General features: G+C 37.8%; 104 protein-coding genes and 2 tRNA genes (1 of these 106 running past the window's edge). 45 read left to right on the top strand and 61 right to left on the bottom strand.

Annotated elements, in window-relative coordinates; genetic code table 11:
- The 4 genes from creC to ASC84_RS21785 all read left to right on the top strand — a co-directional run.
- Positions 1 to 571: the final stretch of a two-component system sensor histidine kinase CreC gene (creC, locus tag ASC84_RS21800; RefSeq protein WP_056518328.1), read on the top strand. The gene continues 893 nt to the left of window position 1, outside the view; the window shows 571 of its 1,464 coding nt (coding positions 894–1,464); its start codon lies off the left edge, out of view; it ends in the stop codon at positions 569 to 571.
- 113 nt (positions 572 to 684) lie between these two features.
- A complete protein-coding gene (gene creD / locus ASC84_RS21795; RefSeq protein WP_056518326.1) occupies positions 685 to 2,097 on the top strand; it encodes a cell envelope integrity protein CreD in 1,413 nt (470 codons plus the stop codon).
- Between the two features lie 69 nt (positions 2,098 to 2,166).
- The gene (locus ASC84_RS21790) at positions 2,167 to 2,391 is read left to right on the top strand and encodes a hypothetical protein (RefSeq protein WP_004723455.1); all 225 of its coding nucleotides are present in this window, start codon (positions 2,167 to 2,169) and stop codon (positions 2,389 to 2,391) included.
- Between the two features lie 59 nt (positions 2,392 to 2,450).
- Positions 2,451 to 2,807, top strand: a complete 357-nt coding sequence (locus tag ASC84_RS21785; RefSeq protein ID WP_056518324.1) for a RidA family protein — start codon at positions 2,451 to 2,453, stop codon at positions 2,805 to 2,807.
- A 58-nt stretch (positions 2,808 to 2,865) separates the two neighbouring features.
- Here ASC84_RS21785 and ASC84_RS21780 read toward each other — a convergent pair whose 3' ends face one another.
- From ASC84_RS21780 to ASC84_RS21760, 5 genes are all read right to left on the bottom strand, one after another.
- Positions 2,866 to 3,390 carry a DUF2726 domain-containing protein gene (locus ASC84_RS21780; protein WP_056518323.1) on the bottom strand — a complete coding sequence of 175 codons (525 nt, stop codon included), beginning with the start codon at positions 3,388 to 3,390 and terminating at the stop codon, positions 2,866 to 2,868.
- A 415-nt stretch (positions 3,391 to 3,805) separates the two neighbouring features.
- The gene (locus ASC84_RS21775; RefSeq protein ID WP_155860373.1) at positions 3,806 to 4,939 is read right to left on the bottom strand and encodes a hypothetical protein; all 1,134 of its coding nucleotides are present in this window, start codon (positions 4,937 to 4,939) and stop codon (positions 3,806 to 3,808) included.
- 73 nt (positions 4,940 to 5,012) lie between these two features.
- Complete coding sequence (locus tag ASC84_RS21770; RefSeq protein WP_056518319.1) at positions 5,013 to 7,418, bottom strand: YgiQ family radical SAM protein; 2,406 nt, start codon at positions 7,416 to 7,418, stop codon at positions 5,013 to 5,015.
- A 266-nt stretch (positions 7,419 to 7,684) separates the two neighbouring features.
- A complete protein-coding gene (locus ASC84_RS21765; RefSeq protein WP_056518317.1) occupies positions 7,685 to 8,905 on the bottom strand; it encodes an MFS transporter in 1,221 nt (406 codons plus the stop codon).
- Between the two features lie 234 nt (positions 8,906 to 9,139).
- A complete protein-coding gene (locus ASC84_RS21760; protein WP_004823671.1) occupies positions 9,140 to 9,793 on the bottom strand; it encodes a response regulator transcription factor in 654 nt (217 codons plus the stop codon).
- Positions 9,794 to 10,171: 378 nt separating this feature from the next.
- On the opposite strand from ASC84_RS21760, the gene msuE reads away from it, so the two are divergent.
- The 3 genes from msuE (at position 10,172) to ampC (ending at position 13,546) form a co-directional block, all read left to right on the top strand.
- Entirely contained in the window at positions 10,172 to 10,909 is a 738-nt protein-coding gene (msuE, locus tag ASC84_RS21755; protein ID WP_004723461.1) for an FMN reductase, read from the top strand.
- Between the two features lie 46 nt (positions 10,910 to 10,955).
- Positions 10,956 to 12,074, top strand: a complete 1,119-nt coding sequence (gene sfnG / locus ASC84_RS21750) for a dimethylsulfone monooxygenase SfnG (RefSeq protein ID WP_034614949.1) — start codon at positions 10,956 to 10,958, stop codon at positions 12,072 to 12,074.
- A 296-nt stretch (positions 12,075 to 12,370) separates the two neighbouring features.
- Positions 12,371 to 13,546, top strand: a complete 1,176-nt coding sequence (ampC, locus tag ASC84_RS21740) for a class C beta-lactamase (protein ID WP_056518395.1) — start codon at positions 12,371 to 12,373, stop codon at positions 13,544 to 13,546.
- Between the two features lie 217 nt (positions 13,547 to 13,763).
- Here ampC and ASC84_RS21735 read toward each other — a convergent pair whose 3' ends face one another.
- Positions 13,764 to 14,948 (bottom strand): acyl-CoA dehydrogenase family protein, encoded by a 1,185-nt coding sequence (locus ASC84_RS21735; protein WP_155860372.1) that lies wholly within the window; start codon positions 14,946 to 14,948, stop codon positions 13,764 to 13,766.
- 168 nt (positions 14,949 to 15,116) lie between these two features.
- Positions 15,117 to 17,060 (bottom strand): acetate--CoA ligase, encoded by a 1,944-nt coding sequence (acs, locus tag ASC84_RS21730; protein ID WP_056518312.1) that lies wholly within the window; start codon positions 17,058 to 17,060, stop codon positions 15,117 to 15,119.
- A gap of 293 nt (positions 17,061 to 17,353) precedes the next feature.
- Between acs and ASC84_RS21725 the strand changes: the two genes are divergently transcribed.
- Positions 17,354 to 17,935: a DUF805 domain-containing protein gene (locus tag ASC84_RS21725; protein WP_056518394.1), complete on the top strand. Its 582-nt coding sequence runs from the start codon at positions 17,354 to 17,356 to the stop codon at positions 17,933 to 17,935.
- A 513-nt stretch (positions 17,936 to 18,448) separates the two neighbouring features.
- Complete coding sequence (locus ASC84_RS21720; RefSeq protein WP_034614990.1) at positions 18,449 to 19,426, top strand: mechanosensitive ion channel family protein; 978 nt, start codon at positions 18,449 to 18,451, stop codon at positions 19,424 to 19,426.
- Here the strand turns inward: ASC84_RS21720 and ASC84_RS21715 are convergent.
- The 5 genes from ASC84_RS21715 to prfB form a co-directional block, all read right to left on the bottom strand.
- A complete protein-coding gene (locus ASC84_RS21715; protein WP_056518309.1) occupies positions 19,409 to 20,122 on the bottom strand; it encodes a 16S rRNA (uracil(1498)-N(3))-methyltransferase in 714 nt (237 codons plus the stop codon). The two genes, ASC84_RS21720 and ASC84_RS21715, sit on opposite strands and share 18 nt — an antisense overlap.
- Before the next feature lie 60 nt (positions 20,123 to 20,182).
- Complete coding sequence (locus ASC84_RS21710; RefSeq protein WP_056518308.1) at positions 20,183 to 21,463, bottom strand: 3-deoxy-D-manno-octulosonic acid transferase; 1,281 nt, start codon at positions 21,461 to 21,463, stop codon at positions 20,183 to 20,185.
- Positions 21,464 to 21,813: 350 nt separating this feature from the next.
- On the bottom strand, positions 21,814 to 22,872 hold the full coding sequence (locus ASC84_RS21705) for an alkene reductase (protein WP_056518306.1): 1,059 nt from the start codon (positions 22,870 to 22,872) through the stop codon (positions 21,814 to 21,816).
- 38 nt (positions 22,873 to 22,910) lie between these two features.
- A complete protein-coding gene (locus ASC84_RS21700) occupies positions 22,911 to 23,210 on the bottom strand; it encodes a helix-turn-helix transcriptional regulator (RefSeq protein WP_034614967.1) in 300 nt (99 codons plus the stop codon).
- A 140-nt stretch (positions 23,211 to 23,350) separates the two neighbouring features.
- A protein-coding gene (prfB, locus tag ASC84_RS21695; RefSeq protein ID WP_096735380.1) for a peptide chain release factor 2 occupies positions 23,351 to 24,446 on the bottom strand; the annotation gives its coding sequence in 2 pieces (ribosomal slippage) (positions 23,351 to 24,373 and positions 24,375 to 24,446; 1,095 coding nt in all).
- A gap of 485 nt (positions 24,447 to 24,931) precedes the next feature.
- Between prfB and ASC84_RS21690 the strand changes: the two genes are divergently transcribed.
- Positions 24,932 to 25,699 carry a putative porin gene (locus ASC84_RS21690; RefSeq protein ID WP_004723476.1) on the top strand — a complete coding sequence of 256 codons (768 nt, stop codon included), beginning with the start codon at positions 24,932 to 24,934 and terminating at the stop codon, positions 25,697 to 25,699.
- Between the two features lie 147 nt (positions 25,700 to 25,846).
- Here the strand turns inward: ASC84_RS21690 and ASC84_RS21685 are convergent, their stop codons facing one another.
- From ASC84_RS21685 to ASC84_RS21675, 3 genes are all read right to left on the bottom strand, one after another.
- The gene (locus tag ASC84_RS21685; RefSeq protein WP_056518304.1) at positions 25,847 to 26,767 is read right to left on the bottom strand and encodes a restriction endonuclease; all 921 of its coding nucleotides are present in this window, start codon (positions 26,765 to 26,767) and stop codon (positions 25,847 to 25,849) included.
- A gap of 214 nt (positions 26,768 to 26,981) precedes the next feature.
- Complete coding sequence (gene guaA, locus ASC84_RS21680; RefSeq protein ID WP_004823655.1) at positions 26,982 to 28,550, bottom strand: glutamine-hydrolyzing GMP synthase; 1,569 nt, start codon at positions 28,548 to 28,550, stop codon at positions 26,982 to 26,984.
- A gap of 295 nt (positions 28,551 to 28,845) precedes the next feature.
- On the bottom strand, positions 28,846 to 29,262 hold the full coding sequence (locus ASC84_RS21675; protein ID WP_056518302.1) for a DoxX family protein: 417 nt from the start codon (positions 29,260 to 29,262) through the stop codon (positions 28,846 to 28,848).
- Between the two features lie 196 nt (positions 29,263 to 29,458).
- On the opposite strand from ASC84_RS21675, the gene ASC84_RS21670 reads away from it, so the two are divergent.
- The gene (locus ASC84_RS21670) at positions 29,459 to 30,109 is read left to right on the top strand and encodes a DedA family protein (RefSeq protein WP_056518300.1); all 651 of its coding nucleotides are present in this window, start codon (positions 29,459 to 29,461) and stop codon (positions 30,107 to 30,109) included.
- 65 nt (positions 30,110 to 30,174) lie between these two features.
- On the opposite strand, the gene ASC84_RS21665 is transcribed toward ASC84_RS21670, so the two are convergent.
- The 4 genes from ASC84_RS21665 to ASC84_RS21650 all read right to left on the bottom strand — a co-directional run bounded on the left by ASC84_RS21665 (position 30,175) and on the right by ASC84_RS21650 (position 32,242).
- Positions 30,175 to 30,588 (bottom strand): hypothetical protein, encoded by a 414-nt coding sequence (locus tag ASC84_RS21665; RefSeq protein ID WP_004823650.1) that lies wholly within the window; start codon positions 30,586 to 30,588, stop codon positions 30,175 to 30,177.
- Between the two features lie 13 nt (positions 30,589 to 30,601).
- Entirely contained in the window at positions 30,602 to 31,438 is an 837-nt protein-coding gene (locus tag ASC84_RS21660; RefSeq protein ID WP_004723483.1) for a ParA family protein, read from the bottom strand.
- Between the two features lie 85 nt (positions 31,439 to 31,523).
- Positions 31,524 to 31,916 (bottom strand): SirB2 family protein, encoded by a 393-nt coding sequence (locus ASC84_RS21655; protein WP_056518298.1) that lies wholly within the window; start codon positions 31,914 to 31,916, stop codon positions 31,524 to 31,526.
- A 17-nt stretch (positions 31,917 to 31,933) separates the two neighbouring features.
- The gene (locus ASC84_RS21650; RefSeq protein WP_004723487.1) at positions 31,934 to 32,242 is read right to left on the bottom strand and encodes a BolA family transcriptional regulator; all 309 of its coding nucleotides are present in this window, start codon (positions 32,240 to 32,242) and stop codon (positions 31,934 to 31,936) included.
- Positions 32,243 to 32,459: 217 nt separating this feature from the next.
- On the opposite strand from ASC84_RS21650, the gene ASC84_RS21645 reads away from it, so the two are divergent.
- Both ASC84_RS21645 and ASC84_RS21640 read left to right on the top strand, forming a co-directional pair.
- Positions 32,460 to 32,532 (top strand) — tRNA-Gly (locus ASC84_RS21645).
- Between the two features lie 37 nt (positions 32,533 to 32,569).
- Positions 32,570 to 32,645, top strand: a tRNA-Gly gene (locus ASC84_RS21640).
- Positions 32,646 to 32,828: 183 nt separating this feature from the next.
- Here ASC84_RS21640 and ASC84_RS21635 read toward each other — a convergent pair.
- From ASC84_RS21635 to ASC84_RS21625, 3 genes are read right to left on the bottom strand one after another with little or no spacing between them, the layout of a single operon-like run.
- Positions 32,829 to 34,085 carry an HlyD family type I secretion periplasmic adaptor subunit gene (locus ASC84_RS21635; protein ID WP_081409421.1) on the bottom strand — a complete coding sequence of 419 codons (1,257 nt, stop codon included), beginning with the start codon at positions 34,083 to 34,085 and terminating at the stop codon, positions 32,829 to 32,831.
- Entirely contained in the window at positions 34,082 to 36,217 is a 2,136-nt protein-coding gene (locus tag ASC84_RS21630; RefSeq protein WP_056518296.1) for a type I secretion system permease/ATPase, read from the bottom strand. The genes ASC84_RS21635 and ASC84_RS21630 overlap by 4 nt, the downstream gene beginning before the upstream one ends.
- Positions 36,214 to 37,779 (bottom strand): TolC family protein, encoded by a 1,566-nt coding sequence (locus tag ASC84_RS21625; RefSeq protein WP_056518294.1) that lies wholly within the window; start codon positions 37,777 to 37,779, stop codon positions 36,214 to 36,216. Before ASC84_RS21625 ends, ASC84_RS21630 begins: the two co-directional genes overlap by 4 nt.
- A 416-nt stretch (positions 37,780 to 38,195) precedes the next feature.
- Between ASC84_RS21625 and ASC84_RS21620 the strand changes: the two genes are divergently transcribed.
- Positions 38,196 to 39,566, top strand: coding sequence for a phosphomannomutase/phosphoglucomutase (locus ASC84_RS21620; RefSeq protein ID WP_056518389.1), 1,371 nt, complete (start codon positions 38,196 to 38,198; stop codon positions 39,564 to 39,566).
- Positions 39,567 to 39,620: 54 nt separating this feature from the next.
- On the opposite strand, the gene galE is transcribed toward ASC84_RS21620, so the two are convergent.
- From galE to ASC84_RS21575, 9 genes are read right to left on the bottom strand one after another with little or no spacing between them, the layout of a single operon-like run.
- A complete protein-coding gene (galE, locus tag ASC84_RS21615) occupies positions 39,621 to 40,640 on the bottom strand; it encodes a UDP-glucose 4-epimerase GalE (RefSeq protein ID WP_056518293.1) in 1,020 nt (339 codons plus the stop codon).
- A gap of 17 nt (positions 40,641 to 40,657) precedes the next feature.
- Positions 40,658 to 42,319, bottom strand: coding sequence for a glucose-6-phosphate isomerase (gene pgi, locus ASC84_RS21610; RefSeq protein ID WP_056518291.1), 1,662 nt, complete (start codon positions 42,317 to 42,319; stop codon positions 40,658 to 40,660).
- Complete coding sequence (locus ASC84_RS21605) at positions 42,316 to 43,575, bottom strand: nucleotide sugar dehydrogenase (RefSeq protein WP_056518290.1); 1,260 nt, start codon at positions 43,573 to 43,575, stop codon at positions 42,316 to 42,318. Before ASC84_RS21605 ends, pgi begins: the two co-directional genes overlap by 4 nt.
- Positions 43,576 to 43,589: 14 nt before the next feature.
- Positions 43,590 to 44,465, bottom strand: a complete 876-nt coding sequence (gene galU / locus ASC84_RS21600) for a UTP--glucose-1-phosphate uridylyltransferase GalU (RefSeq protein ID WP_056518288.1) — start codon at positions 44,463 to 44,465, stop codon at positions 43,590 to 43,592.
- A gap of 17 nt (positions 44,466 to 44,482) precedes the next feature.
- The gene (locus ASC84_RS21595; RefSeq protein WP_056518286.1) at positions 44,483 to 45,103 is read right to left on the bottom strand and encodes a sugar transferase; all 621 of its coding nucleotides are present in this window, start codon (positions 45,101 to 45,103) and stop codon (positions 44,483 to 44,485) included.
- 16 nt (positions 45,104 to 45,119) lie between these two features.
- Positions 45,120 to 45,950 carry a glycosyltransferase gene (locus ASC84_RS21590; RefSeq protein ID WP_056518285.1) on the bottom strand — a complete coding sequence of 277 codons (831 nt, stop codon included), beginning with the start codon at positions 45,948 to 45,950 and terminating at the stop codon, positions 45,120 to 45,122.
- On the bottom strand, positions 45,940 to 46,995 hold the full coding sequence (locus tag ASC84_RS21585; protein ID WP_081409420.1) for a glycosyltransferase family 4 protein: 1,056 nt from the start codon (positions 46,993 to 46,995) through the stop codon (positions 45,940 to 45,942). Before ASC84_RS21585 ends, ASC84_RS21590 begins: the two co-directional genes overlap by 11 nt.
- Positions 46,992 to 48,053 carry a hypothetical protein gene (locus tag ASC84_RS21580; protein ID WP_056518283.1) on the bottom strand — a complete coding sequence of 354 codons (1,062 nt, stop codon included), beginning with the start codon at positions 48,051 to 48,053 and terminating at the stop codon, positions 46,992 to 46,994. The genes ASC84_RS21585 and ASC84_RS21580 overlap by 4 nt, the downstream gene beginning before the upstream one ends.
- A complete protein-coding gene (locus ASC84_RS21575; protein WP_056518282.1) occupies positions 48,050 to 49,123 on the bottom strand; it encodes a glycosyltransferase family 4 protein in 1,074 nt (357 codons plus the stop codon). The genes ASC84_RS21580 and ASC84_RS21575 overlap by 4 nt, the downstream gene beginning before the upstream one ends.
- 75 nt (positions 49,124 to 49,198) lie before the next feature.
- Here ASC84_RS21575 and ASC84_RS21570 point away from each other — a divergent pair, with 75 nt between their 5' ends.
- Positions 49,199 to 50,338, top strand: coding sequence for a hypothetical protein (locus tag ASC84_RS21570; protein WP_056518280.1), 1,140 nt, complete (start codon positions 49,199 to 49,201; stop codon positions 50,336 to 50,338).
- Between the two features lie 34 nt (positions 50,339 to 50,372).
- Here ASC84_RS21570 and ASC84_RS21565 read toward each other — a convergent pair whose 3' ends face one another.
- From ASC84_RS21565 to pseB, 7 genes are read right to left on the bottom strand one after another with little or no spacing between them, the layout of a single operon-like run.
- The gene (locus ASC84_RS21565) at positions 50,373 to 51,599 is read right to left on the bottom strand and encodes an oligosaccharide flippase family protein (RefSeq protein WP_056518278.1); all 1,227 of its coding nucleotides are present in this window, start codon (positions 51,597 to 51,599) and stop codon (positions 50,373 to 50,375) included.
- A gap of 2 nt (positions 51,600 to 51,601) precedes the next feature.
- A complete protein-coding gene (gene pseI / locus ASC84_RS21560) occupies positions 51,602 to 52,651 on the bottom strand; it encodes a pseudaminic acid synthase (RefSeq protein WP_056518277.1) in 1,050 nt (349 codons plus the stop codon).
- A gap of 1 nt (position 52,652) precedes the next feature.
- Positions 52,653 to 53,168 carry a UDP-4-amino-4,6-dideoxy-N-acetyl-beta-L-altrosamine N-acetyltransferase gene (pseH, locus tag ASC84_RS21555; protein ID WP_056518275.1) on the bottom strand — a complete coding sequence of 172 codons (516 nt, stop codon included), beginning with the start codon at positions 53,166 to 53,168 and terminating at the stop codon, positions 52,653 to 52,655.
- The gene (gene pseG / locus ASC84_RS21550) at positions 53,162 to 54,259 is read right to left on the bottom strand and encodes a UDP-2,4-diacetamido-2,4,6-trideoxy-beta-L-altropyranose hydrolase (RefSeq protein ID WP_056518273.1); all 1,098 of its coding nucleotides are present in this window, start codon (positions 54,257 to 54,259) and stop codon (positions 53,162 to 53,164) included. Before pseG ends, pseH begins: the two co-directional genes overlap by 7 nt.
- A 3-nt stretch (positions 54,260 to 54,262) precedes the next feature.
- Positions 54,263 to 54,955, bottom strand: coding sequence for a pseudaminic acid cytidylyltransferase (pseF, locus tag ASC84_RS21545; RefSeq protein ID WP_056518271.1), 693 nt, complete (start codon positions 54,953 to 54,955; stop codon positions 54,263 to 54,265).
- A gap of 2 nt (positions 54,956 to 54,957) precedes the next feature.
- On the bottom strand, positions 54,958 to 56,118 hold the full coding sequence (pseC, locus tag ASC84_RS21540; protein ID WP_056518269.1) for a UDP-4-amino-4,6-dideoxy-N-acetyl-beta-L-altrosamine transaminase: 1,161 nt from the start codon (positions 56,116 to 56,118) through the stop codon (positions 54,958 to 54,960).
- A 1-nt stretch (position 56,119) separates the two neighbouring features.
- Entirely contained in the window at positions 56,120 to 57,118 is a 999-nt protein-coding gene (pseB, locus tag ASC84_RS21535; protein ID WP_056518267.1) for a UDP-N-acetylglucosamine 4,6-dehydratase (inverting), read from the bottom strand.
- A 481-nt stretch (positions 57,119 to 57,599) separates the two neighbouring features.
- Here pseB and ASC84_RS21530 point away from each other — a divergent pair, with 481 nt between their 5' ends.
- The 5 genes from ASC84_RS21530 to ASC84_RS21510 all read left to right on the top strand — a co-directional run bounded on the left by ASC84_RS21530 (position 57,600) and on the right by ASC84_RS21510 (position 62,989).
- Complete coding sequence (locus tag ASC84_RS21530; RefSeq protein ID WP_056518265.1) at positions 57,600 to 58,709, top strand: polysaccharide biosynthesis/export family protein; 1,110 nt, start codon at positions 57,600 to 57,602, stop codon at positions 58,707 to 58,709.
- Entirely contained in the window at positions 58,709 to 59,137 is a 429-nt protein-coding gene (locus tag ASC84_RS21525; RefSeq protein ID WP_056518264.1) for a low molecular weight protein-tyrosine-phosphatase, read from the top strand. The genes ASC84_RS21530 and ASC84_RS21525 overlap by 1 nt, the downstream gene beginning before the upstream one ends.
- Before the next feature lie 21 nt (positions 59,138 to 59,158).
- On the top strand, positions 59,159 to 61,354 hold the full coding sequence (locus tag ASC84_RS21520) for a polysaccharide biosynthesis tyrosine autokinase (RefSeq protein WP_056518262.1): 2,196 nt from the start codon (positions 59,159 to 59,161) through the stop codon (positions 61,352 to 61,354).
- A 191-nt stretch (positions 61,355 to 61,545) separates the two neighbouring features.
- A complete protein-coding gene (locus ASC84_RS21515; RefSeq protein ID WP_056518259.1) occupies positions 61,546 to 62,253 on the top strand; it encodes an FKBP-type peptidyl-prolyl cis-trans isomerase in 708 nt (235 codons plus the stop codon).
- A 46-nt stretch (positions 62,254 to 62,299) separates the two neighbouring features.
- Positions 62,300 to 62,989: an FKBP-type peptidyl-prolyl cis-trans isomerase gene (locus tag ASC84_RS21510; RefSeq protein WP_056518257.1), complete on the top strand. Its 690-nt coding sequence runs from the start codon at positions 62,300 to 62,302 to the stop codon at positions 62,987 to 62,989.
- A 265-nt stretch (positions 62,990 to 63,254) separates the two neighbouring features.
- Here ASC84_RS21510 and murJ read toward each other — a convergent pair whose 3' ends face one another.
- Together murJ and ampD are read right to left on the bottom strand one after the other, a co-directional pair.
- Positions 63,255 to 64,805: a murein biosynthesis integral membrane protein MurJ gene (gene murJ, locus ASC84_RS21505; RefSeq protein ID WP_171066920.1), complete on the bottom strand. Its 1,551-nt coding sequence runs from the start codon at positions 64,803 to 64,805 to the stop codon at positions 63,255 to 63,257.
- Positions 64,806 to 64,879: 74 nt separating this feature from the next.
- A complete protein-coding gene (gene ampD, locus ASC84_RS21500; RefSeq protein WP_056518255.1) occupies positions 64,880 to 65,467 on the bottom strand; it encodes a 1,6-anhydro-N-acetylmuramyl-L-alanine amidase AmpD in 588 nt (195 codons plus the stop codon).
- 488 nt (positions 65,468 to 65,955) lie between these two features.
- On the opposite strand from ampD, the gene nadC reads away from it, so the two are divergent.
- From nadC to ASC84_RS21485, 3 genes are all read left to right on the top strand, one after another.
- Positions 65,956 to 66,801 carry a carboxylating nicotinate-nucleotide diphosphorylase gene (gene nadC / locus ASC84_RS21495; protein WP_004823617.1) on the top strand — a complete coding sequence of 282 codons (846 nt, stop codon included), beginning with the start codon at positions 65,956 to 65,958 and terminating at the stop codon, positions 66,799 to 66,801.
- Between the two features lie 151 nt (positions 66,802 to 66,952).
- Positions 66,953 to 68,116, top strand: coding sequence for a tetratricopeptide repeat protein (locus ASC84_RS21490; RefSeq protein ID WP_056518253.1), 1,164 nt, complete (start codon positions 66,953 to 66,955; stop codon positions 68,114 to 68,116).
- A gap of 158 nt (positions 68,117 to 68,274) precedes the next feature.
- Complete coding sequence (locus tag ASC84_RS21485) at positions 68,275 to 70,152, top strand: alkaline phosphatase family protein (protein ID WP_056518251.1); 1,878 nt, start codon at positions 68,275 to 68,277, stop codon at positions 70,150 to 70,152.
- 14 nt (positions 70,153 to 70,166) lie between these two features.
- Here the strand turns inward: ASC84_RS21485 and ASC84_RS23000 are convergent, their stop codons facing one another.
- The 6 genes from ASC84_RS23000 to ASC84_RS21465 all read right to left on the bottom strand — a co-directional run bounded on the left by ASC84_RS23000 (position 70,167) and on the right by ASC84_RS21465 (position 76,491).
- The gene (locus ASC84_RS23000) at positions 70,167 to 70,331 is read right to left on the bottom strand and encodes a hypothetical protein (protein ID WP_171077782.1); all 165 of its coding nucleotides are present in this window, start codon (positions 70,329 to 70,331) and stop codon (positions 70,167 to 70,169) included.
- 248 nt (positions 70,332 to 70,579) lie between these two features.
- The gene (locus ASC84_RS21480; RefSeq protein ID WP_056518249.1) at positions 70,580 to 72,760 is read right to left on the bottom strand and encodes a phosphocholine-specific phospholipase C; all 2,181 of its coding nucleotides are present in this window, start codon (positions 72,758 to 72,760) and stop codon (positions 70,580 to 70,582) included.
- Between the two features lie 20 nt (positions 72,761 to 72,780).
- The gene (locus ASC84_RS23530) at positions 72,781 to 72,909 is read right to left on the bottom strand and encodes a hypothetical protein (protein ID WP_262087376.1); all 129 of its coding nucleotides are present in this window, start codon (positions 72,907 to 72,909) and stop codon (positions 72,781 to 72,783) included.
- A 219-nt stretch (positions 72,910 to 73,128) separates the two neighbouring features.
- Positions 73,129 to 73,845: a ribonuclease PH gene (gene rph, locus ASC84_RS21475; RefSeq protein ID WP_004723527.1), complete on the bottom strand. Its 717-nt coding sequence runs from the start codon at positions 73,843 to 73,845 to the stop codon at positions 73,129 to 73,131.
- A 364-nt stretch (positions 73,846 to 74,209) separates the two neighbouring features.
- Positions 74,210 to 75,343, bottom strand: a complete 1,134-nt coding sequence (locus ASC84_RS21470) for an acyl-CoA desaturase (RefSeq protein WP_171066952.1) — start codon at positions 75,341 to 75,343, stop codon at positions 74,210 to 74,212.
- 125 nt (positions 75,344 to 75,468) lie between these two features.
- Positions 75,469 to 76,491: a ferredoxin reductase gene (locus tag ASC84_RS21465; RefSeq protein ID WP_056518247.1), complete on the bottom strand. Its 1,023-nt coding sequence runs from the start codon at positions 76,489 to 76,491 to the stop codon at positions 75,469 to 75,471.
- Between the two features lie 174 nt (positions 76,492 to 76,665).
- Here ASC84_RS21465 and ASC84_RS21460 point away from each other — a divergent pair, with 174 nt between their 5' ends.
- Positions 76,666 to 77,310: a TetR family transcriptional regulator gene (locus tag ASC84_RS21460; RefSeq protein ID WP_056518244.1), complete on the top strand. Its 645-nt coding sequence runs from the start codon at positions 76,666 to 76,668 to the stop codon at positions 77,308 to 77,310.
- An 80-nt stretch (positions 77,311 to 77,390) separates the two neighbouring features.
- Here the strand turns inward: ASC84_RS21460 and ASC84_RS21455 are convergent, their stop codons facing one another.
- The gene (locus ASC84_RS21455; protein ID WP_004723532.1) at positions 77,391 to 78,008 is read right to left on the bottom strand and encodes a thiol:disulfide interchange protein DsbA/DsbL; all 618 of its coding nucleotides are present in this window, start codon (positions 78,006 to 78,008) and stop codon (positions 77,391 to 77,393) included.
- 229 nt (positions 78,009 to 78,237) lie between these two features.
- Here ASC84_RS21455 and ubiG point away from each other — a divergent pair, with 229 nt between their 5' ends.
- From ubiG to ASC84_RS21390, 14 genes are all read left to right on the top strand, one after another.
- Positions 78,238 to 78,951 (top strand): bifunctional 2-polyprenyl-6-hydroxyphenol methylase/3-demethylubiquinol 3-O-methyltransferase UbiG, encoded by a 714-nt coding sequence (gene ubiG / locus ASC84_RS21450; RefSeq protein WP_004723533.1) that lies wholly within the window; start codon positions 78,238 to 78,240, stop codon positions 78,949 to 78,951.
- Positions 78,948 to 79,622 (top strand): HAD family hydrolase, encoded by a 675-nt coding sequence (locus ASC84_RS21445; RefSeq protein ID WP_171066919.1) that lies wholly within the window; start codon positions 78,948 to 78,950, stop codon positions 79,620 to 79,622. The genes ubiG and ASC84_RS21445 overlap by 4 nt, the downstream gene beginning before the upstream one ends.
- A gap of 261 nt (positions 79,623 to 79,883) precedes the next feature.
- A complete protein-coding gene (locus ASC84_RS21440) occupies positions 79,884 to 80,630 on the top strand; it encodes a YciK family oxidoreductase (RefSeq protein ID WP_004723535.1) in 747 nt (248 codons plus the stop codon).
- Between the two features lie 215 nt (positions 80,631 to 80,845).
- Entirely contained in the window at positions 80,846 to 81,001 is a 156-nt protein-coding gene (locus ASC84_RS22995) for a hypothetical protein (protein WP_004723536.1), read from the top strand.
- Positions 81,002 to 81,282: 281 nt separating this feature from the next.
- Positions 81,283 to 81,684: an RcnB family protein gene (locus ASC84_RS21435; protein ID WP_004723537.1), complete on the top strand. Its 402-nt coding sequence runs from the start codon at positions 81,283 to 81,285 to the stop codon at positions 81,682 to 81,684.
- 206 nt (positions 81,685 to 81,890) lie between these two features.
- Positions 81,891 to 82,187, top strand: a complete 297-nt coding sequence (locus ASC84_RS21430; protein ID WP_056518242.1) for an RcnB family protein — start codon at positions 81,891 to 81,893, stop codon at positions 82,185 to 82,187.
- A gap of 192 nt (positions 82,188 to 82,379) precedes the next feature.
- Positions 82,380 to 82,742, top strand: coding sequence for an RcnB family protein (locus ASC84_RS21425; protein ID WP_056518240.1), 363 nt, complete (start codon positions 82,380 to 82,382; stop codon positions 82,740 to 82,742).
- Positions 82,743 to 83,162: 420 nt separating this feature from the next.
- Positions 83,163 to 84,518, top strand: a complete 1,356-nt coding sequence (gene argA, locus ASC84_RS21420; protein ID WP_056518239.1) for an amino-acid N-acetyltransferase — start codon at positions 83,163 to 83,165, stop codon at positions 84,516 to 84,518.
- 335 nt (positions 84,519 to 84,853) lie between these two features.
- The gene (locus tag ASC84_RS21415) at positions 84,854 to 85,813 is read left to right on the top strand and encodes a sulfonate ABC transporter substrate-binding protein (protein WP_056518237.1); all 960 of its coding nucleotides are present in this window, start codon (positions 84,854 to 84,856) and stop codon (positions 85,811 to 85,813) included.
- A 94-nt stretch (positions 85,814 to 85,907) separates the two neighbouring features.
- Complete coding sequence (locus tag ASC84_RS21410; RefSeq protein ID WP_085942780.1) at positions 85,908 to 86,840, top strand: sulfonate ABC transporter substrate-binding protein; 933 nt, start codon at positions 85,908 to 85,910, stop codon at positions 86,838 to 86,840.
- A gap of 22 nt (positions 86,841 to 86,862) precedes the next feature.
- Positions 86,863 to 88,032 (top strand): FMNH2-dependent alkanesulfonate monooxygenase, encoded by a 1,170-nt coding sequence (ssuD, locus tag ASC84_RS21405; RefSeq protein ID WP_004823601.1) that lies wholly within the window; start codon positions 86,863 to 86,865, stop codon positions 88,030 to 88,032.
- Complete coding sequence (gene ssuC / locus ASC84_RS21400) at positions 88,029 to 88,850, top strand: aliphatic sulfonate ABC transporter permease SsuC (protein ID WP_004723544.1); 822 nt, start codon at positions 88,029 to 88,031, stop codon at positions 88,848 to 88,850. The genes ssuD and ssuC overlap by 4 nt, the downstream gene beginning before the upstream one ends.
- Positions 88,851 to 88,859: 9 nt before the next feature.
- On the top strand, positions 88,860 to 89,657 hold the full coding sequence (locus ASC84_RS21395) for an ATP-binding cassette domain-containing protein (protein ID WP_056518234.1): 798 nt from the start codon (positions 88,860 to 88,862) through the stop codon (positions 89,655 to 89,657).
- 791 nt (positions 89,658 to 90,448) lie between these two features.
- On the top strand, positions 90,449 to 91,063 hold the full coding sequence (locus ASC84_RS21390; protein WP_016539535.1) for a TetR/AcrR family transcriptional regulator: 615 nt from the start codon (positions 90,449 to 90,451) through the stop codon (positions 91,061 to 91,063).
- A 103-nt stretch (positions 91,064 to 91,166) separates the two neighbouring features.
- Here ASC84_RS21390 and ASC84_RS21385 read toward each other — a convergent pair whose 3' ends face one another.
- Positions 91,167 to 91,733: a 5'-nucleosidase gene (locus ASC84_RS21385; RefSeq protein WP_056518232.1), complete on the bottom strand. Its 567-nt coding sequence runs from the start codon at positions 91,731 to 91,733 to the stop codon at positions 91,167 to 91,169.
- Positions 91,734 to 91,891: 158 nt separating this feature from the next.
- On the opposite strand from ASC84_RS21385, the gene ASC84_RS21380 reads away from it, so the two are divergent.
- Positions 91,892 to 92,434, top strand: a complete 543-nt coding sequence (locus ASC84_RS21380) for an NADPH-dependent FMN reductase (protein WP_004723548.1) — start codon at positions 91,892 to 91,894, stop codon at positions 92,432 to 92,434.
- A gap of 225 nt (positions 92,435 to 92,659) precedes the next feature.
- Here ASC84_RS21380 and ASC84_RS21375 read toward each other — a convergent pair whose 3' ends face one another.
- The 12 genes from ASC84_RS21375 to ASC84_RS21320 all read right to left on the bottom strand — a co-directional run bounded on the left by ASC84_RS21375 (position 92,660) and on the right by ASC84_RS21320 (position 106,586).
- A complete protein-coding gene (locus tag ASC84_RS21375) occupies positions 92,660 to 92,926 on the bottom strand; it encodes a PAAR domain-containing protein (RefSeq protein WP_004723549.1) in 267 nt (88 codons plus the stop codon).
- A 38-nt stretch (positions 92,927 to 92,964) separates the two neighbouring features.
- Entirely contained in the window at positions 92,965 to 93,741 is a 777-nt protein-coding gene (locus ASC84_RS21370; protein WP_004723550.1) for an OmpA family protein, read from the bottom strand.
- Positions 93,734 to 94,693 carry a type VI secretion system-associated protein TagF gene (tagF, locus tag ASC84_RS21365; RefSeq protein ID WP_004723551.1) on the bottom strand — a complete coding sequence of 320 codons (960 nt, stop codon included), beginning with the start codon at positions 94,691 to 94,693 and terminating at the stop codon, positions 93,734 to 93,736. Before tagF ends, ASC84_RS21370 begins: the two co-directional genes overlap by 8 nt.
- Before the next feature lie 34 nt (positions 94,694 to 94,727).
- On the bottom strand, positions 94,728 to 98,630 hold the full coding sequence (gene tssM, locus ASC84_RS21360) for a type VI secretion system membrane subunit TssM (protein ID WP_171252568.1): 3,903 nt from the start codon (positions 98,628 to 98,630) through the stop codon (positions 94,728 to 94,730).
- A 37-nt stretch (positions 98,631 to 98,667) separates the two neighbouring features.
- Positions 98,668 to 100,059 (bottom strand): hypothetical protein, encoded by a 1,392-nt coding sequence (locus tag ASC84_RS21355; protein ID WP_056518228.1) that lies wholly within the window; start codon positions 100,057 to 100,059, stop codon positions 98,668 to 98,670.
- Positions 100,060 to 101,052, bottom strand: a complete 993-nt coding sequence (gene tssG, locus ASC84_RS21350; protein ID WP_056518226.1) for a type VI secretion system baseplate subunit TssG — start codon at positions 101,050 to 101,052, stop codon at positions 100,060 to 100,062.
- Entirely contained in the window at positions 101,016 to 102,824 is a 1,809-nt protein-coding gene (tssF, locus tag ASC84_RS21345; RefSeq protein ID WP_004823592.1) for a type VI secretion system baseplate subunit TssF, read from the bottom strand. The genes tssG and tssF overlap by 37 nt, the downstream gene beginning before the upstream one ends.
- Before the next feature lie 17 nt (positions 102,825 to 102,841).
- A complete protein-coding gene (gene tssE, locus ASC84_RS21340; RefSeq protein WP_004723556.1) occupies positions 102,842 to 103,315 on the bottom strand; it encodes a type VI secretion system baseplate subunit TssE in 474 nt (157 codons plus the stop codon).
- Between the two features lie 63 nt (positions 103,316 to 103,378).
- Positions 103,379 to 103,882 (bottom strand): type VI secretion system tube protein Hcp, encoded by a 504-nt coding sequence (locus ASC84_RS21335; protein ID WP_004723558.1) that lies wholly within the window; start codon positions 103,880 to 103,882, stop codon positions 103,379 to 103,381.
- Between the two features lie 46 nt (positions 103,883 to 103,928).
- A complete protein-coding gene (tssC, locus tag ASC84_RS21330; RefSeq protein ID WP_004823591.1) occupies positions 103,929 to 105,410 on the bottom strand; it encodes a type VI secretion system contractile sheath large subunit in 1,482 nt (493 codons plus the stop codon).
- The gene (gene tssB / locus ASC84_RS21325) at positions 105,403 to 105,912 is read right to left on the bottom strand and encodes a type VI secretion system contractile sheath small subunit (protein ID WP_004723560.1); all 510 of its coding nucleotides are present in this window, start codon (positions 105,910 to 105,912) and stop codon (positions 105,403 to 105,405) included. Before tssB ends, tssC begins: the two co-directional genes overlap by 8 nt.
- 29 nt (positions 105,913 to 105,941) lie before the next feature.
- Positions 105,942 to 106,586, bottom strand: a complete 645-nt coding sequence (locus ASC84_RS21320; protein WP_004723561.1) for a hypothetical protein — start codon at positions 106,584 to 106,586, stop codon at positions 105,942 to 105,944.
- A gap of 365 nt (positions 106,587 to 106,951) precedes the next feature.
- On the opposite strand from ASC84_RS21320, the gene tssH reads away from it, so the two are divergent.
- From tssH to ASC84_RS21290, 6 genes are read left to right on the top strand one after another with little or no spacing between them, the layout of a single operon-like run.
- The gene (tssH, locus tag ASC84_RS21315) at positions 106,952 to 109,624 is read left to right on the top strand and encodes a type VI secretion system ATPase TssH (protein ID WP_056518224.1); all 2,673 of its coding nucleotides are present in this window, start codon (positions 106,952 to 106,954) and stop codon (positions 109,622 to 109,624) included.
- Positions 109,625 to 109,643: 19 nt separating this feature from the next.
- A complete protein-coding gene (gene tssA, locus ASC84_RS21310) occupies positions 109,644 to 110,747 on the top strand; it encodes a type VI secretion system protein TssA (RefSeq protein ID WP_004723563.1) in 1,104 nt (367 codons plus the stop codon).
- Positions 110,748 to 110,753: 6 nt separating this feature from the next.
- Positions 110,754 to 112,118 carry a type VI secretion system baseplate subunit TssK gene (tssK, locus tag ASC84_RS21305; RefSeq protein WP_004823587.1) on the top strand — a complete coding sequence of 455 codons (1,365 nt, stop codon included), beginning with the start codon at positions 110,754 to 110,756 and terminating at the stop codon, positions 112,116 to 112,118.
- Positions 112,119 to 112,132: 14 nt separating this feature from the next.
- The gene (icmH, locus tag ASC84_RS21300) at positions 112,133 to 112,933 is read left to right on the top strand and encodes a type IVB secretion system protein IcmH/DotU (RefSeq protein ID WP_004723567.1); all 801 of its coding nucleotides are present in this window, start codon (positions 112,133 to 112,135) and stop codon (positions 112,931 to 112,933) included.
- Between the two features lie 11 nt (positions 112,934 to 112,944).
- Positions 112,945 to 113,523: a hypothetical protein gene (locus tag ASC84_RS21295; protein ID WP_056518223.1), complete on the top strand. Its 579-nt coding sequence runs from the start codon at positions 112,945 to 112,947 to the stop codon at positions 113,521 to 113,523.
- Positions 113,520 to 114,503 carry a M15 family metallopeptidase gene (locus ASC84_RS21290; RefSeq protein ID WP_004723569.1) on the top strand — a complete coding sequence of 328 codons (984 nt, stop codon included), beginning with the start codon at positions 113,520 to 113,522 and terminating at the stop codon, positions 114,501 to 114,503. The genes ASC84_RS21295 and ASC84_RS21290 overlap by 4 nt, the downstream gene beginning before the upstream one ends.
- A gap of 266 nt (positions 114,504 to 114,769) precedes the next feature.
- On the opposite strand, the gene ASC84_RS21285 is transcribed toward ASC84_RS21290, so the two are convergent.
- Complete coding sequence (locus tag ASC84_RS21285) at positions 114,770 to 115,081, bottom strand: ankyrin repeat domain-containing protein (protein WP_056518221.1); 312 nt, start codon at positions 115,079 to 115,081, stop codon at positions 114,770 to 114,772.
- Positions 115,082 to 115,343: the final 262 nt, after the last annotated feature.

Raw genomic sequence — 115,343 nt, 5'->3', positions numbered from 1 at the left:
GCATATTCATGAACAAAGCCAGCGCTTACGTAGCCTGATTGATCGAATGCTCTTATTGACCCGTCTGGAAAAATCTAAACATCAAATTGAAATGCAAGATTTCAATTTATCTGAACTGATTCAACAGACTTTAGACCAGCATGCCAGTCAAATTCAAGCCAAAAAAATCCAGTGTTTACTGGATATTGAAGCCAATTGTATGCTTCGTGCAGATCGATTTTGGATTCAACAAACCCTTGCCAATATTTTAGATAATGCGCTGGATTTTTCCACAGATTCAGCAAAAATCCTGATTCGGCTTCATCGTCAAACACACCAGCAGATAGAATTACAGGTTTTTAATGAGGGCGAATGGATTCCAGATTATGCACTCACGCAAGTGTTTGATACTTATTTTTCCTTGCCTCGTCCGATTAGCCAACAACGCAGTTCTGGTATTGGACTGAGCATTGTTAAACAAGTCATTGAACAACACCATGGACAGATTCACATTGGCAATATTCAAGGAAATGAAATCACCATCTTACAACCCCACCAAAAGGGTGTATTGGTAAAAATTCAATTGCCTTAGCACGACCAAACTTCACTTAAAATTCATATAAAAAACCTATACGCCTCAAACAAAGCACATTGCTGTTTCGCACACTCAACACTGACAACAAACAACGGCGAAGGAAAACAGTGATGCGATCCAACTTTATTACATTCAAAATTATTGCAATCGCAATTTTAGTTGCCTTATTTGGGATAGGCTTACTCTTTATTACCAGTCTGGTCTCAGAACGACAAGATTATCAACGGGCATTTCTGAAAGAAATTGCACAAAACAATATTAGCCCTCAAACCGTGATTTCACCGTATATCCGTGTGCCCTACAATGAGCAAAAAAACTGCCTCGATGAAAAGAAGGTGGCCTATTTGTGTACTGAGGAACAATGGCTATATATCAGTGCTGACAGCACGCAATGGTCATCCAACTTTAATGTTTCTGACAACACTTATAAACGCACCATCTATCGAGCAATTAGCTACACCGCAAATCTCATGGCCAAAGGCGTATTCCAAAAACCAACACTTGAAAAGAAAGATTACCAATGGGAACGAGCTGAAATTATCTTCCCTGTACATGATCCTCGCGGCTTAGATACCCAACCGAACTTAAACATGCTCAATAAAAGTTATGCTTTTGAAATGAGTGCTCAAGGCAGTAACAGTTCTGGTTTTGACTTTATGTATGTTTCTGCAAAAAAGTATCCTGAATTAATCAATGCCATTCAAAATGGTTTCACTTTTGATTTAACCGCCAATATTACGGGTTTGGGAAAATTCACCCTGATTCCAACCAGTCGTAGTGTCACTTATCAGGCCAAAGGCAATTGGGCGGATACCAAATATTCAGGACAAAACTTACCCTTTGCAAAAACCAGTACACCGCAACAATTCACCGCACAATGGAAAAATATTGCTCTAGGTCATCAAAACATCAGTAAATTGATTGATTGCGACAACAATGAGTGTATTCGCCAGTTTAGTAATGGCTATTTTGGCCAAGAACCGGCTTATATGGGAGAGCCTAGTCAAAGTATTGGTTTATCAACAGAATTCCTAGAATCAGTCAATGTTTATACACAAACAGATCGTGCGATTAAATACGGTATCGTGATTATCATCATCACCTTTGCTTGTTTCTTTCTCTTCGAAGTGCTTAAAAGCTTACGGATTCACCCCATTCAATATTCTTTGGTGGCGATGGCTCAAGTGGTGTTCTTTGTTTTACTGCTTTCGATCAGTGAATACTATGCCTTTGCATGGGCTTATTTCGTTGCTGGAATTGCCTGTGTCGGGCTAATGAGCTGGTACTTATACTATGTGATGAAAGGTTTTAAAGCCGCTGGCCTATTCAGCATCATCCTGAGTTCACTTTATGCCGTGATGTATATGCTATTGCAATCTTCAGGCAAAACCTTCCTGATCGGCTCTATCATTTCATTTGTTTTACTTGCTGTAGTGATGTTTATTACACGGCATATCGACTGGTATCAAATCAACAATAAGCCTGAGCAAAAACTCAAATCCTATACGCCTCCGCAAGCTTGATAACGGCACAGTGAATAGCTCAAAGCGATTCACTGGCTTAAAAATAGATTCTAAATAATAGGTATTTCAATGAATATTTCCATACCACAGGAGCAGCAACACTTTAAGCAGTTGCAACAACTTTGTCCTCTGCAATGTTCGATTGCATTTTGTTTAAATCAGTTACGTGACGCGCAGATTCAATTTTTAAATTTAGGCAATTTCATTATTTGCCCAGAATATAACTGTTTGATTATTTTTAAGTATAAAATTCTCATTCGTATAGATAGATTCACCAACAAGCAACAAAGTTGATTTGCAGATTGTAAATGATGACGTAAAATTTAAAACATAAATAAACTTTGAGAATGATCATGACTGTACAACGTTTGCACGTAGAAAAACGCTTTTCTGAAATCGCAATTTCGGGAAATTTAGTTCACTTGGCGGGTCAATTGGCTACGGATTTAAGTTTGGATATCAAAGGGCAAACTCAACAAACCTTAGATATCATTGATCGTTTTCTTGCAGATGCGGGCACAGATAAAAAGCATATTATGTCTGTGATGATTTTTTTAAAAGACATCGAAAATGATTATGCAGGAATGAACGAAATCTGGGATGCATGGTGTTCAGATATGCAAGCTCTGCCGAGAACTTGTGTGGAAGCAAAGCTTTATCGACCTGATGTTTTAGTTGAAATGACGGTTGTTGCGGTCAAACCAGAATAAGCTCAATACTAAATTTTGAATGAACTAAAAAATGCATGTTTAAACATGCATTTTTTGCTTAGCTATATGCGCGATTTGAGTACAGATCAAACTTCCCCAGTACATGTTCCTCCAACGTTTGCGAATGGCTCATTTCTGAAAATTCTGTTAAAAAATCTTCTCGCAAATCCTGATATTCTGGAATTCCCATATAGCGAATCACGCGATAACCTGCCGACTGTAACAAAGCATCTTCATAGGTATTTTGATTCGAACGCTTAATCGCATTGATATCATCTAAAGCAATCACAGCTAAAACTTTATAATCTTTGTCCAGCACAACAAAGTCTGCAAACATTTGCTGATACTTACGACGTGTATGTAAATATTTTGTCGTTAATAAGGCATCAAAAGATACATGAGCCAAGATATTGGCTTCAGGTAAAATTTCTTTTAAACGCGTAAACGTAATTTGTTCATGTGAGTTAAATACTGCTCTTCTTCGTAAAGCACTATCTGCTTGTTGCTTATTTTTCAATCCTTTATAAGCAGCGGCAATCACGACAGCAAGTAATATCAAACTCGCAACGATTATCATGTCCATTTTTCATTTCCTAATTCTTTATTATAATTTGGTCTACGACCAGTTCTTGTGTATCAAAGATACTATTTTTAATCAGTTCAATTTTGTAATATGCCAGACGCATTCTCATATTTGCTTTTTCAAAATAATCAAATAAATCACATTTTTAACTTATTTATTGAACTATTATTTGTTTTATTCACTTAGTATTTCAACCAAATGAATTGAATTACACCTCATATATATCGCGTATTGAATGCGAATACAACTGAATTTAATGAATCTTGAGTACTATTGTAGGACAAGGATATTCGAGAATTGTGTGTTTTTAGTACACTAAAGTTTTCAACAGTTTACAAAGACTTATCCACAGTTGCGTATTTTTATTATTCAATTGCTGATTTAAGAAAGGATGCTTAGGCATCCTTGTATTTTATTAAACAACTTTTTCTACAATGACATCATGCCCTGTGATTTGCTTTAAGCGATAGACTAAATCATTTAATAGAAATTTTTGGAAGTCATACGGAATGTGATCTGGAAATACGGCTTGCATTAGGTCATCATTTTCAAAATACCAAAGGGTATACCCGTACAAATTTGAAATATACTTACTATACTCATGCTCATCTTGTGTAATTATTGCATCATCTAAAGGAATATAAAGCCATCTATATGCTTTATAATTAGGTAAATAACCTAAATGATTTATTATTTTCTGTTTACTTTGCTCAAACTCTTCCGCTGTAATGTTTTCCTCATCCCATAAGAGTTGATGGCATTCAAAGAATGGAAAGCCATAATAATGTTCAGATTTTAATGTCCAGTGATCAAATATCGTTTGTTTAGGAAGAGACCATTCTAAAGTTCGAATATTTAGCCGCCATGTATATAGATTTCTTAAATACTTTTTATTTTTAATCACATGGCCGTTACTGAATTCAAGCTCATGTTGATTTATCACCTTCATTTCATGATGATGTAACCAAGATGGAATGTTTCCAAAACACTCTAATTTTTCTATCTCTAATGTATTTAGATTCAATCTTAAAACTTGTGTACTATCTTCTTTTCTATTTTCTGGATAACCTAAATTTCCAATAAGGAAGATAGAGTGAGTTACTTGATCATAATATGCTGTATGAAAATCTGTAGGGGGAAATTGTTCAATAGGATAATGCCATAATTGTATTTCTCCATTCATTTTTTGAATCATGACATCGTTATAAATCTTGAAATCGGGATCATAATAATCTTCATATTCACCAGCAATACTTACTTTCGTTCCATCAGGTAACTCAGTAACTGATTGCCCCATTCTCAATAAAAATGTCCAAATTGGCTGTTTGATTGTATAGCCCATTTCTTGCAAGTGACATCTGATTTGATAAGGTGAAAAATCTTCACGCATACGCCACTGAAAAATATCTCCAGAATTCATCTGTGGTGAAAGTGGGTAACAATTATTTGTTAATTTATCAACTTCAATTTGAGTGAATTGACGAGTAATCTTATTTTTGAACATTTTTAAAAAATTAAGGACATAAACGTCCTTGAAAGGAATCTTCACTATATCTTTTGTCTAAATTTAAATCAATAAAAAAGGATACTTACGCATCCTTTCTTACCACATCAAATAGAACCTAAGCTCTACTTTTTGACTTAGACTTTGCTTTGCCATTTCCAGAAAATGGTTTTTTATCACCTGTTTCGCGCGGCGGTAAACCTGTATGTTGTGTCAATATTTGACCACGTTCAGGACGCTTTTTGGTATTGGAAGGGCGCGATTGAGTTTTCGCCTGTGAATTACGGCTATCCCCAGTACGCTTTTGCGAATCACCGTCTACAGTCGAGTTTTTCTTACGCGCAGATTGGTATTGCCCTTCTGTTCCTTGCGGTTGATATGTTGGAATCAGATGGTGCTTAGAGTTACCAATCAAATCTACCCGGCCCATTTCACGTAATGCATCACGTAGTAATGGCCAGTTGTTTGGATCATGGTAACGCAAGAAGGCTTTGTGTAAACGACGACGCTTTTCACCTTTTACAATATCCACACTTTCGGTATAACGAGCCACTTTGGCCAACGGGTTTTTCCCCGTGTGATACATCGTGGTCGCTGTCGCCATTGGTGATGGATAAAAGGTTTGCACCTGATCGGCACGGAAACCATTTTTCTTAAGCCAGATCGCAAGATTCATCATGTCATAATCCGTTGTTCCCGGATGTGCAGCAATAAAGTACGGGATTAAATACTGTTCTTTACCTGCTTCCTTACTAAAACGATCAAACATCTGTTTAAAGCGATCATAGGTCCCGATTCCCGGTTTCATCATCTTCGACAATGGACCTTTCTCGGTATGTTCTGGTGCAATTTTTAAATAACCGCCAACATGGTGTTGAACCAGTTCTTTGACATATTCAGGGTTCAATACCGCAAGGTCATAACGTAAGCCTGAACCAATCAAAATCTTTTTGATGCCTTTAAGCGAACGTGCTTTGCGATAAAGTTGAGTAAGTGGTGCATGGTCAGTATGTAAATTTTGACATACACCTGGATACACACATGAAGGTTTACGACAGTTCTTTTCAATCTCAGGATCTTTACACTGCAAGCGATACATGTTTGCAGTTGGACCACCTAAATCTGAGATGATGCCTGTAAAACCTGGGGCTGTATCACGAATTTTTTCTACTTCACGTAAAATTGATTCTTCTGAACGGTTTTGAATAATACGACCTTCATGTTCGGTAATCGAACAGAATGTACAACCACCAAAACAACCACGCATAATGTTTACAGAGAATTTGATCATATCAAATGCAGGGAAACGCGCTTCACCATAAGCTGGATGTGGTAGACGCGCATAAGGCAAGTCAAACACATAATCCATTTCTTCGGTGGTCAATGGAATCGGCGGTGCATTCAACCATACATCACGTTCACCATGCTTTTGTACCAATGCACGAGCATTCCCGGGATTGGTTTCAAGATGCAAGATGCGGTTGGTATGTGCATAAAGTACAGGATCCGTTGCCACTTCTTCAAAAGCAGGCAAACGAATCACAGCCAATTCACGCGGCGGTAATTTATGTTTAATTGCTTTAGATGTCGGCAGTAAACGTACAATCTGGGTATTCTCATCCAGTTGATCACCTTCACGAACAATAGGATTTGCCACCAATTCTTTTTGGAAATTTTGATATTGGGTTAAAGAATTTCCTTTGCCTTGTTCAATTTCACAACCATCTAAATCTTCAGTCATTACATATGGATTGATGATTGGGTCAACACGACCAATCGCATCAACATCATTCGATGCAATTTCAACAAACTTGGCTTTAGAAACACGATTAATTTTATTGACGATGAATGCAGTACCACGAACATCGGTGATTTCATGAATTTTTTCGCCTTTGGCAAGACGATGCATGACTTCAACAACAGACCGTTCACCATTGCCATACATCAATAAATCCGCTTTTGAATCCATCAGCACTGAACGACGAACTTTGTCTGACCAGTAATCATAATGTGCAATACGGCGTAATGATGCTTCGATACCGCCCAATAATACGGGTACATCAGGAAATGCTTCACGGCAACGCTGACAATATACAGTTGCTGCACGGTCAGGACGTTTATTGGGTAGATTATCTGGTGAATATGCATCATCAGAACGGATTTTACGGTCAGCCGTATAGCGGTTGATCATAGAATCCATATTACCCGCGGTCACACCCCATGCAATATTCGGTTTGCCTAATACTTTAAATGCTTCGGCAGAAGTCCAATCTGGTTGTGCAATAATCCCGACACGAAAACCCTGTGCTTCAAGCGTTCGGCCAATAATTCCTGAACAGAACGATGGATGATCGATATAAGCGTCACCACATACCAGAATAAAGTCACAACTATCCCAACCGAGTTGATCCATCTCCTCACGTGACATTGGCAAAAATGGTGCTGGTTCAAAGCACGATGCCCAATATTTGTCATAATCAAACAACGCAGTAGGCGCTGTCTGAGCAGTATAAGCGGTCGACATGGTGAGTTTCTCGATTGGCAGTTGGCGATCGGGAGAGATCTAAAATGAAAGTTGATCATTTTACCATGAATTTTACTCATGTTGTTTGATTAAAAAGTAAACATTTCTTCTTATCTTCTATTTAGTCTGTTATTGATAGCTTTTTAAGATGTTAAAGATATTCGTCATCCGTTATAAAAGGAAAATTTCCCCATCAGGATGCATTGTTTAAAAGCGCAGAGAAATTGAATAGAAAAGCTTATTTAACGCTATTTAGATGCAGCCGCTCATACTTTTACCTGATCTTTATGCTGTGTTTGATTTAATTTTAAAGCCACCAAGAGCCCGATACAAAGTACACAGGTCATCGTAACTGTTAGGCCAAACCATCCATATTTTTCCCAGACTAAACCACTACTGCTGCCCAAGAAACTTGAACCAAGATAATAACAAAATAGATAAAGCGAAGAGCCGACTGCACGATATTGTAAGGATTGTACTGATACCCAACTGCTTGATGTGGAATGTGCGGCAAAAAATGAGAAAGTAAAAATCAATAGGCCAATCAAGATCACCCATAATGATGGAATCAGCATCATCCATAACCCCAGAATCATGCTTGAGAACATCACAATCAGTACCTTACCTCGTCCAAATTGACGACTCCAACTGGCTGCACGAGGTGAACTATAAATGCCAGATAAATAGGCAATCGAGATTAAACCAATCCATGTTTGTGACAATTCAAAAGGTTTTTCTAACAGATGATAACTCATGTAATTAAACACGGTCACAAAGCATCCCATCAGAATAAAACCTTCGACAAACAATAGTCTCAGCTTTGGGTCAGAAAGATTTTTCTTAAAGGATTCGATAAAACGTGTGAATTGAATGGGATAAGATTTAAAGTGTTTAGAGGCAGGTAAGGCTATGTAAAATGTAATCGCGATCAATAAATTAAGTAGACCAATAATCATCGTCGCAGTTTGCCAAGAGATATAATCCAGCAATACCCCTGCAATCAAACGCCCGCCCATTCCCCCTATTGCTGTCCCTGAAATATACAGTCCCATGGCAAAACCAACATCTTTTTGTGCAATTTCTTCACCGATATAGGTCATTGCAACAGAAGCGACACCACTAACGGCCAAGCCAATCATCATGCGTGTTGCAAGAAATATTTCCCAATACGGTAAAAACGAACTTAGCAATAATAAGCTTGCGGTGGAAAATAAAGAAATGGCCATGATCTGCTTACGACCATAACGATCTGAAATCAGTCCTGCAAAAAGAAGCCCTAAGGCTAAGGCAATGGTGGAAAATGAAAGCGGGAAACTGCTATGGGTTGGCGTAACATGAAAAAAACTTGCCAAAAACGGCATCATCGGCTGAACACAGTACAACGATGAAAATACAGCAAAGCCAGCTAAAAACAATGAAAGTAAAATTGCGATAAAAGGCCGAGTGCCATACTCAATATAAGCTGTAGATTCAGGTGCTTCAGACATAATTATTCCTCATGTCCGTTCAGTATACGCCTATTTTTAACTCTTGATAAAAGCTAAAGTTTTATTGCAGACAATACCCTGATGATTCAAGTCAGTTATGGATTTTAAATGTTTGATTTCGAATAAAATTAGACGAGAAAACGCAGAAATCAGAAAATAAAAAAGAGTGTATTTTTAATACACTCTTCTCGTAATTTTTCAATATATTGAAGTTAAATTTAACCAGCAAGAATCTTAAACTTTTCGTTCTTCAATATTTAGTGCATTGATTGCGAGTACCGCTTGAGTACGGTTCTGTACACCTAATTTACGGAAAATTGCCGTCACATGCGCTTTAATGGTCGCTTCCGAAACATCAAGTTCATAAGCAATTTGCTTATTCAATAAACCTTCTGCAACCATCATCAATACACGGAACTGTTGTGGTGTTAACGATTGAATACGTTCAGCTAAAGCTGTTTCATCTGCGGCACGCGGGTCAAAATTCATATTCGCTGCGGGTAAGTTTGGCGGTAACCAAATATCACCATCCAGCACTTGGCGAATTGCTTCCCCAATATGGCTTGGATGCGCAGATTTAGGAATATAGCCCATTGCGCCATGTGCAATTGCACGTTGAATAATGGACGCATCTTCGTGAGCAGAAACCACAATAATAGGAAGTGCAGGATACTGTGCACGAACATGTACCAATGCAGAGAAACCCGATGCGCCTGGCAGATTTAAATCCAACAAGACGAGATCTGGTTCTGGACCATTTTCCAAACGCTCATAAAATTCATTAACAGCCGCAGTTTCACTAATTTGAGCCTGTGGCAAACTATAACGAACCGCCTGAATTAACGCATGGCGAAACAGTGGATGATCATCAACGATTAAAATATTCATAAGCGAAGCGAGAGATCTCTAGCGCAGTTATTTCATTCTAACCGCACTATTGCTATTTAGGATACGTAAATATTAACGAATTTTTGAATAATTTGTCGGCTTTAATTAAAATTCCCTACAATCTTTAGGTCATTTATCGAAATTAAGATTTAAATATCACTTTTAAATATAAAATAAACAGTTAAAAATGAATTACTTATTCATTTTAAGAATATTATTTAACTTCAAATACTTAAAAGACGAAATCGTGCATTATTCAAAGGCTTTCTGGTTTATCTTAAAAACAGATAACCAATCTGTTTTTCATTATTTTACAGCGCTTCGTCAAATATAGATTAATGAATGGCATTCCGAGATTCAATTTATTAGGTTGCCAACATGTCTATTTATACTCAACAAAAACCATTAAATATTGTTGCTGTTTCAGGGGGATTAAATAACCCTTCAAAAACCGAAAGTTTAGTGCAAGCGATTTTAGATGAGCTGGGTCAGGCAACACCGATTCATGTTCATTTTATTAAATTCAGTGAAATAGGCCATTTGTTAGGGGGCGCAATTTATCGCAACCAACTGCCACAACGTGTTCAAGATGACTTAGCTGCCGTAGAAGCAGCAGATGCGCTCATCGTGGGAACACCTGTTTATCGTGCATCATTTACTGGTTTATTTAAACATTTCTTTGATTTTGTTGAACAAACAGCGCTAGTCGATGTTCCTGTATTGCTTGCTGCATCGGGTGGTAGTGACCGTCATGCTTTAGTTCTAGAGCATCAGTTACGTCCATTATTTAGCTTCTTTCAAGCGCAAACGCTGCCTATTGGTGTCTATGCAACAGATCGTGATTTTACGCCTGAGTACACCATTAAAAGTGAACACATCCAAGACCGTATCACTTTAGCTGTTGCACGTGCATTGCCAATTTTAGAATGGGCGCCTGCAAAAGGTCAGCGAGCAGAAGTGGTCAAAGCCAAAACGGAACAAGCCAATCAAAATTTAGGCATCAACAAACAGATTGAGCAAGATGATGTGCTTCCTTCCGCGGCGATACCAGACTTGGATGCGGCAGAGTCTCGTCTACATGCAAAATCCAAAACACCACAATCACAGGTTGCTTAAACGCAACCTTGTTATGAATAAATCATAAAAAATTGAGGGTTATGATATGTCACAGTTTTCATCGAATAATGGTCAAGCAATTCGATTTGCCTATTGGGTTCCCAATGTCAGTGGCGGCTTAGTGGTCAGTAATATTGAACAACGTACAGACTGGAGCTATGACTACAATGTCCGTTTGGCACAAGCTGCCGAAAAAAGTGGTTTTGAATATGCCCTCACCCAAATTCGTTTTACCGCAGGGTATGGCGCTGAAAATCAACATGAATCTGTGAGTTTTAGTCATGCACTTTTAGCCAAAACTGAAAAATTAAAAGTAATTGCAGCAATTCTTCCAGGACCTTGGAAACCGGTTTTAGCCGCAAAACAGTTGGCGACCATTGATTATCTGACCAATGGGCGTATTGCGATTAATGTCGTAAGTGGCTGGTTCCGTGGCGAGTTTGATGCCATTGGTGAGCCATGGCCTGAACATGATGAACGCTATGTTCGTTCTGAAGAATTTATTCGTACTTTAAAAGGTATTTGGACGACAGATAATTATAGTTTTGATGGTAAATATTATCAGTTTAAAGACTACACTTTAAAACCAAAGCCTTTGCAAAAACCCCATATTGAAGTATTCCAAGGGGGAAGTTCACGTGCTGCACGTGACATGGCTTCGCGTGTTTCGGATTGGTACTTTACCAATGGCAATACACCTGAGGAGCTAAAGAAACAAATCGATGATATTCGTGAAAAAGCCAAGCTAAATAACCACTCAGTCAAAATCGGGGTCAATGCTTTTATCATTGCTCGCGACACTGAAGAAGAAGCAAAAGCGGTTCTACAAGAGATTATTGACCAAGCTAATGTTGAAGCAGTCAATGCCTTTGGCGATGCAACCCGTGAAGCGGGCGCAGCATCTAAAGAAGGTGAAGGTAACTGGGCAAAATCAACCTTTGAAGACTTGGTGCAATATAATGATGGCTTTAAAACCAATCTGATTGGTACACCGCAACAAATTGCTGAACGTATTGTTGAACTCAAAAATGTAGGCGTAGATCTGGTGTTATCTGGCTTTTTACATTTCATCGAAGAAGTTGAATATTTCGGTGAAAAGGTCTTGCCTTTGGTTCGTCAAATTGAAGAAGCGCAAAAAGATCAAATTACTGCAAAATCAGCTTAAAGCCTATCTCTTCATCGATGGTGCTGTGAAAACAACAATAAATAACTAAAACAGCTTTGCAGCTTTCCCTCTTGACTCGGCTTGAGGGATTTTTTTTAGAATAAATAAAAAGCATTTATAAAAAATAGAATCGTATAAATCAGTACAATTATCCTTATATAAATTAGCCAACTTTTGTTTTATTGAATCATTGAGTGTATTTGTTCTATACATATACTCAACAACCGCAATCTTGGAAAATATTTCTTTCAACTTTAAAATACGCCCTTTTTGTAGCATAGATGGAAAAAGTGGGTATGGTAGTTTTAAATAAAACAAAAACGATATTTTGCGTCCTCATCGGTAGTATGAGCTTGACGACTTATGTAAATGCCAACGAGATACCTGCAACGTCTATAAAGGTTGAAACTGCGATGAATACTGCATTTCAGCCATTAATGAAAACTTATGCAGTGCCCGGTATGGCAATAGGTGTTTTGTATAACGGAAAAAGTTATGAAAAATACTACGGCGTACAATCACTTGCGAATGCGAAAGCCGTAAATAAAAATACCCTTTTTGAATTAGGCTCAGTCAGTAAGATATTTACTGCAACAGCAGGTACTTATGCACAAAATTTAGGCAAAATTTCTCTTCAAGACCATCCTGGCAAATATATACCTGCATTAAAAAACTCAGACATTAATCAAGTCACACTCTTAGAATTGGCCACCTACACCAGTGGTAATCTTCCATTACAATTTCCTGATCAAATAAAAATAGATGCGCAAACACTTAAATATTTTCAAGATTGGAAAGTCAAAAACCCGATTGGTCAATTTCGACAATACTCTAATCCAAGCATAGGGCTGTTCGGTGAAGCGACCGCTAAAGCCATGAACATGCCTTTTAGTGCTTTATTAGAACAAGTGATCTTCCCCAAACTAGAACTCCAACATACTTATGTCCAAGTTCCTAAAGCACAACAAGGCAACTATGCTTTTGGTTATGATCAAAATAATCACCCGCTTCGGGTCACTGCTGGCGCTTTTGATGCGCAAGCCTATGGGGTGAAATCTAGCCTACCTGACATGCTACATTTTTTAAATTTAAACTTAAATCCAGATCAAGCCAAAGCAGCGATTAAACCTGCAATTCTAGCAACACATACGGGTTACTTTAAAATGGGTGGTATGACCCAAGCCCTTGGCTGGGAATCGTTCAGCTACCCAGCTACATTAAACACACTATTAGAAAGCAATTCTGATCGGGTTGTGATGCAATCTAACCCTGTTGAAAAAACCCTCGTGAAGACTGGTTCAAGAGTCTTTCATAAAACTGGCTCTACCAATGGTTTTGGGACATATGTTATTTATATTCCACAAGAGAACTTTGGCTTGGTGATGTTAATGAATAAAAAAATTCCCAATGCTGAGCGAATTAAGGCAGCGTATGAAGTGCTCAATAGCTTAAAGCAAAAATCCAATCCTTGATGCTGAAACACGTCAGATCGGGCTAGGCTTTAGCTTTGTGCATTGTTAGATCATTCATGTTGTATCTATTACAAGGCAACATAATTGTCGCTGTTGGTAGGGGGGTATAAGACCTACCCCTTATCCAACACAGATTTTTTTCAATCTAAGATAGGCAATACCAACTGCTAAAGCGCTAGGAATGAACGTCTATAAAATGTCATCGGTCAGCTTAGGTTCAAGAATAAAAACTTGGATCGGGCACTTTTCCAGTCAATACCCATTCCCCTACTTCCTGATACTTATAATCAATCGGATCATGCAAGGTCTGAGTACGGACATTTCGCCAAAAACGATCTAAATTTAATTTGGCTGTTGTCGCTCTGGCACCCATCACTTGGAAAATATTCTGCGTTATAAACAGCGAGCTATTGGTTGCAGCAATTTTTGCAGTCGCAATAGCAATTGAGACTTCACCACGTTGTTCTGCTGTTAATTGCTCACCAATATTCCAAGCCGCTTGCAATGCTGCAATGGCTTTATCGGCAAGTAAACGTACACTTTCAAGCTGTACATAAAACTCAGCAAAATGCTTCTGGGTAAATGGATCATTCACCGCATTTTCAGCCAAAGACGTTGACCATGCTTTCTGACTTTGTATCGTTTGTCTCGCAAGGTCAAAGGCACCTTCAGCAACGCCTAGAAACAGATGCACAAAAATCAATTGTGCGATCAAAGGTCGTAAACTGGAGTAAGGTGTACTTAATGGTCCTGGATTTAACAATAACTCATCTTTGTGAATTTTGACCTGTTCAAAATGACTGGTTCCACTGTCCGTTTGACGCTGCCCCATATTATTCCAATCGCCTAAAAAACTGACCCCTTCTCGACGTGTTGGGATCACAGCTATCAGTAATTTTCCAGCATCATTAAAGCCCGAACAAAGCAGTATGTCTGAATCTATTGATCCTGAGCAAAACCTTTTATCACCATGAAAAATAAAGTCGTTCTCAGTGAGTTGTTGTACCTTCGTGCGCTGATCTAAAGGGTTTAAAGTATTGCCCCAAAACAAGTTATTGCGGGCGGTGTGTTCAAACCATGACGAATATTGTTCAGGCTGAGCAAATAACTGCACAGTGGCGATTAGTAAATGATGAAAGCCATATACATGTGCTAAGGAACTATCGACTTGTGCAATATTTTGAATGGTCTGGAAAATTGTTTTCCAGTTTGCTCCTTGCCCGCCATATTGTTGTGGAATAGACAGTCCCAATAAGCCACTTTGCCGAATCAAATCCCGTTCCAGCTTCGGATTACCACCTGCTTTATCACGCTCAGCAGCAGTCTGCGCAAATTGTTCTGCCAATTGCTTTGCCGTTGCTAAAGCAGAAAGGTTTAACGCCTGTTGAGGTGCATTCATCATATTTACTCTTATTCCCAGTGCCTTGAGCTTATCAAATCAAGTAAGATTTCCTTATCTCAATGCCTGCATTACTTATTCTGTGGTTTGAAAATCAATAACAAAAAATACCGCTAGAATTTCTCTAACGGTATTCAACCTTTGGCTAGCAAAATCAAAAGGCTTCAATCACTAAGAATTGGCTTTAACCTCTGTAATCAACTGATCTACCACACCTGGATCAGCCAAAGTAGAAGTGTCACCTAAACTATCTAGCTCATTGGCAGCAATTTTTCTTAAAATGCGTCGCATGATTTTTCCAGAACGGGTTTTTGGCAAAGCAGGTGCCCAATAAATTGCATCAGGTGTTGCCACAGGTCCCAGCACTTTACGTACCCAACTGACCAATTCTTTACGTAATTCTTCAGTTTCAGCTTCACCCGCCTGCAAGGTCACATAAGCCGCTATGCCTTGCCCTTTAATCTCATGTGGCATACCAACAACTGCAGATTCAGCGACTTTTGCATGCGCAACCAAGGCACTTTCAATTTCAGCAGTGCCCAAACGGTGGCCCGAAACATTCAAGACATCATCTACACGGCCTGTAATCCAGTAATAACCATCTTTATCACGGCGCGCACCATCACCAGTAAAATAACTGCCCGGATAGGTCGAGAAATACGCTTCAATAAATCGCTCAGGATCGCCCCAAATGGTCCGCATTTGCCCCGGCCAAGAATTCTTAATAATCAAATTGCCTTCTGCTTCACCTTCAAGTTCTTGACCCTCAGCATCAACCAATGCTGGTTGTACGCCAAACAATGGACGAGTGGCCGAACCCGGTTTAAGTGGGGTTGCACCCGGCAGTGGAGAAATTAAAATACCGCCTGTTTCAGTTTGCCACCATGTATCCACAATTGGACAACGGCTTTCACCAACAACGGTATAGTACCAATTCCATGCTTCTGGATTAATCGGCTCACCCACGGTACCCAATAGACGTAAACTGCTACGGTCACTTTCACGCACAAAAGCATCACCCTCACGCATCATGGCGCGGATCGCTGTTGGTGCAGTATAGAGAATGGTAATGTTATGCTTATCTACAATATGCCCTGTGCGTGCCCATGTTGGATATTGTGGGATACCTTCGGACATGACGGTGGTTGTACCATTGGATAATGGTCCATAAAGCACATAAGAATGCCCCGTAATCCAACCCACATCTGCGGTACACCAGAACACATCATCTTGTTTAATATCAAAAACTTCACGGAAAGTTGAATTGACATAAGTTAAATAACCACCCGTAGTATGTAACACTCCTTTAGGCTTTCCTGTTGATCCAGACGTATATAAAATAAATAAAGGATCTTCGGCATTCATCGGTTCTGGCGGACAGATATCTGTGACCGTCATAATTTCCATGTGATACCACAGGTCACGCCCCTCCTGCATTGTTATTGGATGGCCTGTTCGATGCACCACAATCATTTTTTCAACGGAAGTTGTTCCATCCAGCGCCAATGCTGCATCTACATTCTCTTTTAAAGGAATCGTTTTACCACCACGCATACCTTGGTCAGCGGTAATCACCAATTTAGCTTGACTGTCGTCTATCCGACTTGCCAATGAGTCTGGAGAGAACCCACCAAATACCACACAATGCACCGCCCCTATTCGGGTACAGGCCAACATGGCAATCGCCGCTTCAGGGATCATCGGCATATACAAAATGACTCGATCACCTTTCCCGATTCCATTTTTCTTTAAGACATTGGCAAAACGACACACTTCATCATGCAGCTCTTCAAAAGAAATGATTTTATGGCGAGATGGATGATCCCCCTCCCAAATAATTGCAGGTTTCAGTGGGTGTTCTTTTAAATGACGATCTAAACAGTTGGCACTGACATTCAGTTGCCCATCTGCAAACCATTCAATTTTAAAATTATCTTTGTCGTAGCTGGTATTTTTTACTTGAGTAAATGGCTTAATCCAGTCCAATTTCTTTGCAGCTTCTGCCCAAAACTCATCTGGATGCTCGACTGACTGTTGATAACGATCAAAGTATTCTTGTTCATTGGTCCTTGCTGTTTTAACAAATTGTTCTGGAACTGGATAGACTTCATTCATATTCTGCTTCCTTGATTTGCCACCTCATCACGAGATGTATGCCTACGTTCTTGATTTTATTTGCTGCATGTGTTCAGTATTACGATAGCGCATTTCGGTTAACAATTGTGCTTTGGTCGTAGACACGGGGGTCACTTTAACCATCGGAAAATCTTAAGTCATTTGCCAAAATATTCGAATTTTCAATATCTATGGAGTTTTTTTGATCTTATAATTTGTAGTCAGAAGTGCATATGGTTTTTTTCAGAAAAAAACATTTCCTTACCGAACTCATTCAGCTGGACGCGATCATCATGCAAATACAAGAATCGTCGACTTTTTTTTCAAAGCATCAAGTATCACCAGTAGATTATCCCCTTTCCACTCAAGGCCGCTTTAATCGTTTGAGTTATATTGCTTGGTTTGGATTTTTACATCTCATTTTTACCATTGCATTGCTTGCCCTCGGTCTAGTCTTTGGCATTGTGAATTTAAATTCACTGCAATTCAGTCAAAATGCGATAAATTCACTTTCAGGATTAGGACAGTTCACTTACCTCGCACTCAGCTGTCTTTATTTATATGGAATGATGGTTGTGATTATTCGCAGGCTGCATGATCATAATAAATCTGGTTGGTTTATTCTGTTATTGCTGATTCCCATTGTGCAATTCTTGATGCTGCTGTATTTACTCCTTGCACGTGGTTGTAATCGTGCCAATCGTTTTGGTCACCCACGCCCATCGACTTTTATTGAAAAATTAATGGCTTGGCTGATGCTAATAAGCTTTATTATCAGCTTAGTTAGCTCTATAAGTGTGGTGTCATTTATGCTGGGGACTGGAGAAATTGAAAATCCAACAACAATCATTGAAAAAGGGACTAAATATTTTTAAAGATAATTGGGGTCTGTTGACAATTCGTCTATGTTTGCGACTACGTGTGTTTTTTAGGCGATACTAGGCGCGAAATACGAAATTTAGTTATTCTAAATGAGTAGTTCGTAACAACGTAACGGCAAAAAACACGCTAGTCCCGAAGGGTTGTGGCTAAAATTATCTCAGCCTTCGTTATGAAACTCGAAAATAGTCTCGCTATTCTCTTCGTTTCATGCCTTGCCTGCTCAATTTTAACCTACAACGCAAGCCATTTATCAGCCTTCGTTATGAAACTCGAAAATAGTCTCGCTATTCTCTTCGTTTCATGCCTTGCCTGCTCAATTTTAACCTACAACGCAAGCCATTTATGAAATGCCTACAGCCCCCATTCCTTGATGATGCCTTAACATGAGTTGAATATTGATTCACAAATATTATTTTTATTTGTTCGTCATAAGAAAAACTGTAATCAAAGCTTAACTTCTTTGAAATTTCAGGCAAAATATGCCAATTATTTTATTGGACATGATTGTGGCTGAAGAAGCAAATGCATTGAGTACCGTTGCGCAAGACACGACTCAATTGATCCATTCTGCAGGCGAAAAAACTGCACAAACAGTGATTCAACATACTGAAAAATATAAAGATGCATACTCAACCATCGACAAGTTTGTTGATGGTTTTTGGGAGCGTATGCCATATTTATGTATTGCGCTGATCGTCATCACTATTTTCTGGTTGTTGTCTAAGCTTTTTAAATTCTTTGTCCGTAGAACACTCGAAAACCGTACTTATACTCGCCAAAATTTAGTTCTGGTACTGAATCGTGTCGGCAGTACCGCAATTATCTTTTTTGGTTTCTTAATTGCCATGGTTATCGCAATTCCAGGCTTTACTCCTGCTCAACTGATGAGTGCTTTGGGGATTGGTTCGGTCGCGATTGGTTTTGCATTTAAAGATATTTTCCAAAATCTACTTTCTGGAATTTTGATTCTTTTGGGTGAACCGTTCAAGATTGGTGATGACATCATTGTCAACAATATGGAAGGTACTGTCGAAGATATTCAAATTCGTGCAACTTTTTTACGTTCCCCTGATGGACGACGTATCGTGATTCCAAACGCAACTGTGTATACCAGTGCCGTGACGGTAAATACCGCTTACCAACGCCGTCGTTGTGAGTTTGTGGTTGGGATTGGTTATGAAGATGATGTACAGAAAGCCAAAGACATTATTCTTAAATTGCTTGATAAAGATCAACGTATTTTAAGCCAGCCGGGCTTTACTGTGAATGTTTCTGCTTTGGCGGATTTCTCTGTCAATTTAACCGTTCGTTGGTGGGTAGATACCACGCAAGTGGTTACTGCGGCTTCGATCAGTGAAATTCAAGAACGTGTGCTTGAAGCCTTTGCGGATAATAATATTTCGATTCCTTATCCTGTTCAGGAAGTCAAAGTCTACCGCGGTGATCCATCAGCGGATGACATCGAATCAGCTCGTGCTAAATAAGCGCCCCAATACATAAGGGATCGCGGTTTCAGTACGCAAAATACGGTTGCCTAAGCTCACTGCTTGGCAGCCGTTTTTTATCAGTAAATCCACCTCATAAGGTATAAAACCCCCTTCAGGTCCAATGATCACAGTACATGAATGATCGATAGCAAATGGCATTTTCTGTTCAGTATACGGATGCGCCACATAAGCAGGATTTTGTGGCGTAATGAAGCTAGGTAAGACATCTTCAACAAAAGGCTTAAAGCGTTTGTATAGTTCAATTTGGGGAGCGATCGTATCCCCCGCCTGCTCTAATCCCAAGGTGATGTAATGATCAATTTGCTGTAAAAAAGGGCTTTGCCAATAACTCTTATCGACCCGATAACTATGAATCAAAATTAATTTTTCGACCCCCAGTGTCACCGCATCCATAATTAAGCGGCGTAACACTTTGGGACGAGGTAATGCCACAATTAAAGTTACGGGTAATTTTGCAGGAACAGGCTCTTCTTGAATCGGTCGAAGTAAAATCGTATGTTCAGAAATATCAACAATTTCAGTTAAATAACGACTGGCACCTCGGACACCAACCTTAAGCGTATCTCCGACTTTAGCGGCAAGATGCGTATGCAAATGTTCAACTTGCCTTTTTGAACTGATTGTCCAAGTTTCAGCTTGTGTTTGACGAGGATCAAGAAGGACGATGTTCATAAAAAATTCTGGTTCGTTTTACTTTTAGCTGATGGTGTTTATTCATCAACAATGTATAAATTATAAATACTGATCAATCACTGCAATATGTTTGTATAAAGAACCCTGATTACGCTTTAAAACATCAATCGCATGCTGGCTTAATTGCTGGGCAAAAGCTTGATCTTCCAAACAGCGCACCAATAACTGAACCACCTCATCAACAGTTTGCCCCACTTTTAAGGCATCTGCCTGTAAGAACTCATCCACAATGGCTTGAAAATTAAAATAATGCGGTCCAATCACGGTGGGTACATCTAAAACCATAGGTTCTAAAATATTATGTCCACCACCAGGTTCATTTAACGACCCACCAACAAAACATGCCTGACTCAATGCATACCACAGCCACATTTCACCCATACTGTCTGCCAAATAGACTTGGGTATTCGACTCGATTGCTTGCTCTAAGCTACGACGCTGTGTTGTTAAATTTAAACTTTGTGCGGCAGCAAAAACCTCATCAAAACGTTCAGGATGGCGCGGGACAACGATTAACAACCAATCTGGATATTGTTCTAAATAGGTTTTAAATGCGAGAAATAATTTTTCTTCTTCAGGTGCGTGTGTACTGGCGATGGTGATGATTTTTCGATTTGCTAAGTTCCAGTCCTGCTGCAACTGTTGTGCTTTATGGATAAATTGTTCAGGTGCAGAAATATCAAATTTAATACTTCCAAGTACTTGTGTTTTATTTTGTGGTATACCTAGATCAATAAAGCGTTGCTGCGTTGCAACATCTTGCGCCAATAACTGATCTAATTTCTGTAGCATTGGACGGGTTAGGCTTGGAACTTTGGCATAGCCTTTGGCAGATTTTTCTGAAAGCCGTGCATTCACTAAAATACAAGGCACTTTAAACTGTTGAGCTAGGTCAATAAGATTTGGCCATAGTTCAGTTTCAACCAAAATCAGTAATTTGGGTTGGCATTTCTGATAAAAATCAGCAACTAAATAGCGCTGATCGGCAGGCAAATATACCGCTTGAAATAATGCTTGATAAGGTGCTTTTAAGAATAACGATTTGGCACGTGCTTGACCTGTTTTTGTCGTATTGGTGACTAAAACAGCATGACCTGCTTTTAAATAATGTTCGATTAAAGGCTGAGCAGCATTGGTTTCTCCGACTGAAACACAATGAAACCAAATGGCATGCTGATTCTTTACATCTTGAAAGGGGCCAAATCGCTCAAGACGTTCTTGTTGGTATTCTGCGCTATCTTTCGCACGTTTTTTGATACGCCATTGATACAAAGGCTTAACGATTTTAAGTGCTGTGTTATACCAAAAAGGAGTAGCCAAACAGAATGTCTCAATATAGATGAATGGGCAAATATAACAGAGCCATATTCAGTTGTTAATGAATAATATTTAACGATTTGTTGTCAGCAAGGTAGTCGACCGCATGCTAGAGCAAATCTGATTCATCAACCAGCAACAACACTAGCAAAACTTGGCTTTGCAGGGATGAAAAAATGCTTATTGGTTAAGAGGTAGTGTTGTACGCCTTAACCAATAGCGATATCCATGCCATGTACAATAGATATACCTTGTAAGAGTCAACGATGCAAAAAGAAAACTGGTTAAATTTATCTGAGTTGTGGATGTGAATGGGTATTCCATTCACATCCAGAGAAAATACAGTCTTTGTTTTATCCCAAAGCAGGATAATCAATATAGCCTTCCGCAGTTTGTGAACCAATCATATTTTCAAACACCAATTCATTCAAAGGTGCGTCTTGAATCAGACGTTCATACAAATCAGGATTGGCAATATAAGCTTTACCGAAAGACACCGCATCTGCTTGACCTGATGCCAAGAGTTTGATGGCATCTTCACGACTTAAACGCATATTGGCAATATATGGCACACCGTTTGAACGTCGCTTCATATATTCGCTGATACTGTCATTGGCTAAATATTCACGTGTAAAGAAGAACGCAATTTTACGTTTACCTAATTGTTCCAAGACATAACCAAAGGTTTCACGTGGATCAGCATCCCCCATATCATGCTCATCACCGCGAGGCGCTAAATGTATGCCCACTCGGCCTGCACCCCATACTTCAATTAAAGCATCCATCACTTCAAGTAAAAGACGCGCACGGTTTTCAACAGAACCACCATATTCATCTTCACGGTGATTGGTTGAACTTTGTAAGAACTGATCAATCAGGTAGCCGTTGGCAGCATGTAATTCAACGCCATCAAAACCAGCCGCCTTGGCTTTAATTGCAGCTTGTTTAAACTGTTCGGTGATGTTATGAATTTCAGAGATTTCCAAAGGTCGTGGCACAACATAGTCACGTTTTGGACGTAATAAGCTGACTTGTCCTGCTTGTTGTATTGCACTTGCAGATACAGGCGTTTCCCCATCGAGTAAATCTGGATGTGAGACACGTCCCACATGCCATAACTGCGCCACAATCAAACCACCTTGGTCATGAACCGCTTGGGTTACAGACTTCCAGCCCTCAACTTGCGCATCGGTAAATAGCCCTGGTGTATTTAAATAACCATTGGCTTGTTCTGAAATCACTGTTGCTTCAGAAATGATTAAACCTGCACTGGCACGCTGTGCATAGTGCTCAGCCATGATTGCCGTGGGTACTCGATCAGCGGTAGCACGGCTACGGGTTAAAGGCGCCATCACGACACGATTTTTTAAATGTAAATCGCCAAGTACAAGGGGAGAGTTAAGTTCAGCCATATTTGCCTCATCACTCGCTTTCTGATTGAAATCAGGCGTTAAAGCGAGTTTTGTAGATAATCAATATATTGCTGAATTAAAGCTTCATTACGCGAGAAATATGACCATTGACCATATTTCTCGGCCTGAATTAATCCTGACTGTTGCAAAACAGACAAATGATTTGACATCGTAGATTGAGAGACATTACCGAGCTTCTCGATATTCCCTGCACACACACCACGACCAAAGCCACCGCACTGCTCTTCCGACAAATATTGTTGTGGCTTCTTGAGCCATTCCAAAATCTGTCGGCGAGTCGGATTCGCTAATGCTTTAGAAATTAAATCAATATCCATCTTAGACACATTCAATTCAGAGCAAAGCTCCATTCAGCATCTTTGCATCCAATATATCGCATTTTTTCGATTTTAATATCGATTTTTTTAGATATATTGCAAAAATACAGATAAAGCTTTGCTTTTGTTAAAAATTTAAATTAAAGACCTTGTTTTAAGCTGGCTTCAATAAATTTATCTAGATCGCCATCCAATACTGCACCCGTGTTCGAGTTCTCAACACCAGTACGCAAATCTTTAATACGAGAGTCATCCAGTACATATGAACGAATCTGACTGCCCCAGCCAATATCCGATTTTGAATCTTCAAGTGCTTGAGCAGCTTCATTACGTTTACTCATTTCCAGTTCGTACAATTTTGCACGTAACTGTTTCCAAGCATGATCACGGTTTGCATGTTGTGAACGCTGGTTCTGGCATGCCACCACAATCCCAGTTGGTGCGTGAGTCAAACGTACTGCTGAGTCGGTTTTGTTAATATGCTGACCGCCTGCACCAGATGCACGATATGTATCTGTACGCACATCAGCAGGATTAATATCGATCTCAATATTATCGTCCACTTCAGGTGATACAAATACTGCCGAGAATGAGGTATGACGGCGATTACCTGAGTCAAATGGTGACTTACGCACTAAACGGTGTACACCAGATTCAGTACGTAACCAACCATAAGCATACTCGCCTTCAACACGGATTGTTGCAGATTTAATCCCTGCAACATCACCATCTGATTCTTCCATCAATTCTGCTTTAAAGCCATGACGTTCGATCCAACGCATATACATACGTAACAGCATTGAAGCCCAATCTTGTGCTTCTGTACCGCCGGAACCAGCTTGAATTTCCACATAACATGGATTTGGGTCCATTGGATTACTAAACATACGACGGAATTCAAGTTTTGCTAACTCTTCTTCCGCTGCAGTTAATTCAGACTGAACATCTGCCAATAAGCTTTCATCATCTGCTTCAACAGCAAGATCAAGCATGGCTTGTGCATCATCAAGCTGTGTCGCCAAGCCTTCTAAAACGTTGATCACGTTTTCAAGCTCGCCTTTTTCTTTTGCCATCGCCTGAGCACGGCTTTGATCATTCCAGATCGCTGGATCTTCTAACTCGCGGAGAACCTCTTCTAAACGCTCTTTCTTTAGATCGTAGTCAAAGATACCCCCGTAGTGTTAGACCACGGTCATTTAAGTCTTTTAGCTGAACTAGATAAGGATTAATTTCCACGAGTTTTAATCTCACATTTGACGTCTTTTAATTCGCACGCATTCTACCACAGAGTGGAAAAAGTTGAGATATGGCATTTTATAGATCAATCTACAGCTCAAAAATGCTGTAACAAGAGAAGTAAGATGAATTGCTTTTTTGCAATCAGAAAGATCGTCTTATCGTAGTCAAAGCTTGTGTGTATAAATTCTACAATTGAGCATTTGCTTAAGAGCATTTTAATTTCTGAATGCTTTTTTATTACAAATTATGTCCAGCCCTTACTCAAAGCGTACCAATATCCACACTATCTACACAATTTTAATAAAACAACACATAAGTTTTATACATTTATTTTCAATAACTTAAATAAGAATTGTTACATAAACTCACCAATATTACATTCCGGTTACCATAGCGTGGTTGACGATTTTTATATTTACCCTAGACTCAAAATTGTAACTAAACATGTATAAATCAATCAATTCTTCATAGGGGCGAATTCCATGAAAAAATTAGCAATCGCATCTGCAATCTTTTCCGTAGCCGCTTTAACTGGCACTGCACATGCTTACCAAGCCGAAGTTGGTGGTTCATATACATATAATGATCCAGATAATTTTGATGCAACTCATAGCTTTGGTGTAGATGGTACTTATTATTTCAAACCAGTACAAACTCGTAATTCACCACTTAATGAGGCTGCATTCTTAGATCGCGCAAGTAATGTAAAAGCCAATGTAAATTATGCCAAAAATGATGGTGTAAAAGACAGCCAATATGGTGCGGGTCTTGAATACTATGTACCTAACTCAGACTTCTATGTAAGTGGTCGTGTAGGTCGTGATGAACTTGAAGTTGATAACACCAACATCGACAATAAAGTAACGACTTATGGCGCTGAAGTCGGTTATTTACCAGCTCCTGGTTTATTACTTGCACTTGGTGTAACGGGTTATGATGTTAAAAATGGTGATGACGGCGCAGACCCAACTGTTCGTGCTAAATATGTAACCAAAGTAGGTCAATATGACGCTAACTTTGAAGCTTTTGGTGCATTCGGTGACTTGGATGAGTACAAAGTACGTGGTGACTTGTATTTAGATAAGACTTTAAGTGTAGGTGCTGACTACTACAACAATGATTTAACTGATCGTGATGAATGGGGTATTTCTGCGAAGAAATTCTTTAATCAAAACGTTAGCTTAGAAGGTCGTGTAGGTTTTGGTGATGACTACAACACTTACGGCGTTCGTGCTGGATACCGTTTCTAAGTTTAAATCTATTTAGCAATCGCTCTTTTGGAGCAACAAAAGCCAGTCAATTGACTGGCTTTTTTTATATGTGTATACATCATTAAGTAAATACGTTTTAATAAATTTGTAGTAAATGTCAGAATATTAAAATTCTTTTAAACACTTCTAAAAATTATCTTCATCAAACCGATCTTGATCTATCTTATAAATATTAAAGCTTCTTTCAACCTGAACACCTAAACCAAATTCAATCATTAAAGAAGTCAATTTATCTCCATCAATTAAAACAATTCCCGATTTCTTTGCAGATTCAACAGCCTCCTTACTAAAATTTGAGGTTGTAATAAACACCCCTTTTTTGGCGACTTGATCTGCTAAAGCGCCTTTAAATTGTTGAATATCTGGTCGTCCAACAGTGTTTTTCCAACGTTTGGCTTGAATATAAATTTTATCTAGACCTAAACGATCTTCACTAATAATTCCATCAATCCCGCCGTCACTTGTTTTACCAATGGCTTGGGCCGCATCTTGATGTGAGCCGCCATAGCCCATAGCAACCAGTAAATCGACAACTAATCTTTCAAAAAAATATGGATTTTTTGTCTGAATCAAATTCAATAAATCATCTTTTAAATTGGTAAGTAGTATTTCATTAATTCTTTGTAATGATTCCTCAGGTGTTTCAATATCATCATTTTCTTCAATACAAATAATCTTTTCTTTATTCTGCCTTATTTTTGTTGGAACCTTGAACTCACGAAAACTTTCATAACGCATTAAAAAATTATTATCTATTTTATCTAATATATTTAAATCTAATTTTTTCGCTTCTTCAGATAATTCACACATCCCCCAATCAGGCTGATTAACTAAGCCAGCTTTAACCAAATATGTTTTGGCCCATCCCACACGATCATAAAAAACTGTTCTTTTCCCACTCGGAATCATTTGATTTAATTCATCCGTAGTCAAATTTGATTGTTCTGCCAACAATTTACCAACTTGACTAATTTGGATCGCTTGCCCTTGCGTATTGAGGAGTTTCAATAGTGGTAGCATTAATTCCTGATGATTAGGCAAAGACATTCTATTTCTCTTAATATTTTTTGCTTTAAATAATTCAAGTATAAAAGAAAAAGAGCGCCTAAGCGCTCTTTTTAAAATAATGTATCGAATTCTACCGCGGGCACAGCTCTTGGCGTAAAATCATCAAAATACGTTGCATTTTGAAACCCTGCTGCCGCGGGCATAGCCCTTGGCGTAATTCAGGCAAGAAGCTTCGCTTCTTGAAATCCCTGAATTACTCCCATTCAATTGTTGCTGGTGGTTTAGAAGAAACGTCATACACCACACGAGAAACATCTTTAATTTCATTCATGATACGTGTCGAGATTTTATCAACCAACTCATATGGAAGATGAGCAAAACGAGCTGTCATAAAGTCAACAGTTTCCACGGCACGAAGTGCAATGACCCATGCATAACGACGGCCATCACCCACAACACCCACTGATTTTACCGGTTGGAATACTGCAAATGCTTGTGCAGTTTTGTCATACCAACCACTTGCACGAAGCTCTTGCATAAAGATGTCATCAGCAAGACGAAGAATATCAGCATATTCTTTTTTCACTTCACCCAAGATACGCACGCCCAAACCTGGACCTGGGAATGGATGACGATAAAGCATTTCATGTGGTAAACCTAAAGTTGTACCTAAACGACGTACTTCATCTTTAAATAGGTCACGAATTGGCTCAACCAATTCAAATGCTAAATCTTCTGGTAAACCACCCACATTATGGTGTGATTTAATCACATGCGCTTTACCATTTTTAGTTGCTGCAGACTCAATCACGTCAGGGTAAATCGTACCTTGCGCAAGGAAGTTTACGCCATCAAGCTTACGAGCTTCTTCAGCAAAAACTTCGATAAATTCACGACCAATGATTTTACGTTTTTTCTCAGGATCAACTTCGCCTGCAAGTGCAGATAAGAAACGTTCTTCTGCATCAGCACGAATCACACGGATCCCCATGTTTTTCGCAAACATGTCCATCACTTGCTCACCTTCGTTTAAACGAAGTAAGCCATTGTCTACAAATACACAAGTCAGTTGGTCACCGATTGCTTTATGCAACAATGCTGCAACTACAGATGAGTCAACACCACCTGAAAGACCTAAAAGAACTTTTTGATCACCAATTTGTTCACGTAATTGTTCAACACGTAAATCAATAATGTTTTCAGAATTCCAAAGATTACGGCAACCACAAATGCTATGAACGAAGTTAGACAGTAACTCTGCGCCTTTGGCAGTATGTGTCACTTCTGGGTGGAATTGCACCCCGTAGAAACGACGCGTTTCATCACTCACTGCAGCAAATGGGCAGCTTGGTGTGCTTGCAGTCACTTTAAAGCCTGCTGGAATCGCAGAAACTTTGTCACCGTGGCTCATCCAAACATTGAGTTTGTCATCACCATCATTTAAATCACCAAGCAATTGATCACGTACTAAAACGTCAACTGCTGCATAACCAAATTCATGTACAGTCCCTGGCTCTACTTTACCGCCAAGTTGTTCTGACATGGTTTGCAGACCATAACAGATCCCCAATACAGGTACACCCAAGTTGAACACAACTTCTGGCGCACGTGGACTACCTTCCTCATGCACACTTTCAGGACCACCAGACAAGATGATACCGTTCGGATTAAACGCGCGAATGTCTTCTTCAGACATATCAAAAGCATACATTTCAGAATATACACCAGCTTCACGTACACGGCGTGCAATAAGCTGGCTATATTGAGAACCGAAATCCAAGATAAGGATACGATCTTCAGTAATTTGAGTATTGGTAGTCATGAGTCAACAACTATGCAGGCAAACGAATATAAGCGCCATATTCTATCATTTTTATAAGCCATACGCACTCCATTCAATCAAGTTCCTTAGCTTTGTAAAAAATCATTTTAAATAATCAGCTTATAGGTTCATTTTGGCTTTAATGATGCTCATCAGTTCACTGGGGGTCATAGTTAAAACTGAATTGAATATTTTTAGATAGCATAAACCAATTGATCCATTTGAATAAGGCTAAATGAACACACAAAAAAGCCAGATACAGATCTGGCTTTTCAAAGCTTTATTTATCTTTAAATTATTTTTCTATTACATGATCAAGACTCAATTTCCCTGCACCATGCAACATCAAGAAAAACAAACCACCTGCCATTGCGAAGTTTTTCATAAAGTTAATTGCATCTGCTTCACCACCATGAAATAAGAATGCAGTAATCAAACTAAATACGCCCAAACCAAATGCTGCAAAGCGTGCCTGAAAACCAAATAGCAATGCCAGACCACCACCGAACTCAACCAGAATGGTTAAAGGTAACATGGCACCTGGTACACCCATTGATTCCATATAACCGACAGTTGCACTGTAAGCCGTGATTTTGCCCCAACCTGCAACAAGAAAGATATATGCCATAAGAATACGTGCAATCAATGCTATGCTCGCATTGGCGGTGGGTTGATTCACAATATTTTTAACAACAACATTTGGATTAAACATGGTGTGACCTAATTTGTATTTCGTTCTGAAGATGTATACATATTAATCACTAAACATTTCAAGTTAAATACTTAAAAACTAAACTCATCGTTGCAAATTAAGAACAATAATAAGTTTTAAAAAATTACTTTTTAATACTGACTTTCATAACTCACACTGCTAGGATTTGTGCACCAATTCGCATAGTTTCTGCCTTATGGATCTGATTGACTTTATTTTGCACGTAGACGAACACCTGTTTGAATTTATTAGAAATTATGGTATCTGGGTGTATGGAATTTTATTCCTGATTATTTTTGTTGAAACAGGTCTCGTGGTTATGCCATTCCTGCCTGGGGATAGCTTACTTTTTGCTGCCGGCGCTTTAGCTGCTTCGACGGGTGCAATGGATCCTGTGGTTTTAATCATTCTGCTATTTATTGCGGCAGTGCTCGGCGATACCCTCAATTATCATATCGGGAAATATGTCGGACCGCGTGTTTTTGAAATTGATTCTAAATTTATCAACAAACAACACTTGCTGAAAACATCACAGTTTTTTGAAAAACATGGTGGAAAAACTATTATCTTTGCCCGTTTTATCCCTTTTGCCCGCACTTTTGCACCATTTGTTGCGGGTGCAGGAAGCATGAATTATAAATATTTCTTAACCTATAATGCAGTCGGTGCAATTTGCTGGGTTGGCTCGTTTATTACCTTGGGTTATTTATTCGGGAATATGCCAATTGTGAAAGATAATTTCACCCATTTGGTTTTCGGTATCATTATTCTCAGCGTGTTACCTGGTGTGATTGGTTATATTCGTCATAAATTTTTTAATAAAAATAAAATGCCCAATAATCCATAAACAGCATATTTAAAGATGATAAAAAAGCCGATTTCTAAAATCGGCTTTTTTATGGGTAAAACCCGTTATTTTTTAACTTCCTGACGTTTAGGGACGTAAGGGCAGTTCTTAAATTGAGCCGCCTGAGACAAGGCATCTTGCTCACCATACAGTCGGGAAAGCTCAGTATTTTTGGTGTTTGAAGATTGTCCTAAGTTTACAGAAATACTTGGACCAATCCCCCAACCCCAGCCACCGCTGCCCCAACCACCACCAACACCTAATCCAACACCCACGCCTGTACGTTTCGCAGGTTGTACACCATTATTAATGTATTGTTGAATACGATTAAACTCTGTCGTCAATTGCAAACAGTTCATCGCCTGATACTGCGTAGGCGACACATAAGTGGGTTTAACCGTCGTCGTACAAGCAGATACGACAAGCGCCGTTAAGGCAACGACTGATAATTTAACAGAAGTCATTTTCAATGATTTCATCACGATCTCGAAATTATTTTTTATCAATCTCATTGAACAATGATTGATAGGCTTGAGTCAATTTATGATCTGTAGCCAAATGAATTAATGGCAGATTTTTATGATGCGATTCTTTCATTAATACAGAAGGTGGCAACATATTTTCTAAAACTGGCAGACCTTCATCTTTAAGCTGTTGTACCACTTCACGCGGTAATTTTGCCTGAGCTTGATATTGATTGACTACAATCCCTTCGATTTCAAGTCGATCATTATGATCATCTTGAGTTTCTATGACATTTTGAATAAGCGTCTGTAATGCACGTTTTGAAAATACATCACAATCAAACGGAATCAGAACACGATCCGCTGAGATCAGTGCCGATAAGGTAAAAAAGTTAAATGCTGGCGGTGTATCAATATAAATACGCTCATATTGACTGGTTAAGGTCTGAATCGCATCACGTAACTTATAAATTTTATGTTTTGATTCTAACGCATGTTCTAACTCGCCTAAGCTCGGGCTGGCGGGTAATACATCCAAATCTTTAAAAGGTGAACGATGAATATATTGCTCAAAACCTTTATTTTTTGTTTTTAAAAGGCTACCAATGGCATTGCCAATCAATCCTTTTTGTTGATGATTTCCAAGTACGTCATTAAAAAAGTTTTCAATATTCGGCTCTAATGCAGTTTTTTCAGCAGAATAGGTGGCGTCATCACCCAAAAGATATTGGCTAGAGTTTGCTTGAGGATCTAAATCAATCACCAATGTTTTAAAACCTTGATACGCACTAATCGCAGCAAGATTCACCGTAATACTTGATTTTCCTACACCGCCTTTTTGGTTAAATACCACACGAGTTAGCATACAAGTTCCCTAAGCTATCATTATTTTTAAACTTGTATCTAGTTTAACCTAGACGCTATACAAGTGTGAAATTCATGTCTAACAATCAACTAAAAACTGGTTTAAGCACCACCGAAACTAAAGTTGCAAGCAAAGCAATTCCGCCAATCACTAAACCTGCTCTGCGTTGTGTTAAAAGAACGGTATCATCCTTTTTATAGGCTTTTATTTGTGAGGAAAGGAAAACCATAAACAAAATAATTTTCGCATAGAACCAAGGCTGCACTTTAAACTCATTCATAATCAATAAAGTTAGCCCTGTAAATATAACCACCGTGAGGGAAAGATGTTGCAAGGCAACAAAAGCTACCCGCCCTTTAGGATTCGGTTGCTGGTTGTGTGTTCCAATAAATAATGTTGAAGCGCGTAAAACAAAAACCAGAATTAATAACCCAACACTGGTCATATGAATGATTTTAATCAGTAAATGTGTATCCATTTTAATTACTCTGCACTTTATACTTTAGGTGCATGAGCGCAGTCTGGACTTGCTGGGGCTTGACCTTGCCACTCACTTGGAAGATAAGCATGGATCGCTAAGGCATGAATTTTTCCAGGGCTGAGTAAGGCTTTGGCTTCTGCGTACACTTTTTGGTGGCGTTGTACCAAACGTAACCCTGCAAATTGTTCACTGACAATGATCACTTTAAAATGCGACTCTTTTCCAGGAAAATACCCGCCATGACCAGCAGACTCATTGATCACTTCTAAATGTGATGGCTCAAGTTGATTTAAACTTTCAATCAATTGTTGTTCTAAACTCATGCTGATTCCTTAGAGATCGATCAATGGGTGAATGACATAGTATAGCGGATTCTTTGAGCATCGCTGTGTGTTCAGCAAAGCTTTTGCTGTTCGATTTGATTTTTTTAAATTAAATTTTGAAGTTTTTTCATAAAAATGTCTTTATTTTATGCAATTAGTGTTTTCCTTTGCAGAAAAATCTTGACCCTACCATCTGTTGATGTATTATACACCGCATGCGGGAATAGCTCAGTTGGTAGAGCATAACCTTGCCAAGGTTGGGGTCGGGAGTTCGAGTCTCCTTTCCCGCTCAAATTTTTTTATTCAGTAAAAAATTGGACAGACTCCGCGGGAATAGCTCAGTTGGTAGAGCATAACCTTGCCAAGGTTGGGGTCGGGAGTTCGAGTCTCCTTTCCCGCTCCAAATTTAAAAAGCCCTGATCGAAAGATTGGGGCTTTTTTTTGCATTATTGGTTTATAAATCATCAACATATACTTACACACTTTATGCTGTATTCACTCAATTAGCATGTTGATCACAAAACTGTAAAAACACAAAAAAACCAATCCGAAGATTGGTTTTTAAAATAATCACCATGTGATGCAATTATCGTTCTCTTAACGCTTCTTTGGCTTTATTAAACGGTTTCAATAAGTATTCAATAATTGTTTTTTGACCGGTACGAATATCTACCGTTGCCACCATACCTGGTGTTATTGAGAAAGATTTCCGCGCCTTATTGGTCAGCTTATCTTTATCGGTCCGAATATAGACTCGATAGTAAAACTGATCTTGTTTAACTTCATCGCGGATGGTATCAGGAGAAATCACCGTTACTTTCCCTTCTAAGCCACCATAAATTGAATAATCATATGCCGTGATTTTTACCAATGCAGGTTGACCCGGATGAATAAAGGCAATATCTCGCGGCGAAATACGCGCTTCAATCAATAATTGCTCATCAATCGGTACAATGGTCATCAATTTACCATTTTGTGGAATAACCCCACCAATGGTTGTCACCGCAATTTCTTTTACCACACCACGTACAGGTGCTTTAAAAGTAGAGCGTTTCACCGAATCATTACGACCAGCAACAACTTGCTGTAATGATTGAATATCGGCATTGGCTCGTGCCAATTCTTCACGTGACTTTACATAATAGTCATTCCGCTTGTCGTTAATTTGATTTTCAAAATTATTGATATCTCGTTTTAAACGTAGGACTTCAACCTCAGAAGCAGCACCTTTCGCCACCAAAGGTTGTGTCATTTGCAATTCATTTTGAACCAAAGACAATGCGTGCTTTAAACCAGTAATCGACTCATCCAAATTTGCGCGACGCGAAGTATATAATGCACTTTCCTCTCTCACCAAAGCAGGAACGGCCAAAACCTGTTTTGGAAACTTGATCGCGGTACCATTCACCTCAGCCTCTAAACGTGCTGCCGTAGCCAGTGTCGCAAGTAATTTCATTTGGCTTTCACCGACTTGTGACTCGAATCGAGTAGGGTCTATTTGCGCAAGCGTCTGCCCCTTTTGGATAATATCGCCCTCTTTAACATCCAAGCTGGTCAACACACCACCATCTAAAGATTGAATCGTCTGTTCTTTGGATGAAGGAACAACTTTACCTGTCCCTGTAGAAACTTCTTCCAACTTGAATACACAGGCCCAAATCAAGAAAGCCAGCAGACCGAAGGCAACAATCCAAATAATAAATGTGGATTTGGGTAACGGTGGTTCTGAGAACTTTAACGCAGAGGGATTGGTTGGCCGATGTAAAATATTGGATGCATGATCAACTTGAGCAGATTCAGCCTCTTGAACTGTGATATTTTGGTCATTTTTTTCTTGGCTCATGTTGAAGTCCCTCCTGCATTTACTTGCTGTACAGGATTTAGAATGGCATCACGTGGCCCATCTTTGATAATCTTTCCTTCATGCACAACGATAATACGATCAACAAGTTGCAAAACAGCAGGACGATGCGTCGCCACCACTAAAGTCCGATGACCTAACCATTCTTTTAAATGCTGTATCAATACTTTTTCAGAAACATCATCAATCGAAGCAGTCGGTTCATCCAACAACACAATATTTGGATTTCGGAGCAATAACCGTGTGAGTAACAATGCTTGTTTCTGCCCTCCAGAGAATCCTACCCCTCCTTCAAGAATAAGATGATCCAGACCCTCCTTTTTTTGTTCCACGATTTCTAAAGCATTGGTGATTTGTAATGCACGAATAATTTCATCATTACTTGCCAATGGTGCACCCAAAGTTAAATTTTCACGGATGGTCCCAAAAAACAAATGTGCATTTTGATTCAGTAATGCCATATCACGGCGAATATCATCGGGATCAAGCAAAGATTGATCGACACCATCCAAACTGATCTTGCCTTGTACTGGCAATTGCATCCCTGAAAGTAATTGTAATAAGCTAGATTTCCCTGCACCATTACGTCCAAGAATTGCAACTTTTTCACCTGCATGGATTTTTAACTGCGGAATGACTAAAGTTGGGCGTGGATCATCTTCGGTATATTTAAATACCACACCTTTAAAATCGTAATCACCTGTGAGGACTTTACGCTGAATCAATTGTGCTCGATCAGGACGGTCTACTGGCTTTTGCATCAGCTCATCTAAACCATTTTTAGCCACTTTGGCTTGCTGCCAACGACCGAGTACACCTGTAACTTGTGAAATCGGTGCAAGCATACGTGAAGATAAAATCGAACATGCCACCAAAGCCCCCGTGGTCATATCGCCTTTCATCACCGCAAAACAACCCACTAAAACCACAATTGCATAAGTCAGTCCTTGAATTTTTTGTGTCCAAGCATTTAACCAACCCACAATTTTACGTTGCCGCATACTGACATCAGCAGACACTTCATTCATGTGATTCCATTGATTTTGAAATCTGGCTTCAGCACGTAATAACTTAATATCCTCAATACCTTGAACTGCTTCGACCAAAATTGCGTTACGAATCGCAGACTCACGCATCCCTTCAGTCGCTAACTGAGCCAACCTTTTCTGTACCAAGAATCCAGGAATAATCATCAATGGCACAACCAGTAACATCACCCAAAAGATGTTGCCCCCGATAATCCAAAAGATCGCTAAAAATAGGAAGAAAAACGGTAAGTCTGCAATTGCACTGATCGTTGTTGAAGTCACCAATTCGCGAACGCCTTCAAGTTCACGAATCTGTGAGATAAACGAACCTGTTGAACGGGCGCGATCTTTATTTCGGATACGTAATGCATGACCAAAGACGCGGTCTGAAATCTTGAGATCTGCGCGTTTACCAATAATGTCTGACAAATAAACCCGTGCAATGCGCAACACAAACTCAAAAACAGCTGCAATCAACACCCCTCCTGCGAGCACCCACAAGGTTGGAATAGACTGAGAAGGCACAACACGGTCATAGACTTGCATAGAGAAAATAATGGTCGCCAATGCCAGAATATTGGCAATCATTGAAGCAACCATGATGTCGGTATAACGTTTCCAATCTTTTAAAACGATGTCCCAGAACCAGCTTTTTTCATAAGGTTTAATATATTCATCGACACGAGCATCGGGAATCGATGTCTCTGGTCGAAAAATATAAACGCGACTGGCATTGGCTTGAAGTTCATGCAAATTAAAAGTTTGTGAAAGACCTTGATCACCACTTAACTGTAAGCTTGCATTGCCCTCATTGTCGACTTTCTCGATAACTGCAACTTGACCATTGTTAAATTCAACAACAACGGGCAATCGCCATGGATTCAGTACATCCGTGCTAAAGTCTGCTTTGCGAACATTCAAACCCACTTGACGGGTAATAATGGACAACATGTCGTCAATATTTGTGTATTTATTCCAATCCAGTTGCAGACGAATTTGTTCTTCAGCAGGTTGCATTCGATAATGCTGCGCAACCGTAATGATCGCTTGTAACCAGGGTTGATAATTTAATGTTTTAGTATTCATGGTTGAACTTCAAACCCCTGAATTTGAATGTTATTTAAATGATAAGAATTTCTACTTTTACCGGTTACCTTGATATACACCGCGATCGTGTCATAGATATCAAAGCGTGCCGCTTCCCTTTCTATTCTTGAACTTTGATAGGACTGTTCTGAACTTAATAAATCTAAGATCGAACGCTTGCCTAATTTATATTGTTCTTCATACAGCTCACGGGTTTTTGCTGTTGAGCGCTCCCGATCCAATAGAACCCAAATTTGCTTATCCGTGTTTTCAATACTTTCTCGTGCAATTTGTGTTTGATCCATAATGTCTAGGTAAGTTGCATTCAACTTTGCACGTGCAGCTTGTTCAGCAAAATTTGCAGCTTTGACTTGAGATCCCAGTGCACCACCTTGATAAAAATTACTGGACATCTGCACGCCAACAGAACCATCGGTATCATTTTCTAAACCAGTATTTGGATTTTGACCATTCAATGCTTTACTGACTGATCCCACCAATGAAATTGTCGGATAAGCACTCAATTGGGTTTGCTTCTTCTGACTCTGCGCAACATCAATTTCTGCTTTTGCTGCGATCATTGTGGGAATGGTATTCATTTCAGGATCATCATAAAGACCTGATTGTTTTACAAATTCATCAGGAATATTAAAATCCATTTGACTCACATCAAAACCCAATAATGTGCGTAATTTTTGTTCTTGTTGTTTTAAAAAATTTTGCTGAGTGATTAAATAGGAACGTGCGTATTCAACATAGCTTTGTGCTTGCACAGGATCGGCATTGCTACTGATTCCTGCGTCTGCTCTTAAGCGTGCAATCTCATGTAAACGACTGACCCCATTAAATTGATCTTGCGCTATTTTGATAATATTGCGATAGCGCAGTAAGGATAAAATATCTCGCGCTGTTTGGGTCGATATATCATCAATACTGATTAATACATTGGCTTGTTCAACTGCCAATTTATTTTGTTGCGTGGTGACACTGGATTTTACTTTACCAAAGTCATAAAGCAGTTGGTTGGCTTCAACTGAATACAACTGGCGACCTTTATCATTGGATGTAAAATCACCTGTATTCATACCCGCTTTTAACTGTGGGTAATATTGCGCTTTTGCCACATCAATATTGGCATTTTGTCCTGCCAGTGTTGAAATCGTTTGAGCAATATTGGGGTTTCTTTTTACTGCAATCTGAATCGCATCTTCAAGACTTAAAATTTTTGCTTGGCTTGAATACGCATGGGTTGTTTGTGTTTTCGCTTGTTCTAAATATAAATTATTAAGTGATGCCTTTTGTCCAGTATATGGCCTTACAACAGGGAGTTGATTCTGATTGTCTATATGTGCATCAGGTTGATATTTAAAATCGGTCAAATCCTTGAGCTGGACGGTTCTAAATGACTGATCATCCTTGGGTTTTATAAACCCGGTCACACCTTCTTTGATATTTTTTAAGTAGCTTGTTTCTTGTGTATAACCATTGTTCTGCAATAGAACCAATAAACTCACAGCACTCAAACTTTTTAACAATATAGTGGGCTTTTTTGCTATTAACATTCGCGAATGGCACCTAGAAAAGCTTTTAATTATCGGTATTGAATTATTTTGAATTATTTCCCTACCTCATTTCTATTCTACACATTATAAAACCTAATCAAATGCTTATTTTTACTTTTTAAAGTTAAATTTCTTTAATAAAATATTTTAAATTCAAATACTAACAATGAAAAAATGTGACTATTATCACATGAATTATAAAATTCCACATAGATCATCTCAAAAGCTGTAAATCCACAATGTGCAAATCATGACCGATGATCCAATACATTATTAAAAATAAGCTTGGTGTAATCGAAACGTATTCAATTTTATTCTTCAAACTAAATTTACATCTTCCAATATAATTTCTTATACATTTTAAGGTTAAAATGATGTTTCACTACCAGCCAACCTTCAACAATATAAAGATGAACATGAATAAACTGACTTGTTTCAAAGCCTATGATATTCGAGGCAAACTTGGCACAGAGCTAAATGAAGAAATCGCTTATAAAGTAGGCCGTGCTTATGGTCAAATCTATCAACCCAAAACTGTTGTCATTGGTTGTGATGTCCGTTTAACCAGCGAAGACTTAAAACAAGCAACGATTCGTGGTTTAAATGATGCTGGGGTAGATGTTCTTGATCTTGGCATGACTGGAACAGAAGAAGTTTACTTTGGTGCTTTTCATCTCGACGTTCAGGGTGGTATTGAAATCACAGCAAGCCATAATCCAATGGATTACAATGGCATGAAATTGGTTCGTGAAAATGCTCGACCAATCAGTGCAGATACAGGACTAAAAGATATCCAATCGTTGGCTGAATCTGAACAGTTCATTGAAGTTGAGAAAAAGGGTACAACTCAAAAATATAATATCCTCCCTGAATTTATTGAACACCTACTCACCTATATTGACCCGAGCAAAATCCGCCCGCTTAAACTGGTGATGAATGCGGGCAATGGCGCAGCAGGTCATGTTGTTGATGCAATCGAAGAAAATTTCAAAGCGCTCAATATCCCAGTAGAGTTTATTAAAATCCATAATCATCCAGATGGTACTTTCCCAAATGGTATTCCTAATCCAATCTTGGTGGAAAATCGAGATAGCACCCGCAATGCAGTTTTAATACACCATGCGGATATGGGAATTGCGTGGGATGGTGACTTTGACCGTTGTTTCTTATTTGACGAAAAAGGTCAATTTATTGAAGGCTATTATATAGTCGGATTATTAGCTCAAGCCTTCTTGTTAAAACAAGCCGGTGAAAAAATCGTACATGATCCTCGCTTAGTCTGGAATACACTGGATATCATTGAGCAGTATCAAGGGATTGCTGTTCAATCTAAATCTGGACATGCTTTTATTAAAGATGTGATGCGCGAACACAATGCAGCTTATGGCGGAGAGATGAGTGCACATCACTATTTCCGTGATTTTGCTTACTGTGACAGCGGGATGATTCCTTGGTTATTGGCGATTTTAGTGGTATCAGAAACTCAACAATCGTTATCCAGCCTGGTCGAAGGGATGATTGAACGTTTTCCGTGTAGTGGTGAAATCAACTTTAAAGTTGAAGATACTCAAAAAACTATTCAAAAAATCTTCGATCATTTTGCCGATTTAAACCCTGCAATTGATCAAACAGACGGCGTTAGCCTTGATTTTGGTGCATGGCGTTTAAATGTCCGTGCATCCAATACTGAGCCATTATTACGCTTAAATATTGAAAGCCGTGCAGATAAAAATCCAAAACCAATGCAAGACTATGTAGATGAGTTAACTCAGTTGATTCAGGGTTAGTTTTAAATGACGATAAAAATAGGCGCTCATGGCGCCTATTTTTTACAGTTAAATTTATGCTTGATAGCCTGTTGGATTTTGTTTTTGCCAATTCCAACTGTCTGCCAACATATCTTCTAAAGTATATTTTGGCGTCCAACCTAATTCTATATTAGCTCGCAATGCATTAGCATAAAAACTCGGCAAATCACCAGCTCGTCGGCTTACAAATTCTGAATTTATACTGATATTATTTATTTTTTCAAAAGTACTCTTAATTTGTAGTACTGAAATAGGCTGACCAGTCCCAATATTCCAAGCACGACACCCTTGGCTTTTTATTCTATTTTCAACAGCTAAAACATGTGCTTTTGCTAAATCGACAACATGAATAAAATCTCTTTCACATGTTCCATCTTGAGTTGGGTAATCATTTCCAAAAATAGAAAGCTTTTCTCTACGACCTACAGCGACTTGAGTCAAATAAGGCATAAGATTATTTGGAATACCTAATGGATCTTCGCCAATACGACCGCTCTTATGCGCACCAACAGGATTAAAATAACGCAATAGTGCAATCGACCAGTGCTTATCCGCAATTGATAGTTTTTCCAATAATTGCTCAACGATTAGCTTGGTATGACCATAATTATTATTCGGTAGACCTAGTTGCATATCCTCCTGATAAGGGGAAGAATTGCTTTCTCCGTAAACTGTTGCAGATGAACTAAAAACTAAATTAAAAACACCCGCTCTTTGCATCGCTTGTGCCAACTGAACTGATCCTGCAATATTATGATCAAAGTAAGTCAGTGGAATTTGTTGGCTTTCCCCCACTGCTTTTAAACCTGCAAAATGAATCACAGCATCGATTTTATTGTTTGAAAAAACTTGATCTAAATCAATTTGATAACGAATGTCACCTTGAACAAATTTTAGTGTTTTTCCAGTCAATTCTTGGACACGTTTTAATGATTCTTCTGAGCTATTTGATAGATTATCTAGAACAATAACCTTATGCCCAGCCTCAAGTAACTCCACACAGGTATGCGATCCGATATAACCTGCACCACCTGTTACTAAAATATTTGCCATAAATTTTTCCAGTATATCTACTCTTTACCCAGCAAGATCTTAATTAAACCTTGTGTTGAAGCATCCAGTTGAGACACGTCTTTTTCTTTACCATTGAGGATAGGGAGTAATTGATTGGCAATTTCTTTGCCTTTTTCCACCCCCCATTGATCAAATGGATTAATATTCCAAATAACCGATTGTACAAACACTTTATGTTCATACAATGCAATCAGCATCCCTAAACTATAAGGGCTTAGTTCTTGCAACAATAGCGTTGAGCTTGGTTGATTGCCTTCATATTGTTTATATACAGGTAAGCCTGATAATTCATTGGCATTTAATGCTGTGTTACCAAAAGCCAATAATCGCGACTGGGCCAAGCAATTGGATAAAGCCAAATGATGTTGTTCAATTAAAGATTCTGCACTTTCAGCATAAGTAAATTGATTCGAATTATAACGCTGTACTGGCGCAATAAAATCACAACTGACTGCATGGGTTCCTTGATGCAAGAGCTGATAAAAAGCATGTTGCGCATTTGGCCCCACTTCGCCCCAGACGATTGGACAGGTGTTTAAATCAACTTTTTGATTATTTCTTTGAATCGACTTTCCATTCGACTCCATCTCAAGTTGCTGTAAATAAGAAGCAAAATATTTTAGACGACCATCATAAGGCAATACCGCATGGGTCTGAATATTTAAAAAATTATTATTCCAGACTCCAAGTAACCCCATCAATACAGGAATATTTTGCTCAAATGAGGCTTTTTGGAAATGCTGATCAATCGCATAAGCGCCTGCAAGCAATTGTTTAAACCCATCAACACCGATCTGCAATGCAATCGGTAAACCAATACATGACCACAACGAGTAACGACCACCGACCCAATCCCAAAGTAAGAACTGGTTTTCTGGTGCGATTCCCCATTCTGTCATTTTCTCAGGTTTGGTTGAAACCCCAATAAAATGATGTTGGATCACACTGTTTTGCGTACCCAAATCTTTTTCTAACCACTGACGAACTGTTTGAGCATTAGATAAAGTATCAATGGTTCCAAAAGACTTGGACGAAATAATAAATAAGGTGGTTTCAGGGCGTAATTGATGTAGTAAATCAGAAAGCTGACTACCATCCATAGTTGAAACGAAATGTACTTTTAATGGTTTAGCAGTACTGACTTTATAGTCTGATAATGCATGACTCACCATCAATGGTCCCAAGTCAGAACCACCCACACCGATATTGACCACATCTTGAATCACTTCACCTGTAGAACCACGACATTGCCCTGCATGGACTTTATCGACAAGCTGATACATTCGATCTAATTGTTGATGCACCAATTCAGCCAGTTCAGGGTAATCTTGATCATGTTTCGGTAAGCGCAGTGCCCAATGCATTGCTGCTCGGTCTTCCGTATAATTGATCGATTCTTCGGTAAATAAACGTTTGATCCATTGTGTTAATTGTTTTGAATCTGCAAATTTAAACAAGGCATCACATGCATTTTGGTCAATGCGATGTTTACTATAATCAAAACTCAGTTGATTGAAATGTACTGAGAACTTGTCAAAACGCTGTAGATCTTGTTCAAATAAATCAGTTAAACGCAATTGCTGTTGTTCTGTAGCAAGATTTTGCAATCGTGCTAAATGCTGCTCTCTTTGGTCATTGTCTAATATAGAATTTGTCATACTCGCCCTACACCCTGATAAGCAAAACCTTGTGCTTTGACGAAATCTGGATCTAACATATTACGACCATCGAGAATCAAAGGATGGGCCATTTTCTGTAAAAGTTGTGAATAATCAGGACTCCAATATTGCTTCCAAGCCGTCAATAAACACAATGCATGTGCATTTTCTACTGCTTGGTATTGATCATGACATAAAATCAAATCAGCGCGTTCACCATAGAAATTGGCTACCCGCTCTAAAGCTTGTGGATCATGCAACTGAACAATCGCGCCTTGTGCCCAAAGTGCTTCAAGCATGGCATGAATCGGTGAATTCTCAATACTCGAGGTATTTTCTTTAAAAGAAGCACCCCAAATCGCCACAACTTTACCTGTTAACTGCCCTTGATAGTAATTCCAGAGTTTTCTAAATAAAATTTCTTTTTGTTGTTCATTGATATTCCAAACCTGATCCAGCAATTGGCTTTTGATCCCTGAACCTGCCACTGTACCGGTTAAGGTTAAAATATCATGGGAGAAATTTTCCCCACCAAAACCCACACCTGCAGATAAATATGATGCGCCAATTCGACTATCAGATGCTAATCCCTGTTTAACATTATGAATATCAATATTTAATTTTTCAGCGACTTGCGCCATATCATTCATATAACTGATGCGTGTTGCCAACATGCCTGAAATACTCAATTTGGTAAATTCAGCATCTAAAAATGGCATAAACAAATATTGATGTTTTAACTGAAAAAAAGGTCTTAATAATTCTTTGATAATCTGTTGTGTCGCAGGTTGATCTACACCAACAATCACCTGCTTTAGATCGATAAAACTTTGAATCGCATTGCCTTCTTGAATGGTGTCTGGCAAATATGCCCAATGATCAGCCACTAAAATTTGTTTTAGTTCTTCAGTACCTTGTAAACCGAATGTAGAACCATTGATCATCAGTCTTGGATGAATAATAGGAGAACGCTTTAATTCTTCAGCCAAGTGTTTGGCTTGATCAAATTCAGAAGGATTAAAACTAAATAAAAACACTTCACTTTGCAATTGAAGCTGTTTTAACCCAACCAATTGAATTGAATTGTTCTTAATCTGTTTTTGAATGAGTTGATTTAGATCTTCATCTTGATAGTGTACTGAGGATTGATCATCAGCGCCTACTTGGGGACACCAATACACGTGGTGCCCATATTCAGCAAACAAGCCAGCGAGTACGCCAGCTTGGAGTGTTGTGCCAAATACACAAATATTCATATCAGATCCAATTATTATAAATTCAATTCTTTAATAAGCTGTTTGAATTCTTCACCCAACTTAGGATGCTCCACAGCATAGTGTAATACTGCTTTTAAATAACCAATTTTACTACCACAGTCAAAGGTCTGACCTTTCATACGATAAGCTTCGACATTTTCTAATTTTTGCAAAGCAGCAATGGCATCCGTCAATTGGATTTCATTGCCCGCACCTTTGGGTGTCTGTTCTAATAATTGCATAATCTTAGCAGGCAGTACATAACGACCCACCACTGATAAATTTGAAGGTGCTGTACCTACAGAGGGTTTTTCGATAATCCCTTTCATCACAATACTTTCACCCTCAACAGGTGAAGATGCAACATCCACAATACCATACTGATCCACAAGATGATCAGGTACGGCCTCTACCATAATTTGCGATGCTTTCGATGTATTAAAACGATGAATCATTCGTGCTAAATCATTTTCTGTACTATTTTCTTTGACCAAAACATCTGGCAATAACACAGCGAAGTCATCATTTCCAATCACAGATTTCGCACATAAAACAGCATGCCCTAAACCCAATGGTTGAGGTTGACGGACACTCACTACACTGACATGTTTAGGTAAAATTTCAGTAATTTCTTTAAGTAGATCAAATTTTTTCTTATTTTCTAAGGTTGTTTCCAGTTCAAAATTACGATCAAAATAATTTTCTATGGATGCTTTTGAAGAATGTGTCACTAAAATGATTTGTTCAATTCCTGCAGCTACGGCTTCTTTAACAACATACTCAATTGCAGGACGGTCAACCACTGTGACCATTTCTTTAGGAATTGATTTACTTGCAGGTAGAAAGCGAGTACCTAACCCAGCAACAGGAAGAATGGCTTTTTTGATCATGATTTACTTTAACACTATTAATGATTGGTAGATTTGGTATCGGTAGGTTCTGAGCCTGAGAAACGACTTGCCCCAACAGCTTGATCGGGCGAGTCTATGCCTTCTTTTTTAAACATCACTTCAACTGTTTTAAACATAATTTTAAAATCGAGAAGCGTTGATTGCTTTTCAACATATTGTACATCTAAATCAAATTTTTCTTCCCAAGAAAGATTATTACGTCCGCTCACTTGGGCAAGACCAGTCATACCCGGTTTGACATTATGGCGACGCAATTGATGAGGTGTATAATGTTCCACAAATTCAGAAAGCTGGGGCCGTGGTCCAACGATACTCATATCGCCTTTAAGGACATTAATTAACTGTGGCATTTCATCTAAACTTGTTGAACGCAATTTTTTTCCAAAAGGCGTAATCCTTTGATCATCGGGTAATGGTTGCCCATCTTTATCAAATGCATCTTTCATAGAACGAAATTTAATCATTCTAAAATGTTTACAGTCTTTTCCTGGGCGCTCTTGATAAAAAAAGATAGGAGAACCTAGATTTTTACGTACCTTATAAGCGACTAAAAGAAAAATAGGCGACAAAATCAATAAAGCCGTCAATGATATAATTATATCTACCAATCGTTTCATTACTTAATTTACCACTCTATTTTTTAACTTTTTCCCGTAGAAAAGTATTGTAAAACTTTCCTAACAATGAGCTAGGCACCAATCTAAGCGCTGATCTTATTAGAAATAAGATATTAGCATGAATTGGATTTTGTAACTTAAGTTGTTTTTTTAAATTTAGTAATTGTTTTTCACTTTTTATATATTCTAAACCCTTACGACGTGCATGCATACCATTGCCCACACGTGCATAAAGCACTATATCAGGTAAATTTGCTACAACGTAATTCTTAGCAATAATACGTAACCAAAGATTATAGTCCTCCATAAATAAATGATGTTGATATCCGCCCAATTCTTTTATTACTGATTTCTTATACGCTACAGTCATATGATTAAACGGACAACGCTTTTGTGCAAATTTTCGAATTTCATCATTGGTTGTAGGCACAGATTTTAAAACTTGAGAATCATTTGGTTCCTTTTCAAATTCTAATATCTGACCTCCAAATAAAACTACATCTGGATTTTTTTCTATAAATGCGATCTGTTTTTCTACTCGGTCAGATGTACAAATATCATCGGTATCCATCCGGAAGACCCATTCATTTGAACAATTTTTTAAGCCTTCATTTAGAGCTTTGCCTAATCCAACATTTTTCGGTAGAGGAACTATTTTTAGGGCTATACCAATTTTAGATTGCCATTTTTTGACACAATTACTGAGCTCATCACCAATAGGACCATCTAATATCAAAACTATTTCATTTGGGCGAATTGTTTGATTCACCCAAATACTTTCAAGGCATTTATCTAAATGTTTAGATGTCTCTTTATAATATAAAGATAATAACATACTACACTTCATTTGTTAGACTCTTATATAACTCATAATAAGTAGCGGCCATGACTTCTGCTGTATAATTCAATTTATATCTTTTATAGACGTTTTCTTGAAAAAGCTCTTTAAAACTAGCTGCTCTATCTATAGCTTCAATCAATTTACCCACATTGTTTACTTCAAAAAAAGAGACTTCTTTATTTGAAAAAACATCTCGATTAGCTGGAATATTAGAGCATACTATTGCTTTTTTTAATGCAGCAGCCTCTAATAATGCTATAGAAATACTTTCAGAAAAGGAGGTTTGACTATAAATATCAAAATACTTTATATAGTCTATGGCATTAGTCTTTTTCCCTAAAAATAAACATCTATCACTTATCCCTAAATTTTCTGCTTCCTTTTTTAGAAAATTTAAGTAATCACCATCTCCAACCAATATAAAACAATAATTTTTTAAATAAGATAAAGCATTCAAAATTTGGATATGACCTTTTAACTTAATAACTCTCGTGCAAGTACCAATACAGATATAATTTTTTTTAAATTTCTTAATAGCTTCAAAATCTATGGATGATATCTCTTGAGGATAAATAGTTCTACCATTAGGTATGTTTTTAACATATACACGAGGAAGCAAATCTATATAGTACTTAGTTGCTACTTCACCAATTCCAACAACAGCATCTTTCGACATTAAGGAAAAAGACCAAATTTTTTCTATCAATTTAGCTCTGAAATATGAAAAATTTACTCGATATTCATCAAAAATAATATTATGCTGCGTTGATACTTTGACTTTATCACTATAGTTATGAAAACTAGTATAATAATCAGGTCTTATACCGTGTGAATGTATAATATCAAAGCCATCCAAGTTAACTTTATTAAAAAAACTTATTTTCTCCACCTCAACACTAAATCTTAAAGATTCAGTATTATCAGCCTCATCAAAATAAAATAACTTTATATAAATATTAGGATATAATTTTTTCAAATTATTAATAATATCATATACAACAATAATAGGTCCTAACTTTTTTAAAGATGGAACAATAAAGGCTAAGTTCATAATTTACCTCGCTTCAAAATTGAATCAAGACAATATAGAAAAATTATAATAATAGAAAAATCCAAAAAATAAAAAAGCCCTAAAACATCAAAAAAATACCTAAAATAAATTAAAAACAGTAAAAAAGTTAATGAAATATTTTTAGAAATCAAAACAATCAAAAAGACTAAAATAGACAATGAAATACCGTATAAGCCATAAAGTGAATGTAATTGAATAAATGAATTATGAGGGTTAGGACCAAATGCAACTATTGTTTCGCAACATTGGAAAAAATTCCTACCAAATATAATTTCAGATTCGCTAATACTTGAAATATACTCCCTTATCATTAAAGTTCGAGGTGTATCTAATCCATCTGCGAAATTCGTATATTCCATAGCATAATAATAAATTATTGATGACAATCCAGTCAAAAATATTGTAAATAAAATAGATATTTTAGCACCATAATTATTATATATTGCATACAACAATAACACCCCAGACACAGCGATACCAGTTCGACCAAACAATATAATACAAGATAAAAGCAAAAAAACAGTGGCAAATATACTAACTTTTTTATTTTCAATAAAACTTAATGCTGCATAAGCAATATAATAGACTATTAGAATTGCACTAACATAGTTTCGACTACTTTCTGCAAATATATGATTACCAAAATCTGGATGAAAATCACCTACCACTCCTTTAAGAAAGATAAAAAATACAAAAAAGCAAAAAATACACAATACTATTTTTCTGGCTTCATATTTCACAACAAGTATACTTATAGTAAAGTTCCACAATAATAAAACCAAACCTGAAAAAAGTTGAATAGAGAAATCCCATTTATTTAAAATAAGACTAAAAACTAAACCTAAAAAAATAAAACTAAAAACTAAAAAATATGTTAAATTTACTTTTATTTTATTAAAAATAAGAAATGCATTTAATATCGTGAAAGGAATGGTTGCATACAAAACAAAAGAACTATTCGAAAAATAAAAAGCTAAAGGAAGTAACATCTCAATAAAAATAATAATTTTGATCAGACTTTGTTCTTTTAAACTCATAATATTTCAATCCAATTATTTATAATTTTATCAAGAACATAATTATTGGCATTTTCCTTTGCATTTTTACACAAGAAAATATAGTCTTCTTTTGAAGTCTGAATAAGTTGATGCAAAGAAGCTGATAATTGTAGTACTGAGCCATTTTCAACCAGTAGACCATTTATATTACTAAAAACAATATCACTTGGACCACACTCACAATCAAATGCAACAATTGGCAAACCAAATGACTGCGCCTCAAGCAATACCATAGGTAAACCTTCAAAACGAGAGCTTAAACAAAAAATAGAGGCTTTTTTATAAAATTCTGAGATATTTTTTGTGGCTGACACAAATTCAACTCTATCAGAAATTTGCAAAAATTCTGCTTGCTCCTTTAATGTAGCTTCATCTTCACCGCTACCAATAATCCTCAACATCCAGTCTTTATTTTCTTTACAAATTAATGCCCAAGAGTTAAGTAGCAAATCAAATCCTTTTTGATAAGTTAAACGACCAACTGCCAAAACTACTTTAGACTCAAAACTTCCAACATGCTCTGTATTTTCAAATGATGCAGGATTTGGAATTGTTACTATTTTTGCATTTATATTGATTAAGTTATTACGCCATAATTCTTGATCTCTATAAGTAAGTGTTACAACATAATCACAATGTTTTGCTGCCCATTTTCTACCTAAATCTCTAAATTTCGTCCCCAAATTAGCATTAAAATTAAAATGCTCCCAACAGATATGCTTAACATTCACTCCCCAAAGTGCCACACTAGAAAAAATCGTCAAAATACTATCTACATCAATTAAAACGTCTATTTTATTTTTTTTTACAAATTTTCTTAAATTTAATAACACAAATAATGAATGCCTACGTAAGGAATATGGCTGTAAATTCAATGTGTAAAGGGTAACATTATGATGTATTGGAAATTTTAACTCACCATCACTGATTAAATTAAAAAAAACTACTTCATAGCCTTGACTAGCTAAGCCATTAGCAATTAAGGTAGAAACTCTCTCAGTTCCACCACTGTTATATATGCAGCTTGTAACGAAGCAAATTTTTTTCATACTATAATAGATGCTAATTCAGAGTTGTATGATTGTAGCATATTCTTTAATTTATTTGCAGTTGGACCATTCTTTATGATTTTTAATTATCATTTTTTTATAAAAAATTTTTTAAAAAAAAATACTTATCTCACTCATTTTCTATACAAAAATTACAATAAAAAAATTGAATTTCAAATTCAAGAAATGATAAATGAGCTTAGTTTACACGATACCATTTTCGACCAAACAACTCTAATCACTCTAAAGAGGGAAATTGATACAAATTCAAAATCTTTCTACTCTTCAAATATTAATAATACTAATGCTCGGTTATATGGAATATTTAATAGCTTATTCAAAATTCAGAATGATCCTCTTTACCTCTACCCGTCTGTTGAACATGGATTAATTTTCAGGAATACAAACTGGACTGATACTGCTGATACTGCGCGAGCATCATGCATTACTTTAAGCGATTTTAGACAACAAATTTTAAGAAACTATTATAATACCCCTATCTTTTGTGTCGGACCATACATCCATTATGCTGATCAATACTATACAAAAGAAAATTTTACTAAAATTAAAAAGAATTTAGGAAAAACCCTACTTGTATTTCCAACTCACGGTACAGATGATTTTCATGTGACCTATGAGCAACAGATCTTTCTAGATATGATTAAAAACTTCAAGAATGAATTTGATTCTATTTTAATTTGTGCTTTTTGGTGGAATATTAATGATCCGTTATTAAATATATTAAAGAAAATGGGCTGTCAAATAGTATCAGCAGGATTCCGAGAAGATCCTCTTTTCTTATCCCGACTCAAAACTATAATAGAGTTATCAGATCTTGCAATTGGTGATAGCATAGGAACACATATTGGTTACTGCATTCACTTAAATACTCCTTTCTTTTATTTTGATTCAAAATCATTAAAAAATCATATTAAAGATGATTTTATTTCCTATCATATGAATATATTAAAAAAGGCTTTTCTAAACTCAACAACAATCAATAAAGATCATTTAGATTTAATAGACTATTATTGGGGAATAAACCATATAAAGTCAAAAAAAGATCTTGAAGACATTCAAATATTAAATAAGATTATTACAAGAAATTGTTATGGAAGAACCAGTCTATACTCAAAATACTCTCAATCCCTATTAAAAAAACCAAAAACAATTTCAGAGAATCAATTTAAATTACTATACAACTCTTTAAAATAAATATTTTTCATTTATTATATTACTTAAAAATCAATCAATTACTTCCATCAAGCTTAAGGCTAAAACTCTTATCTAAAATAAGAAGATACAGTATAATAACCATCATTAAATTTGATAAAATTAGTGAGTAAGGAATAAGCTTAATTGATAGTTGGCTAGTATAAGATAAAAGCAATATATATATCAAAGAAGTACCAAAAGTCACTATTCCTATCATGACATTCCTCCCATAGTAAAAAAAGTAATTTACTAATATTAAATATGGAAGACTTAATCCAAATCCGAGTAAATATATTACGATATAGTATTTCGAACCAGTATAGCTAGCCCCCAAAAACCAAATGTAAATCGCTTCAGGGAACACCCAACCTAACACTGCAGGCAGCACACTCAAAGGCAGACTATATAATGCATATTTTTTTATTTTAACAACATTCAAAGATGAATCTTTAAGACCTTGATAATAGTAGGGAACAATCGCCTTATTCAAAGCCATAAATATGACAGGCAGAATTGCCGCAATCTGCACTCCAGCAGAATAAACCCCTAGCTCAGCTTTGGAATATTGCTCATAAATAAACAAACGGTCTAGCTGACCTTTAACAAAGAAACTGGACTGATGCAAAATTAAAGGAATACCAAAAGAAAAAATATAAAGTACCCCCAGCTTCAAGCGCCTAACTGTAATCTTATTTTCACTGGAGAATAAATTACCAAGTACAACACTGACAATAAAAAATGTCAAGGCATTTGCTACAACTATAGCTAATACTCTGTATGCAACCAAATCATTATTAAACGCCTCCAATGCTGTAATTGTAAAAATAACATTAGTCAGGGATAGAATAATTTGAATGGTAATATATTTAAGTGGTTGCTTTTGGCATTGACGTAACGCTAATTGCACATTGATAAAGGACTGAAACATAGTTGCCAATACAATGTATGCCATAATTTCAGCATTAAAAAACAAGCACCCTAAAAGTAAGATTAATGAGATAACAATATTATATAAATAACCTGCTGTTACAACTGTATTTAAGGCTTTCTTACCATAAAAATAAAAATAGCGAGTAACAGCTCCTTCCTGACTTAGCCCTATAAAAATTCCAAACAAAGCAAGCCATGTCAGATAATAAGAAAGCTCTCCAAATCCTTCTGGTCCCAACTTTCGTGTTAAGTAAGGCAACATGAGAAAAGGGAGACTTTTCGCAAAAAGCTCCCCTATTAAATAAATAAGACTATCCTTTATAACTCGCATAGCTATTTAATCATTTCTAGCTTTACAGGTGTGTTTGAAAAAACTTCATGAATGACTGTTTTACCTATCACTTCATCATAAAATTTAGGTGATAGGCCATAACCAGGTCGTACACTACGAATGCAAGATTCATCAATAATATCGCCAGCTTTTAAATCTTTGACAAAATAAAGTGAACGTCTAAATTGAGCATTTCCTTGTTCACTAGACTTTCTACCGTAATCTACACTGCCAAGTGCTTGCCATGCCGTTTTAGCACCTTGACACAACTGCTGTAGTTCTTTTGGCTCTAAAGAGAAGCTGTCATCTGGCCCGCCCCCTTTACGATCTAGCGTAAAATGCTTTTCAATGAGACACGCACCCAAAGCAATGGACGTAATTGCCGTTGTATTATCTACTGTATGGTCAGAAAGTCCGACTGGCACATTAAAAGACTTTGCCATATCAACCATAGTGTATAGATTATAATCTTCTGCAGGTGCAGGATAACCACTTACACAGTGTAGAACCACAAGCTCCTTACAACCACCATCATAAGCAGCTTGAATTGCTTCACCGATCTCGTCTTTGTCTGCCATTCCTGTAGAAATAATCATTGGCTTCCCTGTAGAAGCCACATATTTAATTAATGGCAAGTCCACCGCTTCAAAAGAAGCAATTTTATATGCAGGGGCATTCAGCTCTTCAAGCAAATCTACTGCTGTTTTATCAAATGGAGAACTAAAAATCGTGATATCTAAAGCACGTGCATGCTCAAAAAGTGGCTTATGCCATTCCCACGGCATTTGTGCTTTTTGGTAAAGCTCATATAAAGACTGACCATCCCATAAACCGCCACGAATCATAAACTCTTCAGTTTGGCTATTCAGTGTGATGGTATCTGCACTATAAGTTTGTAATTTAATCGCATCGGCACCACAGCGTTTGGCTTCTTCAATAATTTTGAGTGCCGTATCTAAGCTGCCGTTATGATTTGCAGAAAGCTCAGCAATAATATACGGTGGAAAGCCTGTACCAATATCACGATTATTAATTGTAATTTTTTTGCTCATTTCATTTATCCTCTAACCATTCTGCTTGTAGCAAACCAAACTGATATATATCAAATGTGCCTCGATGATCTTTGAAATGTTTTCTCAACAAACCCTCTTGGACAAAACCCATTTTTTTATGGAAACTTAATGATTTTTCATTAAATGCCAAAACTTGACCAAATATCTTACTTAGTCCAAGCTCTTCAAATGCTAGGGTTAATGCAGCACTCCCCAATAAATACCCCATTCCCTTCTCTGCATCAGGTTTCACATAGAAGCCCCACTCATATGCCGTACTATTTGGAATAGCAACAAAAGAGATGTAGCCTTGCGGTCGCTGCTGATATTCAAAAATATAGAATAGCCGATCAGTTCTATTCTTATTTCTCTCAAACCAAGCAAGATGGTCGCTTAAAGCGATTACATCCGAATTCACCATCCACTTGCGAATATCATCATGGTTACGCCATTGCAGCACCATTTCCAGATCATCATCGCTCAAGACTCTGAGCTGTGCATCTTTTAGATCTAACATGCATTAAATTCCTCAGAAAAAATGGTTTGCAACAATAAATCTGCACCAATACCATCCGTAATAGATAATGCCTTTTGATGCATGAGTTGCAATCGTTCTTGATCAAGCTGTTGTAATATCTGTAATAGCTTTGCATCAATTTCTGTTTGATCTATAGATATCGTTACCCCTAGATCATGTAAATATTTTGCTATCATTTTCTGGTTATCTGCCATACAGATCATAATTGTTGGCAGACCTAAACAGCTGCGTTCCCAAGCTGTACTACCAGCAGCACCTATCGCTAAATCATGCTCAAGCATTAAATCTGCCATATTATTGGCATTAATCAAAATATGATTGCTGAATGGTATTTTTTTTGATTGCTCTAGAATAGACGCTTTCCACGGTGCATTTACACCCATGACGACAGTAATAGATAAATGCTGTTGCTGTAGACTACGTGATAAAACGTCCAACACGCTACCTGTTAAGTTATCTTTATCTATTCCACCTAAATTCACCAAAATTTTTAACTTATCATGGTGATATGTTTTTGGATGCTGCTCTAGCCATAATCGTTTGCTACGAAATTCGGGACGCAATAAAGCATAGCGTGGCCCCATTAAATAATGGCCTTTACGGTTATTTAATTTCTCATAATCTGAAGATGTATTTGCTAAGCCACAATCCAAAATGATATCAGCATCATGTAAACGATTTGCCAAATCATCAATTACGACAATACGTTCAGCTTGCTGACGAACAACTTGTTGCCATACTGCGGACAAAGCATAATGATCAACAATAATCCAATCTACAGGCTGTTCAATTAAAATTGCTAATGTTTCTTCAGCATCTTTTTGTTCTGTTACCCCTAACCAGCGTTGGTATTCGGACAACTCAAAAGAAGGATTAAGCACTGGCTCAGGCAAGGTATAGACGGCATAGCCACGTTGTCTGACAAACTCAATTAAATTCCCTTGATGCTCACGACAAATGAAATAGGCCTCGTGTCCATGTCTAGCCAAAGCATCTGCTATCGTTAAACAACGTACCACATGCCCTGAACCTATTTGTAAAGATGCATCAGCTCGAAAACAAAACTTCATCGTTTATACGTCTAATAATAATTGTGCCATCAACTCTGCACGATGCCAGTCATCTGGAGTATCAATATCCTGAACTCGTGTTCTAGATAATTCAACAATTCTTGATCTATTAGAGAAAATTACAGACTTGTCTAACCATGCCTGTGCAGTTCCCCAATAAAACTGGCCAGCATCATGCCATGCCTCTTCCAAATCTTGAGAGCGTTTATTAAAGTTTTCAGGCTGGAACATTTCAACATTTCCATCTTGATTTAATTTAATTGCTCTTTGAATCGGAAATGCAAATGTTGTTGCACTAAATGCATAATCTAGTGGATAGTTTTGCAACAACTTGAGCCCAGTTTTCAGATCATCAGTCTGTACAAATGGTGCTGTTGCATATAAGCAACAAACATAATCTGGTCGTTGTCCCTGCAATTGTGTAAAAGCTTGTGTTGCATGCTGCATGACATCAGCAGTTGTCGCAAAATCATCAGACAGGTGAGCAGGTCGCATAAATGGAACTTTTGCTCCATATTGTCTTGCAATATCTGCAATTTCCTCATCATCAGTTGAAACCCAAACCTCATCAAAACATTCACTTTTCAGTGCAGCCTCTATAGACCATGCGATCATTGGCTTACCATAAAAGTCTTTAATGTTTTTACGAGGGATTCTTTTGCTTCCACCTCGCGCAGGAATAACAGCCAGTTGCATTGTTATACCAAAACCTCTTTTAGTGTTTGGTATATATACTGGATTTGCTCATCACTCAAATCAGGAAACATTGGTAAACTAATTGCTGTTTCATAATAGGCTTCGGCTTCAGGGAAATCGCCTTGCTTAAAGCCTAACTGCTCATAATAAGGTTGAACATGGACAGGAATGTAATGAACATTTACGCCTATACCTTTTTCTCGTAAGGCTTCAAAAATTTCTTTACGCCCTTTACTTAACTCTTTTTGCTTTAATCGAATTACATATAAATGCAATCCAGAATATGTGTCTGGTAGTTGATACGGTGTGATTAAAGGTAAATCTTTAAATAATTCATTGTATTTTTTAGCAATTTCGTGTCGCTTAGCAACAAAAGTTTCTAAGCGGGACAACTGTGTAACACCCAACGCTGCCTGTAATTCAGTCATACGGTAATTGTAACCCAGCTCGACCTGTTGATAGTACCAAGGACCTTCTGAAGGTTTAGTCATAAACTCAGTGTTTCTTGTCACACCATGGCTACGTAACAAGTCAATTTTCTTCGCCAATTCTTCATTATTGGTCAGTGCCATTCCACCTTCTGCAGTTGTAATGATTTTAACTGGATGAAAGCTGAAAATCGTAATATCTGAATATTGATTAGAACCAATATACTGGTCTTTATACTTACCACCAATTGCATGTGATGCATCCTCAATGATATGAAACCCATACTCTTTAGATAATGCATGTATCTTTTCCATATCACAAGGTTGACCACATAAATGAACTGGCACAACAATTTTTGGTAATTTATTTTGCTGTTTCGCAATTTCCAGTTTTGTTTTTAATGCATCAACAGAGAGATTATATGTATCAGGATCAATATCCACAAAATCTACTTCTGCATCACAGTATAAAGCACAGTTTGCAGAAGCAACAAAAGTAATTGGAGATGTCCAAAGGACATCTCCTTTTTTTAATCCCAAAGCCAAACAAGCCACATGTAAAGCAGAAGTTGCACTATTCATTGCTAACGCATATTTTGCCCCAACAAATTTAGCAACAGTATTTTCAAATAATGGAACTTGAGGACCTTGAGTTAAAAAGTCAGATTTCAAAACTTGAACTACTGAATCAACATCTGCTTGACTTATATTTTGTCTGCCATAAGGAATAAACATTTTAAATATTACCTATTTTTTCAGCATTTTTTACTAACCAAGCTTGTAATTCTGCATTACTCATCCACTCAGCATTATTATCACTTGAATAATGAAAACCTTCTGGAACTTTTGTACCATCTTTAATACGTTCTTTTGTTTCAGCCCAATCATTAATCACTGGCAAAATTTTATAATGCTCTGGATATTCATAAGTGTAGTAAGAATCTTCAACGCTGATCATTTGCTCATGCAATTTCTCACCAGGTCGAATACCAACAACTTCCTGTTTAGCTTCTGGTGCAACAACTGATGCCAATGTAGTTACTTTCATTGAAGGGATTTTTTTTACATATATTTCCCCTCCAACCATATCTTCAAATGCATGCCAAACAAGCTCAACACCTTGTTCTAAAGAGATCATAAATCGCGTCATACGATCGTCTGTAATTGGTAGAACACCTTCATCTTTGATCGACATAAAAAATGGGATAACCGAACCACGAGAGCCCATAACATTACCATATCGAACTACGGAAAATTTTGTTCCATGCTCACCAGAGTAGGCGTTACCTGCCACGAACAATTTATCAGATGCAAGTTTAGTCGCGCCATATAAATTAATTGGACTACTTGCTTTGTCTGTTGACAAAGCAACTACACCTTTTACTTTCTTATCTATACAAGCATCAATTACGTTCATAGCCCCATTGATGTTTGTTTTAATACACTCAAAAGGGTTATATTCAGCAGTCGGTACAATTTTGGTTGCAGCAGCATGTACTACATAGTCCACTCCATCTAGGGCGCGGTAAAGACGTTCTTTATCTCTTACATCGCCAATAAAAAAACGTACACGATTATCATCTTTAAATTTTTTTGCCATTTCCCATTGTTTCATTTCATCACGAGAAAAAATGATTATTTTTTTAGGATTATATTTTTCTAAAGTCATTGGGATAAAAGTATTCCCAAAAGAGCCTGTGCCACCTGTTACGAGTATAGTAGAACCTTCCAACATTATTTCCTCTGTTTTTGCTTTCAATTAAACTTTAAATTCTAAAAAGACACTATCTACATAGAACAATAATATGTGAATATTATACTAAATCGATTGTCATGAATGCATATATTACAATATTAGCAATAATGCCTACCAGCATTTCAGTGAAAAATTAAAGCTAACATATTACTTTATGTAAAAATACTACAAAGTGTCACTGTTCAAGTTCTATCATATTTGTTTCCACTTACATACAACAAAGTAAAGCCATTTAAATACCATAAAAACCGCTGAAACAAAGATATCAACTACTTTTTTCATTTATGCTAAGATCTTGTGTGTTATTTGTTATTTTATACAACCAGTTGATGTCTAAGTTTTCAAAACTGACATAAAAACTAATACATATTAATCATAGGCATTAATTGAATTATAGAATAGAATCTTCATCCATAATTGAGTCTAAATTAATGCTGTAATATAACGAAGGGTTTTGAATGTGAAGTATCGATACACCTCACTTTTTACAATTTTAGCAATTTCTGTTTCATTTACTGGTTGTGCAGTCACTTCTGGACTTCAAACCTATGATGTTCCTGAAGAAGGTATTTATCAAACAGATCAAGGCGCTAAACTAAATGTTGTGCAGCTTACACAAGCAAATATTTCGAATATAGGGTTTTCTGAAAATAATAATTCAAACAATATTGTTTCTCTATTTAATCAAAAGAATACAACTTATCGGTTAAGCCCTGGTGATATCCTATCGATACAATTATGGGCATACCCTGAAATAACCCCTCCTGTAACCCAAATGACCAATAATACATCAGTGTTAGCAAATGGTTTTCAGATTGACCAAAATGGTTATATACAAGCGCCTTTAATTGGCTCATATCGTACAGCAGGCAAAAGTTTAGCTGAAATCAATAATGAAATGCGTAAGCTATTTGCACGATATTTAAAAACGCCAGATGTTATTGTGCGTGTTTTATCCTACGAGGGCCGTCGCTACTTTGTAAATGGACAAGTCATGAAAAGTGGGCAATACACGTTAAATGACCAACCAACAAGCATTTATACTGCATTAGGACAAGCTGGTGGTATTAATACGCAATCCGGGGACAACACCAATATTCAACTGATTCGAAAAGGTCAAACCTATAATCTCAACACCATCACCTTAGAGAAACAAGGTTTATCTTTACATAATCTTTTAATTCAGCCCAATGACACAATTTTTGTGAATACTAAGCAGGATCAAAAGTTATATATTCTAGGTGAATCAACTCGTAGTCAGGCTGTCAATCTACGAGATCAGGGTATGACCTTAAGTGATGTACTTGGAGAGAGTGGGGGCATTAACCCAAACTCTGCTAGCGCTGCACGTATTTATGTAATGCGTACAGATATAAATAGCCAGACATCTTCCGTTTATCAACTTAATTTAAGCAGTTTTGGCAACTTTGCACTTGCCAATCAATTTACGATGCAAAAAAATGATATCGTCTATATAGATGCAACTGGATTAACGCGTTGGCAACGTGTAATTAACCAAATCATCCCTTTTTCTAATGCCTTATATAACATTGATCGCTTAGGACAATAATGCAATTCCAAAACATATTGGTTGTGTGCGTAGGAAATATCTGTCGTAGCCCAATGGCAGAATTTTTTTTAAAGCAAAACCATCCAAATTTAAATATAGAGTCTGCGGGTCTTTCTGCAATGACTGGTCATTCCGCAGACGATAAAGCGATAGCTTGTATGGATGCTTTAAATATTGATATGCGCACTCATGTTGCACGACAAATAAATGCGGAGTTGATCAAAAAGGCCGATCTTGTTCTAGTGATGAGCAAAAATCAATCACAACATATTGAGCAAAAATGGCCCTTTGCCAAAGGCAAGGTATTTCGTTTAGGACACTGGCAAGGTCAAAATGTGCCTGACCCATACAAACATGATCAAGCTTTTTTTGATGAAACATGTAAAAATATCCAAGTTTATGCCAATGACTGGCAATCACATCTCTAAATTTTAATTAGTTGTTTACCTATGAACCAAAATTCAAAAACTAATGATGATACGATTGATTTAAAAGAGTTGTTTTTCTCTTTAATTGCTCAATGGAAAGTGATTGCGCTTTGTGTCATTTTAACTTTAATCTGTGCCTTACTTTATTTACGTGTAACATCACCCGTCTACTCTACTGATGCAATAGTTCAGGTTGAAGATGGTAAAAGTGCAGCTTCAGCTGCTCTCATGGGTGAACTCAAAGATGTTGCTGGTGGGCTTGGTCAGAAATCACCAGCTGATGCAGAAATTGAAATTTTAAATTCGCGACTTGTACTTGGCAAAGTTATCAATAATTTGAATTTAAATATTCAAATTATTGATAATGCTGATACTTTTTTGCATAAATTAGTGTCCAAAGAAAAATCTAAACTTAAATATACTGCCAAGGCAGTCAGTTTTCAAAAAGATCAATCTAGCTTTTCTATACTAAAACTAGATGTCCCTGAATATTATTATGATAAAAATCTCACGTTACAATTTATAAATAAAAAGCAGTTTAGTTTAATCTATAAAGACCAAATTGTATTTAAAGGTACACTCAATCAGCTCAACCAAGCTCAAGACAATAAAGGATTGTGGTCTATTCAAATTAATAGTATAAATCCATTCCAACAAGACTTTACAGTTACTAAACTTTCGCTCCCTTCTGCGATGAAAGCACTTCAAGATAATTATACTATTGCTGAAAAAGGTAAAATGACGGGTGTCATTGGTTTAAATTATAATGGAACGGATAAGGAGCATATTACTCAAGTTTTAAATAATGTCCTTGCTGTATACCACGCACAAAATATTGAACGTAAGACCTTAGAATCTAAGCAAACATTAAATTTCCTGGACCAACAGCTACCAGAACTTAAACAGCAGCTTGAAGAATCAGAGATTAAATTTAATAAATTCCGTGAACAATACAATACTGTGGATGTCACTCAAGAAGCGGAATTGATGCTAAAGCAGAATGTTGAATTGGAGAAAATACGGATAGAATTAAAGCAAAAGCAAGCTGAGTACTCTGCAAAATATACCGCTGATCACCCATTGATGGCGGAAATCAATGCACAGCTGGCTGCTATTGATAAGAAATCGACAGAGATTAACCAAGCAATTAAACGTTTGCCTGAAACCCAACGTCTATATTTACAACTTTATCGTGATGTAAAAGTCAATACAGAACTCTACACCTCTCTATTAAATAGCTATCAACAATTAAAAATTGTAAATGCGGGCGAAATCGGCAATGTTCGTATTATTGATACTGCTGTGGAGCCTTTTAAACCAATTAAACCAAGAAAATTGATTATTTTGATTCTTTCAATTTTTGTTGGTGGATTTATTGGTGTTCTCATCGCATTACTGCGCAATCTACTTTCATCAGGAATCAAAGATTCAACTCGCATTGAAAACGAACTTGATCTCCCTGTGTATGCCACTGTGCCACGCTCTCCGATTCAAGAAAGCCGTGTACAATTGCTGAGAAAAAAGAAATCAATTCCAATTCTTGCTGCTAAAAATAGTGAAGATATTGCCATTGAAAGCTTACGTAGCATTCGTACCACAATTCACTTTGCTTTAAACACAGCTAAAAATAATATTATTGCTGTTTCTGGACCTGCTCCAGAAATTGGTAAATCCTTTATCTCAACCAACCTTGCCGCAATTTTTGCACAAGGCAATAAGAAAGTTCTACTCATTGATGCAGATATCCGCAGAGGCTATTTACATAAATATTTTAGTCATGACACATCACCAGGTTTAACTGAATATTTGGCAGGTCAAAACACGCTTGAACAATGTATAGTCCATTCAAATACGGTAAATCATTTAGATTTTCTGCCACGTGGGAAAAATAATAGTCATTCCTCTGAAATGTTGAGTTCAGATTGTTTTAGTGAGTTATTAGAACAGCTTTCGCAGCAATATGATCATATTATTATTGATACCCCTCCTATCTTGGCAGTCACTGATGGCATCATTGTTTCTCAATTTGCGGGTGTAAACCTTGTTGTTGCACGTTATGCAAAAACACAAATGAAAGAGCTCGAATTAACCATCAATCGCTTTGAACAAGCAGGAAGCAAAGTGAATGGGGTTATTCTCAATGATGTTCAAGCAACTGTGGGGGGCAATTATGGCTATAATTATGCATATGCCTACACAGCAGCTAAAGATGATTGATATCGAATGAGTAACAAAAAAGCCAGATTGAATCTGGCTTTTTTGTGCCAATTTTTTGATCAATATAACTGTATATTTTTAGTTGTCATCATCAGATAACTATATCGTTTATGATGAAGAAGTTATATGCTTGAGCAGATTATGCTAATGATCAAATTAGCCTCTTAAAAGATTAAAATTTGGAAATTTTTATGAGTAAAGCCTTACCCATCGCAATTGCTGTAATCTTAGGTGGTGCTGCACTTGTACCTGTTTATTATGCATCTAAACATCCTGCTGATGTAAACAGTCATTCAATGTCAAAAAATGCTAAACCTGTAGAAAAAATTAGTTATGCACTTGGTTATGAAGTTGCGAGCCAAACGCCACCTGAAGTCGATGTGAATACATTTATCAGCGGTATTCGTGACGGCCATGCTAAAAAACAACGTGCCTATACAGATGAAGAATTACAAGCTGCATATGTTGACTTCCAAAAAGAAATGCAACAAAAGCAATTACAACAAAGCAAAGAAACAGCTTCATCAAATGACTCATTCTTAGCTGAAAATGCGAAAAAAGAAGGTGTTAAAACAACTGCTTCAGGATTGCAATATAAAATCACCAAAGAAGGTACAGGTAAACAGCCTGCTGCTACGTCACAAGTCACTGTACATTACAAAGGTCAGTTGTTAGATGGCAAAGTATTCGATAGCTCATATGATCGTGGTCAACCAGTTGAGTTCCCTTTAAACCAAGTAATTCCAGGTTGGACTGAAGGTTTACAGCTCATGAAGGAAGGCGGTAAAGCAACCTTATATATCCCTGCAAAATTGGCTTATGGTGAACAAGGTGTTCCTGGCACGATTCCTCCAAACAGCACTTTAATTTTTGATGTTGAACTTGTTAAAGTTAAATAACATTTAAGAAAAGGAGAGATTTACTCTCCTTTTTTGGATTTTAATTATGAAAAAAACACTTATTGTGCTTAGTCTTAGTATACTGAGTAGTGCAGCTTTCTCAGCACCGATTAACAATAAAAGCTCCCAACAAGATCAACTGGGTTATAGCTATGGTTATGTCATGGGACGTACCAATGCCGACACCTTAAAACAAATTAATTTAAATGCCTTTATTCAAGGGATCAAAGAAGGTTCTACAGGTCAGAAAGCAAGCTTAACTGATGAAGAAATGGCAAAAGCGCTTGCACAATATAAACAGCAAACCGAAGCAAAACAAATGCTAGAGTTTAAACAAGCTGCAGATGTAAATGCCAAACAAGGTGAAACTTTTCTTGTAGAAAATGCGAAGAAAACAGGTGTAATTACTCGCCCAAGTGGTTTGCAGTATAGTGTTTTACAACAAGGTACTGGAAAGTCACCTTCTGCAAAATCTAAGGTTTCTGTAAACTATGAAGGTCGTTTGCTTGATGGTACTGTATTTGACAGTTCTTTTGCACGAAATGAAGCTGTAGAATTTCAAGTTAGCCAAGTGATTCAAGGTTGGACTGAAGGTTTGCAACTGATGAAAGAAGGCGCGAAATATCGTTTCTTTATTCCAGCAAAACTTGCCTACGGCGAGATTGGTGCGGGTGATGCGATTGGTCCAAACAGCGCCTTAATTTTTGATGTAGAACTATTAAAAGTTTTACCTTAGTTTCAGGGTAAGATAGTTTTGAAAATAAAAAGCATCGCTCAATCGCGATGTTTTTTATGCTCTAATAAAAAATCTTATCGCATTTCATAGAAGTAAATTCATACATCTATAAAGCTTACAGTACCGTATCTTATATTTAGAATTTAAATTCTATCCCACACACAATGGCGACATCCTTGCCGCCATGCGCTAGATACATCACTTATGAACGAATGATGCTCAAAGTAAAAGCTATCTCATTTATATTCTATTGATTGGTCTTAATTTAGTGCTTTAAATGTCTTGGTCTAAAACCTGCTGCAAGTAGAGCGATACCATAAGCCACTATACCGACCAAGCATAACCCGACAACTTCAAGAATTCGAAGCCATTGCGAAGCTGTACCATCATACCAATTTAAAGCAAACCATAGCGCGCCAATCATCACGATATTGGCTATGGCAAATTGAACAAATAATTTTTTCCAGTGCGCACCAAAACGGAAAATATTTTTCTTATGTAAATAAAAATATAACATCCCTGCATTGACCAAAGCTGAACCTGAAGAAGCAATGGCTAAGGCCATATGCTCAGCTTGCCAATCAATCAATTTAAAAATACCAATAAAGATAATGTTTAAAATCGCATTGGCTGCAACCGCCATTAAGCCAACACGTACAGGTGTTTTGGTGTCCTGAATGGCATAAAAACCTGGTGCAAAGACTTTAATCAACATAAATGCCAGTACACCACCACTCATACATTGCAGTGCCATAGCGGTCATTTGCGTATCACGTGCATCAAAAGCACCATGCTGAAAAAGCGCTTGAATGATCGGCGTAGATAACATGAACAAAGCAATACTAGCTGGCACACCCACCAAGACAATCACGCGTGCAGCCCAATCCAACATTCTACGAAACTTGGCCTGATCTTGTTCTGCTTTACTCACAGAAAGAGACGGAAGAATCACGGTACCAATAGCAACACCAATCAATCCAAGTGGTAACTCGGTCATGCGTTCGGCACTATATAACCATGACACCGAACCATCTTGCATGAATGACGCCCAAATTGTATTTAGTAATAAGTTAATCTGAGTGACTGATACACCAAATAAAGCGGGCAACATCAGTTTTAAAATTCGATCTACACCCTCATGTTTAAAATCAACTTTAGGTGGAATCAGTAATTTTTTATTCCATAATTCAGGTATTTGAATCGCAAGTTGTAAAACCCCGGCTGCAACCACAGCCCATCCTAAAGCCATGATCGGTTGAGCCATATGCGGGGCTAACCACCAAGCACCAGCAATCATTGCCACGTTGAGTAAGACAGGCGAAAACGCTGGCGAAGCAAAAGATCCATAACTATTCAAAATACTGCTAGCAAATGCAGTCAATGACATAAACATCAGATATGGAATCGTTAAACGAAACATATCTACAGCCAGATCAAATTTTGCAGGATCATTATGAAAACCGGGTGCATAGACATACAGGATCACAGGTGCAATGATCATACTGATCAAGGTTAACAGTGACATCACCATTAACAGGCAGCCAAACACACGACTAATGAGAATCTGTACTTCTGCATGCAGTTTTGTGGTTTTATATTCGGTGAGTACGGGAATAAAGGCTTGCGAAAAAGCCCCTTCTGCAAATAAACGCCTGAAAAAATTGGGAATACGAAAAGCAACCACAAAGGTGTCAAAATCCTTACCTGCCCCAAATACATTGAGCAAAACCATATCTCTGACTAAGCCCAAGACTCGTGACAACATGGTCATTGCACTGACAATAAAGGTGGATCGCCACAGCGCCATCGTATTCACCTAGTTAAAATAAAGTCGCTATTGTAATTAAATATTCTTAAAATTGCGTTGTTAAATCATAAACAGACGCTTATTTACTTCAGTTGTTTTATCTTAATTTTTTTCTGATTCAAACTTTCTCTAAATTGCTGCCATTGAAAATGTGGTCCAGGGTCAGTTTTACGTCCTGATGCAATATCAGAGTGTCCTGTTAAATGATGATCTGTTTTTGGATAAGCGTGTTGCAAAGTGGCAACCACATCAACCAGTTGTTGATATTGGATCGCTTCAAAATCACTATCATCACTTCCTTCAAGCTCAATTCCAATTGAATAGTCATTACACTCAACTTTACCTAGATAAGCTGAACGTCCGGCATGCCAAGCTCGATCATTAAAATTAACAAACTGGATAATTTCACCAGTTCTTAAAATCAATAAATGTGCAGAAACTTGCATACCCTCGATGGTTTGAAAATAAGGATGGACTGACCAATCCAGTTGATTTTGAAAAAACTGTTCAATATAACCTCCACCGAACTGTGAAGGTGGCAAACTAATATTGTGAATCACAATCAGCTGAATCTCTGTATTTTCAGGGCGTTGATTATAGTTAGGAGATGGGACTTGTCTTGCGCCAATCAATTGACCATTCACGACCTGAAACTGTGGTGCAGATTGCATATCTTATTCCTACAGAATTTTTCTATTTTCAATAAAGCTGATTCTCAATATTTTAGTGTAGTCTCGGGTCTGTTGACAATTCGTCTATGTTTGCGACGATGAGTATTTTTTAGGTGATACAAGGCACGAGATACGAAATTTAGTCATTCTAAATGATGAGAAACATCGTTTCGCAAGGTAACATGTAGCACCAAAAAATACTCTAGTCCTCAGCTTCGACTTTCACTGCGAATAAAGTAATGCTTTGTTCTTGTTCAAGTTATAACTAAAATTATCTCAGTATGCGTTATGAAACTTAAAAATAGTCTCACGATTCTCATTCATGTTTTACGATGTATACGTCTCGTGCTTAATTTGAACCTACAACGCAAACTATTTATGAAATGTTAACAGATCCTTATCTGTATAAAATAAAAACTTCTTCAAACTTGCAATGACAGTGCTAATATATCGCTCAGTTTTTAAGGGTGACTAAAATAGGGATATCCATGAGCATACCTGAATCTTTGCTTGAACAATCTATTCAAATTAATATTCAACAAGCACTCCAAGAAGATATTGGCGATGCTGATATTACTGCCCTACTCACACCAGAAGATGAGCAAGCGACAGCCACGATCATTTCGCGTGAAGATATGGTCTTGGCAGGACAACCTTGGGTCGATGCTCTGATCAAGGCTTATGATCCAAGCGTACAGATTACTTGGCTTAAAAATGATGGTGACTGGGTTAAAGCCAATGAAACCATTTATAAATTGGCAGGTTCTGCGCGTAGCTTGCTGACTGTTGAGCGTCCTGCATTAAACTTTGTGCAAACCCTGTCGGCAGTCGCAACCAAAACGGCTGAATATGTAAAATATCTTGAAGGTACACCAACCAAATTATTAGATACACGTAAAACTTTGCCGGGTTTACGGATTGCACAAAAATACGCAGTTGCTGTAGGTGGCGGGCAAAACCATCGCCTAGGTTTATTCGATGCATTCTTAATCAAAGAAAATCACATCATGGCTGCCGGTGGCATCGCTCAAGCAATTGCCAAAGCGCATCAAATCGCACCAGGTAAGCCTGTTGAAGTCGAAGTTGAAACATGGGATGAACTGAATCAAGCACTTGAAGCCAAAGCAGATATCGTCATGCTAGATAATTTTAGCCAACAACAAATGATTGATGCAGTTAAACATGTTGCAGGGCGTTGTAAATTAGAAGCTTCTGGGAATATAACCCTTGAGAATTTAAGTCAAGTTGCACAAACAGGTGTTGACTATATTTCGATGGGTGTATTAACCAAAGATGTTAAAGCGATTGATTTATCTATGCGTTTTAATGCCTAATTACTCAATCATATTCGGTCATAAAGCAGTATCTATATACTGCTTTTTTATTACAAAATATAACGATGAGTCAATAAATAATCAGCTAATTTTATGCAAAAGACCTTCTAAATAACAATCAAATTATGTGCATCAACAAAAGAGATAAACAATGAAAAAACATATTTTATATTCATCACTATTCGCATCCATTATTCCGATCTTGAGCCATGCAGACACCGTCAATGTGCATGTGTTAAGTGCAACAGTGAAAGATCAAAATATTGCCAATGCTGAAGTGATTTTGCAAAAAAATGGTGAGCGCTCTGCTTCAAGTTCTACCAATACAAGCGGCCGAGCCTCAGTCAATAGTAATACTATAGACAGTTCAGATAATTTAATGATTATCAAAAAATCAGGTTATTCAACACTGGTTGCAAAATGTCCATGTGATGGCATGACCTACGCCTTAAGTCCTGTACTCAAAGATCTCAACAGTATGCGAATTGTACTGAATTGGGGGCAAAATCCTTTAGATCTCGATTCACACTTAAGTTATAAAAATCAGCATGTATATTGGGACAGTAAACAAGGTTTGGCTGCAAATCTGGATGTGGATGACACCGACTCTTATGGTCCTGAAACCGTCACTATCGATAAACGTTTAGAAGGTCAATATTATGTGTATTCAGTACATGACTTTTCTGATCGGACTCAACCAACTACGACCAATTTATCCAATAGCCAAGCCAAAGTCATGGTCTATGCAGGTGAATCACTGATTCGTTCTTATTATATTCCGACTGGTCAAACGGGTAATCTATGGACTGTATTCCGCATTAGCCCTGAAGGTGAAATTCAAGACATCAATCGTATTTCAGGAACCTCGGTTAACGCAAGCCAAGTGGGTTCAACTGTATCAAATTATCAAAATCAAACCACTCGGGTAAATATTGTTCCTGTCTCAGCCGATGCGCAAAAACGAGCCAAGACACTTAATTTAAGTGCGGATAAAGCCTATCAAAACAACCAGATTGAACAAGCTGCAATGCTCTATCAACAATCTATCGACTACAATCCAAATGTTGGCCAAACCTATAGTAATCTTGCTGTTGCTTATCAAAAGCTCAATCGTTCCTCAGAAGCCTTATGGGCAAATCAAAAAGCCATTGCTTTGGCAACCAATAACAATACCAAAGCTTATTCTCACTATAATATGGGTAAAATCTATGAAAATAACCAAGATTATGCCCAAGCTAAGCAACATTATCAATTGGCCAATCAATACAAACCAAGCGCGACTTATGATGAAGCGATACAACGTGTAAGCCAGTAAAAAAATTGCCCAAAGGATATCTACATTCTTTGGGCAGCTTTGATGCTTTAGTTTGCTATTTTTTAATTTTGCTTACAAAACAAGCAGTTTTTACATAGAAAAGCCATCTGAATAAGCCTATAATCTTTGGCTTCCAATACATTCCTGTAATTAGGCCAATGAAGACTTTGAAACAACAAGTTTTGTTTTTACTTGTCGCTTTTTTATCTGTATTTGCTTTTTTCTTATACCAAGAAGATATCACGCGTTTCTTTCAATTACGTGACATCTATCTAAAACCACGTCTGTATAAATATGGCTTTTCAATTCTCTTAAACTACGCCTTTATTAGTTTATTTTATTTAATCTTAAGAAAAACCTTTGCGACCATTTTACTTAGTCAATTTATTATTTTTTTACTGAGCTTTATCAATATCAAGAAAGAGCAATATCTTTCTGCAAGTTTGGTTCCTAGTGATTTTTTATTATTTAAAGAAACCTTTATCACCTCTCCAATCATGCTCAAAATTGCAGTCTTTGCAGCAATTGCAGTATTTATTGGGCTATTTGTATTTCTGTATAAAAAAGAGAAATTAGGGACGAAGCCACTCCTCCTGACAAACAGCATTTTATCTTTTGCCATCCTTGGTTTCTTTATCACTGCCAATTTTAAAAATAATTTTAGTGAAGCTTGTGCCAATGCAGCAAAAAATTCAATTTGCCAATATGCAAAATATCTACCCAATACCCGTGGTGACTGGATTGGTGATCATTTAACCATTAAATATTTAGGTTTTTCGACCTTCTTTTTTTCCAAAACGGTTGATGGCTTAAACAATAAAATTTTCCAAACACAAGTCATCCCTGAAGAAAAAGTTGCTGCTTTTTATCAACCGATGGCGGTTGAGCATGATGAAGAGTCTACATCGAATCTAGCATCAGATGATCCGTCACAACAAAAACAATTGCCAAATATCGTTTTTGTGATGAGCGAGTCGCATTGGGATGCCAGAAAATTAGACAAAAGCATTCCACCTAACATCACCCCAACGATTAGTAAAAATCAGGTTTCTAGCTTATTGTCTCCAAGTTTTGGTGGAGGAACTGCTAACGTTGAGTTTGAAGTATTAACCAGTCTAAATACCTATTTAAATCATAATGAATTGGCTTATGTATCAAAATTAAAACGTCCAACTTATTCATTACCGATGTATTTAAATACATTGGGTTATGAAACAACTGCAATGCATAACAACGGCAAATATTTTTATAACCGTAGCGCAGTTTATCAAAATCTAGGTTTTAACCGTTTTACTTCAATTGAAAATATGATCAACATGGCTGATCGTGCTAAATATATTAATGCTGCGGGTTGGGCTACTGATGATTTAATTTATAACAGCATTGAAAATCAGCTTAAAAATACGGATAAACCGCAATTTATCTATGCGATCAGTGTTGAGAATCATCCAATGTACAGTGATGATCGCTTTGGTAAAGATCATTTTAAAATCACCAAAGATGGTGTGAGTGAGAACAGTAAACGTGCACTGAATACTTATTTAACGGGTATGCAACGTGCTGACGATAAATTTAAAACTCTGATTGAGCATGTCAAACAGCTTGATCGCCCAACAATTGTGATTTTCTTTGGTGACCATTTACCCAACTTACAAAGTGTTTACGATGAGTATGGCTTCTTTAAATCAGCGCAAGAAAAAGCTGAGAAAAAAGATGTACGCTTCTTTGAAACACCGCTTGCAGTTTGGGCAAATTTCTCCATTGATCAAAAGCAATTTAAAGGGCCTTTTGTTGCAGCACATTTCTTAGCACCCAAAGTATTAGAAGCTGCGCATATTCCCCTTTCACCTTACTATGCTTTTGTAAATAAAGTGAACGCTTGTTATACCACTGTTCATCAAACAGGCACGCAAACGCAAAAATCTTGTGAATTTGATCAAACTGAGATTCTACAACAGTATAAAGACATGAATACTGATGTGTTAAATGGTAAGAATTTCACTTATCAGATGTTAAAATCTAAAGCTGAAAGCTAGTCCTGCCCAAATGATCAAGAAGATTCTCCAGAGTCTTCTTGATCATGCTGCTGTTCAGCATGTTGTTGTGGTTCATTATTTTTTGCGTCAAATTCTTTGCTTTCGAAATCTTCACGGCGTGGATCTCCAGCCATCAATACAAAGGTAATCACGGCGAATAGAACAATGAGTATTTTCATAAGCCTGCCATTTGCTAAAGTTTGAAATATTCTAAATACGGGTTGATGAAAAGATTTGTAGAGTCTGTATACGAAACAAGGGATTTCAGCTGATTTATGTATCTATTGACGTAAATAGATGATTGGAATCTTAATCATGTAAGTTTGCGCAAATTATGTGGTCTTCTATCAACTAAAAATCTTCTATCAACTAAAAATAAGGTGCAATTCGCACCTTATTTAAATTATAAAAATTCAGCTATTTAAAATTAAGATTCTATAAATCCCATATAAGGGTCAGAAAATGAATCTTTACCCGTTTCAATACGCCCAGCAAAACGGCGTTTAAAGGTGCTATCACCCTCTATTGTTACAGTAAAATCATACCAACCACCGAAATCAGACATATTCCAATTCAACTCCTTTTCTGTAGAAGCCGTTTCGATATTCCATGTCTTATTGGGTAGATAAGCATTGGCTTTCACGGTCAATTTTGCTGTTTTCGCAGCATCATTACGAACTTTTAAATAGATTTTAGGATCACACTCTTCAACACATACACGCACTTCTGGCAATGCCTCTATTTGTGCAGACTTGACTAAATCACCTGCAAAGCCACGATGGAAGCCATTTGGACCCAATACCCATAAATCATAGAGTCCATTTGAAGCGTTCCATACATCGTCCAATTGCTTACCAGCTTCAACCATATAACGACGAGGAATCGCATCTAAATTCAATTTGTCATAAACATGGAAAACTGCGGCGTGTGTTCCTGTATTGGAGAACATTAACTTCACCGTTTTTGTTGCCACATCAACTTTCGCACTACTATGTAAAATATAAGGCAATGCCCGAGAGAGGCGTGTTCCTAAATCTTGAACAGGATAGACCTGACTTAAAGGACGGGAAACCGGTGGCAATAGCGCTTGCGCATTACGAATCGCATCTGCATCATTTTTGGTTTTTTTACCCATCAAGTCCGAAATAGCTGTGGTATTTGGATTTTTAAAGTCAAAAGCTGTTGTTAAATCACCACATACAGCACGGCGATATGGACTAATATTCGGTTCTTGCACGCCAAAACGTTGCTCTAAGAAACGAATAACAGACGAATGATCAAAAACCTGTGAATTTACCCAACCACCACGGCTCCAGGGAGAAATCACATACATGGGTACGCGTATTCCTGGACCATAAACCCCCACACCATTGCTGACTTTAGGATCAGTAAATTTAGGTTGTCCTGCTGAAGCTTTGGGGTGCGTGGCGTATTCATATGAGATTTGTTCATCACTCAAGGTGGTTTTACCTTGCATCACACCTGAAGCATCTTTTGAAGGTGCGCTTGGTGATGGAACGTGGTCAAAAAAGCCATCATTTTCATCAAAGTTGACCAATAAAACCGTTTGACTCCAAATCGCAGGGTTTTCCGTTAAAGCATTTAAAACTTCCTGAATGTACCAAGCACCTTGTACAGGGCTTGATGGTCCTGGATGCTCACTATAGGCTGCAGGTGCAACCATCCAGCTGACTTGAGGTAATTGACCTTTGGCAATATCATCTTTAAATGAAGCGAGAAATCCGCCATCAGGCATCGTATTGGCAATCCCTTTATACAACGGTTGTATTGCATCAATGGCAGGATCATAAGCAGGACACGTGCTGTCATTGTTTACAGGTTTACCTGATAATTCATTGGCACGGCGATATTGTTTAAAGCCAGCCAAAGGATTGTCGGTAAAGTTATCGGGCATATTTTGATAAACTTTCCACGTCACACCCGCTTGTTGTAGGCGCTCAGGATAGGTTGTCCAATCATAGCCTGTGCTTGATGCACCAATACTGTCCAAGTCATTGACGACACTGGCAACACCCGCAGCTTTCGGACCATTTGAACCTGTCCATAAGAACATACGATTCGAATTGGTTCCTGTATGCATTGCACAATGATATGCATCACACAGGGTAAAGGCGTTGGCAAGTGAGAACTGAAATTCAACTTCTTTTTGTTTGTAATATCCCATAGATTGGGGTTGTTTATACTGTACCCAATTGCCCATACGCCCATGGTTCCAAGCAAATTGCCCATCTGTCCATGAGTGTGGCGTACCGCTAACACGTTGTGCATTGCCACGCGTGCTGTCTAAATGATAGGGAAAGATTTTATTCTTATCTTTATCGTATTGTTCCCAAATCTTACGGTTGTCGGATAGCGGAATCGTAAAACGATCACCAAACCCACGAACACCCTTTAACGTTCCAAAATAATTATCAAACGAGCGATTTTCTTGCGTCAAAATGATGACATGTTTTACATCTTTAATCGTGCCTGTTTCGACTTTGGCGTCAATGGCTAAAGCTTTTTGGATGCTGGCTGGAAAGCTGGCTAAAGCGGCTGTACCAAATATTGTTTTTGTTGAATTGACTAAAAAATCACGACGGTTCATCTCTATTTCCTTATTTTTTATTATGGTGCGCAATGTACTTTACAAGCAGCGGGTGGCTGTGGATTCGTCGTTGAGCTTTCATTATCATCATTACAAGCACTGAGTAAGACACTCAGACTGGTCACTAAAATCAGCAAAAAATTTCGCATTGTCCTATCCATGAAATAAAGGTAGGGATAGTCAATACAACTGGTATGACGCTAGAGTGAAGTTTTTATGGCAGTTTGATGAATATTTTTTAAAAAATGATGAATATCAAATATTTGTTTTAATTTAAAAATAAGCAACTTAGGTTAAAACAATTTTATGCAATAAAAAACGCATCCGAAGATGCGTTTTGTTTATAAAAATATATCAATATTTTAGAATTACCAACCAAGCGCTTCTTGTTGTTTTTTTACCAATTCCTGAATACCTTTTTCAGCCATTTCAAGCATTGCATTGGACTGAGCGCGTGTAAATGGTTTTTCTTCTGCAGTCCCTTGAATTTCAATAAACTCACCTGCTTGAGTCATCACCACATTCAAGTCAGTTTGACAGTTAGAATCTTCTTCATAGCAAAGATCAAGCAATACTTCATCTTGATACATGCCGACAGAAATCGCAGCAACAAGCCCTTTTAATGGATCATGCTTAATTTTCTTTTTCTCAAGAAGTACATTCATAGCATCAATTAATGCAACCGCAGCACCCGTAATTGCAGCAGTACGTGTACCACCATCTGCCTGAATCACATCGCAGTCGATGGTAATGGTGTTTTCACCCAATTTTTTCAAATCCACCATTGCACGTAAGCTACGACCAATCAAACGTTGAATTTCTTGAGTACGACCAGATTGCTTACCGCGAGCAGCTTCACGGTCGCTACGTGTATGGGTAGAACGTGGCAACATACCGTATTCCGCAGTCACCCAACCTTGGCCCTGACCCTTTAAGAAACGTGGCACTGAATTGTCAATACTTGCAGTACACAGCACTTTTGTATGACCAAATTCAACCAATACTGAACCTTCCGCATAACGGGTGTAGTTACGGGTAATTTTAACTTCACGTAATTGATCTAATGCACGTTGGTCGATACGCATAGCTTGTCCTTATGGGATTCAAAAAATATTGCGACTTATTATAACAGATCCAAGAGAGATGGTTTTGTTACAAGATGGTGGTTTTTGAAATTGCTCGCTAAATCTATATGTGGTGACTTAAATAAACGTCTATACAAAAAGATAGATATACAAACCACGTTTTAAAATTTTCGAAATTTAGCCAAAAAATTAAAAATCACTGAATCTAAAACATCGCATTAAAAGCAATAGAAGAACCTTATTTAACTCAATAAGGTTCTTCTAACAACAATTGAGATCTATTTTCAACAGCTATTGCACCAGTTGAATGAAGCGAGATAAACACCTTAGCAACACCAATGCTTACACATCGCAAAAACTTTGTTTAAGCAAAAATACCCTTCAACTTTTGTAAAGACTGAGTAATGGTTGCTGTCAGACTATTTGGCAAAGAGCATTTGGCTAAACGCACCCATACACTGCCAAATTGTTTCAGGAAATCTGCTTCATTATAATTGATGCCATATTCTGCACATAAAGCTCTAATTTTTGGAGCAGCTTCTGAATAACGATTGGCTGGCATATCAGGGAACAAATGATGTTCAATCTGATGACTTAAATTCCCACTCAAAATATGCAACCAGTCTGTTCCAGTAAAATTACTAGAACCACGAATCTGACGTAAATACCATTCAGCACGGGTTTCATTTTCCACATTATCTGCTTCAAAAGTCTCTGCATCTTCAGTGAAATGACCATTAAAGATTACCGCTGAAGACCACAAACTGCGGATCACATTGGCAATGGCATTCCCAGCTAACACTGGCAAAGCATTGGGGCCTGCAATCACAGGAAAAAACACATAATCTTTTAGAATTTGACGGCGGGCTTTTTTACGAAATTTTGCCGCATCTGCCCAGACCTGCTTCCAGGTTTTTGTTTTATAGATCAGTGCATCTTCCAAATGTAGATTTTGTAAGCCAACATACCATTCAAAAAACACCATCAATTGAATCGCTAAAGGGATGTTAAACAAAAAGCGCGGTTCCCATTTTTGTGATTCACTAACACGGAGTAAACCATAACCCACATCATGATCTTTACCGACAATATTGGTATAGGTGTGATGCACATAATTATGTGTGTATTTCCAATCATCACCTGTTGCCATGGTATCCCAGTCGTAGTTTGCACCATTCAAACTTGGGTCATTTAACCAATCGAATTGACCATGCATAACATTATGACCCAGCTCCATATTTTCTACGATTTTAGAAATTCCCAGCAATCCCGTACCCACCACCCAAACAGGTGGAATCCATCCGCCAAACATCAACATAGCACGTGAAGCAATTTCACTATAACGGACAAAATTACGGATTTTATAAATATACTTGGCATCTTGTTCACCTAAACTGTCCATGATTTCACGACGGATTTCATCAACACGGCGACCAAATTCTGCGGTTTGTTCTGGGTTTAAATGTTTCGATTTACTGTTTGGAAAAGTAACTGACATATTCATTGTCTTGCTCCTCAGCGCTTCATTTTTAGAAGCCTTAGCTGAATTTTGGGTACAACTTCCTACGCCTAGGTTCAACAGACCGAGAAGTTGTTTAAATTTATTTAAATGATTGTTTTAATTTACAGATTAATGACCACAGGGCTTATCGCTTGGCTGATACACAATTTGATCTGTGTATTTGAAGCATGGTCAATTTCACCTGTCAGCATATTTTTGGTAGAACCACTCACTTTGGTACAAGTACAGGTATTACAAATCCCCATACGACAACCATGAGTTGGCTTTAATCCCGCTTGTTCAGCACTTTCAAGTAGGTTTGATTTCGCAACAAACTCTTGTTGTGAGCGTAAAAAAACAATCGGTTGTGCTTCTAAGCTTTCATCTACCGCAATCTGGAAATACTCTTGTTTCAAACGATCTGTGATATTCAAATCTTGAAAAATTTGATTGATGCTTTGCATCATTGCACTTGCACCACACGCATAGCTTTGACGCTGTTGGAAATCAGGAACCAAACTTTGCAATAACTCGATGGTTAAATGCTGCTTTTGTTGAGCGGTGTGAATATAGTGATAATTTAACAATGCGTGTTGCTGATAAAGCTGCTCTAGATCTGTATGAAAAGCCTCATCACGACTAAAATAAATTAAATCAATTGAACGATTTGAATCTTTAAGTGCTTCAAGCAACAAAGAATGGATTGCGGTAATTCCACTGCCTGACGCAATCAATAACAATGGTGACGCGTCTTGAGCTAAAACAAAATCACCTTGAGCTTGTGACAACTCAACAATGCTACCAAAAGCCATTTGGCTCAGTGCATTGGAGACTTTACCCTGCTGTTTTACAGCAATGATCATATCGCCATTATTCAAAAATTTAACCACAGAGTAACTACGTTGTTGACGCACACCCGCAATTTCAACAGTTACAAGAACAGATTGTCCCGCTTTAAACTGATGATGCTTAAAATTACGATTTGGACGTAATTGAATTTGATAAAAATCAGGGCTTAATGCACGAGTTTTAATAATCGTGGCTTTTACCTTTTTCCAAGCCCAAACAGGATTGATTTTTTCAGCGATAAAATCGACAAAATCCTCACGAACCCATTCTGGCTGATACTGCATATAGCTACTCATGTGACGTTCCTCTTTGTGCTTGCTATTTATTGAGTGAACAAACGTTCTTTTAGTGAACATATGTACACTATAATCATTTTTTAAATTCAGTCAACACCTGTACACTGACATTCGTCGTTTAATTTGTTTTTATTTTTGATAGACTCATCACAACAAAAATCTTTGGATACCAGAATGTCGATACGCGATGAACGAAAACAGCAAAGCCGTCAGGCTTTACTTGATGCTGCTTTAACCTTAAGCACATCGGGTCGTTCATTTTCGAGTATCAGTTTGCGAGAAGTTGCCCGTGAAGTTGGTTTGGTTCCGACAGCGTTTTATCGCCATTTCCAAGATATGGATGAGTTGGGCAAAGAGCTGGTGGATCAAGTTGCGCTTTATTTAAAGAATGTCTTGCATCAATTAGGCAAAGGCCTAGCGCATCCTGAAGCGAAAACCAAAACTAGCATGGCGCTGTTTTTTGAGGCTGTAGACAGCAGTTCGCAGCAATGGATTTTTATGATTGCGGAGCGTTGGGGTGGTTCAGAAGTTGTGCGTAAAGCCATCGCCCGTGAAATTGACTTCCTAAACGATGACCTTGCCAACGCGTTAAAGAAGTTTGAAGTTATCGCAAATTTTCATGATGAAAATGATTTAAAAGTGATCACCAATATTTTGATTAATTTATCTTTTACTTGGGCAATGTCATGGATTAACTTATCTCGCCAATACTCAGGCATCGAACTTGAGTTACAAAAAATGGTCCTTAAAAAACAATCGGTGACGCAAATCCGCTTAATTTTTAAAGGCATCGAAAATTGGGACCGAGATAGAGCTTAATTTATTTCCCAAACTCGTCTGTATATCACCAGCAATAAAAAAACCCGCAATTCAATTGCGGGTTTTAAAAACAGCAAAGCTTATTTGGCTTTACGTTCTTTATTGATCAGATAGTCAACAACTTGCGTCACTTTACCATCTTCACCTTGAACCACATATTTACCATTTACCACAACAGCAGGCACCCCTGAAAGCTGGTACTGTTGTGCCAATTGATTTGATTCAGCAATTTTTGCAGTGATCGCAAAAGAACTATACATACTGTTAAATTTCGCCTCAGGCACACCGTACTGAGTAAAGAATTTAGCAAAAGCATCTTTTTGTAGAACTTGCTGATTACCTGCATGATTGGTATGGAATAAAGGCAAATGCGTACGTTTACGTACACCCAATGCTTCACTCACATAATATGCACGAGCACCTTGTTCCCATAATGGATTCATTGCTGCAGGTGTACGGATAAAGTTAACATCTTTAGGGATCTTCTTTAACCACGCTTGCATATGCGGTTCTAATGTAAAGCAGTGAGGGCATCCATACCAAAAAAACTCACGTACTTCAATTTTACCAGGAACTGAAACTTTTCCTGGGTTTTGCACCACGGTATAATCTTTACCTGCAACAAAATCGGCAGCCATGGCATTTACAGAAAACGCCATCACCATGGCAGTCATGCCACCTAAAATAAATTTTTTCATTGACTTTATTGTCCTCGTAGTCATCTCGTATAGCTTATGCATTCACTATAAAACAAATATGGGAAAATCGTTTTCCTTCTGTGAAGTTTTTTACACGATTCATCGCTTTTTCTGGATTTATGGTTACACTAGGGTCTGTTGATATTTCATAAATAGACGAAGTGTTAACAAACACTAGCATAACTGAACTTAATTTTTGATTAAAACAATTTACTTAGAGGTGCCCGGCATGTCGCAACTTAATGTTGATCCACAGGAAATTGCTAAATTTGAAGCACTTGCTGCTTTATGGTGGGATCAACACTCTGAGTTCAGACCTTTACATCAAATCAATCCACTGCGTTTAAACTGGGTTGATGAACATGCCAATGGTCTTACAGGCAAAAAGATTCTTGATGTGGGCTGTGGCGGCGGGATTTTGGCTGAAAGTATGGCGCGTCGTGGTGCCGATGTTTTAGGTATCGATATGGGGGCAGCGCCATTGAATGTAGCTCGCTTACACGCTGAACAGGAAAATGTTCAAAATATTGAATATCGCCAGGTTCCTGTGGAACAACTCGCAGAAGAGCAAGCAGGACAATACGATATTGTTACATGTATGGAAATGCTAGAACATGTTCCTGACCCAGCATCCATCATCCAAGCGTGTCAAAAGTTAGTTAAACCAAATGGTCATGTGTTTTTCTCAACAATTAACCGTAATCCTAAGTCTTATTTATTCGCAATTATTGGTGCGGAATATGTATTACGTTTATTGAAAAAAGGCACCCATGATTATCATAAATTTATTAAACCGTCTGAACTTGCAGATGACATTCGTAACTCAGGTTTAAAACTTAAAGATATGACTGGCTTACACTACAACCCACTCACAAAGCATTACTGGCTTGCGCCCAATGTTGATGTGAATTACATGGTTTATACTGTGAATGAAGGTGTTTGATGCACGCTGTTCTTTTTGATTTAGACGGAACACTGATTGATACGGCTGCGGATTTTATCCGTATTATTCAAAATATGTGTCGAGAAGAAGGACGTGCAGTGGTTGATGCGGATTTGATCCGTACTCAGGTTTCTGAGGGCGCACGTGCAATGGTAAAACTGGTTTATCCTGAACTCGAAGTGGATGATCCAGTCTTTTTAGCGCATCGCCAACGCTTTTTAGATCAGTATGGTGATGACATTGCTGTAGACACAGACCTGTTTGCTGGTATGTATCCACTTTTGGCAGAGTTAGAAAGCCAACAGATCCCTTGGGGTATTGTGACCAATAAACCACGTTGGTTAAGTGAATCATTATTGAACGCATTGAACCTCACACAACGTTGCGCTGTTCTGGTCTGTCCTGAAGATGTCGCTCAGACCAAACCAGATCCTGAGCCAATGTATCTGGCGGCAAAGCAAATTGAGATTGCACCTGAACAATGTATTTATGTGGGTGATCATCCGCGCGATATTGATGCAGGACGTAATGCGCAAATGTATACAATCCTCGCAGCATATGGTTATTTACCATTACAGTACAAAGATGATTTAAATGCTTGGCAAGCCGACTGTATCGTAGAGAATGTCGATGAATTACATCAAGTTATTCGAAAACTTGTGAATAGTTAAAGTTCAAGAAAATCATTCAATTTACCCAACAACATGATAAATAACACTGAAACATCTTGAATATGATGTTTCAATGTTTTTATATAGAAGATAGCGCTGTTGGCACTTCGACTCGCTTTACGAGAAGCAGTACTTTTCCAACACTGCAAAGTAAGACATATAAAATTTAATCATTCTAAATGATGAGAAACATTGTTTGATCGGGTAACGACATTGCGTCCAAAGCCTAAAGGACATCATAACAACTATAGGAGGTCTCCCATGAAGTATTCAGAATATCAACCTCGCCCAGATTTATTGAAGGATAAAATTATCCTTATTACGGGTGCGGGAGACGGTATTGGACGTGCAGCTGCGCTCAGCTACGCCTTACACGGCGCAACAGTCGTGTTACATGGTCGCACGCTCAATAAACTTGAAGTCATTTATGATGAAATTGAATCACTTGGTGCCCCGCAACCTGCCATTCTTCCTTTGCAGCTTTCTACTGCCTCTTCACGTGACTATGAACTGCTCGTCGATACTCTAGAGCAACAATTTGGCCGCTTAGATGGTATTTTGCATAATGCCGGAATCTTAGGAGAGCGTGTTGAGTTGGCACATTATCCAGAAGAGGTCTGGGATGATGTCATGGCGGTGAATTTACGTGCACCCTTTGTGCTCACCCAAGAATTACTGCCTTTACTGGAAAAATCAGAAAATGCATCAGTCGTTTTCGCCAGCTCTGGTGTAGGACGTGAAGCACGTGCGCAATGGGGCGCTTACTCGGTTTCAAAGATTGCGATTGAAGCGGTCAGTAAAATATTTGCTAAAGAAAATACTTATCCAAATATTCGTTATAACTGTATCAACCCAGGTGGGACCCGTACCGCTATGCGTGCCAAAGCCTATCCTGATGAGGATCCAAAGGTTTTACCATCACCTGAAGCCATCATGCCTGCTTATCTCTACCTCATGGGAGATGATAGCCTTGCGTTGAATGGTGAGAGTATCGACGCACAAGATTAGGGTCTGTTTCTCCGCGCTTTTCGAAGCGTGGAGAAAATCATAAGAGATACTGTCATTTAAAATATTGATCACAGAGTCAAAATAAAAATTTAATAAAAGCCCACATCGAAATCGCTTTACCCAATAAAAACTATAACTTTATTCAGTTTCTTAAATCATAACGCTTCCTCTATAGTGTTACTCAAGTTAAGCAGATCAATTTGAGGCGTTTTTTTATGAAAGATTTAAAACATAAAGTAGAGATGATTCGTTCTATCGAACAATTACAGCTTCCAAATCAGTTTATTCAGGCCTTAGATGATGCTCATCAAGCTAAAGAGATGATCAAAGCAATCAATTATTTAAAGGAGATGAATCAGCAGTGGTATTAATCATTCAGGCTCAATTTATAGTGGGGTCATCTCTCTAAGCCTGCATACAAGTTTATTTTCATAAATATTTACATTTTTTAGTCACACATTCCGCTTAAAAAAATTTGCTGCGATGCATTACAGCTCAAAGCTTTGCAATAACTCTTTTCACTTTTACAGAAATATGTTTTTATTATGTCTGTCATTTTAAATGAAAAACTGAACTTTCTTCACAGTTTCTCTGCAATTTAGCAGTACAGTAGTGAGGTCAAAATAAACATATTGAATAAGCGAGGACGATTATGAAAAAGATTTTAGCGATCATCGCCATCTCTTTATCAACGCTGTTGACGGCTCAGATCAGCAGTGCAGGTCCTCATTTTGACAATGACAATGGTTTTGATCGTGGCAAAAGCGAACGTGGAGATCGTGGACGCAATCATCGTGATCGTGGTAATGATGATGACAACATTCAAGAACAACGTCGTGAACGTGAAGAACGTGGTGTAAAACGTTTGCAACAGCACAAATGGCAAATGGGTTATGTAATGCCACAACATTATCGTGGTAATAGTTACAAAGTTGATTATAAAGATGAAAATCTTCCAAAGCCTTCACGTAATCAACAATGGTATAAGATCAACAATGACTATATCTTGGTCGACTCAGACAATAATAATATTGTGAATATCCGAGGGATGTAGTTTTTAAATATTTTGGTTTCATAGGCTCAAACACCTTTTTGTTTGAGCTTTTTTTTGTCTAAATTTCATCATTCCAATCTGTTTTTAAAAAATTCCATAAATCTCCATAAAATTGACAATTAGATGATATTTCTCCATTTTTTATCTTAACTTAAAGTGTAATTTGAATAATCGGATAAAGCATCCGTCTGAAAAGGTCGATTCAAATGAGAAAAGTTCTAAGCGCAATCACACTATCACTCAGTGCCTTAGTTGCTACTTCAGCAATGGCTGACTGGGATCATGGTCAAAATCATCGCCCTGTTGCATCACATGAAAAATTTGAATGGCGAGAAGGTGTCATTTTACCTGATCGTTATCATGACAATCGCTATTATGTGAATGATTATCGTACATATAAAAAACTGCATCAACCGGCTAAGTTTGAACGCTGGTATAAAGTAGATGGCCGTTATGTACTGGTTAATGAACGCAACCACCATATTATCCGTGTGATTCGATAATATCCAAACTACGATATTTACAGCCCAAATTCTTTTTGGGCTTTTTTATTTATGAAAAGAAAAACCTCAATGGGTCTCTTCATCAAGTCTTCATACATTTCACAATTCACCTAAATCTTGCTCACCGTTTATCTCAAATTATTGAGTAATTTAATTACATCAAAGGACAAAAGTTCAATTCAGGTGAATCAAATGAAAAATATCTTAACGACACTGGCTTTATCGATGAGTGCACTGATTGCAACGTCTGCGATGGCTGCACCGCATGATTATCATCGAAATGATCACAATCGCTATCAACAAAGCCATTGGGATCATAAACATTACAATCGTTGGAATAACAACAACCATTATGACAACCGAGTAAATTCGAGTCAGCGCTGGCGCTCAGGGCAATACTTCCCGACTCAATTCAATTCTTCGCGTTATCATGTCAATTATAAAAACTACCGTCAGTTACCTAAACCTGGAAGATATCAGCAATGGTATAAAGTAAATGGTGATTATGTGCTGGTAAATGAGCGAAATAATCGTATTATTCGTGTGATTGGTTAATGTCAATATTTTAACTTTTAAACCCAACTCAGCTTGGGTTTTTTCACATTTTGAGAATATGATTAAAATCTAATTGATTAGGCAAATAAATAAACTACATACTTTCATTTATATCTCCATAGTTTCTCTATATTTTACGATTAGATTGAATCTGAACTGGTTAATTATTGAGTTAGTTAGGAAAGACAAATATCCTCATTAAATTGTTCAAAATGAAAAGATTAACTTGTGTAATTTCAATGAACAGTAATCCTTAAAATATTTGGTTTTTAACTCAATAATCCAATGTGAATCGCAACACTCATATGACCCTTTTGCACTCGTCCTCCCACGTTCGAGTGCTTTTTTTATTTTGACTATTATTCTTGCACTATTTTTGTTTAGAATCGCTGTATCGCAATCATCAATACTGAGATAGGCATGCAAACCGACAGTTTAGAAACAATACAAAGCACAACGCAAGAATACGTGCATTGGTTTCGTCACTCTGCACCCTATATCAATGCCCATCGTGGTAAAACTTTTGTATTGATGTTTGGTGGTGAAGCTGTTGAACATGAAAATTTTCAGCATATTATTCATGATATTGCGCTACTGCATTCATTGGGCATACGACTCATTTTAGTCCACGGCGCCCGCCCGCAAATTACGGCCAACTTGCTTCACAATAAAATTCAAAGCCCGATCCATATCAACCGTCGTGTCACCACACGTGAATCGCTGCCTTGTGTTATGAGTGCCGTTGGTTCGATTCGTCTACAAATCGAAGCATTATTGTCTATGGGGCTTGCCAATTCACCTATGTTTGGCGCACGTATTGATGTGGTCTCAGGTAATTTTGTCACAGCAAAGCCGTATGGCATTCGTGATGGTGTCGATTTCCAACTCACTGGCGAAGTTCGCACGATTGATACTGAAGCCATTCAACGCCATTTAGGCAATCAAAATATTGTGTTACTTGGCCCTACAGGGTATTCCACCACGGGTGAAGTATTTAACTTGCTTGCAGAAGAAGTTGCGACAAAAACGGCCATTCATATCAAAGCCGATAAATTGATTTTTTTAGGCAATCAACAGGGCTTAATGGATGAATATGGGCAATTGAGACGTGAAATTACCCCACAGCAACTCGATAAGCATATTGAAAAATACCAAGATTCAAATTTTGAAATCGCTTTGCATTTGCACAATGCAAAAGAAGCCTCACTTAAAGGCGTAAATCGCGTTCATCTGCTTTCCTATAGCGATGATGGTGCATTGATTAAAGAGCTCTTCACCCGTGATGGACATGGCACCATGATCACAGATGCTCATTATGAAGAAGTTCGTATGGCAAATATTGGTGATGTTGGCGGTTTGATTAATCTACTACGCCCTTTGGAAGATGAAGGTATTTTAGTCTATCGCTCACGCGAACGTTTAGAAAATGAAATCGAAAAGTTTGCCGTCATTGAGCGAGATGGAACAATTCTCGCCTGTGCTGCGCTCTACCCGATTCCATCAACAGACAATGAAGTGCAATCGGCCGAAATTGCTTGTGTAGCTGTACACCCAAGCTATCGCAAATCTAATCGTGGTAGCCAAATTTTGCATTTCCTAGAAGAAAATGCACGTCAATTGGGTATTCAACAACTGTTTGTATTAACCACGCGAACCGCACACTGGTTCTTAGAGCATGGATTTGAACTGGCCAATGTTGATGATTTACCCGAAGCCCGACAAGCGCTGTATAACTATCAACGTAATTCGATGGTCTTTAAAAAATCAATTGCTTAAAATTGATGAATTTTTTTATTCTCAATCAATTATCACATTTGCTGCTAAGCTTATCGCTATAGATTCCATCAAGCAGAATATTTTCTTATTCTTGAGAGTGGAATCTATATATGGTGATTGAATAATACAAATAACATCATAATTTTCAAATTCTTATAACATTATATTTTTATAGAATATCCACTTTATATTTCTCATTTACAGCTAAGCTTAGCAGTTAATTATTTATCTGTTTTTTTCATTAGCAATCACTAAAAACTTATTTTTTTGAAAATACAAAGCCTTTTAAGCTGATGCTCATGCCTTTTTCTGACTTTATAGGAGCATCGTGACTCATGGCGAGCTTATTTCAACCTTCGTGGAAAAAAATCACCCTTATTAGTGCTAGCCTTGCCACCATCATGATGCTTACTGGATGCTCAAAACCACAAGAAACCACAACCTTAAATATCGGTTTTCAACAATATGGGGTCTTGCCCATTATCAAAGCACGTGGCGACTTAGATAAAGCCCTAAAGGAAAAAGGGGTAAATGTGAAATGGGTTGAATTCCCTGCTGGTCCTCAACTGCTAGAAGGTTTAAATGTCGGTAGTGTGGCCTTTGGTGAATCTGGGGAAGCACCGCCTATTTTCGCCCAAGCTGCAAACTCAAATCTGGTCTATGTTGCCAATCAACCTGCTGCACCTTTGGCTGAAGCCTTAATTGTGCCGAAAGATTCAGCCATTCAATCAGTCCAAGATTTAAAAGGTAAGCGTGTAGTTTTGAATAAAGGTTCAAATGTACATTATCTTTTACTCAAAGTTTTAGAAGCAAATCATTTAAAACTTGATGATATTCAAGTGGTCTATCTACCACCAGCTGATGCACGTGCTGCCTTTGAAAAAGGTGCTGTAGATGCTTGGGTCATTTGGGATCCGTTCTTTGCTGCTGCTGAAAAACAACTCAATGCCAAAGTCATTGCGACAGGTCAAAACTTGGTCAATAACCACCAATTCTATTTGGCTGATCGTAAGTTTGCTGAACAACATCCCGATGTTTTAAAAATTGTGGTCAATGAACTGAATACGACAACGCAGTGGGTGTCTCAACATCAAACCGATGCGGCAAAACTCTTAGAAAAACCGACAGGCTTACCGCTTGATATTTTGAATACCTCAATTTCTCGTATGGGTTTTGGTGTGACTCCAATTTCTAACGATGTGGTAAAGAAACAGCAAGCTGTCGCAGATGCTTTTTATCAACAAAAACTCATTCCCAATAAAATCAACATTCAAGCAGCTGTTTTAGCGAATTAATTTCGCCAACAACGCCGTTAAAGAGGACATTAATATGACCCAGCAAATCGCACAACAAAACACAGCCTCATGGTTCAATGCAACGACTCATGCCATGACCACGATGTTGATCTGTAGCGCAATGCTGGGTTCAGCCTCTGTGTGGGCAATCGATCCAACGGTAAAAGAATTACGTATTGGCTTTCAAAAAAGTTCTATTAATTTTGCAATCGCCAAACAACAAAAGTTGTATGAGAAAGAATTCCCAAATGCCAAAATCACTTGGAATGAATTCCCTGCGGGCCCTCAAATTTTAGAAGCCCTTGCTGTAGGTTCTCTGGATGTTGGTGTCACTGGCGATACCCCGCCAGTATATGCCCAAGCCGCGAATAAACCGCTGTACTACATTGCCTATGAAGCAGCCAAGCCGTTGGCTTCGGCAATTTTAGTGCCTAAAGATTCAAAAATCACCAAACTGAATGAGTTGAAAGGTAAACGTATTGCGTTGCAAAAAGGCTCAAGTGCGCATTATTTATTGGTACAAGCTGTCCGTAAAGCTGGTTTGCAATGGTCAGACATTCAACCGATTTGGTTAACCCCTGCTGATGCCCGTGCTGCATTTCAAAAAGGTGCTGTCGACGCTTGGGCGATTTGGGACCCATTCTTTGCTTCTGCTCAAGTCGAAGATCAAGCGCGTATCCTCGCCTCAGGGCAGGGTTTAAGTCCGAATTATACCTTCTATTTAGCATCGCCAGATTTTGTAAAGAAATATCCTCAAGCAGTTAAAGGCATTATCCAGCAAATTAATACTGCTGATAAATGGGTACAAGCCAATCGTGTCGCAACAGCGCAAGCCATCGGGCAAAGCACTGGTTTAAAACCGAAAGTTAGTCAAACTTTTATTGAGCGACGCCCAAGACCTTCGGGTGCAGCACCGCTTTCAGCAAAAGTAATTGCAGATCAGCAACAACTGGCCAATCGTTTTAGCGAACTCAAAATTATTCCAAACAGCATTGATATCAAACAAGCCGTTTGGACGGCGAAATAATATTTTTCTAAGGATGAATGAAATGAAAATCTTCTGGTTTATTCCTACTCACGGTGACAGTCGTTATTTAGGTACAAGCAAAGGTGCTCGCCAAGTTGACCATGCTTATATGAAACAAATTGCTGTAGCTGTGGATAATTTGGGCTATGAAGGTGTACTCATTCCCACGGGACGTTCATGTGAAGATCCATGGATTACTGCTGCGAGCCTGATTGATGCGACTAAAAATTTAAAATTCTTGGTTGCGTTACGTCCAGGTGTAACAACGCCTGCACTCGCGGCACGTATGGCTGCAACTTTTGATCGTCTATCCAATGGACGGGTTTTACTCAACCTCGTTACAGGCGGCGATGAGCAAGAACTGAAAGGTGATGGGGTATACGAAGACCATGCTTCACGTTATAAAACAGCAGCTGAATACACCACGATTTGGCGTGAAATTTTAAAACGTTCACATACAGGTGAATCATTTACCTTCCATGGCGAACGTCTAAGTGTAGATGAGGCCAAGTTGCTTTATCCACCGATTCAAGCACCATACCCACCACTCTGGTTTGGGGGCTCTTCTGAAGATGCGATTGAATTGGCTGCTGAGCAAGTTGATACCTATTTGACTTGGGGCGAACCACCTGCTGCAGTCAAAGAAAAAATTGCAGTAGTGAAAGCGAAAGCCGATGCCAAAGGTCGTCAACTTAATTATGGTATTCGTTTACATGTCATTGTTCGTGAGACCAATGAACAAGCATGGCAAGCTGCCAATGAACTGATCCAATATGTAGATGATGCGACGATCGCCGCTGCACAGAAAAAATTTAAACAAATGGATTCCGTCGGTCAGCGCCGTATGGCTGAGCTACATAATGGTGATCGTAGTAAGCTTGAAGTATCACCAAATCTTTGGGCAGGAGTTGGACTCGTTCGTGGTGGTGCAGGTACGGCTTTGGTCGGTGATCCACAGACTGTTGCAGATCGTATTCAAGAATATGCAGATTTAGGCATCAATACCTTTATTTTCTCAGGCTACCCACATTTGGAAGAATCTATTCGCTTTGCTGAACTGGTATTCCCATTACTGCCGTTGGAAACACGCAAGAAACTCACGCAACCTAATTTGACTGGACCATTTGGCGAAATCGTTGCCAATAATTACACCCCTGAAGAAAATAAGAAACCATTACAGGAGCCTGCATGAATGCCTTAATTAACAATGCTGCTCCAGCCAAAAGTACTGCCGTTTCACGTGGAACGAAACAAATTGGGCAGCGTTTGCTGCCTTGGATTGTGCCGATTTTACTGATTGTCATTTGGCAAATTGCGTCTAAAACAGGATTGCTTGAAAGCCGTGTTTTACCTGCACCGACAGCGGTAGTCTCTGCGTTTTGGACACTTTTAGTCAGCGGTGAGCTTTGGCAGCACGTCAAAGTCAGTGCTGGTCGCGCGCTACTTGGCCTCTTAGTTGGTGGTGGGCTCGGTCTATTTTTGGGACTGCTTAATGGTTCATCAAAAGTTGCATCCAACTTATTGGATACCACCTTGCAAATGATCCGAAATATTCCAGCATTGGCGCTGATTCCATTGGTTATTTTATGGTTTGGAATTGATGAGTCTGCAAAACTCTTTTTAGTTGCTGTCGGTGTGTTTTTCCCGATCTACATCAATACCTATCATGGGATTCGTTCAGTTGATCCTCAATTGATTGAAATGGGAAAAAGCTATGGGTTAAGCAGATGGCAATTGTATAAAGACATTATTTTACCGGGCGCAATGCCTTCAATTTTAGTGGGTTTACGCTTTTCACTGGGGTTGGTTTGGGTACTGCTGATTGTGGCAGAAACAATTTCCGCACAATCTGGAATTGGTTATATGACCATGAATGCGCGTGAATTTTTACAAACAGATATCGTGCTAGTAGGTATCTTGCTGTATGCCCTTTTAGGCAAACTTGCCGATGTATTTGCACAATTTTTAGAAAAATACCTATTGCGTTGGCACGCAGGTTATCAAAAATAGGAGTCTGATATGACCGATTTAAGCATTAGCCAATATGCCAATGACTTGGTGGCACCAACCGAGATTGTTGAAGAACAACAAGTAAAAATTGGTGCAGAAATTTCGATCGAACAACTGCATAAATATTATGGCGAAGTTAAAGTTCTTGAGGACTTAGATTTAAACATTGAAGCTGGTGAATTCGTTGCAATTGTGGGACGTAGTGGTTGTGGTAAAAGTACCCTACTGCGTTTAATTGCCGATTTAGAACAACCCAGTTATGGTGAAATCAAATTTAAATCCTTATTAAATTTCCGTGAAGGGATTATTGCAGATGATATTCGGGTGATGTTCCAAGATCCACGCTTATTGCCATGGAAAAGTATTCTAAAAAATGTGCAATTGGGTCTAGCCAAAAACCAATTTTCTAAAGCTGAGGAATTATTAGAAAAGGTCGGATTAAAGGAGAAATCTGGACTTTGGCCATCACAGCTTTCTGGTGGACAACGTCAACGAACGGCGCTTGCTCGTGCTTTGTCACATACACCACGAGTCTTATTACTGGATGAACCTTTAGGTGCTTTAGATGCATTGACGCGACTAGAAATGCAGAATTTAATTGAAAAGTTATGGTTAGAACAAGGCTTTACCACCATTCTGGTTACCCATGATGTTAGTGAAGCAGTTCAACTCGCAGATCGTATTATTCTTTTGGATAAAGGACATATTGCGCAACAGTTTCAAGTCGATTTACCACGTCCACGTCAAAAAGGTGTAGCATTTGCCAAACTTGAACAACAGGTACTCAGTGCTGTGCTTGCGACATGAACAGCAACAAAATACGCTTTTGTTGGCAACGCAAGGTATTGTCGAGCAGAATATTTTTGTCTTTACATATTAGGGTCTGCTGACATTTCATAAATGGTTTGCGTTGTAGGTTAAAATTGAGCAGGCAAGGCATGAAACGAAGAGAATAGCGAGACTATTTTCGAGTTTCATAACACAGGCTGAGATAATTTTAGCCACAACCCTTCGGGACTAGTGTGTTTTTTGTCGCTACGTCGTTACGAACTACTTATTTAGAATGACTAAATTTCGTATTTCGCGCCTAGTATCGCCTAAAAATCACACGTAGTCGCAAACTTAGACGAATTGTTAGCAGACCCCAACCTTGCGGAACCATGTTGCTGATCTTGAATAATTAAATCGAATATTTAGTCGTTTTGATCGGATAGAAAATGTTCGCTGTCACAAATATGTTTAAGTTTTCAACTGTTTCTATTGATTAAAAATGAGCTGGGTATTTTAAAGCAAGTCAGTTTTCTTAAATGAAAATTAAATCATGCTATTTAAGATTATCTAATTTTTAAATTAACTCAAAAATTAACCTTATACTAAAAAATGTCACAAAATTTAAATATTAAGTCATAACTGACAGAATTTTAAAATAAGATTTGCTCCAGTTTAGTGCAAAATTAGATAATAGGGATCTACGATCGACTTAATAATAAAACTTCATCATTATTTATCAGAAATATACCAAAATAATGCTGCTTTCTGTGCACAAATCAAACATTTTACCGTACAATTTAATAATCAGTTTTTCGATTAAAGATGCGATGGAACAAAAAAAGAGTGCTCAAAAACGCCAGCAGCTGCTCAATGCTGCACTTGACGTATTTTCTGTCTATGGTTTCAACGGCGCAAGTCTAGATGAAATCGCTCAATTAGCAGATATGCATAAATCCAATATTTTCTACTACTATGAAAATAAAGAAGCCTTATATGTTGAAGTGCTAACGACAGTTATGCAGAAATGGTTAGCACCGTTGCAGTCGCTTGAGTCAGAATTGGAACCGACAGAAGCTTTGTCACATTACATCATGACCAAAATTGAAATCTCTAGAACTCAGCCTAAAGCTTCAAAACTTTTCGCGTTAGAAGTGATTCAAGGCGCACCACATATTTTACCGATCCTCAAAGGCCCGCTTAAAAAGCTCTTTAAACGCAAAGCTAAAGTGATTTTAAACTGGCAGGCGCAAGGTAAAATATCAGATCAAATCGATGCTGAATTGCTGATTATTAATATTTGGGCATTGACTCAAAATTATGCAGACTTTAGTACTCAAATTGAAATGGTGACTGGTAAAACTTTGCGTAATAAAAGTATGTGTCAACGCGCAATTGAACATACAATCCATATGACTTTATATGGTGTGTTACCGCGCAATTAATCATCCAATATACTTATTGGTTATTTTGGCAAACGGCCATAGAGTTCTATGGTCGCCAAGACTCAATTTTAAACTTTATATAATACTCAAACAAACTAAGTCTTTAATAAATAGACTGATATAGTTTTAACAACTTTTGTGCACCCAATAATAAATTATCTTCCCAATCTAAATGTGCGGTGTCATTTGCACCATCTGTAATGTATTTAATCGAAACTAAACGCACATCTAATTTTTTACAGACTTTAGCCAGTGCATAGCCTTCCATATCGACCAAGTTACAGCTCACTTTGGGTTGTCCTGTTTCAAAACTATCCCCTGTACCACAAACACCCTGCGCTAAATGTGGAAAATACGATTCTAAATGAATTTCGCCTGGAAAATGCTCATCCATTGGCGTAACGCCCACATCAAAACCGAGTGGGGAAACATCCATATCACGTTGCACAAAAGTTTTTACTTCAATCAACTCATGGGCATCGAAGAAAGAACTTCCTGCACTACCTAAATTCAGTATGGTTTTACAGCCGGTTTTTTGAATAACATCGAATGCCGTATAGGCTGCATTAATCTTGCCAATCCCGCTATAGTGGACAGTGATACCTGCTTGTTCAAATAACCCTTTAGATTCATTGGGTAAAGCCATAATCAGTGCAATGTCGTCTTTCATATCTATTCAAAATTAAAATTTTCCTTATTAGAATGGAAATTCAAATCCTGATCAATCTTATTGTTAACTCAAAATTTTAAAATCATATACAAATCACTACTGTACCTATGACCTTGATTGCGCATAATGTTTTAATAGAAAAATAGAGATGAAAATAAATGAATATCCAAATCATCGTGGGCAGTATTCGAGAAGGTCGTGTTGCGATTAAAGTCGCAGAATGGTTACTTAAAGAAATCCAAAAACTCGACTTCAGTACCCTCAATGTTGAAATTGTAGATTTAAAAGAATGGGATTTACCTTTCTTTGCCGGAAAAAACTCACCCGCCTCAGGAATCTATGATCAGCCTAAACAGCAAGAATGGGCGAAAAAAGTTGCTTCTGGAGATGCGTTTATTTTCATTACACCAGAATACAATCACGGCTATAGTCCTGTACTGAAAAATGCCATCGACTTCGTTTATAAAGAATGGCAGAGCAAACCTTCGGCTTTTGTCAGTTATGGCGGTACCAACGGTTCACGTTCAATTGATCAAATCAAACAAGTCTGTGCTTTTATTGGCATGATTGACTCTAATGCTGTCATTGAACTGCGAGATATTGGACAACGTGGTAAGAGTGAAACCTTTGAGGGAAATGAGTTTGATAATAAAGCAGTCAAATCTGTGGTAAACAAACTCATCCAATATGCCAATGTCTAAAATCACATTGTACGCTTTAGCTTACATCACTTGCATGCATTGACGGCTAGGGAAGTTGAAGCAAATCCCCTATTCTATAGTCATAGGGAACAGGAAGTTTCCCAGACATAAAACAATAATAATCAGTCTGTACATCAGGAAGTGAGGTAGAACAGGAGTTTACCTAGCGAACCAATACGAAAAAGCCCCGTCAGGATGATGGGGCTTTTTTATAACTTGGACTTTTTAATTTTGCCCAACTGTTAATGACTGATCACCAATACATTTACATCCGCAAGATAAAGGTGAATTATGCTGAGCAGCGGGCTTCCCCATCACCAACATATGATTATCACCTGCAACAATGCTGGCGACACATTTATGCTTGGGACAGGTCGCCTTATCCCCTACACACGCAATCGCTTTACCATCAATCAGAAAAGAAGACTGAGCAGAAATAATTTTTCCACCACCTGTCGTGGGTGACCCTAACGTGATATATGGAAGTGCCATAGTGCCTACCTTTTATTGTTTTGTTATTGAATAAAAATTTATAAAACATCGAACTCAATACGGCGGTTCTTTTTACGCCCATCTTCAGTTGCATTATCAGCAACAGGTTTGGTTGAACCCAGACCAGCTGTGCTTAAACGAGTCGGTGCAATGCCTTTCGTAGTTAAGTATTGCTTCACCGCTTCAGCACGTTGCAAACTCAAATCCTGATTCTTCTGTGGATTACCTTGGCTGTCAGTATGCCCCACAATTTTAACATTTTTACCTTGGACTTTATTTAATGCAACCACCATCTCGTCTAAGATTTGTGTACCTGTTGCGGTAAGTACAGCTTTGCCAGATTCAAACTCAATAATTCGATTTTTTAGGGCATTATCAATCACAGATTGCTCAGCAGCATTCACTGAAATTTGAGAATTAAATCGATAAGGTGGTTGAACTAAGGATTGGAATAAACTGGTGGTTGGCTGAATATCAGTTTGCACACCCATTTTCCCAACCAATTCAACTTGCGTGCCTCGTACAGAGAGCTTACCTTGGCTAATCTTCTTTAAATCTGGGGTAATCACACGAGTAACCGAATCACTCCAGCCATTCGGTGCGGATACGGCTCGAATTTGGATTTTATCAACAACTTGATCATCACCATAAACCGCTTTTAATTTCGCCAAGATTGCTTGTTTGGTCATGTCATTTGGCACAGCACCTTCAACTACAATCGGGGCAGCAAACACATTGAATGAACAAAATAAGCTAGAAATAAGCGCAAATTTTTTCAATATTTTGACTTGTTTATTTTTCATATCATTATTCATCTATAAATGTTTGTCTAAAAATTTTCATGCCTTGAACCAGACTCAATTGACGTTCACATAAAGACTGTTCTAGTGCTGCTAGACCTGCATTCTGTTCCAAATAGGCATCAATCCATAACGGTTTGACCAAAGACACCCAATGATCATTTTGCATATTTTGAGTGAAAATATTACTCAAAGCCGTGATATCTGCCCCTTGGAATCCAAATAATAAAATTGGAGACTCCTGGTGAAGAATACCAATCAAGATCTCTGTATTACTTTTTTCTAAAAAGCGTCCGATTAAGTTGACCCAAAAGGCAGCAATTTCATAGCAATAATTATGATTATTAATCGGTAAAATAAGCACCTTAGATAACTTACTGGTACCGTGTTTAAGCACCGGCTGTAGTAATAAGCCCAAACCCAACATACTTTGTGCCAATTCATAAGGCGTGATCTTCATCATTTGTGCAAATGAATGCATGGTATGATTTTCAAAAAAGTCCTGCGTTTTTAATTCAGGTAGAACCTGTATTTCACGATCAATTTCACCCAGCTTATTGATCAATACTTCAGGATCACGAATGGTTCGGATGCTTCGATTTTTTTGAAATAAATCAATCAATACCGGTTTATATTTAAACGGCGCATAGAGTAAGTTTTGAAAGGGGTGATCAACTTCTAATAACTGGCTTAAAACCATTGGAAATTGACGACCAGAACTGTCTTCACTGGTCACCATATTTGCCGCAAGAAACATTCTTTCCTTAGGGTTTGCGATAAAGAAGTCTAAAGGTGCTAATGATTCATAAGCTTGATTAAAATTTTCTTCTCGCATTGCAAGCTCTAAAGCTTCCGTAATCCATTGATCAATCACTTGAATCAATGAATATTGCCCTTTTGTTTTCAGAAAATCACCACGTGCGGGACATTTTCCATAATACAACGGTGTAGACTTTATCGTTTGCATACTTTAATCCCTCGCGTCAAATCGTTCCCTTGAATCATTGAGCCACTCCTTTTCCGGCAGCATTTGCCGCATTGCCAGCAGGTGCCGCAGTTGGGCTTGCTGGTGCGGTTGTCTGAGGCTTAGGTGCAGCTGCTGTCGGTGCAGTCGCACCGCCAAATGGTGAAGCTGCTGGTGAGTTTGCACTTACGGTAACAGGCGCTGCCTGTGCTGCAACAACCAATGGTGCTTTAGGACTTGTGACTCGATCAACCAGTTTTAATCCAACATAGCCACGATTAGAACCAATTGGATTTGAAGCATTACCACTAATTAAACGGAATTGAAGTTTCACAAACAAATCACTGTTTTGTTTGCTTGCCCATGTCATTTCAAAGCTTCCATTCAATGACTTACGTTGTGCGCTATCAATTAATTTATTGATCCCGTATTCACCCGGCTCATCAAATATGGTATGGGTTTGCCCATCTAAATCGATTGCAGTAATGCGTGCTCCCGGTATTGCACCAGGATTTGGCCACATGAAGTTAACCCATTGTTGGATGCCATTTTCATAAACCAAGCGCTGCCCATCAATATCAATGGTATAGGACAATAATTTATTGTTAGGGATTGGATAGAATTGGAAATTTGACTGATTGGCTGCAACTGGAGCACCACCTGATGCTCCCGCAGAAGCACCATTAATTGGGGTAGTATATTGCTCAAAATTCATGACGAATTCGGGATTTAAACCAATACCCATGTTTTTCCATGTCTTCGATGACAACGTATAACCACGACGAATAACGAATGGATCAAGGGTTTCTTTTACAAATTTAGAAATGCTGCCGTTATCACCAAAAATTTGGCTAATTTCACTACTGGTCGCTTGAATGGTTCCAGAAGAGTTAAATGGAACTTTTTGCGAAAGTGTTTGGCTAAATGGTTGGAAAGCCTGCAAGGTCCAAAGTTTATTAATTTCGTCCTGTGCTGGGGTCAACAAACTGTCAAAAGATTGCGTTAATGGACTCACCAACAATTTTTGAACCATTTGCTGATCCAACTCACCCAAACCAACCGTCAATTTTTCATCGACGACTTTTTGAGTGGTGTTGAAAACTGAACTTTGATCGTTAATGGTCAGTTTAGCTAAGGCCAAAGCACTTGGACCAAAGTCACCTGCACTGCGTAGATCATTCAACTTACTTCTGACTTGCGCCATATTCTGTAAATAATCATCCAACAGTGATTTGTTCTGTAAATCATCACGTTTACGGACCAATTGGTAGAATACTTGGAATTGTTGAGAAATCTGCCCTTGTGCTTGATTCGATGCACGTTGGATATCATCCGTTTTACCTTGACCTAAAACTTTACGCTTAAACCAAGCAATAAAGCCAGTTTGTGGTGCAGCCAATTCAGCTTGAACGACTGGATTATCCCAACTGGTTTCTTTTGCAACACGGTCAATATAGGTACGGATTGGAGAGTTTTGTGGCTCACCCAACACATCCATGACCTTGGCTTGCTGAACAAAATCAGCACCTTTTGCATAATGGGTAGCATTAATAAACTTCTTCCATTCAGCAATATATTCTTGCTTATACAACTGAGTTAACTGTTTACGAATTTGGTCAGGACTACCACTAAAAGTTAAATCATCTGACTGGGTACTATTCAACACCCAATCTTTGGTATCTGTTGGCTTATTCGCAGCTTCTTCAATAGCTTTATCGACATATTCATCCCATGCTTTTTGGGTAAATATACCAGGCAATGCATAACCACCGAGCATGACATTACGATTGGTTTCACCGACAATTTGCGCCACCGTCACCGCAGGGAATCGAACAGCCGCGCGCATTTTAATTTCATTATAAACGCGATCACGTGCTGGCATTCCACGTACTACAGAGAGCAACACTTGACGGGTTTGATCGACCAATTGCGCATCAGACTCTAACACTGGAAACTTTTTATCATTGGCTAAAGTCATTGAATAGCTCAATATTTTTTCAGCTTTTTGAATCATTTCGCCACGTGGCATTTGCCCACGATTGGTGTCTAACCATGAACGCCAGAAACGAGTGACTTGGTCACTTAAATGACTCGCATCCATATATTGTGGATTACTCATCATCAAATAGGCTTTTAACGCATTGTAGGCATCTTGTGGATTGGTATCAGAAGGTTCTGATGCAATCTGTGTCGAAGACGCTTGTTTAATTTCTACATTGACATGATTTTGCTTAAGCGTCTGCTCATTGCCTTTTACACGTTGTAAATATTGTGCAATGTTTTGCTGACTCGGCGCTAAAACAATCTGTTTCACACCTTTTAAATATTCAGCTTTTAATTTTTCTTTTAAGTCATTGCCTTGATATAGACCAAACGAAAACTTCAACGGGCGATGCTGATCAAAATCATCCAATTGCTCTAAACGTTGTTGCAAAATCAGTAAAGCATCGATTTGGGTAGAGAGCTCTTGACCCGAAGTTTGCTCCATTTGCACAACTTTATTTAAATCGGCCTGAACATCTGCAATCAATTGTTGATTATTACGATAAGACCATACCCATAGACCTAAAATGATGGAAACACCCAATAATGATGCAATAAACGCCAAATAACGTTTACGTTTTGTGGTCGGGTTAATATGTTGTTTAACTAAGTTTTTATCTTTGAGAATGACTTCTGAGAATAGCCCTTTTAAGAAATAGCCATGATTCTGAGAAATTGAATTTTGTGGAATACCATGTTCGCTATTGGGGATTTTAGTCAGCTGAAAATCATCAACAATTTGTTCCGTCATCGGGCTTTCTATCACGCCCTCTTGTAAAGCACTGGTAAAGTAAAAGCCACGGAAGACTGGTTTAAACTGATACGGATTTTCTTCAAATAAAGTACCAATAAACGTTTTTAATACAGGTTTTAAAGTCTTAAATTCAAGTGGGAAAGTCATCACACTTGGTGAAATATTTTGCGCATGACGGCGACTTAAATGGGTGGTACTGACCCCTTTTAATCCATCATATAAAATATTGTAGTGCTTCTCGAAATGTTCTACAGCATTCTGTGATGATTCAGAGTCATAAGGTAAAGTCGCACCCCACACTTGATCAAACTCAGCGGATTCATAACATTCAAAAAATTCAGTGAATCCTGCAATCAAATCCATTTTAGAAAAGACCAAATAAACAGGTGCAAAAATTTCTAAACGTTCAGTTAAGTCTTGAATACGCGCTCTTAAACTTTTCGCCAATTTGATCGATTTTTCAGGGCTTTGACTGACCAACTCAGCCACACTAACAATCACAATTAAGCCATTGATCGGCGCTTTAGAGCGGTTCTTTTTCAGAATATTTAAAAAGCCTAACCATTCTGAATGGTCTTCAGAATACACAGAGTATCGACCAGCTGTATCCAGCAATACGCCTTCTGTTGAGAAAAACCAATCGCAGTTTCGGGTACCACTGAGTCCTGAAGACACCACTTTTTGATGGGTCTCTTCAAAGGGAAATTTTAGTCCAGAATGGTAAATTGCCGAGCTTTTTCCCGCAGCAGGGTTACCAATCACCATATACCAAGGCAACTCATAGAGTGCTGCGTTACCACTTTTATCACCCAATTTAGACTTACGAATCAATTGGATCGAATCTTTCATCTGCTGATTGATCAGATTTAATTCTTCTTTATCTTTTTGTTTTCCATATTCAGCAGTGGTGTCTTGTTGAATCGCTTCAGCCAATGCTTCACCTTGTTCTGCATGTTTACGGCGCTGGATCAACCAGTAGATGCCGTAAATCACCAATCCAAGAATGTAAGCTGCAACCATCATAAAGAAGTACTGACGCGGCACTACACTATATGAAGAAACGAGCGCAACCAGAATCGAAAGCGCAATCACCAGTTTCGGATTTGTGATGTACTGCCATGCATAGCTTAAAATTGTTTGTATCATTTTCTCTATTTCTTTCTAAATTTATCTGTAAGTTCTATGCAAACTCAGTCCCAACAAGCACTTGGGTTTGCTGATGTTCAGCACTATAAACATAACCGTACAACTCATCTTTAAAGTGCAAACTCAACATAAAACCAAAAACTTTGGCTAAGGGTTGGGTATGGCCTAGGCTATTTTTACTGTAAAGATAATGATGCGCTTCAATCGCTGTTTCGGCAAAGTTTTGTTCAAGTTTCTTTAACAGCTTGATCTCTGCTGGGTCGTCTAAGACCAAGACAAAGCGCTGTTCTTGATCAAACTGTTCTGCTTGGTCTAAATTCAACTCTTTTAATGTTTTAGATGCCTGATCAGAATTTAAAGCAATTCGAATATACTTTATTGCTTGTAAATTTTGCAATTCGACCTGAGTATTTGTCATACAACAGGTACTGATATACTCAGATGGAATATATTTTTCAGTCATCCACGTCCGATCATCTATGGTTTCTTGATCAATTTCTGAATCTACTGCAATAAACAGTGATGCCTCAGAATCCAAAAGTTGGGTTCTTTTCAGCAACTTAATCCAGTCTTTATACGCAGTTGTTTCACCCCAATAATGATATTCAGTGCCAAATTGCTGATCGAGAATGCCCAGTTCAGTAAGATAATGATGAACCAATTCTGAAGCTGAACTTTCATCCCAGCTATGGAATAAATTTTCTGGCAAAATAATATGAATATTCAATCGATTAAGTCGAGGTACTGCTTCTGCAACCTGTTGTTCTATCGGCTCATCCTCATAGTCACGATGAGGGTCAATCCAAGCAGGATGCATACGATATTCATGTGCAAGTTTCGCATCATAAAAGAGTGCCGAGTTTTTTAGGTGCTCTGCAATTTGATATAAAGTTTCAGTATTCTGTTCTAATTGCTGCTGAATCAATGCACTTATACGCTTTTGACGACTGGAAAGACTAGATGCCTCATCCTCTAACGGTTCTTCAATCTCTTGAACACGGAATGAAAGAATCGGTAAGCCATAACCATTGACCAATTGCGAATCAAGTTCAGGACTTGCCACATCTTGAAGCTGATCAAGCTGTGCTTCATTTTCGCCTAAGGCACTTAAACTTGTCGCTGAATAAACTTTCAAGTCTACCCATTCAATTTTTTCTTCAACTTTAGCTTCAGTGGTTTGTTGTTGTTCTGAACGTTGTTCTGCCTCAATTCTTTGTTGTTCTTTCTTCTCTTGGCGGCTTTGATAAATCTTTTTGATCAACATTGGGCTTAGAATTAACAAAGTAATCGCCGCTGGAATCACCCCAAAGAAAATCAGAAAATCTTGCCCATTTGGGTCATATTTGATATCACGCCAATAAAACACCACGATTACCGAAACCAGTAATATTGTGCTGACTAAAGTTCCTAAAATTATTTTGATCACTTATGACACTCCAATCAGTGCATAACACGTTTCATCATTGTCACTTTGAGTTTTTGGCATCACAAAAGCACCTTGTGCCAAACCGATTTGTGTTGTTGAGCTCAGTTGTAAAGGCAGGACTTCCTCTTTTGCCAAGACTAGACGTAGATCGACAAGTAAGGTGGGACTACACCAACTTTGCAGAATTTTCTTTAACTTCTTACTCAATTTTTTCTTGGGTAAAAATTCTAAATACTGTGCATGGCTCAATGGTCCAATTTGAATCTCAATTTTTCCATCAATTTGTCGAATCGTTTCTCCACAAAAAGTATTTACACCTAACAAAAAGGGCTGCTTGCCTCCCAATGTAGTTTTCTGCTCATCACCGAGTTTAAACTTTTCGGTAATATATTCTTTGACTTCAACGTGTTGATTGAACACACAGGTCAGCATTGTCTTTAGTGCATGGGCTGTGTTGTTTTGCCCCTGCATCAGCCCAGAAAACTCAGCAAAATAGTCATCTAGATCACTCTGTTGATGTTGTGTCCGAATATAACCATTTAAAGCATGCAGGATTTCTAAGTAATTATTTTCTTTTTCAACTTCATAACGTACAGGCAGGTTATAACTTAAACTTGCTTCAACAAATTGAGCTGTAAGCTTATGATTAAATAAGCCTAAAAATTTTTGAACTTCAACACGCTGTTTACGCGGTGCTTGTTTCACTTTATTGGTATAGGTATACGGCATTGCGCCTTGCATACCGGTTAAACCGACAATCAAATTAGTAAGATGGATTTTTTCGTCTTGTTGTTCAAGTAATTCAATTTCATGTTTTGGGAAGTTCAAATTTAATGAACTTTCAAAAAGAAAATCGTCAGACCAATTCTTTAAAACAGCGGTATTGGGCGCATGTCTAAATAATCGTGTGGTTTGGATAAATTCAAAAGCTGTAGGGGTTTTAAAAAGCTCATCAATTACAGAAGCTTCTTGCCACCAACGTTCTGTACGCATTGGTATAACTCCTGTTTTGTATTTAAATCTCGAACAAAAACGTCAACAAAACTGTTCATCTGTACTTTTAAATTAAAGATATGACTGATCAATTCGCTGAAAATATATAAGCTATGCCCTCTAAAGACTTGGACATCTACATCCATTAAAACCTTCACCCCACGTACAAACATTGGAAAGGGTTTGGCTTCAACCAGTTTATTGGTGATTTCAAACTCAATTTTTTTAATTGCATCAATAATTAAATGATTTTCTTTAGATTTTGGTAGGTTATAAAGCTCTAATAATTCTTTAATATGGCTGACAGCATCACCCTTCATTAACGCTAAAGTATTTAATGAAAGATGCGAAATAATACGCCATTGTTCATTCTTATTTTTTTCAAATTGGAACGGTGCAGTAGGTCTTTTTAACACCAATGCACGACGAGCAACGGTACTATCATTCAAATTCAAGACATTATTTGACTGACCCAAAGCTTCGTGCGGTAATTCACGATTGGAACATAACAATTTACAACTGACAAAATCAGACTTAATACTGTGCGGTTCTAATTGTTTAGAAATAATCGAATAGCCCGTTTCGACATATTGATTTTGTAAAACGGTTGGATTTAACGCATAAAAAAACTGAATATCGTCACCGTGATAATGACTCATGGCAAAGAAAGGTAAAATTGGATAAACCACTTGATCTTGGTTGCTTTTTTCACGGATCAAATTCATTTCAACGATTGAATACACTTGGTAGAACTCTGGATGATGTGCATCCGTCATCAAAGGATATTCTAAGTTTTTATGATTGATTTTTTGTGGCTCAGCTTGTTTCTCAAACAAATTGACAACAGGGCTGGTAAATAACTTAAAATTTGCCACATTCAATTCTGAATAATTGCGAATAATGGCTTGGTCATTTAAATTCAGTTTTAAATGGATCTGCACTTCAAAACTTAGATTTTCTTCTTTTAATAATTTTAAAAAATCTAAATTCAAATTTAAATAACTAAACTTTTCAGGAAAGCAGAAATATTCGATTAATAATCGGTAAGCATGATGGGTATGTTGATCAACCGGCAATAAACTTTCATTTTCATCAAAACCCATCACTTCAAACGGATTTTTTATCGCCACAACTTTATGATTGATACGAAGACTAAAACTGGTCTCTTTATGAAAGATATGATCTAGAACTTGCAAAGGAAAGTTTGAAATCGCATCCAAATAAATGGGTAGCTTTTCATTTTTCAACCAATTTTTAGCAGGGTTTAATAACTCAAATTTTAAATTTAATGTCGCATTTTGGTTTAAATGAATATGTGCACTAGGATTGGTTTGGAAACTCAGACTTTCCAGTTGGATCGGCAGTAATTTAACTTCAGCACTGGTATTAAACTCACATTGGACACCTTTGAAACTTCTCGATTTTAAAGTGGTCCCTTTGGGAATAATATGAACATCTGTCAATTGTTTTTGCTTGTTTAAGTCTTCAAAACTCACAACTGAACACGCCGGAAAATGGCGTAAATATTGAGGAAACATCACCTCAAATAAAGAACGTGTAAAGATGTCGTAACTATCAGCTAACTTTTTATCAATACGTGCGGCAATTAAAGAAAATGCCTGTATCAGGCGCTCAATATGTGGATCATCAATTTGTTCTTGATTTAAAGATAATCGTTGTGCAATTTTTGGGTATTTATCTGCAAAGGCACGCGACTGCTGTCCAAATTCTTGTAATTGCTTTTCATAATACGGTAAAAGTTCTTCTATCACGACATACCTACTTTATTTTAAGATCTGGCAGAAATCACATATTGCTGTGTTGTTGGCTTAAGTAAGGCATCAAAAATTACAGGTTCATAAAGTGGGTGGATATTTAAATAAGCTTGAATGCTTAGGCATAACGAACCAACATTTTGGTCATCTAACTGCATTTCTACTTTAATTTGTTTTAAGCGTGGTTCATGTGCAGCAATCGATTGTTCTATAGACTGGCAGATGGTATCTCGATCGGTTGGATTCGCTGTTGAGAGCCCAACAAAATCAATAATGCCAAATTGTACAATAGACTTTTTCACTAAAGGAAAATCATCGATTTCCAAATCTAGCTTGGCAATTCGTGTATTTAATAAATCTTCTAAATCATGAGCAACAGACTCTCTTAACTCATGAATCGAAAGCCCTTTAATATAATCATCTTCAACAATTAAACGATCAAATAGTGTAGATCGAAATCCATATGGGTATAGTTGATCTAAATTCATAATGTATATTCTAATAATATGAAACAGATAGGGACCCGAGTCCCTATCTGTTCCAACAAACAATTAAGCAGCGTAAGATGCTGTATTGTTAGAAAGAGACCATTTCTTAGTAACGGCACCTTTAGCAGAACCGTTAATATCTTGTTGATTATAAGTCCACTCAACCGCAGCATATTTAAGACCAAATGCTTCAGTTGGAACACCTTCTTCATTTACCGTAGGCGTTACACTTGAAACAAGTACATGCTTAAGTTTGATTTGAAGGTACTTAATACGTTTGTCACCATTTGCACGGTAGAAGTCAATTTGAACTTCATCAAATGTATAACCCGCAGAACAAGCTTCCCAAAGTTTTGGACTAGTTGCATCCAAATCTTTAACAAAAAGCATATCTGAGTGTTCTACACGTTCAGCAGTATGACCACCAACGCTTGAAGAAGTCGCAGATTTCGGCTGACGAATATTATGAGACCAAGAATTAACTTCTAGCCAATTTTTGTGCTCAGAATCACGCGACTCGCCATCAACCTTGTACTTACCTTGGAATTGAACGTATATATCTTTCATTGGATTACCCTTATTTTTTAAAGTTATTATTTAGCCACGCTCTATTTTAATTCGAGGACTGAGGTAACTCAGTGACAAGTCGCAAAGAAACCGACAACTCATCTAGCTGGAAATGCGGTCTTAAGAAGACCACAGACTTGTAGTGCCCTGGCTCTGCAGGATTCTCTACAACTTTTACAGAAGCTTCACGCAATGGATACTGCGCTTTAGCTTCTTGTGAAGCACCATCATCAAGCAATACGTATTGTGATAGCCATTCATTTAAAAATGCTTCTACATTACCCGCTGAAGCAAAGCTTCCGACTTTATCTCGCATCATCGCTTTTAAATAATGTGCAATTCGAGAAACTGCCATGATGTATTGGATCTGGCTAGATAATGATGAGTTCGCATTTGCGGTATCACTGTCATACTTCTTCGGTTTTTGCGTAGACTGTGCACCAAAAAATGCTGCGTAATCTGTATTTTTACAATGAACAAGTGGAATAAAACCTAAGTCACTCAACTCTTTCTCACGACGGTCAGTGATCGCAATTTCAGTTGGACACTTAAATACAACTTCACCATCATTGGTTTTAAAAGTATGTACTGGTAAGCCTTCGACCATACCACCACCTTCAACACCGCGAATCGCAGCACACCAACCATGGAGGTCAAATGCATTGGTCAAACGAGTACCAAACGCATAAGCTGCATTCATCCACAAATATTCATCATGGTTTTGCCCTGAAACTTCTTCCACAAAGTTAAAGCCTTCAGTCGCCCAACCTTCTTTTGGATCATAAGGCAAACGGCCTAAAACGCGTGGCATTGTCAACGCAACATAACGAGCGTCATCGCTTTCACGGAAAGAACGCCACTGTACATATTCTGCTGTTTCAAATACTTTTGAAACGTCACGAGGACGATCAATATCTGTAAATGATTCAAGGCCTAACATATTACTGCTTGCTGCCGAAATAAACGGAGCATGTGCCGCTGCTGCAACATGTGAAATCTGTTCTAACAGATACATGTCTGAAGGAGTACGGTCAAACTCAAAGTCACCGATCAATGTTGCATAAGGTGCACCACCGAATGAACCGTATTCTTCTTCATAAACTTTTTTAAACAAAGTACTTTGATCGAAATCTGTCGCACCTTGGAAATCTTTGACCAATTCTTTTTTCGTTGTGTTTAACATACGAATTTTGATCAATGGATTTGAAGGTGACTCCTGACAGAAGTAATACAAACCACGCCAAGTCGATTCAATTTTCTGAAACTGCTCATTGTGCATGATTTTACTGAGCTGCTTTGAAATCAACGCATCTATTTCAGCTATACGCTTATCAATCGATAAAGACATATTTTCTGAAACAGTGATTGTTCCTGCCATCACTTCTTTGGCTAATTCACCAATCAAGCTTTTCGCACGGTCATGCTCTTCGTCATTACGTGCAATTCGGCTACGCTCCACGATAGAATCAAGTAAACTTACTTCTTCTACGGCTGCATCTTGCACAGTATTGGTTTGTAAATTACTCATTTTCAGGACCCGCCTCAGCGCTTAATTTACGAATCTGATCAGTATTTTGTAAGACTTCATCAAGTAAATCTTCCAAACGCTCACTATTTGAAATCTTATTTCTCAAATCCGTTAAGCGTTCACGAGCTTCAACTAATTTTCTCAATGGTTCTACTTGTTGTACCACTTGTTCTGGTCTGAAATCTTCCATCGATTTAAAGGTTAGGTCGACCGACATACGCCCACCCTCTTCAGTCAGCGTATTTTCAACTTGATATGCGGCACGTGGAGACAACGACTCCATCACTTCATCAATGTTTTCTAAGTCGACATTAATGAATTTTTTATCTTTTAATTTAGTTTTTTCTAACTCAGAAGCAGCAGAAAAGTCACCTAAAACACCTACAACAAAAGGTAACTCTTTTATTTCTTTACCATCACCGACTTCAACATCATAAGTCAGTTGAACACGTGGTGGTCGGATTCGCTGTAATTTCTTCTGTACACTTTCACGTTTTGACATTTTTGTTATCCATTAATTTGGGCAATAAATTATGTTGGGAAGTTCGGTCTTGGTGCTGATGACGTAGACTTCGGTTTCGCTGGCGTCGCAGTAGGCTTTGTAGCTGGTTTTGCAGCAGGCGTTGAGCGTGTTGGTGTAGCACGGTTCTTCTGAGGGCGACTTACCTTCTGAGGACGAGCACGCTCTACAACTGGGGCACTTTCCTGATTTTTTTCAACCAAAACTGCTGCTGGCATTGCTTGTCTAACTGCGTCAGTAAAACTTTTCGCAACAGGATAGGTTTTATCCTCAGTCAAATATCTCATTTCACGTGTGCGCATTTTATTCAATGCGTCAGAAGCTAAGCCAATTCCTGCAAGGAATTTGACATCCGTTAATTCATTGCTTTGGATGTTTTGCGTTTCTAAATAATTGACAATTTGGATGGCTTTATCATTTTTTCCAATTTGCTGAAACTTCTCTGCCGCTGAAACCAACAGTTTGTTTTTATTGTCTTTATTCTTCTTATCACACAATTGTGAATAGACCGCCAACAACTCAGGATTGGTTTCTCCCTCGACCATTGGGTAATCTTTTATACAGGATCTTTTTAGTTTGATTTCATCATCCGCGTAGACAAATGTAGTCGCCAATGATGCGCCAAGAACTAAAATATATGGAATAAAATTCTTCAAAATCCAACCTCAATATTTACTTGATTCAGTTATTCAATAGATTTACTTTTGATGTTTTATAAATATGTATAATTAAGCAATTTCGTTAAAGACTTAAAAATAAGACTAAAAAAACGCGCCCTCGTCAAGTTAAATTTCGTATCAATATTTTAACCGTTTGATAAAAATGACTTTTTTAATTGGTTGTATAATATACATAATATCCTGTCTTCACAAAAGTTTTTTTTTATGTAAAATATTTCCAGTGATTTTTAAAAAATTATTAAATATTTGATTTCAATATACTAATTTTAATGCCAAATTTATAGGCTAGAAAATTTAGAATTTAATTGCCTAGAAATAAAGTTTTTTGAGAGAGACAGAAAATGACAGATCTAAAAGTTTTGATTAAAAAGTTATCAGCATCTTCACGTACATCTTTAGAACAATCCGCCAACTTATGTGTAAACCATCAAAATTTTGAAATCGAAATCGAACATTTTTTTGTCAAATTATTAGAACAACAATCCAATGATCTTGAACTTCTACTTAATAAATACAAAATTTCAAAAGATGCACTTTTAACGGATTTATTAGAGTGTATTTCTCAACTTCCTAAAGGAAATACCCGTACACCTATTTTTTCCAAATCAATTGTTAGACTTCTTGAGCAAGCCTGGTTACTTGCTTCGGCTGAACCAGACCCAGTGATCCGAAGCGGTCATTTATTGATTGCACTTTTAACAGCATCTGATCTTTACCAAATTGCTATTCGAGCATCGAGCTTATTTGATCTGTTTCCAATCGATACGATGAAGCATAAATTTTTGGAAATTTGTGTAAACAGCGCCGAAAATATTCCAACAAATTCTCAAGAACAAGAAGCTGAACTTAAGAATCAGCCAACAGACAATTCCGCTTCGAGCAAAAAGACACCTGCATTAGATCAGTTCACCATTAATTTGACTGAAAAAGCCCAAAAAGGTGGGATTGATCCAGTCATTGGTCGTGAATATGAAATCCGCTTAATGCTTGATATCTTAATGCGTCGTCGTCAAAACAACCCTATTTTAACGGGTGAACCTGGTGTGGGAAAAACGGCTGTTGTAGAAGGTCTGGCATTAAAAATTTCACAGAACCAAGTGCCCGATGCGTTAAAAAATGTCCAATTACACTCTTTGGATATGGGCCTGTTACAAGCGGGTGCAAGTGTTAAAGGTGAGTTTGAAAACCGCTTAAAACAAGTGATCCAAGAAGTACAACAGTCTTCTCATCCAATTATTTTGTTTATTGATGAAGCTCACACCATGATTGGTGCGGGCGGCCAAGCTGGGCAAAATGATGCTGCGAACTTATTAAAACCTGCACTTGCACGCGGTGAATTACGCACAATTGCAGCAACAACTTGGGCTGAATACAAACAATATTTTGAAAAAGATGCTGCTTTAAGTCGTCGTTTCCAAGTGGTCAAAGTAGAAGAACCGACTGAAGAAGTCGCGATCGATATGCTACGTGCCATGATTCCAGTGATGGCCAATCACTTTAATTTACGCATTGATGATGAAGCGATTATCACCGCTGTTCATTCTTCACATCGTTATATTAGTGGCCGCCAACTCCCAGATAAAGCCATTAGTGTGCTTGACACCGCTGCGGCTCGTGTTGCGCTAACCCAAAATGCTCAACCGGTCAAACTCGATCAACTTAAAGCACAACAACATAATTTAAATCTTGAATTCAATATTATTGAAAATGAACACCGTCACCAGCCAATTCATGAAGAACGTTTAGCTCAATTAACATCATCATTGGAATTGCTTGATCAAGAAATTCAGCAAACAGAACAACAATGGCAAGCTGAATTGGCACTGATTCAAAAAATCCAAGCATTAGAAACTGCTGAACAGGCTGATTCCAACAAAGATGAGATTCTCAGTACACGTACGCAGCTCTCTGAGCTACAAGGTCAGCAACCATTGGTCTTTGAACGTGTAAATGCCCAAATTATTAATGAAATTATTTCAGACTGGACGGGTATTCCTGTTGGTAAAATGGTCAATGATGAAATTAAGCAAATTCTCAGTCTGGAAGAAAAACTTGAAAAACGTGTGATGGGACAAGATTATGCCCTACATCAGTTGGTTCAAGGGATTAAAACATCAAAAGCACGTTTAGAAGACCCAAATAAACCACAGGGTGTTTTCATGCTTGTCGGTCCAAGTGGTGTGGGTAAAACAGAAACTGCCTTAGCACTTGCCAATGAACTTTATGGTGGTGAGTCACATTTAATCACCATCAATATGTCTGAATACCAAGAGGCGCATACGGTTTCTTCGCTTAAAGGTGCGCCTCCAGGATATGTCGGGTATGGTCAAGGCGGTGTTTTGACTGAAGCCGTTCGACGTAATCCGTATAGCGTTGTGTTATTAGACGAGATTGAAAAAGCACACAGCGATGTCCAAGAACTGTTCTACCAAGTTTTTGACAAAGGTACGCTCGAAGATGGTGAAGGTCGTGTGATTGATTTTAAAAACACCACGATATTACTGACGTCAAACACGGGCTCAAATGCCATCATGCAGGCATGCTTAAATCAACCTGTCGAAGAATGGCCAAGTGCTGAAGAGCTGACTGAACAACTCAAACCAAGCTTATACAAACAATTTAAGCCAGCATTCTTAGGCCGTATGCGAATTGTCCCTTACTTCCCATTACATGATGATCTATTAGTCAGAATTATTGAGCATAAACTAGGAAAAATTACAGCACGACTCGAAAAGCAGTATGAAACCAAAGTGACATATAGCGATGATTTAATCGAATTAATTCTAAGTCGTTGTACTGAAGTTGATAGTGGCGCACGTAATGTTGATAACATTTTAAATGCCTCAGTGTTACCTGCTTTGGCCACTGAAATATTGGTGGCTTTGGCTGAACAAAAAATACCAAAAGTCATTCATATTGATACTAAAGATGATGAAATCATTTACCTATTAGATCCACAAGCGAAGCCAGCAAAGAAAAAGTCGAGCAAAAAGTCAAAAGTTGTGGAAGCTTAAATATATACGAGTATAGAAAATGGATATAAATTTAGACGTCTTATTAGAGCCTATTTCTGATGCTCATCCGTGTGGAGAAGATTTATCTTTTTCCAATGAGTTTCACGAAATCAAAAAAGCACGTACCCATGATGATCCTTTATTAGACCAAGGTGATTGGATTTCTGAGCCAAAGCAAGCCGACTGGTCATTTGTTGCAGAAAAATCAATCCAATTACTCACGCAAAAAACCAAAGATATTCGTTTATTAACCTGGCTTACAGAAGCTTGGACAAACCTCTATGGCTTTGAAGGCTTAATCAAAGGACTGGAACTGAGTCACCGTGTTTTAGAACAGTTCTGGTTAAAGATTCATCCTGAAATTGAAGATGACGACTTAGATCAACGCTTAGGCTTACTGCAAGGTTTTACCACCCAATTACCGAGCTTGGTAAAGAATGTTCCGCTCATCAACATTCAACCGTTTTATTCACTTGCCCAATACGAAAAATTCTTACATCTACAGAATAATCGTCGTAAGCAAGCCGAAGATTCTGACAGTGTAGAAGCGTCCTTAGAATTAGATCAATTCAATCAGGCGCTATTCAACACCTCACGGACTTTTCAGTATCAAAATTATCAGCAATTTCAAGAAATTTTGCAGCATTGGAATATTATCAAACAAACATTAGATGCACTGATGGAGCTGGAAGCACCAAGTTTTGCGAGTATCGATTCACAGTTTGAAAATATTCAAATGAACCTGAAAAAAATCTATAAAGCAGACTCATTTGGAAACAACACCAATACAGCTGCAGTTGAAGATACCCCAGCTCAAATGACAATGCCAGTAACAGAAACAACGCATTCAGCTCCAATTCCACAAGCGCAAACATTTCAACCTCAACCACAAAGCCATTTACAAAACCGTGAACAGGCAATGCGGGTTTTACAAGAGATTGCCGATTACTTTCAAACCAATGAGCCGCATAGTCCTGTGAGTTATATGCTGCAAAAAACAATTAAATGGAGCCAAATGCCTTTACATGAATGGTTAACTCAAGTCATTAAAAATGATAATCCCCTTGATTCTATTCAAGAATTATTGGGCGTAAACCAAAATAATGAATCTTCTGAATGGTAATCATCTATGTTTAAAGCAGAAAAAGTTCTTTGGGGTGAAGGTTTATTTTTAAGACCACAACACTTCCAATTACAAGATACGTATCAAGAACAACGACTTAACCACACCATTCGTTCAACGATTCCTTATCCTTATGGAATTAAAAATCTTCGATTTGACGAAACACAACTGGGCACACATGTGCTTGCTTTAGAGCAAATCGATATGATTTGGCAGGATGGTGAAATTTACCAAGCGCCGGCCAAAGATCTGTTACCACAACCAATTTTATTGGATGAACTGAACTTGCGTGGGGAAATGTTAATCTACTTAGCATTGCCTATTTTACAACCGAATAAAAAGAACATCTCTGATGAACAGGATAAACAACCTGCTCGCTACCATTCATATTTGAATGAAACTCACGATCTTTTTACTGATGCATCCCCTGCTGAAATTACATTTCTTCGACGCCGAACTGAATTTAAACTTTTTGATGTTCAAGCAGATCCAAATCAAGATTTAGATGGTTTTTTATATCTTGCTATCGGAAAAATTCGACGTCATAGTTCAGGGAATTTTGAGATTGATTCAAAATATATTCCACCAATTTTACATATTCAGTCAAATGAAACCTTATTGGCAAATTTGAAGCGAACATTGAACGTTGTTCGTGCCAAAATTAAAATGATTCAAACCAATAACCGTGAAAATGAACAAAAGCTCATTGAATTTAGATCGGGTGATATTGTTTCATTCTGGTTGGTCAATGCACTAAATACTGCTCATGCGACCTTGAATCATCTGTTACAAAATCCGCAGATTCACCCTGAAAAACTATTTTTTGAACTTCTGCGTTTAACGGGTTCATTGCTGACATTCTCTACCGCATATGAAGTTGAACATTTGCCACAATATCAACATCATAACTTGCAAGATAGCTTTAGTCAGCTTGATAAAATTTTACGCGAATTGCTCGATACGATTATTTCAAGTCGTTATATCAGTATTGCGCTAAAAGAAATTCGCCCATCATATTGGGTCGGAAGCTTAGAAACAGATAAAATCACTAAAGAATCAAGACTTTATATTGCTGTTTCTAGTAGCATGATGCAAACCCATGAACTGATTCAAATTGTCCCACTGCGTTTCAAAGTCGGGAATACTGTCGATGTTGAACAACGTGTTGTTGCGGCACTTCCTGCAATCCCAATTCATCATTTAGTCCAAATTCCAACTGCTATCCCAGTGCGTTCTGGTGTGAATTATTTTGAAATTGAACCACATCATGAAATGTATCAACGTATGCTTGATTCTGAAACCATCTGTATTTATGTCCCTGCAGGTTTCCAAGATATCAGTATTGAATTAATTGCAGTGATGAATGGTTAAGCGAGGAGTATGTCATGAGCCAGAATAATATTGCCCCCTCACTGTTTGATGATGGACAAATCGGTGGAGGTTCTTTACCTCAACAATCCAAAATCACACAAGCAACCAATTTAGTCGACCTTCTACATGACGGATTTTATATTGTTTTCTTATTGAAAAATCAGTATGTGCCAGAAAATGCAAACGGCTTTAAAGACAAAATTTTAGACTTGTTGAATCGTTTTGAACATCAAGCAAAAAAACTGCAGTTTTCTCCTGAAGATATTCATGATGCAAAATATGCATATTGTGCCTTAATTGATGAAACCATTGTTACTCAACAAGATCCATCATTCTTTAACCTACAAAATCATTGGTTAATCAGTCCACTTCAATTAACTTTATTTGGTTCACAACTTGCAGGTTATCGATTCTTTGAGTTTCTCGAACTGATTCGCGCTCGTGGTAAAGAAAGATTGGCTTCACTCGAAGTTTTTCATTATTGCTTATTGCTTGGTTTCCAAGGTAAGTATCGTATTGAATCGATTGAAAGTTTAAATCATCTTGTGGCACGAGTCGGTGATGAAATCGATTATTTGAAAGGCAAAAAGACTGCTTTTTCTCCTTTTGCGGCTTTACCAGATCAAATCAAAAATATTATTCATAAAGAATTACCCTTTGTTTGGATTTTAATTTTCCTGTTGTTATTTGCTGTACTGGCTTTCGCTGGCCTAAAATTCATGTTGAATAAGACGGAAAATGCTTCTATTGCGAAATTTAATAATGTGATTTCTGCACCTGCTGAACAAGCACATATCACTATTCAATTGCCTTGACAGGTTGAATTATGACACAAGAAAAACAAACATCTATTCGTATATTACAAAGTAAACCCGCTAAAAAAACATTGGGGAAATCATCTGTTTTTCTACTTGGTTTAATTGCTGGGATGGTTATTTCTGCTATTTTCTTTTTTGTTTTTATCAATATGAACCCAACAGAAAGTGCCAGTACCAATACAGATTCGGTTGCAACACAAGAACCTGAGCTACGTGACGTGCATGCTGAAGAAGCAGCAACCAATCATCATGATGAAAATGCTGGTGCATATAAGCAGCATATCAATGAAAAAGATTTCAATCAGATTTTTAAACATGAAAATAAGGTTGCTGCTCAGAAAAACCCAAATCCGAATGCCTCACCGTTTGAACAAATGCTAAAACCGGAGGCGAAACCAGCAGTGCCACCGCCAGCTGCAACCAGACCACAAGCTGCAATAACCGCAAAACCAGTACCAAAAGCGAAAGTAGAAGCAAAGCCAGAAGCTGCTGCTAAACCTACTGAAAAAGAGGAAGCGCAAGAAGCTTCCCCTGAAGGTACAGTGAAAATGACGATAGACCGTAAAGTCATAGAAAACAAACCATGATTTTGTTTGTTGTCATTTGCTTTATCTTTTTGGTGCTTGGTCTAACTTTTCTGATGTCTTATGAAATTAGACATAAAACCTTAGACTACCTTAAAGCACTTTTACCGCAAGGTAAGAGAAAGTTGGCTTCTGCAAAGCACTTTGCAGAACAAATGAATCAAGCAGCCTCAGCCAATCAGACCCAAACCCATTGGCATTTACAGCAATGGTGGATTTTGATTGCTGGTTTCTTTTTACTTTCCAGCATTCTTGTTTTTGCATTTACACGACCAATTGATCCGACAAAGGTTGAAGCAGAATATTTAAGAAAAACTGACCCACAAATTTATGCACTATTAAATGGTGAAGTTTTAACCCCTCCTCCTGCAGTGGATGAAAGCTTAATTGATGCTGCGATTGTTCAAGCACAAATATTGGAAAGAGACAACCCTGTTCCAAATCATCAATTCCCGAGTGTAAATCCATCAGCTATTGATAATGAAGGAGTTGGAGATCAACGTAGCAGCTTCGATACAGCAATGGTTGACCGTAAATGGGACAAAATGCATCCAAGTTATAAGCAGCGTTTACTGATGGTCTTTAAAATCATGAAAGAGCGCCATGGTTATGAAATGGTGCTTTTAGAAGGTTATCGTAGTCCAGAACGTCAAACTCGTTTATCTGGCAATACAGCCACGACTTTAGCCAAAGCCTATCAAAGTTATCATCAGTTTGGTTTAGCTGCCGATGTTGCCTTTAAACGAGATGGTAAAGTTGTCATTTCTGAACGAGATCCTTGGGCATGGAAAGGCTATCAATTATATGGGGTTGTTGCTGAATCTGTAGGTTTAACATGGGGTGGACGTTGGACACGCATTCATGACTATGGTCATACTGAGTTCCGTATGCCGGGACTGCGTAAAAACCGTGAATCTGCTGAACGCTTGATTGCTGAAGCACAAGGCAAAGGGCTTATGGCAAATAATATTGATGTAAATTAATTGTCATGTTGTCTTTGTAGGAAAATGCTTACAGCAATCACAGCGATTGTCATCTATACGATCAAAGCCTAGTCTTATATTCTATAGCTATAGGGAACAGGAAGTTTCCCAGACATAAAACAACAATAAAGCGTCTGTGCATCAGGAACGTGAGATTCGACAGGAGTCAGATCTAACACACCAATACGAAGAAAACCCCATCAGGATGATGGGGTTTTCTTTTTATATCTATAGAATATCTGATTCACATCACATTGTTTGAGAATCTATAAACCATTTAAATACGCAATAATCTGTTGATTTTCAGCCATTTCTGCAAGCTCTAATGCGGTAAATTGGCTTTTATAGTCTTTGTTTGCGCCTTTAGAAATCAATAATTTAACGATATCTAAATGATCATTTTCCGCCGCAGCTTGTAGCGCACTATAGCCTTCATCATCAGTTTGATTAACGTCAATACCTTGTGATAACAGTTGTTCGACCTGTTCAAACTCTCCTAAAGATGCAGCATACACCAGTTCAGGAAGATGTAATTCTTCATCATGATCAGGAAGCGGTGAGAAAGAGTTAAGTTTCATAAGAAATACCAAATTTTTGTTCAATTATTATTTAGCTAAAAATTTTAAAGGTCAACAGTTCATTATTCAATGAAGTCAGTGATCAATTAACTCAATATAAATAGATCTCTTTCATTTCGACAATAAAACATACCAAACACCCCACATAAAAAAACACCCCGCTCTCGTTAGAGACCGGGGTGTTTTAGATTTAAAAGCTGGCGATGACTTACTCTCACATGGGTAACCCCACACTACCATCAGCGCTAAGAGGTTTCACTTC

It is taken from the genome of Acinetobacter sp. Root1280 (assembly GCF_001425285.1).
Taxonomy (GTDB): Bacteria; Pseudomonadota; Gammaproteobacteria; order Pseudomonadales; family Moraxellaceae; genus Acinetobacter; species Acinetobacter guillouiae.
This window is presented reverse-complemented; position numbering and strand designations above follow the sequence as displayed.

What these genes read in the sequence shown, in the direction of transcription:
- ASC84_RS21380 (WP_004723548.1), top strand. Translation starts at nt 91,892, where the DNA reads ATGAATATCCAAATCATCGTGGGCAGTATTCGAGAAGGTCGTGTTGCG.
- ASC84_RS21395 (WP_056518234.1), top strand. Translation starts at nt 88,860, where the DNA reads ATGACCGATTTAAGCATTAGCCAATATGCCAATGACTTGGTGGCACCA.
- ASC84_RS21570 (WP_056518280.1), top strand. Translation starts at nt 49,199, where the DNA reads ATGATTTTTAATTATCATTTTTTTATAAAAAATTTTTTAAAAAAAAAT.
- ASC84_RS21785 (WP_056518324.1), top strand. Translation starts at nt 2,451, where the DNA reads ATGACTGTACAACGTTTGCACGTAGAAAAACGCTTTTCTGAAATCGCA.
- ASC84_RS21635 (WP_081409421.1), bottom strand. Translation starts at nt 34,085, where the DNA reads ATGAGCCAAGAAAAAAATGACCAAAATATCACAGTTCAAGAGGCTGAA.
- ASC84_RS21630 (WP_056518296.1), bottom strand. Translation starts at nt 36,217, where the DNA reads ATGAATACTAAAACATTAAATTATCAACCCTGGTTACAAGCGATCATT.
- ASC84_RS21690 (WP_004723476.1), top strand. Translation starts at nt 24,932, where the DNA reads ATGAAAAAATTAGCAATCGCATCTGCAATCTTTTCCGTAGCCGCTTTA.
- ASC84_RS21430 (WP_056518242.1), top strand. Translation starts at nt 81,891, where the DNA reads ATGAGAAAAGTTCTAAGCGCAATCACACTATCACTCAGTGCCTTAGTT.
- ASC84_RS21490 (WP_056518253.1), top strand. Translation starts at nt 66,953, where the DNA reads ATGAAAAAACATATTTTATATTCATCACTATTCGCATCCATTATTCCG.
- ASC84_RS21590 (WP_056518285.1), bottom strand. Translation starts at nt 45,950, where the DNA reads ATGAAGTGTAGTATGTTATTATCTTTATATTATAAAGAGACATCTAAA.
- rph (WP_004723527.1), bottom strand. Translation starts at nt 73,845, where the DNA reads ATGCGTATCGACCAACGTGCATTAGATCAATTACGTGAAGTTAAAATT.
- pseC (WP_056518269.1), bottom strand. Translation starts at nt 56,118, where the DNA reads ATGTTTATTCCTTATGGCAGACAAAATATAAGTCAAGCAGATGTTGAT.
- ASC84_RS21285 (WP_056518221.1), bottom strand. Translation starts at nt 115,081, where the DNA reads ATGAAACTTAACTCTTTCTCACCGCTTCCTGATCATGATGAAGAATTA.
- ASC84_RS21510 (WP_056518257.1), top strand. Translation starts at nt 62,300, where the DNA reads ATGAAAAAAACACTTATTGTGCTTAGTCTTAGTATACTGAGTAGTGCA.
- tagF (WP_004723551.1), bottom strand. Translation starts at nt 94,693, where the DNA reads ATGCAAACGATAAAGTCTACACCGTTGTATTATGGAAAATGTCCCGCA.
- ASC84_RS21770 (WP_056518319.1), bottom strand. Translation starts at nt 7,418, where the DNA reads ATGTCGACCGCTTATACTGCTCAGACAGCGCCTACTGCGTTGTTTGAT.
- ASC84_RS21470 (WP_171066952.1), bottom strand. Translation starts at nt 75,343, where the DNA reads ATGTCAGTTACTTTTCCAAACAGTAAATCGAAACATTTAAACCCAGAA.
- ASC84_RS21525 (WP_056518264.1), top strand. Translation starts at nt 58,709, where the DNA reads ATGCAATTCCAAAACATATTGGTTGTGTGCGTAGGAAATATCTGTCGT.
- ASC84_RS21765 (WP_056518317.1), bottom strand. Translation starts at nt 8,905, where the DNA reads ATGTCTGAAGCACCTGAATCTACAGCTTATATTGAGTATGGCACTCGG.
- ampD (WP_056518255.1), bottom strand. Translation starts at nt 65,467, where the DNA reads ATGCAATCTGCACCACAGTTTCAGGTCGTGAATGGTCAATTGATTGGC.
- ASC84_RS21670 (WP_056518300.1), top strand. Translation starts at nt 29,459, where the DNA reads ATGGATCTGATTGACTTTATTTTGCACGTAGACGAACACCTGTTTGAA.
- ASC84_RS21655 (WP_056518298.1), bottom strand. Translation starts at nt 31,916, where the DNA reads ATGGATACACATTTACTGATTAAAATCATTCATATGACCAGTGTTGGG.
- pgi (WP_056518291.1), bottom strand. Translation starts at nt 42,319, where the DNA reads ATGACAAATTCTATATTAGACAATGACCAAAGAGAGCAGCATTTAGCA.
- pseH (WP_056518275.1), bottom strand. Translation starts at nt 53,168, where the DNA reads ATGTTAGATCTAAAAGATGCACAGCTCAGAGTCTTGAGCGATGATGAT.
- ASC84_RS21660 (WP_004723483.1), bottom strand. Translation starts at nt 31,438, where the DNA reads ATGCTAACTCGTGTGGTATTTAACCAAAAAGGCGGTGTAGGAAAATCA.
- tssK (WP_004823587.1), top strand. Translation starts at nt 110,754, where the DNA reads ATGTTTAAAGCAGAAAAAGTTCTTTGGGGTGAAGGTTTATTTTTAAGA.
- ASC84_RS21780 (WP_056518323.1), bottom strand. Translation starts at nt 3,390, where the DNA reads ATGGACATGATAATCGTTGCGAGTTTGATATTACTTGCTGTCGTGATT.
- ASC84_RS22995 (WP_004723536.1), top strand. Translation starts at nt 80,846, where the DNA reads ATGAAAGATTTAAAACATAAAGTAGAGATGATTCGTTCTATCGAACAA.
- ASC84_RS21715 (WP_056518309.1), bottom strand. Translation starts at nt 20,122, where the DNA reads ATGAACATCGTCCTTCTTGATCCTCGTCAAACACAAGCTGAAACTTGG.
- pseB (WP_056518267.1), bottom strand. Translation starts at nt 57,118, where the DNA reads ATGTTGGAAGGTTCTACTATACTCGTAACAGGTGGCACAGGCTCTTTT.
- sfnG (WP_034614949.1), top strand. Translation starts at nt 10,956, where the DNA reads ATGTCACAGTTTTCATCGAATAATGGTCAAGCAATTCGATTTGCCTAT.
- guaA (WP_004823655.1), bottom strand. Translation starts at nt 28,550, where the DNA reads ATGACTACCAATACTCAAATTACTGAAGATCGTATCCTTATCTTGGAT.
- ASC84_RS21485 (WP_056518251.1), top strand. Translation starts at nt 68,275, where the DNA reads ATGAAGACTTTGAAACAACAAGTTTTGTTTTTACTTGTCGCTTTTTTA.
- ssuD (WP_004823601.1), top strand. Translation starts at nt 86,863, where the DNA reads ATGAAAATCTTCTGGTTTATTCCTACTCACGGTGACAGTCGTTATTTA.
- ASC84_RS21580 (WP_056518283.1), bottom strand. Translation starts at nt 48,053, where the DNA reads ATGAGTTTAAAAGAACAAAGTCTGATCAAAATTATTATTTTTATTGAG.
- msuE (WP_004723461.1), top strand. Translation starts at nt 10,172, where the DNA reads ATGTCTATTTATACTCAACAAAAACCATTAAATATTGTTGCTGTTTCA.
- nadC (WP_004823617.1), top strand. Translation starts at nt 65,956, where the DNA reads ATGAGCATACCTGAATCTTTGCTTGAACAATCTATTCAAATTAATATT.
- ASC84_RS21760 (WP_004823671.1), bottom strand. Translation starts at nt 9,793, where the DNA reads ATGAATATTTTAATCGTTGATGATCATCCACTGTTTCGCCATGCGTTA.
- tssC (WP_004823591.1), bottom strand. Translation starts at nt 105,410, where the DNA reads ATGAGTAATTTACAAACCAATACTGTGCAAGATGCAGCCGTAGAAGAA.
- ASC84_RS21705 (WP_056518306.1), bottom strand. Translation starts at nt 22,872, where the DNA reads ATGGCTGAACTTAACTCTCCCCTTGTACTTGGCGATTTACATTTAAAA.
- ASC84_RS21440 (WP_004723535.1), top strand. Translation starts at nt 79,884, where the DNA reads ATGAAGTATTCAGAATATCAACCTCGCCCAGATTTATTGAAGGATAAA.
- ASC84_RS21465 (WP_056518247.1), bottom strand. Translation starts at nt 76,491, where the DNA reads ATGAGTAGCTATATGCAGTATCAGCCAGAATGGGTTCGTGAGGATTTT.
- tssH (WP_056518224.1), top strand. Translation starts at nt 106,952, where the DNA reads ATGACAGATCTAAAAGTTTTGATTAAAAAGTTATCAGCATCTTCACGT.
- ASC84_RS21675 (WP_056518302.1), bottom strand. Translation starts at nt 29,262, where the DNA reads ATGTTTAATCCAAATGTTGTTGTTAAAAATATTGTGAATCAACCCACC.
- pseF (WP_056518271.1), bottom strand. Translation starts at nt 54,955, where the DNA reads ATGCAACTGGCTGTTATTCCTGCGCGAGGTGGAAGCAAAAGAATCCCT.
- ASC84_RS21425 (WP_056518240.1), top strand. Translation starts at nt 82,380, where the DNA reads ATGAAAAATATCTTAACGACACTGGCTTTATCGATGAGTGCACTGATT.
- ASC84_RS21565 (WP_056518278.1), bottom strand. Translation starts at nt 51,599, where the DNA reads ATGCGAGTTATAAAGGATAGTCTTATTTATTTAATAGGGGAGCTTTTT.
- ASC84_RS21385 (WP_056518232.1), bottom strand. Translation starts at nt 91,733, where the DNA reads ATGAAAGACGACATTGCACTGATTATGGCTTTACCCAATGAATCTAAA.
- ASC84_RS21410 (WP_085942780.1), top strand. Translation starts at nt 85,908, where the DNA reads ATGACCACGATGTTGATCTGTAGCGCAATGCTGGGTTCAGCCTCTGTG.
- ASC84_RS21575 (WP_056518282.1), bottom strand. Translation starts at nt 49,123, where the DNA reads ATGAAAAAAATTTGCTTCGTTACAAGCTGCATATATAACAGTGGTGGA.
- ASC84_RS21390 (WP_016539535.1), top strand. Translation starts at nt 90,449, where the DNA reads ATGGAACAAAAAAAGAGTGCTCAAAAACGCCAGCAGCTGCTCAATGCT.
- tssB (WP_004723560.1), bottom strand. Translation starts at nt 105,912, where the DNA reads ATGTCAAAACGTGAAAGTGTACAGAAGAAATTACAGCGAATCCGACCA.
- acs (WP_056518312.1), bottom strand. Translation starts at nt 17,060, where the DNA reads ATGAATGAAGTCTATCCAGTTCCAGAACAATTTGTTAAAACAGCAAGG.
- ASC84_RS21625 (WP_056518294.1), bottom strand. Translation starts at nt 37,779, where the DNA reads ATGTTAATAGCAAAAAAGCCCACTATATTGTTAAAAAGTTTGAGTGCT.
- ASC84_RS21455 (WP_004723532.1), bottom strand. Translation starts at nt 78,008, where the DNA reads ATGAAAAAATTTATTTTAGGTGGCATGACTGCCATGGTGATGGCGTTT.
- icmH (WP_004723567.1), top strand. Translation starts at nt 112,133, where the DNA reads ATGAGCCAGAATAATATTGCCCCCTCACTGTTTGATGATGGACAAATC.
- ASC84_RS21370 (WP_004723550.1), bottom strand. Translation starts at nt 93,741, where the DNA reads ATGAATAATGATATGAAAAATAAACAAGTCAAAATATTGAAAAAATTT.
- ASC84_RS21435 (WP_004723537.1), top strand. Translation starts at nt 81,283, where the DNA reads ATGAAAAAGATTTTAGCGATCATCGCCATCTCTTTATCAACGCTGTTG.
- tssA (WP_004723563.1), top strand. Translation starts at nt 109,644, where the DNA reads ATGGATATAAATTTAGACGTCTTATTAGAGCCTATTTCTGATGCTCAT.
- ASC84_RS21290 (WP_004723569.1), top strand. Translation starts at nt 113,520, where the DNA reads ATGATTTTGTTTGTTGTCATTTGCTTTATCTTTTTGGTGCTTGGTCTA.
- ASC84_RS21685 (WP_056518304.1), bottom strand. Translation starts at nt 26,767, where the DNA reads ATGTCTTTGCCTAATCATCAGGAATTAATGCTACCACTATTGAAACTC.
- ASC84_RS21605 (WP_056518290.1), bottom strand. Translation starts at nt 43,575, where the DNA reads ATGAATATTTGTGTATTTGGCACAACACTCCAAGCTGGCGTACTCGCT.
- ubiG (WP_004723533.1), top strand. Translation starts at nt 78,238, where the DNA reads ATGTCGCAACTTAATGTTGATCCACAGGAAATTGCTAAATTTGAAGCA.
- ssuC (WP_004723544.1), top strand. Translation starts at nt 88,029, where the DNA reads ATGAATGCCTTAATTAACAATGCTGCTCCAGCCAAAAGTACTGCCGTT.
- ASC84_RS21665 (WP_004823650.1), bottom strand. Translation starts at nt 30,588, where the DNA reads ATGAAATCATTGAAAATGACTTCTGTTAAATTATCAGTCGTTGCCTTA.
- pseG (WP_056518273.1), bottom strand. Translation starts at nt 54,259, where the DNA reads ATGAAGTTTTGTTTTCGAGCTGATGCATCTTTACAAATAGGTTCAGGG.
- ASC84_RS23000 (WP_171077782.1), bottom strand. Translation starts at nt 70,331, where the DNA reads ATGAAAATACTCATTGTTCTATTCGCCGTGATTACCTTTGTATTGATG.
- ASC84_RS21735 (WP_155860372.1), bottom strand. Translation starts at nt 14,948, where the DNA reads ATGATGAATGCACCTCAACAGGCGTTAAACCTTTCTGCTTTAGCAACG.
- tssE (WP_004723556.1), bottom strand. Translation starts at nt 103,315, where the DNA reads ATGAATTTAGATCAACTATACCCATATGGATTTCGATCTACACTATTT.
- ASC84_RS21375 (WP_004723549.1), bottom strand. Translation starts at nt 92,926, where the DNA reads ATGGCACTTCCATATATCACGTTAGGGTCACCCACGACAGGTGGTGGA.
- ASC84_RS21595 (WP_056518286.1), bottom strand. Translation starts at nt 45,103, where the DNA reads ATGAAACGATTGGTAGATATAATTATATCATTGACGGCTTTATTGATT.
- ampC (WP_056518395.1), top strand. Translation starts at nt 12,371, where the DNA reads ATGGTAGTTTTAAATAAAACAAAAACGATATTTTGCGTCCTCATCGGT.
- ASC84_RS21620 (WP_056518389.1), top strand. Translation starts at nt 38,196, where the DNA reads ATGAATAAACTGACTTGTTTCAAAGCCTATGATATTCGAGGCAAACTT.
- ASC84_RS21335 (WP_004723558.1), bottom strand. Translation starts at nt 103,882, where the DNA reads ATGAAAGATATATACGTTCAATTCCAAGGTAAGTACAAGGTTGATGGC.
- creD (WP_056518326.1), top strand. Translation starts at nt 685, where the DNA reads ATGCGATCCAACTTTATTACATTCAAAATTATTGCAATCGCAATTTTA.
- ASC84_RS21650 (WP_004723487.1), bottom strand. Translation starts at nt 32,242, where the DNA reads ATGAGTTTAGAACAACAATTGATTGAAAGTTTAAATCAACTTGAGCCA.
- tssG (WP_056518226.1), bottom strand. Translation starts at nt 101,052, where the DNA reads ATGCGTACAGAACGTTGGTGGCAAGAAGCTTCTGTAATTGATGAGCTT.
- ASC84_RS21700 (WP_034614967.1), bottom strand. Translation starts at nt 23,210, where the DNA reads ATGGATATTGATTTAATTTCTAAAGCATTAGCGAATCCGACTCGCCGA.
- ASC84_RS21790 (WP_004723455.1), top strand. Translation starts at nt 2,167, where the DNA reads ATGAATATTTCCATACCACAGGAGCAGCAACACTTTAAGCAGTTGCAA.
- argA (WP_056518239.1), top strand. Translation starts at nt 83,163, where the DNA reads ATGCAAACCGACAGTTTAGAAACAATACAAAGCACAACGCAAGAATAC.
- galU (WP_056518288.1), bottom strand. Translation starts at nt 44,465, where the DNA reads ATGATCAAAAAAGCCATTCTTCCTGTTGCTGGGTTAGGTACTCGCTTT.
- pseI (WP_056518277.1), bottom strand. Translation starts at nt 52,651, where the DNA reads ATGAGCAAAAAAATTACAATTAATAATCGTGATATTGGTACAGGCTTT.
- ASC84_RS21515 (WP_056518259.1), top strand. Translation starts at nt 61,546, where the DNA reads ATGAGTAAAGCCTTACCCATCGCAATTGCTGTAATCTTAGGTGGTGCT.
- ASC84_RS21725 (WP_056518394.1), top strand. Translation starts at nt 17,354, where the DNA reads ATGCAAATACAAGAATCGTCGACTTTTTTTTCAAAGCATCAAGTATCA.
- ASC84_RS21480 (WP_056518249.1), bottom strand. Translation starts at nt 72,760, where the DNA reads ATGAACCGTCGTGATTTTTTAGTCAATTCAACAAAAACAATATTTGGT.
- ASC84_RS23530 (WP_262087376.1), bottom strand. Translation starts at nt 72,909, where the DNA reads ATGCGAAATTTTTTGCTGATTTTAGTGACCAGTCTGAGTGTCTTACTC.
- ASC84_RS21585 (WP_081409420.1), bottom strand. Translation starts at nt 46,995, where the DNA reads ATGAACTTAGCCTTTATTGTTCCATCTTTAAAAAAGTTAGGACCTATT.
- ASC84_RS21295 (WP_056518223.1), top strand. Translation starts at nt 112,945, where the DNA reads ATGACACAAGAAAAACAAACATCTATTCGTATATTACAAAGTAAACCC.
- ASC84_RS21415 (WP_056518237.1), top strand. Translation starts at nt 84,854, where the DNA reads ATGGCGAGCTTATTTCAACCTTCGTGGAAAAAAATCACCCTTATTAGT.
- ASC84_RS21520 (WP_056518262.1), top strand. Translation starts at nt 59,159, where the DNA reads ATGAACCAAAATTCAAAAACTAATGATGATACGATTGATTTAAAAGAG.
- ASC84_RS21460 (WP_056518244.1), top strand. Translation starts at nt 76,666, where the DNA reads ATGTCGATACGCGATGAACGAAAACAGCAAAGCCGTCAGGCTTTACTT.
- galE (WP_056518293.1), bottom strand. Translation starts at nt 40,640, where the DNA reads ATGGCAAATATTTTAGTAACAGGTGGTGCAGGTTATATCGGATCGCAT.